Origin of the sequence: Paracoccus sp. (in: a-proteobacteria) (assembly GCF_047605025.1) — a bacterium.
GTDB lineage: Bacteria > Pseudomonadota > Alphaproteobacteria > Rhodobacterales > Rhodobacteraceae > Paracoccus.
The window spans coordinates 1-103,763 of the sequence record NZ_JASGGO010000013.1 but is presented as its reverse complement, the minus strand read 5'-3'; the positions used below and the strand labels follow the sequence as shown (position 1 = coordinate 103,763).

106 protein-coding genes and 3 pseudogenes are annotated in these 103,763 nt (G+C 66.1%); 41 read left to right on the top strand and 68 right to left on the bottom strand.

The features are described from left to right. Nucleotides 1-53 precede the first annotated feature (53 nt). The 7 genes from QM682_RS09655 to QM682_RS09625 all read right to left on the bottom strand — a co-directional run bounded on the left by QM682_RS09655 (nucleotide 54) and on the right by QM682_RS09625 (nucleotide 7,201). Nucleotides 54-665 (bottom strand): YitT family protein, encoded by a 612-nt coding sequence (locus QM682_RS09655; protein WP_415129135.1) that lies wholly within the window; start codon nucleotides 663-665, stop codon nucleotides 54-56. Between the two features lie 85 nt (nucleotides 666-750). Beyond that, nucleotides 751-1,740: an ABC transporter substrate-binding protein gene (locus QM682_RS09650; protein WP_415129133.1), complete on the bottom strand. Its 990-nt coding sequence runs from the start codon at nucleotides 1,738-1,740 to the stop codon at nucleotides 751-753. A 36-nt stretch (nucleotides 1,741-1,776) separates the two neighbouring features. Then, a complete protein-coding gene (locus QM682_RS09645; protein ID WP_415129143.1) occupies nucleotides 1,777-2,559 on the bottom strand; it encodes an ABC transporter permease in 783 nt (260 codons plus the stop codon). A 50-nt stretch (nucleotides 2,560-2,609) separates the two neighbouring features. Continuing rightward, nucleotides 2,610-3,497, bottom strand: coding sequence for an ABC transporter permease (locus QM682_RS09640; protein ID WP_415129131.1), 888 nt, complete (start codon nucleotides 3,495-3,497; stop codon nucleotides 2,610-2,612). A 105-nt stretch (nucleotides 3,498-3,602) separates the two neighbouring features. Beyond that, the gene (locus QM682_RS09635) at nucleotides 3,603-4,376 is read right to left on the bottom strand and encodes an ABC transporter ATP-binding protein (RefSeq protein WP_415129129.1); all 774 of its coding nucleotides are present in this window, start codon (nucleotides 4,374-4,376) and stop codon (nucleotides 3,603-3,605) included. A 1-nt stretch (nucleotide 4,377) separates the two neighbouring features. Beyond that, nucleotides 4,378-5,829, bottom strand: coding sequence for a dihydropyrimidinase (gene hydA, locus QM682_RS09630; protein WP_415129127.1), 1,452 nt, complete (start codon nucleotides 5,827-5,829; stop codon nucleotides 4,378-4,380). Nucleotides 5,830-5,932: 103 nt separating this feature from the next. Beyond that, complete coding sequence (locus tag QM682_RS09625; RefSeq protein WP_415129125.1) at nucleotides 5,933-7,201, bottom strand: Zn-dependent hydrolase; 1,269 nt, start codon at nucleotides 7,199-7,201, stop codon at nucleotides 5,933-5,935. 185 nt (nucleotides 7,202-7,386) lie between these two features. Here QM682_RS09625 and QM682_RS09620 point away from each other — a divergent pair, with 185 nt between their 5' ends. Continuing rightward, the gene (locus tag QM682_RS09620; protein WP_415129123.1) at nucleotides 7,387-8,001 is read left to right on the top strand and encodes a TetR family transcriptional regulator C-terminal domain-containing protein; all 615 of its coding nucleotides are present in this window, start codon (nucleotides 7,387-7,389) and stop codon (nucleotides 7,999-8,001) included. A gap of 244 nt (nucleotides 8,002-8,245) precedes the next feature. Here QM682_RS09620 and dmeF read toward each other — a convergent pair whose 3' ends face one another. From dmeF to QM682_RS09575, 9 genes are all read right to left on the bottom strand, one after another. Beyond that, complete coding sequence (gene dmeF, locus QM682_RS09615) at nucleotides 8,246-9,205, bottom strand: CDF family Co(II)/Ni(II) efflux transporter DmeF (RefSeq protein ID WP_415129121.1); 960 nt, start codon at nucleotides 9,203-9,205, stop codon at nucleotides 8,246-8,248. A gap of 28 nt (nucleotides 9,206-9,233) precedes the next feature. Next, nucleotides 9,234-9,506, bottom strand: coding sequence for a metal/formaldehyde-sensitive transcriptional repressor (locus tag QM682_RS09610; protein ID WP_415129119.1), 273 nt, complete (start codon nucleotides 9,504-9,506; stop codon nucleotides 9,234-9,236). A 614-nt stretch (nucleotides 9,507-10,120) separates the two neighbouring features. Continuing rightward, on the bottom strand, nucleotides 10,121-11,542 hold the full coding sequence (locus QM682_RS09605; RefSeq protein WP_415129117.1) for a mannose-1-phosphate guanylyltransferase/mannose-6-phosphate isomerase: 1,422 nt from the start codon (nucleotides 11,540-11,542) through the stop codon (nucleotides 10,121-10,123). Nucleotides 11,543-11,676: 134 nt separating this feature from the next. Further along, on the bottom strand, nucleotides 11,677-12,606 hold the full coding sequence (locus tag QM682_RS09600) for a 2-hydroxyacid dehydrogenase (protein WP_415129115.1): 930 nt from the start codon (nucleotides 12,604-12,606) through the stop codon (nucleotides 11,677-11,679). Between the two features lie 4 nt (nucleotides 12,607-12,610). Beyond that, nucleotides 12,611-13,750 carry a rod shape-determining protein RodA gene (gene rodA / locus QM682_RS09595; RefSeq protein ID WP_415129113.1) on the bottom strand — a complete coding sequence of 380 codons (1,140 nt, stop codon included), beginning with the start codon at nucleotides 13,748-13,750 and terminating at the stop codon, nucleotides 12,611-12,613. A 3-nt stretch (nucleotides 13,751-13,753) separates the two neighbouring features. Next, complete coding sequence (gene mrdA, locus QM682_RS09590) at nucleotides 13,754-15,700, bottom strand: penicillin-binding protein 2 (protein ID WP_415129111.1); 1,947 nt, start codon at nucleotides 15,698-15,700, stop codon at nucleotides 13,754-13,756. A gap of 100 nt (nucleotides 15,701-15,800) precedes the next feature. Beyond that, on the bottom strand, nucleotides 15,801-16,328 hold the full coding sequence (locus QM682_RS09585; RefSeq protein WP_415129109.1) for a rod shape-determining protein MreD: 528 nt from the start codon (nucleotides 16,326-16,328) through the stop codon (nucleotides 15,801-15,803). Then, nucleotides 16,321-17,328, bottom strand: coding sequence for a rod shape-determining protein MreC (gene mreC, locus QM682_RS09580; protein WP_415129107.1), 1,008 nt, complete (start codon nucleotides 17,326-17,328; stop codon nucleotides 16,321-16,323). The genes QM682_RS09585 and mreC overlap by 8 nt, the downstream gene beginning before the upstream one ends. A 10-nt stretch (nucleotides 17,329-17,338) precedes the next feature. Then, a complete protein-coding gene (locus tag QM682_RS09575) occupies nucleotides 17,339-18,373 on the bottom strand; it encodes a rod shape-determining protein (RefSeq protein WP_415129105.1) in 1,035 nt (344 codons plus the stop codon). Nucleotides 18,374-18,621: 248 nt separating this feature from the next. Here QM682_RS09575 and QM682_RS09570 point away from each other — a divergent pair, with 248 nt between their 5' ends. Further along, on the top strand, nucleotides 18,622-19,461 hold the full coding sequence (locus tag QM682_RS09570) for a glycosyltransferase (RefSeq protein ID WP_415129104.1): 840 nt from the start codon (nucleotides 18,622-18,624) through the stop codon (nucleotides 19,459-19,461). Between the two features lie 20 nt (nucleotides 19,462-19,481). On the opposite strand, the gene QM682_RS09565 is transcribed toward QM682_RS09570, so the two are convergent. Together QM682_RS09565 and purD are read right to left on the bottom strand one after the other, a co-directional pair. Continuing rightward, nucleotides 19,482-21,044 carry a 2-isopropylmalate synthase gene (locus QM682_RS09565; RefSeq protein WP_415129102.1) on the bottom strand — a complete coding sequence of 521 codons (1,563 nt, stop codon included), beginning with the start codon at nucleotides 21,042-21,044 and terminating at the stop codon, nucleotides 19,482-19,484. A gap of 347 nt (nucleotides 21,045-21,391) precedes the next feature. Continuing rightward, the gene (gene purD / locus QM682_RS09560; RefSeq protein ID WP_415129100.1) at nucleotides 21,392-22,654 is read right to left on the bottom strand and encodes a phosphoribosylamine--glycine ligase; all 1,263 of its coding nucleotides are present in this window, start codon (nucleotides 22,652-22,654) and stop codon (nucleotides 21,392-21,394) included. Between the two features lie 110 nt (nucleotides 22,655-22,764). Between purD and xseA the strand changes: the two genes are divergently transcribed. Beyond that, entirely contained in the window at nucleotides 22,765-24,360 is a 1,596-nt protein-coding gene (gene xseA, locus QM682_RS09555) for an exodeoxyribonuclease VII large subunit (protein WP_415129098.1), read from the top strand. Nucleotides 24,361-24,419: 59 nt separating this feature from the next. Here xseA and QM682_RS09550 read toward each other — a convergent pair whose 3' ends face one another. From QM682_RS09550 to QM682_RS09535, 4 genes are all read right to left on the bottom strand, one after another. Continuing rightward, nucleotides 24,420-25,652 (bottom strand): MFS transporter, encoded by a 1,233-nt coding sequence (locus QM682_RS09550; protein ID WP_415129096.1) that lies wholly within the window; start codon nucleotides 25,650-25,652, stop codon nucleotides 24,420-24,422. After that, nucleotides 25,649-26,290 (bottom strand): bifunctional 4-hydroxy-2-oxoglutarate aldolase/2-dehydro-3-deoxy-phosphogluconate aldolase, encoded by a 642-nt coding sequence (gene eda, locus QM682_RS09545; protein ID WP_415129141.1) that lies wholly within the window; start codon nucleotides 26,288-26,290, stop codon nucleotides 25,649-25,651. Before eda ends, QM682_RS09550 begins: the two co-directional genes overlap by 4 nt. A 181-nt stretch (nucleotides 26,291-26,471) precedes the next feature. Next, the gene (locus QM682_RS09540) at nucleotides 26,472-27,071 is read right to left on the bottom strand and encodes a DUF1190 domain-containing protein (protein ID WP_415129094.1); all 600 of its coding nucleotides are present in this window, start codon (nucleotides 27,069-27,071) and stop codon (nucleotides 26,472-26,474) included. A 3-nt stretch (nucleotides 27,072-27,074) separates the two neighbouring features. Beyond that, nucleotides 27,075-28,298 carry a glutathionylspermidine synthase family protein gene (locus QM682_RS09535; RefSeq protein WP_415129093.1) on the bottom strand — a complete coding sequence of 408 codons (1,224 nt, stop codon included), beginning with the start codon at nucleotides 28,296-28,298 and terminating at the stop codon, nucleotides 27,075-27,077. A 151-nt stretch (nucleotides 28,299-28,449) separates the two neighbouring features. Here QM682_RS09535 and QM682_RS09530 point away from each other — a divergent pair, with 151 nt between their 5' ends. The 5 genes from QM682_RS09530 to QM682_RS09510 all read left to right on the top strand — a co-directional run bounded on the left by QM682_RS09530 (nucleotide 28,450) and on the right by QM682_RS09510 (nucleotide 33,667). Then, nucleotides 28,450-30,039 (top strand): ABC transporter substrate-binding protein, encoded by a 1,590-nt coding sequence (locus QM682_RS09530; RefSeq protein WP_415129091.1) that lies wholly within the window; start codon nucleotides 28,450-28,452, stop codon nucleotides 30,037-30,039. An 89-nt stretch (nucleotides 30,040-30,128) separates the two neighbouring features. Further along, nucleotides 30,129-31,106 carry an ABC transporter permease gene (locus tag QM682_RS09525; RefSeq protein WP_415129139.1) on the top strand — a complete coding sequence of 326 codons (978 nt, stop codon included), beginning with the start codon at nucleotides 30,129-30,131 and terminating at the stop codon, nucleotides 31,104-31,106. Further along, the gene (nikC, locus tag QM682_RS09520; RefSeq protein ID WP_415129089.1) at nucleotides 31,103-32,005 is read left to right on the top strand and encodes a nickel transporter permease; all 903 of its coding nucleotides are present in this window, start codon (nucleotides 31,103-31,105) and stop codon (nucleotides 32,003-32,005) included. Before QM682_RS09525 ends, nikC begins: the two co-directional genes overlap by 4 nt. Beyond that, nucleotides 32,002-32,862, top strand: coding sequence for an ABC transporter ATP-binding protein (locus QM682_RS09515; RefSeq protein WP_415129087.1), 861 nt, complete (start codon nucleotides 32,002-32,004; stop codon nucleotides 32,860-32,862). Before nikC ends, QM682_RS09515 begins: the two co-directional genes overlap by 4 nt. A gap of 46 nt (nucleotides 32,863-32,908) precedes the next feature. After that, complete coding sequence (locus QM682_RS09510; protein ID WP_415129085.1) at nucleotides 32,909-33,667, top strand: ABC transporter ATP-binding protein; 759 nt, start codon at nucleotides 32,909-32,911, stop codon at nucleotides 33,665-33,667. On the opposite strand, the gene QM682_RS09505 is transcribed toward QM682_RS09510, so the two are convergent. From QM682_RS09505 to QM682_RS09485, 5 genes are all read right to left on the bottom strand, one after another. Further along, complete coding sequence (locus QM682_RS09505; RefSeq protein ID WP_415129083.1) at nucleotides 33,664-34,404, bottom strand: VIT1/CCC1 transporter family protein; 741 nt, start codon at nucleotides 34,402-34,404, stop codon at nucleotides 33,664-33,666. The two genes, QM682_RS09510 and QM682_RS09505, sit on opposite strands and share 4 nt — an antisense overlap. Nucleotides 34,405-34,478: 74 nt before the next feature. Further along, nucleotides 34,479-35,309 carry a metal ABC transporter permease gene (locus QM682_RS09500; RefSeq protein ID WP_415129081.1) on the bottom strand — a complete coding sequence of 277 codons (831 nt, stop codon included), beginning with the start codon at nucleotides 35,307-35,309 and terminating at the stop codon, nucleotides 34,479-34,481. Then, a complete protein-coding gene (locus QM682_RS09495; protein WP_415129079.1) occupies nucleotides 35,306-36,157 on the bottom strand; it encodes a metal ABC transporter permease in 852 nt (283 codons plus the stop codon). The genes QM682_RS09500 and QM682_RS09495 overlap by 4 nt, the downstream gene beginning before the upstream one ends. Beyond that, on the bottom strand, nucleotides 36,154-37,008 hold the full coding sequence (locus QM682_RS09490) for a manganese/iron ABC transporter ATP-binding protein (RefSeq protein ID WP_415129077.1): 855 nt from the start codon (nucleotides 37,006-37,008) through the stop codon (nucleotides 36,154-36,156). Before QM682_RS09490 ends, QM682_RS09495 begins: the two co-directional genes overlap by 4 nt. Continuing rightward, nucleotides 37,001-37,900 carry a metal ABC transporter substrate-binding protein gene (locus tag QM682_RS09485; RefSeq protein ID WP_415129075.1) on the bottom strand — a complete coding sequence of 300 codons (900 nt, stop codon included), beginning with the start codon at nucleotides 37,898-37,900 and terminating at the stop codon, nucleotides 37,001-37,003. Before QM682_RS09485 ends, QM682_RS09490 begins: the two co-directional genes overlap by 8 nt. 106 nt (nucleotides 37,901-38,006) lie before the next feature. Between QM682_RS09485 and QM682_RS09480 the strand changes: the two genes are divergently transcribed. Both QM682_RS09480 and QM682_RS09475 read left to right on the top strand, forming a co-directional pair. Then, a complete protein-coding gene (locus tag QM682_RS09480; protein WP_415129073.1) occupies nucleotides 38,007-38,429 on the top strand; it encodes a Fur family transcriptional regulator in 423 nt (140 codons plus the stop codon). Further along, nucleotides 38,426-38,785, top strand: coding sequence for a YigZ family protein (locus QM682_RS09475; RefSeq protein WP_415129071.1), 360 nt, complete (start codon nucleotides 38,426-38,428; stop codon nucleotides 38,783-38,785). Before QM682_RS09480 ends, QM682_RS09475 begins: the two co-directional genes overlap by 4 nt. Here the strand turns inward: QM682_RS09475 and QM682_RS09470 are convergent. The 3 genes from QM682_RS09470 to pth are packed head-to-tail and all read right to left on the bottom strand — an operon-like array spanning nucleotide 38,782 to nucleotide 40,885. Further along, entirely contained in the window at nucleotides 38,782-39,153 is a 372-nt protein-coding gene (locus QM682_RS09470) for a DUF2237 family protein (RefSeq protein ID WP_415129069.1), read from the bottom strand. The genes QM682_RS09475 and QM682_RS09470 overlap by 4 nt on opposite strands. Beyond that, on the bottom strand, nucleotides 39,150-40,190 hold the full coding sequence (locus tag QM682_RS09465; protein ID WP_415129067.1) for a DUF2332 domain-containing protein: 1,041 nt from the start codon (nucleotides 40,188-40,190) through the stop codon (nucleotides 39,150-39,152). Before QM682_RS09465 ends, QM682_RS09470 begins: the two co-directional genes overlap by 4 nt. Then, nucleotides 40,187-40,885, bottom strand: a complete 699-nt coding sequence (pth, locus tag QM682_RS09460; protein WP_415129065.1) for an aminoacyl-tRNA hydrolase — start codon at nucleotides 40,883-40,885, stop codon at nucleotides 40,187-40,189. Before pth ends, QM682_RS09465 begins: the two co-directional genes overlap by 4 nt. 198 nt (nucleotides 40,886-41,083) lie before the next feature. Here pth and QM682_RS09455 point away from each other — a divergent pair, with 198 nt between their 5' ends. The 5 genes from QM682_RS09455 (at nucleotide 41,084) to QM682_RS09435 (ending at nucleotide 44,715) form a co-directional block, all read left to right on the top strand. Further along, nucleotides 41,084-41,713 carry an ATP-dependent Clp protease proteolytic subunit gene (locus QM682_RS09455; RefSeq protein ID WP_415129063.1) on the top strand — a complete coding sequence of 210 codons (630 nt, stop codon included), beginning with the start codon at nucleotides 41,084-41,086 and terminating at the stop codon, nucleotides 41,711-41,713. A 153-nt stretch (nucleotides 41,714-41,866) separates the two neighbouring features. Beyond that, complete coding sequence (clpX, locus tag QM682_RS09450) at nucleotides 41,867-43,132, top strand: ATP-dependent Clp protease ATP-binding subunit ClpX (RefSeq protein WP_415129061.1); 1,266 nt, start codon at nucleotides 41,867-41,869, stop codon at nucleotides 43,130-43,132. A gap of 257 nt (nucleotides 43,133-43,389) precedes the next feature. Continuing rightward, nucleotides 43,390-43,764: an NADH:ubiquinone oxidoreductase subunit NDUFA12 gene (locus QM682_RS09445; RefSeq protein ID WP_415129059.1), complete on the top strand. Its 375-nt coding sequence runs from the start codon at nucleotides 43,390-43,392 to the stop codon at nucleotides 43,762-43,764. Nucleotide 43,765: 1 nt separating this feature from the next. Beyond that, the gene (gene mlaD / locus QM682_RS09440; protein WP_415129057.1) at nucleotides 43,766-44,230 is read left to right on the top strand and encodes an outer membrane lipid asymmetry maintenance protein MlaD; all 465 of its coding nucleotides are present in this window, start codon (nucleotides 43,766-43,768) and stop codon (nucleotides 44,228-44,230) included. After that, nucleotides 44,227-44,715 carry a DUF2155 domain-containing protein gene (locus QM682_RS09435; protein ID WP_415129055.1) on the top strand — a complete coding sequence of 163 codons (489 nt, stop codon included), beginning with the start codon at nucleotides 44,227-44,229 and terminating at the stop codon, nucleotides 44,713-44,715. Before mlaD ends, QM682_RS09435 begins: the two co-directional genes overlap by 4 nt. Here QM682_RS09435 and aat read toward each other — a convergent pair. The 5 genes from aat to QM682_RS09410 all read right to left on the bottom strand — a co-directional run bounded on the left by aat (nucleotide 44,679) and on the right by QM682_RS09410 (nucleotide 49,160). Further along, complete coding sequence (gene aat, locus QM682_RS09430; protein ID WP_415129053.1) at nucleotides 44,679-45,317, bottom strand: leucyl/phenylalanyl-tRNA--protein transferase; 639 nt, start codon at nucleotides 45,315-45,317, stop codon at nucleotides 44,679-44,681. The two genes, QM682_RS09435 and aat, sit on opposite strands and share 37 nt — an antisense overlap. Continuing rightward, entirely contained in the window at nucleotides 45,317-46,675 is a 1,359-nt protein-coding gene (gene accC / locus QM682_RS09425) for an acetyl-CoA carboxylase biotin carboxylase subunit (protein WP_415129051.1), read from the bottom strand. The genes aat and accC overlap by 1 nt, the downstream gene beginning before the upstream one ends. Before the next feature lie 7 nt (nucleotides 46,676-46,682). Continuing rightward, nucleotides 46,683-47,198: an acetyl-CoA carboxylase biotin carboxyl carrier protein gene (gene accB / locus QM682_RS09420; protein WP_415129049.1), complete on the bottom strand. Its 516-nt coding sequence runs from the start codon at nucleotides 47,196-47,198 to the stop codon at nucleotides 46,683-46,685. Nucleotides 47,199-47,307: 109 nt separating this feature from the next. Further along, nucleotides 47,308-48,192 carry a lysophospholipid acyltransferase family protein gene (locus tag QM682_RS09415; protein WP_415129047.1) on the bottom strand — a complete coding sequence of 295 codons (885 nt, stop codon included), beginning with the start codon at nucleotides 48,190-48,192 and terminating at the stop codon, nucleotides 47,308-47,310. Next, nucleotides 48,189-49,160: a DMT family transporter gene (locus tag QM682_RS09410; RefSeq protein ID WP_415129045.1), complete on the bottom strand. Its 972-nt coding sequence runs from the start codon at nucleotides 49,158-49,160 to the stop codon at nucleotides 48,189-48,191. Before QM682_RS09410 ends, QM682_RS09415 begins: the two co-directional genes overlap by 4 nt. Nucleotides 49,161-49,361: 201 nt before the next feature. Here QM682_RS09410 and QM682_RS09405 point away from each other — a divergent pair, with 201 nt between their 5' ends. Further along, entirely contained in the window at nucleotides 49,362-50,834 is a 1,473-nt protein-coding gene (locus QM682_RS09405) for a nucleobase:cation symporter-2 family protein (RefSeq protein ID WP_415129043.1), read from the top strand. Between the two features lie 8 nt (nucleotides 50,835-50,842). Here the strand turns inward: QM682_RS09405 and QM682_RS09400 are convergent, their stop codons facing one another. From QM682_RS09400 to QM682_RS09385, 4 genes are read right to left on the bottom strand one after another with little or no spacing between them, the layout of a single operon-like run. Further along, nucleotides 50,843-52,114 carry an HlyC/CorC family transporter gene (locus QM682_RS09400; RefSeq protein WP_415129041.1) on the bottom strand — a complete coding sequence of 424 codons (1,272 nt, stop codon included), beginning with the start codon at nucleotides 52,112-52,114 and terminating at the stop codon, nucleotides 50,843-50,845. Continuing rightward, nucleotides 52,111-53,076 (bottom strand): tyrosine recombinase, encoded by a 966-nt coding sequence (locus tag QM682_RS09395; RefSeq protein ID WP_415129039.1) that lies wholly within the window; start codon nucleotides 53,074-53,076, stop codon nucleotides 52,111-52,113. Before QM682_RS09395 ends, QM682_RS09400 begins: the two co-directional genes overlap by 4 nt. Beyond that, complete coding sequence (locus QM682_RS09390; protein ID WP_415129037.1) at nucleotides 53,073-54,716, bottom strand: hypothetical protein; 1,644 nt, start codon at nucleotides 54,714-54,716, stop codon at nucleotides 53,073-53,075. Before QM682_RS09390 ends, QM682_RS09395 begins: the two co-directional genes overlap by 4 nt. Then, nucleotides 54,703-54,927, bottom strand: a complete 225-nt coding sequence (locus QM682_RS09385) for a hypothetical protein (RefSeq protein ID WP_415129035.1) — start codon at nucleotides 54,925-54,927, stop codon at nucleotides 54,703-54,705. The genes QM682_RS09390 and QM682_RS09385 overlap by 14 nt, the downstream gene beginning before the upstream one ends. Before the next feature lie 168 nt (nucleotides 54,928-55,095). Here QM682_RS09385 and QM682_RS09380 point away from each other — a divergent pair, with 168 nt between their 5' ends. Both QM682_RS09380 and aroB read left to right on the top strand, forming a co-directional pair. Then, nucleotides 55,096-55,635 carry a shikimate kinase gene (locus QM682_RS09380; RefSeq protein ID WP_415129033.1) on the top strand — a complete coding sequence of 180 codons (540 nt, stop codon included), beginning with the start codon at nucleotides 55,096-55,098 and terminating at the stop codon, nucleotides 55,633-55,635. Beyond that, on the top strand, nucleotides 55,632-56,738 hold the full coding sequence (gene aroB / locus QM682_RS09375; RefSeq protein ID WP_415129032.1) for a 3-dehydroquinate synthase: 1,107 nt from the start codon (nucleotides 55,632-55,634) through the stop codon (nucleotides 56,736-56,738). The genes QM682_RS09380 and aroB overlap by 4 nt, the downstream gene beginning before the upstream one ends. Before the next feature lies 1 nt (nucleotide 56,739). Here aroB and mnhG read toward each other — a convergent pair whose 3' ends face one another. Genes mnhG through QM682_RS09345 form a run of 6 tightly spaced genes read right to left on the bottom strand, consistent with a single transcriptional unit; the run spans nucleotide 56,740 to nucleotide 62,896 of the window. Further along, nucleotides 56,740-57,210 carry a monovalent cation/H(+) antiporter subunit G gene (mnhG, locus tag QM682_RS09370; RefSeq protein ID WP_415129031.1) on the bottom strand — a complete coding sequence of 157 codons (471 nt, stop codon included), beginning with the start codon at nucleotides 57,208-57,210 and terminating at the stop codon, nucleotides 56,740-56,742. Then, complete coding sequence (locus tag QM682_RS09365) at nucleotides 57,207-57,488, bottom strand: K+/H+ antiporter subunit F (protein ID WP_415129030.1); 282 nt, start codon at nucleotides 57,486-57,488, stop codon at nucleotides 57,207-57,209. Before QM682_RS09365 ends, mnhG begins: the two co-directional genes overlap by 4 nt. Further along, entirely contained in the window at nucleotides 57,485-57,973 is a 489-nt protein-coding gene (locus tag QM682_RS09360; protein ID WP_415129029.1) for a Na+/H+ antiporter subunit E, read from the bottom strand. The genes QM682_RS09365 and QM682_RS09360 overlap by 4 nt, the downstream gene beginning before the upstream one ends. Then, nucleotides 57,970-59,676 carry a monovalent cation/H+ antiporter subunit D gene (locus QM682_RS09355; RefSeq protein WP_415129028.1) on the bottom strand — a complete coding sequence of 569 codons (1,707 nt, stop codon included), beginning with the start codon at nucleotides 59,674-59,676 and terminating at the stop codon, nucleotides 57,970-57,972. The genes QM682_RS09360 and QM682_RS09355 overlap by 4 nt, the downstream gene beginning before the upstream one ends. Further along, nucleotides 59,673-60,017, bottom strand: a complete 345-nt coding sequence (locus QM682_RS09350; protein WP_415129027.1) for a Na+/H+ antiporter subunit C — start codon at nucleotides 60,015-60,017, stop codon at nucleotides 59,673-59,675. Before QM682_RS09350 ends, QM682_RS09355 begins: the two co-directional genes overlap by 4 nt. Continuing rightward, complete coding sequence (locus QM682_RS09345; protein WP_415129026.1) at nucleotides 60,017-62,896, bottom strand: monovalent cation/H+ antiporter subunit A; 2,880 nt, start codon at nucleotides 62,894-62,896, stop codon at nucleotides 60,017-60,019. The genes QM682_RS09350 and QM682_RS09345 overlap by 1 nt, the downstream gene beginning before the upstream one ends. Before the next feature lie 348 nt (nucleotides 62,897-63,244). Between QM682_RS09345 and QM682_RS09340 the strand changes: the two are divergent. Then, nucleotides 63,245-63,484: pseudogene (locus QM682_RS09340) on the top strand (integrase core domain-containing protein); the annotation flags it as partial. On the opposite strand, the pseudogene QM682_RS09335 reads toward QM682_RS09340, so the two are convergent. Beyond that, nucleotides 63,449-64,144, bottom strand: a pseudogene (locus QM682_RS09335) (transposase); the annotation flags it as partial. The pseudogenes QM682_RS09340 and QM682_RS09335 sit on opposite strands and share 36 nt — an antisense overlap. 72 nt (nucleotides 64,145-64,216) lie before the next feature. Between QM682_RS09335 and QM682_RS09330 the strand changes: the two are divergent. Then, nucleotides 64,217-64,622 (top strand): annotated as a pseudogene (locus tag QM682_RS09330) (transposase); the annotation flags it as partial. A gap of 158 nt (nucleotides 64,623-64,780) precedes the next feature. On the opposite strand, the gene QM682_RS09325 reads toward QM682_RS09330, so the two are convergent. The 3 genes from QM682_RS09325 to QM682_RS09315 form a co-directional block, all read right to left on the bottom strand. Continuing rightward, a complete protein-coding gene (locus QM682_RS09325; protein ID WP_415129025.1) occupies nucleotides 64,781-64,957 on the bottom strand; it encodes a hypothetical protein in 177 nt (58 codons plus the stop codon). A gap of 188 nt (nucleotides 64,958-65,145) precedes the next feature. After that, nucleotides 65,146-65,331: an entericidin A/B family lipoprotein gene (locus QM682_RS09320; RefSeq protein ID WP_415129024.1), complete on the bottom strand. Its 186-nt coding sequence runs from the start codon at nucleotides 65,329-65,331 to the stop codon at nucleotides 65,146-65,148. A 257-nt stretch (nucleotides 65,332-65,588) separates the two neighbouring features. Beyond that, on the bottom strand, nucleotides 65,589-65,726 hold the full coding sequence (locus tag QM682_RS09315) for an entericidin A/B family lipoprotein (RefSeq protein ID WP_415129137.1): 138 nt from the start codon (nucleotides 65,724-65,726) through the stop codon (nucleotides 65,589-65,591). A 118-nt stretch (nucleotides 65,727-65,844) separates the two neighbouring features. Here QM682_RS09315 and QM682_RS09310 point away from each other — a divergent pair, with 118 nt between their 5' ends. Further along, nucleotides 65,845-66,156, top strand: a complete 312-nt coding sequence (locus QM682_RS09310; protein WP_415129023.1) for a hypothetical protein — start codon at nucleotides 65,845-65,847, stop codon at nucleotides 66,154-66,156. On the opposite strand, the gene QM682_RS09305 is transcribed toward QM682_RS09310, so the two are convergent. Continuing rightward, nucleotides 66,153-66,923: an alpha/beta fold hydrolase gene (locus tag QM682_RS09305; protein ID WP_415129022.1), complete on the bottom strand. Its 771-nt coding sequence runs from the start codon at nucleotides 66,921-66,923 to the stop codon at nucleotides 66,153-66,155. The genes QM682_RS09310 and QM682_RS09305 overlap by 4 nt on opposite strands. A gap of 69 nt (nucleotides 66,924-66,992) precedes the next feature. Here QM682_RS09305 and QM682_RS09300 point away from each other — a divergent pair, with 69 nt between their 5' ends. Further along, the gene (locus tag QM682_RS09300; RefSeq protein ID WP_415129020.1) at nucleotides 66,993-67,376 is read left to right on the top strand and encodes a hypothetical protein; all 384 of its coding nucleotides are present in this window, start codon (nucleotides 66,993-66,995) and stop codon (nucleotides 67,374-67,376) included. Nucleotides 67,377-67,394: 18 nt separating this feature from the next. Here the strand turns inward: QM682_RS09300 and glyA are convergent, their stop codons facing one another. Beyond that, on the bottom strand, nucleotides 67,395-68,675 hold the full coding sequence (gene glyA / locus QM682_RS09295; RefSeq protein WP_415129019.1) for a serine hydroxymethyltransferase: 1,281 nt from the start codon (nucleotides 68,673-68,675) through the stop codon (nucleotides 67,395-67,397). 161 nt (nucleotides 68,676-68,836) lie between these two features. On the opposite strand from glyA, the gene QM682_RS09290 reads away from it, so the two are divergent. The 3 genes from QM682_RS09290 (at nucleotide 68,837) to QM682_RS09280 (ending at nucleotide 72,039) form a co-directional block, all read left to right on the top strand. Continuing rightward, nucleotides 68,837-69,586, top strand: a complete 750-nt coding sequence (locus QM682_RS09290) for an NAD kinase (protein WP_415129017.1) — start codon at nucleotides 68,837-68,839, stop codon at nucleotides 69,584-69,586. Between the two features lie 32 nt (nucleotides 69,587-69,618). Next, the gene (locus tag QM682_RS09285; RefSeq protein WP_415129015.1) at nucleotides 69,619-71,214 is read left to right on the top strand and encodes a peptide chain release factor 3; all 1,596 of its coding nucleotides are present in this window, start codon (nucleotides 69,619-69,621) and stop codon (nucleotides 71,212-71,214) included. A gap of 129 nt (nucleotides 71,215-71,343) precedes the next feature. Then, complete coding sequence (locus QM682_RS09280) at nucleotides 71,344-72,039, top strand: peptidoglycan peptidase (RefSeq protein WP_415129013.1); 696 nt, start codon at nucleotides 71,344-71,346, stop codon at nucleotides 72,037-72,039. Nucleotides 72,040-72,101: 62 nt separating this feature from the next. Here the strand turns inward: QM682_RS09280 and QM682_RS09275 are convergent, their stop codons facing one another. After that, nucleotides 72,102-72,524, bottom strand: a complete 423-nt coding sequence (locus QM682_RS09275) for an OsmC family peroxiredoxin (RefSeq protein WP_415129011.1) — start codon at nucleotides 72,522-72,524, stop codon at nucleotides 72,102-72,104. A gap of 176 nt (nucleotides 72,525-72,700) precedes the next feature. Next, a complete protein-coding gene (locus QM682_RS09270) occupies nucleotides 72,701-73,837 on the bottom strand; it encodes a deoxyguanosinetriphosphate triphosphohydrolase (RefSeq protein WP_415129009.1) in 1,137 nt (378 codons plus the stop codon). Nucleotides 73,838-73,910: 73 nt separating this feature from the next. On the opposite strand from QM682_RS09270, the gene QM682_RS09265 reads away from it, so the two are divergent. Together QM682_RS09265 and xth are read left to right on the top strand one after the other, a co-directional pair. Further along, nucleotides 73,911-74,246 (top strand): HesB/IscA family protein, encoded by a 336-nt coding sequence (locus QM682_RS09265; protein WP_415129007.1) that lies wholly within the window; start codon nucleotides 73,911-73,913, stop codon nucleotides 74,244-74,246. Nucleotides 74,247-74,284: 38 nt separating this feature from the next. Beyond that, nucleotides 74,285-75,070 (top strand): exodeoxyribonuclease III, encoded by a 786-nt coding sequence (xth, locus tag QM682_RS09260; protein ID WP_415129005.1) that lies wholly within the window; start codon nucleotides 74,285-74,287, stop codon nucleotides 75,068-75,070. A gap of 172 nt (nucleotides 75,071-75,242) precedes the next feature. Here the strand turns inward: xth and QM682_RS09255 are convergent, their stop codons facing one another. The 3 genes from QM682_RS09255 to QM682_RS09245 form a co-directional block, all read right to left on the bottom strand. Beyond that, complete coding sequence (locus QM682_RS09255; RefSeq protein WP_415129003.1) at nucleotides 75,243-75,596, bottom strand: hypothetical protein; 354 nt, start codon at nucleotides 75,594-75,596, stop codon at nucleotides 75,243-75,245. A gap of 131 nt (nucleotides 75,597-75,727) precedes the next feature. After that, the gene (locus tag QM682_RS09250) at nucleotides 75,728-77,584 is read right to left on the bottom strand and encodes an extracellular solute-binding protein (protein WP_415129001.1); all 1,857 of its coding nucleotides are present in this window, start codon (nucleotides 77,582-77,584) and stop codon (nucleotides 75,728-75,730) included. Between the two features lie 270 nt (nucleotides 77,585-77,854). Next, complete coding sequence (locus QM682_RS09245; protein ID WP_415128999.1) at nucleotides 77,855-78,436, bottom strand: outer membrane protein; 582 nt, start codon at nucleotides 78,434-78,436, stop codon at nucleotides 77,855-77,857. 251 nt (nucleotides 78,437-78,687) lie between these two features. Between QM682_RS09245 and QM682_RS09240 the strand changes: the two genes are divergently transcribed. Further along, the gene (locus QM682_RS09240; protein WP_415128997.1) at nucleotides 78,688-79,470 is read left to right on the top strand and encodes a 3-hydroxybutyrate dehydrogenase; all 783 of its coding nucleotides are present in this window, start codon (nucleotides 78,688-78,690) and stop codon (nucleotides 79,468-79,470) included. On the opposite strand, the gene QM682_RS09235 is transcribed toward QM682_RS09240, so the two are convergent. Genes QM682_RS09235 through QM682_RS09210 form a run of 6 tightly spaced genes read right to left on the bottom strand, consistent with a single transcriptional unit; the run spans nucleotide 79,467 to nucleotide 85,241 of the window. Continuing rightward, the gene (locus QM682_RS09235; RefSeq protein WP_415128995.1) at nucleotides 79,467-79,943 is read right to left on the bottom strand and encodes a dihydrofolate reductase; all 477 of its coding nucleotides are present in this window, start codon (nucleotides 79,941-79,943) and stop codon (nucleotides 79,467-79,469) included. The two genes, QM682_RS09240 and QM682_RS09235, sit on opposite strands and share 4 nt — an antisense overlap. Next, nucleotides 79,940-80,755: a thymidylate synthase gene (locus tag QM682_RS09230; protein WP_415128993.1), complete on the bottom strand. Its 816-nt coding sequence runs from the start codon at nucleotides 80,753-80,755 to the stop codon at nucleotides 79,940-79,942. Before QM682_RS09230 ends, QM682_RS09235 begins: the two co-directional genes overlap by 4 nt. Nucleotides 80,756-80,811: 56 nt before the next feature. Beyond that, the gene (locus QM682_RS09225) at nucleotides 80,812-81,981 is read right to left on the bottom strand and encodes a glycosyltransferase (RefSeq protein ID WP_415128991.1); all 1,170 of its coding nucleotides are present in this window, start codon (nucleotides 81,979-81,981) and stop codon (nucleotides 80,812-80,814) included. Further along, on the bottom strand, nucleotides 81,978-82,874 hold the full coding sequence (locus QM682_RS09220; RefSeq protein ID WP_415128989.1) for a glycosyltransferase: 897 nt from the start codon (nucleotides 82,872-82,874) through the stop codon (nucleotides 81,978-81,980). Before QM682_RS09220 ends, QM682_RS09225 begins: the two co-directional genes overlap by 4 nt. Continuing rightward, nucleotides 82,864-83,919, bottom strand: coding sequence for a glycosyltransferase family 2 protein (locus tag QM682_RS09215; RefSeq protein WP_415128987.1), 1,056 nt, complete (start codon nucleotides 83,917-83,919; stop codon nucleotides 82,864-82,866). Before QM682_RS09215 ends, QM682_RS09220 begins: the two co-directional genes overlap by 11 nt. Beyond that, a complete protein-coding gene (locus QM682_RS09210) occupies nucleotides 83,916-85,241 on the bottom strand; it encodes a lipopolysaccharide biosynthesis protein (RefSeq protein WP_415128985.1) in 1,326 nt (441 codons plus the stop codon). Before QM682_RS09210 ends, QM682_RS09215 begins: the two co-directional genes overlap by 4 nt. Before the next feature lie 71 nt (nucleotides 85,242-85,312). Between QM682_RS09210 and QM682_RS09205 the strand changes: the two genes are divergently transcribed. Further along, nucleotides 85,313-85,561: a hypothetical protein gene (locus QM682_RS09205; protein WP_415128983.1), complete on the top strand. Its 249-nt coding sequence runs from the start codon at nucleotides 85,313-85,315 to the stop codon at nucleotides 85,559-85,561. Here the strand turns inward: QM682_RS09205 and QM682_RS09200 are convergent. Beyond that, complete coding sequence (locus tag QM682_RS09200) at nucleotides 85,512-86,225, bottom strand: sugar transferase (RefSeq protein WP_415128981.1); 714 nt, start codon at nucleotides 86,223-86,225, stop codon at nucleotides 85,512-85,514. The genes QM682_RS09205 and QM682_RS09200 overlap by 50 nt on opposite strands. A gap of 512 nt (nucleotides 86,226-86,737) precedes the next feature. Here QM682_RS09200 and QM682_RS09195 point away from each other — a divergent pair. From QM682_RS09195 to QM682_RS09175, 5 genes are read left to right on the top strand one after another with little or no spacing between them, the layout of a single operon-like run. Then, complete coding sequence (locus tag QM682_RS09195; protein ID WP_415128979.1) at nucleotides 86,738-87,415, top strand: PIG-L deacetylase family protein; 678 nt, start codon at nucleotides 86,738-86,740, stop codon at nucleotides 87,413-87,415. A gap of 16 nt (nucleotides 87,416-87,431) precedes the next feature. After that, on the top strand, nucleotides 87,432-88,307 hold the full coding sequence (locus tag QM682_RS09190; protein WP_415128977.1) for a sulfotransferase family protein: 876 nt from the start codon (nucleotides 87,432-87,434) through the stop codon (nucleotides 88,305-88,307). Continuing rightward, on the top strand, nucleotides 88,295-89,605 hold the full coding sequence (locus tag QM682_RS09185) for an O-antigen ligase family protein (protein WP_415128975.1): 1,311 nt from the start codon (nucleotides 88,295-88,297) through the stop codon (nucleotides 89,603-89,605). The genes QM682_RS09190 and QM682_RS09185 overlap by 13 nt, the downstream gene beginning before the upstream one ends. A 4-nt stretch (nucleotides 89,606-89,609) precedes the next feature. Beyond that, nucleotides 89,610-90,476 carry a sulfotransferase family 2 domain-containing protein gene (locus QM682_RS09180; RefSeq protein WP_415128973.1) on the top strand — a complete coding sequence of 289 codons (867 nt, stop codon included), beginning with the start codon at nucleotides 89,610-89,612 and terminating at the stop codon, nucleotides 90,474-90,476. Beyond that, on the top strand, nucleotides 90,473-92,662 hold the full coding sequence (locus QM682_RS09175; RefSeq protein WP_415128971.1) for a GumC family protein: 2,190 nt from the start codon (nucleotides 90,473-90,475) through the stop codon (nucleotides 92,660-92,662). Before QM682_RS09180 ends, QM682_RS09175 begins: the two co-directional genes overlap by 4 nt. A gap of 70 nt (nucleotides 92,663-92,732) precedes the next feature. Here the strand turns inward: QM682_RS09175 and QM682_RS09170 are convergent, their stop codons facing one another. After that, the gene (locus QM682_RS09170) at nucleotides 92,733-93,701 is read right to left on the bottom strand and encodes an FCD domain-containing protein (RefSeq protein ID WP_415128969.1); all 969 of its coding nucleotides are present in this window, start codon (nucleotides 93,699-93,701) and stop codon (nucleotides 92,733-92,735) included. Nucleotides 93,702-93,711: 10 nt separating this feature from the next. Between QM682_RS09170 and QM682_RS09165 the strand changes: the two genes are divergently transcribed. The 7 genes from QM682_RS09165 to QM682_RS09135 all read left to right on the top strand — a co-directional run bounded on the left by QM682_RS09165 (nucleotide 93,712) and on the right by QM682_RS09135 (nucleotide 100,034). Next, nucleotides 93,712-93,936 (top strand): hypothetical protein, encoded by a 225-nt coding sequence (locus QM682_RS09165; protein WP_415128967.1) that lies wholly within the window; start codon nucleotides 93,712-93,714, stop codon nucleotides 93,934-93,936. A gap of 149 nt (nucleotides 93,937-94,085) precedes the next feature. Next, nucleotides 94,086-94,781, top strand: a complete 696-nt coding sequence (locus tag QM682_RS09160; RefSeq protein WP_415128965.1) for a FadR/GntR family transcriptional regulator — start codon at nucleotides 94,086-94,088, stop codon at nucleotides 94,779-94,781. Nucleotides 94,782-94,821: 40 nt separating this feature from the next. Beyond that, nucleotides 94,822-95,793 carry a sialic acid TRAP transporter substrate-binding protein SiaP gene (locus QM682_RS09155; protein WP_415128963.1) on the top strand — a complete coding sequence of 324 codons (972 nt, stop codon included), beginning with the start codon at nucleotides 94,822-94,824 and terminating at the stop codon, nucleotides 95,791-95,793. Between the two features lie 60 nt (nucleotides 95,794-95,853). Then, nucleotides 95,854-96,426 carry a TRAP transporter small permease gene (locus QM682_RS09150; RefSeq protein WP_415128961.1) on the top strand — a complete coding sequence of 191 codons (573 nt, stop codon included), beginning with the start codon at nucleotides 95,854-95,856 and terminating at the stop codon, nucleotides 96,424-96,426. 3 nt (nucleotides 96,427-96,429) lie between these two features. After that, nucleotides 96,430-97,836 (top strand): TRAP transporter large permease, encoded by a 1,407-nt coding sequence (locus QM682_RS09145; protein ID WP_415128959.1) that lies wholly within the window; start codon nucleotides 96,430-96,432, stop codon nucleotides 97,834-97,836. A gap of 78 nt (nucleotides 97,837-97,914) precedes the next feature. Further along, nucleotides 97,915-99,027 (top strand): mannitol dehydrogenase family protein, encoded by a 1,113-nt coding sequence (locus QM682_RS09140; protein WP_415128957.1) that lies wholly within the window; start codon nucleotides 97,915-97,917, stop codon nucleotides 99,025-99,027. After that, the gene (locus QM682_RS09135) at nucleotides 99,024-100,034 is read left to right on the top strand and encodes a zinc-binding alcohol dehydrogenase family protein (protein WP_415128955.1); all 1,011 of its coding nucleotides are present in this window, start codon (nucleotides 99,024-99,026) and stop codon (nucleotides 100,032-100,034) included. Before QM682_RS09140 ends, QM682_RS09135 begins: the two co-directional genes overlap by 4 nt. Nucleotides 100,035-100,209: 175 nt before the next feature. Here the strand turns inward: QM682_RS09135 and QM682_RS09130 are convergent, their stop codons facing one another. From QM682_RS09130 to QM682_RS09115, 4 genes are all read right to left on the bottom strand, one after another. Beyond that, nucleotides 100,210-101,049: an alpha/beta hydrolase gene (locus tag QM682_RS09130; protein WP_415128953.1), complete on the bottom strand. Its 840-nt coding sequence runs from the start codon at nucleotides 101,047-101,049 to the stop codon at nucleotides 100,210-100,212. Beyond that, on the bottom strand, nucleotides 101,046-102,101 hold the full coding sequence (locus QM682_RS09125) for a class I SAM-dependent methyltransferase (RefSeq protein ID WP_415128951.1): 1,056 nt from the start codon (nucleotides 102,099-102,101) through the stop codon (nucleotides 101,046-101,048). The genes QM682_RS09130 and QM682_RS09125 overlap by 4 nt, the downstream gene beginning before the upstream one ends. 9 nt (nucleotides 102,102-102,110) lie before the next feature. Further along, a complete protein-coding gene (locus tag QM682_RS09120; protein ID WP_415128949.1) occupies nucleotides 102,111-102,335 on the bottom strand; it encodes a hypothetical protein in 225 nt (74 codons plus the stop codon). A gap of 512 nt (nucleotides 102,336-102,847) precedes the next feature. Next, nucleotides 102,848-103,555 carry a GntR family transcriptional regulator gene (locus tag QM682_RS09115; protein ID WP_415128944.1) on the bottom strand — a complete coding sequence of 236 codons (708 nt, stop codon included), beginning with the start codon at nucleotides 103,553-103,555 and terminating at the stop codon, nucleotides 102,848-102,850. Nucleotides 103,556-103,763 lie beyond the last annotated feature (208 nt).

Below are 103,763 nucleotides of genomic sequence, written 5' to 3'. Positions count from 1 at the left end.
ACCAAGCGGACGGGCTTTCGAGCCGCGCTGCCTGCGCCCTGCCGGACGCGCCCTCAGGCCACATAGCGGTCGCGGCGATGGTTGATGGCGATGACCAGGTTCAAAACCACCGCCCCCAGGAAGGACCAGGCCACCAGATGCCAGTCGCGCAGAAACAGCGCGGCCGCGAACAGGCAGGCGTCGAAGGCCAACTGCGTCCAACCCGCCCGGAGTCCGGTCGCATCCTGCAAATACAGCGCCACGATCCCGATCCCGCCCAGCGAGACACCATGCCGGAACAGCGCCAGCAGCGCCGTCCCGGTCAGGCAACCGACCAGCAACGCACCGACCAGCGGATGCACATGGCCGAATTGCAGCCCCCTCGGCAGAACCGAGACAAGCACGGTCATAAGCGCCACTGCGGCAAAACTCTTCAGCATGAATCCCAGGCCCAGCCGCCGATAGCCCAGCCAATAGAAGGGCAGGTTCACGACGAAGAACACCGGCCCGAAGCTCCAGCCCGTGGCATAGCTGATCAGCAGCGCCAGCCCGGCCGTCTGCCCGGTGACAAGACCCAGATGCGTCATCAGCACAACGCCTACCGAGGCCAGGAAACCGCCATAGGCGATGGCCTGGATGTCATCCAGAGGACGGTGGCGGTTAGAACGGACGGGCGTGGTCTCCATGCCTCTTCATGCCGACCGCCGAAGGCCGGGACAAGCCCCCGGCCCACGCCCGTCTTCGTTTTCCAAATACCCCCGCCGGAGGCGCCTATTTCAGCGCCAGATCCGTCACCGTGGTCACATAGGCCCCCTCTGGCGCCTTGGTGATCACCGGGTCCGAGCCGCCCGACAGCAGCGTGTCCACCGTGCGCTGGTAATCCGCCGCGTCCAGCGCCCCGGTCGCGCCTTCGGTCAGTTTCGCCACCTCCTCGGCCATGCGAAGCTGATGCGCCTCGGTCTGGGCGCCGGTCTCGTCGCTCTCAAGCACGATTTCGGCGGCCTCCTGCGGGTGCTCGGCGGCATAGGCAAAGCCCTTCATGGTGGCGCGCACGAATTTCGCCAGCGCCTCGACCTTGGCCTGATCCTGCAAGGTCGGCTCCAGGACGTAAAGCCCGTCCTCCAGCGTCGCCACCCCCTGGTCCTCGTATTTGAACGTCACCAGGTCGTCGGGCGTCAGCCCGGCATCCAGCACCTGGCCATATTCGTTATAGGTCATCGTGCTGATGCAATCGGCCTGTTTCTGCAACAGCGGATCGACGTTGAAGCCCTGCTTCAGCACCGTCACCCCCTCGGGTCCGCCATCGGTTTTCAGCCCCAGATGGTTCATCCAGCTCAGGAACGGATATTCGTTCCCCGAGAACCAGACCCCCAGCGTCTTGCCCTTGAAATCGGCGGGCGTCTTGATCCCGGTTTCCTTGCGGCAGGTCAGCATCATGCCCGAGCGTTTGAAGGGCTGGGCGATGTTCACGATGGCCAACCCCTTTTCGCGCGCGGCCAGCGCGGCGGGCATCCACTCGACGACCACATCCGCTCCGCCCCCGGCCAGCACCTGCACCGGAGCGATGTCCGGCCCACCCGGCTTGATCGTCACGTCAAGCCCTTCGTCCTGGTAGAACCCTTTTCCCTGCGCAACGTAATAGCCGTCGAACTGCGCCTGCGTGACCCATTTCAGCTGCAAGCTCAGTGGCACCTTATCTTGCGCCTGTGCCATGCCAGAGCCCAGAGCCAGGGCGGCGATCCCCACCAGAAACCGTTTCATGCGTCCTCTCCTGTCATGCGGGGTCGCGCCCCTTGTTCAGCCGCGCTGCGATGGGTGCCAGAACGTCACCCGCTTCTCGATCAGCGCGACAATGCCGTAAAAGGCGGTCCCGGCCAGCGCCGCCACCAGAATCTCGGCCCAGACCAGGGCCAGGTTCAACTGCCCCACCGCGGTCGAGATGCGAAACCCCATCCCCCGCGTGGGCGAGCCGAAGAACTCGGCCACGATGGCGCCGATCAGCGCAAGCGTCGTGGTGATCTTCAAGCCATTGAACAGAAAGGGCAGGGCAAAGGGCAGGCGCAGCTTGACCAGGGCCTGGGCATAGCTTGCCCCCCAGCTTGCGATCTGGTCGCGCGCCAGCGCATCGGTGGCCGAAAGCCCCGCGACCATGTTGACCAGGATCGGAAAGAACACCATCACCACCACGACCGCCGCCTTGGATTGCCAGTCGAAGCCGAACCACATGACCAGGATGGGCGCGATGCCGACGATCGGCAGCGCCGCCACGAAATTCCCGATCGGCAGCAGGCCCCGTTGCAGGAAGGGGCTGCGGTCGATGGCGACGGCCACCGCGACCGCCAGCGCCGCGCCGATCAGCCAGCCCGAAAGCGCGCCCTTCAGGATGGTCTGGACGAAATCGCTCCAAAGCAGCGGCAGGTTTCCGGCGACGGCCGCGCCGATGGCGCCGGGGCTGGGCAGGATCACCGGCGGGATGGCGAAGGCGCGGCAGGCGATCTCCCACAGCGCCAGCAGGGTCGCGCCGAAGATCAGCGGCACCAGCAGCGTGGCCCGCCGCCCGCCGCGCCGCGCCAGCGCCATGTTCGCGCCCGTCGCGCCCAGCCAAAGCGCCAGCATGGCCAAGGCCCCGCTCATCGCGCCAGGCCCATGCGGCGCAGCACCGCCCGCTCGACCGCGCCGATGATCGCGACCAGCGCGGCGGCAAGCCCGGCCGCCGCGAAAAGCGCGGCCCAGATCTGGATCGTCTGGCCGTAATAGCTGCCCGACAGCAGCCGTGCCCCAAGCCCCGCCGTGGCCCCGGCGGGCAGTTCGCCGACGATGGCGCCGACCAAAGCCGCCGCCACCGCGACCTTCAGGCTGGCGAACAGATAGGGCAGGGACAAGGGCAGACGCAGCCGCCAGAACACCTGCGACCCCGAGGCGCTCCAGCTTCGCATCAGGTCGGTCTGCATCCGGTCGGGCATGCGCAGCCCCTTGACCATGCCCACCAGCACCGGAAAGAACGAAAGCCAGGCCGAGATCATCGCCTTGGGCACCAGCCCCGTCACCCCCGCGCTGGCAAAGACCACGATGACCATGGGCGCGATGGCCAGGATCGGCACGGTCTGGCTGGCGATGGCCCAGGGCATCACCGACAGGTCCATCACCCGGCTGTGCACGATGGCGACCGCCAGCGCGACGCCGGCCAGCGCGCCCATGGCGAACCCGGCCAAAGTCGCCGACAGCGTGACCCAGCCATGCCAGACCAGGCTGCGCTTCGAGGTGATCTTTTGCCCCGCGATCCCGTCCCACAGCCCCTTGGCGACCTGATGCGGCGCGGGCAGGACCGGGCGGTCCTGCGCCATGGTCGCGGCGATCAGCCGCCCGGTGCCCAGGCTTTCGCCCGCCCGCGCCGCCTGATCGCGCGCCCAGGGGGCGTTCATCGCCACGGCGGCGCCATACCACAGCACCACGATGCCCAGCAGCACCGCCAGCACGGGCAGCACCGCGTTTGCCCATCCTTTCGCCCCCTCGTTCATGAGGCCCCCATCATGCCACCCTGACCGATTCGCCGTCCCGGACAGCTTGGCACGGAAAGGGTTGACGAAAGCTGCACACGCGCTGCACGCGTGGGGCAGGGCGGTTCAGTCATGGCCATGCCCCTCGCGCAGCCCCTCGCGCACCTCATGGGCGATGCGGATGAACTCCGGCGTGTCGCGAATATCCAATGGCCGGTCGCGCGGCAAAGTGCTGTCGATGACCCGCGTGATGCGCCCCGGTCGCGGGCTCATCACCACGATGCGCGTCGACAGATAGACCGCCTCGGGGATGGAGTGGGTGACAAAGCCGATGGTCTTGCCGGTCTTGGCCCAAAGCTCCAGCAGCGCCTCGTTCAGCCGGTCGCGCACGATCTCGTCCAGCGCGCCGAAAGGCTCGTCCATCAGCAGGATCTCGGCGTCGAAGGCCAGGGCGCGGGCGATGCTGGCGCGCTGCTGCATTCCGCCCGAAAGTTGCCAGGGGAATTTTCCGGCAAAGCCCGAAAGCTCGACCAGATCCAGGACGCGGGCGATCCGCGCCTCGCGGTCCTTCCTGGGAAAGCCCATGATCTCAAGCGGCAACGAGATGTTCCTGGCAATCGTGCGCCAGGGATACAGCCCCGGCGCCTGAAAGACATAGCCATAGGCGCGCTTGCGCCGCGCCTCGTCGGGTGTCATGCCGTTCACCCGCAATGCGCCGCCGGTCGGGGTCTCAAGCGCGGCCAGGGCACGCAGGAAGGTGGTCTTGCCGCAGCCCGAAGGCCCGATGAAGCTGACGAAATCGCCCTTGTCGATGGTCAGGTTCACATCCTTCAGCGCATGGACCGGCCCGTCGGCGGTCTGAAAGGTCAGGCTGACATCGCGGGCCTCGATCACCGCCAAGTCACACCCCGCTCGCCGGAATGCCGGCGCGCTGGACCGGGCGCGGCGCGGTCAACTCCTTCCAGGCCGACAGCGCCCGGTTGACGGCGGGACGCGGGGGCCGGGCGACGAATTCGCCATGGCCCTCGCGGCTCTCGACCTTGCCCTCGGTCACGGCGACGACGCCGCGCGTCAGGGTAAAGCGCGGCAGACCCTTGACCTTGATCCCCTCGAATACGTTGTAATCAATCGAGGATTGCTGCGCACCGGCGCTGATCGTCTTTTCCGCCTCGGGGTCCCAGACCACCAGATCCGCGTCCGATCCGACCAGGACCGCGCCCTTTTTCGGATAGATGTTCAGGATCTTCGCGATATTGGTCGAGGTGACGGCGACGAATTCGTTGGGCGTCAGCCGGCCCGTGCCCACCCCCTGGGTCCACAGAACGGGCATCCGATCCTCCAGCCCGCCGGTGCCATTGGGGATCTTGGTGAAATCGCCGATGCCGGTGCGCTTCTGCGCGGTGGTGAAGGCGCAATGATCGGTCGCGACGCAGGACAGGCTGCCCGATTGCAAACCGGCCCACAGGCTGTCCTGATGCCGCTTGTCGCGGAAAGGCGGCGACATCACGCGGCGCGCGGCATGGTCCCAGTCGGGATGGAAATATTCGCTTTCGTCCAGCACCAGATGCTGGACCAGCGGCTCGCCCCAGACGCGCTTGCCCTGCTGGCGCGCCCGCCGGATCGCCTCATGGCTGTCCTCGCACGAGGTATGGACGACATAAAGCGGCACGCCCGCCATGTCGGCGATCATGATGGCGCGGTTGGTGGCCTCGCCCTCGACCTGGGGCGGGCGGGAATAGGCGTGCCCCTCGGGGCCATTATTGCCCTCGGCCAGCAGCCGGGCGGAAAGCTCGGCCACCACATCGCCGTTCTCGGCATGGACCAGGGCCAGGCCGCCCAGATCGCCGACCCGGCGAAAGGACGCGAACATCTCGTCGTCATTCACCATCAGCGAGCCCTTATAGGCCATGAAATGCTTGAACGAGGTGATGCCGCGATCCACCACGGCGGCCATCTCGTCAAAGACCCGCTCGCCCCACCAGGTGATGGCCATGTGATAGGAATAATCGCAATGCGCCCGCCCGGATTTGTTGTCCCACATCCTCAGCGCGTCCATCAGCCCCTGGCCGGGCGAGGGCAGGGCGAAGTCCACCACCATCGTCGTGCCCCCCGCCAGGGCGGCGCGGGTGCCGCTCTCGAAGTCGTCTGCGGAATAGGTGCCCATGAAGGGCATCTCCAGATGGGTATGCGGATCGATGCCGCCGGGCATGACATAGCAGCCCGAGGCATCCAGAACCCGGTTGCCGGTCAGCCCCTGGCCGATGGCGGCGATCTTGCCGCCATCGGCCAGGATATCGGCGGGATAGCTCAGATCCGCCGTGACGATGATGCCGCCCTTGATGACCGTGCTCATGCCTGAATCCCTCTTTCTTGTCCAAATATCCCGGGGGGCGCTTTGCCGGCCCCATCGAGGGGCCGGCAAAGCGGGGGGCGGAGCCCCCGTCCCGGTGCCGAGGTCATGCGCCGATCTCAGCCGTTTCCAGCACCGCATGCAGCAGCACATCGGCACCGGCGGCGGCCCATTCCGGGCTGATCTCTTCGGCTTCGTTATGCGAAACACCGCCGACGCAGGGGCAAAAGATCATCGTCGCCGGCGCGACTTTCGCGGCCCAGCAGGCGTCATGCCCGGCGCCCGAGATCACCTCCATATGGCGATAGCCCAGCCGGTCGGCGGCGCGGCGCACGGTCTCGACCAACTCTGGCGCGAAGGTCACGGGGTCGAAATGGCCGACCGCCTCGATGGCGCAGCCGACGCCCAGAGCAGCGCAGATCGCGCTCGCTCGGGCCTCGATCGCGGCGCGCATGCGGTCCAGCTTGGCCTGGTCGGGGCTGCGGATATCGACGGTGAACACCACTTTCCCCGGCAGCACATTGCGGCTGTTCGGCGCGAATTTCATCTGTCCGACACCGCCCACCGCGCCGGGTTGCTCGGCCATGGCGACCTCCTGGACCATCTCCAGGATGCGGGCCATGGCCAGGCCCGCATTGACCCGCATCGCCATCGGGGTCGAGCCGGTATGCGCCTCGCGCCCGGTCAGGGTGAATTCCAGCCACCACAACCCCTGGCAATGGGTGACGACCCCGATCTCCTTGCCCTCGGCCTCCAGGATCGGGCCCTGCTCGATATGCAACTCGTAATAGGCATGCATCCTGCGCGCGCCGACCGGCTCGGTCCCCTTCCAACCGATCCGCTCCAATTCGGCGCCATAGGTCAGCCCGTCCAGGTCCTGGCGCGCATAGGCGTGCTCAAGGCCGATCTCTCCGGCGAAGACGCCCGAAGCCAGCATGGCCGGCGCAAAGCGCGCGCCTTCCTCATTCGCCCAGTTGGTGACGACGATGGGGCGGCGCGTGCGGATGCCCATGTCGTTCAACGAGCGCACGACCTCCAGCCCGGCCAGGACGCCCAGCACGCCGTCGAACTTGCCGCCGGTGGGCTGTGTGTCCAGATGGCTGCCGATATAGACGGGCAGGGCTTCGGGATCGGTGCCGGGGCGGGCGGCGAACATGGTGCCCATGGCATCCACGCCCATGCTCAGCCCGGCGGCATCGCACCAGGACTGAAAAAGCGCGCGCCCCTCGGCATCGGCATCTGTCAGGGTCTGGCGATTGTTGCCGCCCGCGACGCCCGGCCCGATCCGGGCCATGTCCATCAGGCTCTGCCACAGCCGATCCCCGTCGACCTTCATGTTCGGCATCGCGCCCTCGCCGCCAGAGGCAGTCGTCATCGCATTCTCCTTCCTGTCCGGCGGCCACCTTGCTTCGGGCTTGGGCGGGCTGTCGCGGCGCCCCGCCCAAGCCCGAAGCAGAATATTGACCAGTTGGTCAGGATCAGGCTAGCACGGGGTAAGGGGCAGTCAAGCGCCCGTGCACGTGCCATTCCAGGCCGCGCCCTTCCCAGCCCGGAAACCCCATGCAAGACCAGCCGCAGGGCAGAAGCCGAATCCAAAGGAAGAACCGCCGGGCGATCCTCTCGGCGGCACTGCAAGAATTTTCAGCACGCGGCTATGCTGGGACCACCATCGACCAGATCGCCGAGACGGCGGGGCTGTCGAAACCCAATGTGCTCTATTACTTCCCCTCGAAAGAGGCGATTCACACCGAATTGCTTCAGGCATTGATGGAACTCTGGCTCGCGCCCCTGCGCGCGTTGCGGGCAGATGGCGACCCGGTAGAACAATTGCTTGCCTATGCGAGGCGCAAATTGGAAATGTCTCGCGACTACCCGCAGGAAAGTCGGCTTTTCGCGAATGAGGTGCTGCAAGGCGCGCCGCGACTCATGCCGATCCTGGGCGGCGCGCTGCGCGAACTGGTGGACGAAAAGGCGGCGCTGATCGCGCAATGGGCCGCAAAGGGCCGTATCGCCCGGCTCGATCCGCATCACCTGCTGTTCTCGATCTGGGCGCTGACCCAGCATTACGCCGATTTCGAGGTCCAGGTTCGCGCCCTCCTGGGTGAGTGTCACGATCCCTTCGCCGAGGCTCAAAGCTTCCTTGATCAACTCTACCGCAAATTGCTCGCGCCGTGACTGCGTCTTTCATGCCTAAATATCCTGGGGGAACGTTTTGCGACCCCCATTGAGGGGGGCGCAAAACGTGGGGGCAAAGCCCCCAGCCTCTGCGGAAACGCCCGTGCTTGATGACTGCAACCCGGCATATCGAGCCGAGGGAAGCGGTCCATCTGTCCCGTGCCATCAGCATTCCTGTTTTGACGGCGTTCGATGCGCGTCGAAGGCGCCGCAGAGGACGGCCACAGGATTCCTTGGCGGATTGCTAGGCTGTGACAACCCCCCGCTCGACCTCGACGGTGATGTGAGAGAGCTCGTGTATTTCGGCCAGGCGGGCCTTGTATTCCGCTGGGGTCGCGGGATTGCTCGACATCAGCGAGATGATGGCGGCATGATGGCCCGGCCCGATCTGCCAGACATGCAGGTCCGTGATCCGGTCGGCCCCGGTCTCGATCGCCTCGCGGATCTCTTCCGGCAGGTTCTCGCCTGCGGGAATCCGGTCCAGAAGGACCGTGCCTGAATCGCGGATCAGCCCCCAGGACCAGCGCGCGATCACCAGCGCGCCCATGACGCCCATCAGCGGATCGGCCCAGAGCCAGCCATAGGCGCGCCCGGCCAGCAGCGCCAGGATGGCGAGGATCGAGGTCAGCGCATCGGCCAGAACATGCAGATAGGCGGCGCGCAGGTTGTTGTCCCGCGCATGGTCATGTCGGTCGCCATCGTGATCATGCGCATGGTGATGTCCATGTCCGTGATGATGGTGGGCGTGATCGTCCCGGAGCAGCCAGGCGCAGCCAAGATTGACCGCGAGCCCGAGCAGCGCGACGGTGATCGCCTGTCCGAAGCTGATCTCGACGGGATCGGTCAGCCGCAGCAGACTTTCCCAGCCGATGAGCAGCGCGACAAGGGCAAGGACGATGGCGCTGGCAAAGCCGCCAAGGTCGCCGAGCTTGCCTGTGCCGAAGGTGAAGCGGCGATCCTCGGCATGGCGGCGCGCATAGAGATAGGCCAGCGCCGCGATCAGCATCGCCCCGGCATGGGTGGACATATGCCAGCCATCGGCCACCAGCGCCATCGAGCCATAGATCCTGCCCGCGGCGATTTCGACGACCATCATCGTGGCCGTCAGGGCGATGACCAGCCAGACCCTGCGCTCGTTGCGCCGATGGTCGCGCCCGAGGAAGTTATGTTCGCGGGTATGGGCAGAGATGTCGATTGCGGACATGGGACATGGCTCCCGCCGGGGCACCGGCTTATTTCATATAGGTTCGGATGATGTCGATCAGCTCTTCGCCGCCCTGCCGGCGGTCGGCTTCGGTTTCGGCGTGAAGCACATGCTCGCGCAGGTGATCCTCCATGACCTCGGCTGCCAGCCCGCTCATCGCGCCGCGCGCGGAAGCAAGCTGGCGCAGGATTTCGCCGCAGGGTTTGCCGGCCTCAAGCGCGCGCTCGATCCCCTCGATCTGACCTTTCAGGCGGCGGACCCTAGCAATCAGCTTCTCTTTGTCGCGGATGGTGTGAGACATGGCGATGGCTGGCCTTTGCGTCATATGGTATGGGGGACTATACTATATAAGGCCGGATCGGTGAAGCCATGGCATGGGCGGAAGACCGGATCGGACGGGGCATGGACGGGGCATAGGCCGAAACAAGCGGCGCCTCATCCAGACGACGCCGGCCGCTTCCCACGAATGGCGGATCTCTGTCCCACGCGCTGGCGAGGAAAGCCGATTTGCCGGCGGATGGCGGGGCTTTCTATCGGGCGGGTGTCAATGGGCGGTTTATCGGGGTGATGGCCTGCGGCCATGCCAGTTCCGATTCCATCTGGCCGACGAGTGAAAGAAGCGCGGCGAAGCCTATCACCACCGCAGCGCCAGGCACGGCATGCATCGTCGCGAAAGGGCTCGATCCGCTCCCGACGCATAAGTCCTGACTAGATCCAGATCGGCGCGCGCCGGGAATAAGCCTGAAGACCTACGCGGAAAGCGCGGCTCGCATGTCCAGGGCCGGGATGGCGGCCGTCGCCAACTGGATCCGCCCCGCCTTGAGGCAGGCGGCGATCATCGCGCGGGGGGCCTTGCGGCATCGCCGGCGCCGTCATGCACGGGCTGGCGTGCCGCGAACATTTCCCCGCAACCCCTTAGCTGCGCGAATAGACATCCTCGTATCGCACGATGTCGTCCTCGCCCAGGTAAGAGCCGGTCTGGACCTCGATCAGCACCATCGGCACCTTGCCGGGATTCTCCATCCGGTGGACGGCGCCCAGGGGGACATAGATGGACTGGTTCTCGGTCACCAGCGTCACCGTCTTGTCCACCGTCACCCGCGCCGTTCCCGAGACGACGATCCAATGCTCGGAGCGGTGGAAATGGGATTGCAGCGACAGGGCCGCGCCCGGATTGACCACGATGCGCTTGACCTGGAAGCGGTCGGCCAGGGCCAGCGTCTCATACCAACCCCAGGGGCGGTTGTCGCGCAGAAAGCTTTCGGCCTGGCGCGCGCCCTTGGCTTTCAGCGCGCCGACCGCCAGCCGCACATCCTGCGCCCGGTCCATGCCGGCGACCAGCACCGCATCCTTGGTCGAGACGACCATGACATCCTTCAGCCCGATGCCCACGACTTCGACGCCCTCGTCCTGGGCGCGCAAAAGCACGTTGTCGCAATCGATCGCGGTCGAGCGTTCATCCGTCACATTGCCGTCGGGCAACCCCTCGGGGCCCTGCGCCTCGCGCCAGACGGCATCCCAGCCGCCCAGGTCCGACCAATGGCCCGCATAGCGCACGACCGAAAGGTTCGCGGCCTTTTCCAGCACGGCATAGTCGATCGACAGATCGGGCAGGCGGTCCCAGGGCTCGGGCGCGAGCCGCAGGAAACCCAGATCCTGACGCGCTTCGTCCAGCGCGGCCTGGACCGGGGCCAGATATTCGGCGGCATGAGCCTTGAACGCCTGGATCATCGTGGCGGCGCGGAAAAGGAAGATCCCCGCATTCCACAGGTAATTGCCCTGCGCGATCATCCTTGCCGCATTCTCGGCATCGGGTTTTTCGACGAAGCGCTTCAGCACCAGCGGACCCGCGCCCGCGCCCTCGGCCTCCATGTAGCCATAGCCGGTCTCGGGGCGGGAAGGCGCAATGCCGAAGGTCACGATCCGCCCCTCGGCCGCGGCCGAGGCACCAAGCTCGACCGCCTGCCCGAAAGCCTCGGCATCCGGCACCACATGATCCGAGGGCGCGACCAGCAGCAGCGCCTCGGGGTCGCGGGCGGTGGCCATCAGCGCGGCGGCCAGAATCGCGGGGGCGGTATTGCGGCCCTTGGGCTCGATCACGATGGCGGCGGGCTCGATCCTGATCTGGTCAAGTTGCTCGGCCACGATGAAGCGGAAATCGGCATTGGTCATCACCAGGGGCGCCGCGAAGCGCGGCCCGGAAAGCCGCTTGGCCGAAGCCTGGAACAGCGTCAGATCGCCGATCAGCGAGACGAACTGCTTGGGAAAGCTCTTGCGCGAGACGGGCCAGAGCCGCGTGCCCGAACCACCGGCCAGAAGAACGGGGGTAATCACCATCTCTCACTCCATCGGCCAGGGGGCCGTCTGCCAATCCATTTGCCCGAGGACCGGGCCAAAGTCGCGCGTAGGTTGATCCGCCTTCGGCGCTGCGCCTTGGTAACATGCGCCCCGCAGCCGGTAAACGGGATCATTCAATAGCCGCGTTTTCTGTCCACCAGATGCAGCAGGGGCAGGCCCCGCATGGCGCGGCGCAGGTTGTCGGCGGCGACGGGGGCGGCGGTCTCGGGCCGGGTCTCGGCGGCGATATGGGGGGTGACGGTCACATGCGGGTTGGACCAGAAGGGATGGCCGGGGGGCAGGGGCTCGGTCTGGAACACGTCCAGGATAGCATGGCCGGGACGGCCCGTTTCCAGCGCGGCCAGAAGCGCCGTCTCGTCGATCAGGGTGCCGCGCCCGGCATTGATGATGGTGGCGTCCTTCGGCAGCAGCGCCAGGGTTGCCGCGTTCAGAAGCCCGCGCGTGGCGGCGGTGTCGGGCAGCAGACAGACCAGGATTTCTGCCCGTCCCAGCGCCTCGGGCAGATCCTTGGCGCCCAGCACCTCGATCCCGTTTCCCGCCGCCGCCGCGCGGCCCGAGGCCGACCAGCCCGTCACCTGGAACCCCAGTCCCGCCAGCGTCGCCGCGACAGGGCCGCCAAGCTCGCCCATGCCCAGAACGGTGACGCGGCGGCGGCTGGCCAGGGGCGGGACCACCCCGTTGCGCCAAACCCCGTCCTGGCGATAGGCATGCATGCCCAGATGAGCGCGCATCACCCAGCCGAGGCAATATTCCACCATTCCCCGTGCCAGGCCGGGATCGACCATGCGGCACAGGGGCTGGGTCAGGGTGGGGTTCGTGACGATCCGCTCGACCCCCGCCCAAAGGCTTTGCACGACGCGCGCGCCGGTGAAGGGGGTGAAATCCAGCGGGCCGCCATCCTCGGGATAGCCCGGCGCATAGATCAGCGCGTCGAAGCCGGCGGGATCGCCATCGCGCGCCAGGTCCATCTCGGGGCAGGCGGCGCGAAGCGCGGGCGCCCATGCGGTCCAGTATTTCTGGGGAGCGGCGAAAAGGACGCGCATGGGATTACCTCGGGCGGTGGACATGGGCCGATTGCAGGATGCCGAAGCCCATCAGCAGGATCATCAGCGAGGTGCCGCCATAGCTGACCAGCGGCAAGGGCGAGCCTTTGGCAGGCAGCATTCCCATCACCGTGGCCATGTTGATGGCGAAATACAGAAAGAACGTCCCGGCGATGCCGATGGTCATCAGGCTTGCGAAACGGTCGCGATTGGTCAGCGCCGAATGCAGCGCAAAGCCCAGGATCAGGACATAAAGCGCCAGCAGAGAGGCCGCGCCGATAAAGCCGAACTCCTCGGCCAGCGAGGTGAAGATGAAATCCGTGTGCTTCTCGGGCAGGAAGTTCAGCCGCGACTGCGTGCCCTGCATGAAGCCGCGACCGGACATGCCGCCCGATCCCAGCGCGATCTGGGCCTGCATGATGTTATAGCCCGCGCCCAGCGGGTCCGAGGTGGGGTCCAGGAAGGTGTCGATGCGCTTGAACTGGTAATCGTGCAGAAGCTGCCAGTCGGTGCCCCGGCTTTCCATCACCGCCGTCACCAGGCCCGCGACGATGGCGATGACGGCGCCGAAATACCACAGGCTGACGCCGGCCGCGAACATCACAATCCCGCCGCCCGCGATCAGCATGACCGAGGTGCCCAGGTCCGGCTGCATCAGCACCAGCGCCGTGGGCGTCAGGATCAGAAGGACCGGGATCAGCACCCAAAGCGGGCGCGAGACCTTATCGACCGGCAGCCAGTCGTAATAGGCGGCCAGGGTCATCACGAAGGCGATCTTGGTCAGTTCCGAGGGCTGGATGCGGACCGGCCCGAGCACCAGCCAACGCTGCGCGCCCATGCCGACATGGCCCATGACCTCGACCAGGACCAGCAGCACCAGGCAGGTCGCATAGAACCCGACCGAGATCGAGCGCCAGAACCAGATCGGCACGAAGGCCAGTCCCAGCATGATCGCCATGCCCGCCGCGAAACGCTCGATCTGGGGCATGGCCCAGCGGTCTATATCCCCGCCCGAAACCGAGTAAAGCATCAAAAATCCGATGCAACTGACTGCGGTGACAAGGAAAACCAGCGGCCAGTTGATATAGAGGATCTTGCGCCAGCCGGTCGGCACACGCTCGACGCTATAGTCCAGATAACCCATCGCTCAGGCCCTCGCGCGGGTGGGGTTGGGCCGGGTCGCGGGCATCAGGTTCATGCGCGACCATATTTCCTGCACCTTGGCGCGGGTGCCGTCATCGGGATAGGCGGTGATCGGGGGCAGGCCGTCGGCTAGCGCGAACAGCAGGATGTCGCGGGCGATGGGCGCGGCCACCGCCGAGCCGCCGCCGCCATGCTCGACCACCACCGAGACCGCATAACGCGGTGCGCCGAAAGGGGCATAGCAGACGAAAAGCGCATGGTCGCGCCGGCTCCAGGGAAGCTGGTCGTTCGAGATCACGCCCCGCGCGCGCTCGGCCGCGGTGATGTTTCTGACCTGGCTGGTGCCGGTCTTGCCCGCCATGCGCCATTCCTCGGTCACGATGCGCGCGCGCCGCGCCGTGCCCCGGTCCGAATTCATCACCGCATCCATTCCCGCGCGCGCGATGCGCAGGTTCAGGGGGTTCAGGTCCAGCGGCTGGAATTCCTTGACCGGCACCGGCACGCCGTCGATGGCGCGCACCAGGCGCGGCTCGACCGCAAGCCCGGTCGCCACCCGCGCCGTCATCACCGCGAGTTGCAGGGGCGAGGCCAGCACATAGCCCTGGCCGATCGAGGCGTTCAGCGAATCGCCAAGCTGCCATTCCTGATCATAGCGCGCCCGCTTCCAGGCACGGTCCGGCGCGATCCCCTCGGCGATGGCGGACATGGGCAGGTCGTGGCGAATGCCGATGCCCAGCTTGCGCGCCATGGCCCCGATCCGGTCGATGCCCACGCGCTGCGCCAGTTCGTAATAAAAAACGTCGCAGGAATGGGCGAGGCTGTTCACCGCGTCCACCGTGCCGTGGCCGCCCCGGCTCCAGCAATGGAACTTGCGGCCCGCAAGCTGGATGAAGCCGGGGCAAAAGAAGCGCGTGCCGGAATTGATCACGCCCGATTCCAGTCCGGCCAGCAGCGTCACCATCTTGAAGGTCGAGCCGGGCGGATAGGCGCCCTGCACCGTCTTGTCGGCCAGCGGGCGATGGTCGTGGTTCATCAGTTCGCGGTAATCCGGCCCCGAGATGCCGCGCACGAACTTGTTCGGATCGAAGACCGGCGAAGACGAGATCGCGACGATATCGCCCGTGGTCACGTCGATCACCACGGCGGCGGCGCTTTCGTTGCCCAGCCGCTCGGTCGCGAAGTTCTGCAAGCGGGCGTCCAGCGTGGTTTGCAGCGTGGCGCCCTGCTGACCCTCGATCCGCGAAAGTTCGCGCATCTCGCGCCCGGCGCTGTTGACCTCGATCCGCCGCGCGCCCGCCTTGCCGCGCAGGGGTTCTTCCAGCCGCGCCTCCATGCCGACCTTGCCAAGCTGGAACTCGGGCAGGCGCAGCACCGGATCGGGGTTCTCGATCTTGGACAGGTCGTAATCCGAGACCGGCCCGACATAGCCCAGCACATGCGAGAAATCGCCCGCGCGGGGATAGCTGCGCGACAGCCCCGCCTCGGTCGTGACGCCGGGCAGCGAGGGCGCGTTGAGCGCGATCGAGGAAAACTCCGCCCAGCTCAGCCGGTCGGCGATCATCACCGGGGTCACGGCGCTGCGGCGGCGGATCTCGGCCAGAAGCTCGGCTACCTGGTGGTCGGTCATCGGAATGATATGGCGCAGCCGCGCGATCACCGCCGAGACATCGCCCGCATCCTCGCGCGTCAGCGTGACGCGGTAATTCTGCTCGTTGCCCGCGATCACCACGCCGTTGCGGTCCAGGATCAGCCCGCGCGCCGGGGGCAGGAGCCGGATCTTGATCGAGTTCCCGTCCGAGAGCATGCGATATTGCTCGGCATGCTCAAGCTGCATCGAGCGCAGCTTCATCCCCAGCGCCGCCACCACCGAGGTCTGGACGGCACCCAGCATCAACACCCTGCGCGAGATGAGGCGGCTGCTTTCGGCAATTTCCTTTTGCGACTTGCGCATGGCGCGGCGGTGTCCTTCGTCTTTCTTATGCGGGCGTCTTGCTTGGGCTTTGGGCGTTTCGGGCCAGTCCTCCGGCCCGACGACCCAAGCCCCGCCCGGATCAGGTCTCGGTCGGTGCGCGGCGCAGGCCCAGGGGCCAGCGCAGCAGGCCCGCGACCAGCGGATAGGTGGCCACGGTCGCGAGATACTGCATCAGGGCCTGCCCCAAGGACGGCAGGGGTGCCAGGAACAGCGACAGCAGGAATCTGTTCATCAACACCATAAGCCCGACCAGCAGCGCCACGCGCATCCATTCAACCACGAACGGCAATTCCCGCCAATGCCCCTCGCGCTTGCGGGCGGCCTCGGTGCCGATGACGATGATCGCGGTCCAAAGGCCGGGCGGGCGCCACAGCATGATGTCCTCGATCAGAAACAGTGCCGCGATCAGCAGGACCGGCGCCTGATCGGGGCGGCGCAGGATCCAGGCCAAAGCCAGGCACAGCGCCAGGTCCGGGCCGGGCCAGACCATGCGCCCCGGCGCCAGCGGCATCAGCCGCAGAAACAGCAGCCCCAGGAACAGCGCCGCGAACAGGGCCTGTCCCAGATGCCGGCCAAGCTGCCGGGGATGGCGCGGCGCCTCAGTCATTCGGTTCGGCGGGCTCGGCCGGCTCGGTCAGGGGCGGCGGGGTGGGCAGGCCCAGGCGGACGGCCTCGGCCGCCTGCTCGGCCCGCTGGGCGGTGGCGAGGGGGTCCAGATCCATCATCGGCGGCATCGGCGGGCCGATGAACTCCGAGGGTGGCGGCGGGATCAGAAGCCCGGTATCGGCCAGCCGCTCGGCCGGATGGCTGCGCAGCACGCGCAGGAATTCCAGCCGCCCGTAATCGGCCGCCAGCCGCACCCGCAACCGCCCGTCGCTGGCCTGCGCGACCTGTCCGACCAGAAGGCCCGGCGGAAACACGCCGCCATCGCCGGAACTGATCACCCGGTCGCCGGGCCGCAGCCCCTCGGGGCTTTCGATGAACTCCATCGCGGGCAGCGCCGTATTGTCGCCCGAAAGCAGCGCATGCTGGCCCGAGGGCAGGATCGTCACCGGCACCCGGCTTGAGGGGTCGGTCAGCAGCATCACCCGGCTGGTCGTCTCGCCCACGCCCGAGATGCGTCCGACCAGGCCCAATCCGTCCATCGTGGCCCAGCCGTCCAGCACGCCGTCCCGCGCGCCCACGTTCAACAGCACGGACTGGCGAAAGGCCGTGCCGCTATCGGTCAGCACCACGCCCGAAATATAGGTCAATGCCGGGTCGATGCGGACATTGTTCTGCGCCAGAAGCTTGGCGTTCTCCTGCTCAAGCTGGACGGCGGCCTCTTTCCAGGCCGACATCTTTTGCAGCTCGCGGCGCAGTTCCTGGTTCTGCTCGTAAAGCCGGGCATAGGATTGAAAGCCCGCGGCCATCCGCCCCAGCTTCGTCACCGGCGCCATCGCCCATTCGAAGCCGGGCACCAGCCGGTCGATGATCTGCGCGCGAAGCCGTTCGGCGCGGGGGCTGTCGATCTGCCAGAACAGAAACACCCCCAGCAGCGCCAGGACCAGAAGCGAAACGAGGATGCGGCGGACCGGAGCCGCGTAATCTGGGCCCTTGCGCGCCATGGGCCGGGGATCAGCTATCGTAGTCGATGACGTGGCGAAGCTGTTTTTCGAACTCCAGCGCCTTGCCGGTGCCCAGGGCCACGCAGCTCATCGGCTGGTCTGCCAGGCTGATCGACAGGCCCGTCTGCTCGCGCAGCGCCAGGTCCAGTTCGCCCAGCATGGCGCCGCCGCCGGTCAGCATCACGCCCCGGTCCACGATGTCGGCGGCCAGATCGGGCGGGGTCGCCTCCAGCGCGACCATCACCGCTTCGCAGATCTGCTGCACCGGCTCGGCCAGCGCCTCGGCGACCATGGCCTGGGTGATCTCCATCTCTTTCGGGATGCCGTTCAGCAGGTCGCGGCCGCGCACCATGATCGTGGCGCCGCGCCCGTCATCGGGCATGCGCGCTGTGCCGATCTGGGTCTTGACCCGCTCGGCGGTGGATTCGCCGATCAGCAAGTTGTGGTTGCGGCGCAGATAGTTGATCAGCGCGTCGTCCATGCGGTCTCCGCCGATGCGGACCGAACGCGCATAGACCACATCGCCCAGCGACAGGACCGCGACCTCGGTGGTGCCGCCGCCGATATCGACGACCATGCTGCCGGTCGGCTCGGTGATGGGCATGCCCGCGCCGATGGCCGCAGCGATCGGCTCGGCGATCAGCCCGGCACGGCGCGCGCCCGCCGACAACACCGATTGCCGGATCGCCCGCTTTTCCACGGGCGTCGCGCCATGGGGCACGCAGACGATGATCTTGGGTTTCGAAAAGGTCGTGCGCCGGAACACCTTCTTGATGAAATGCTTGATCATTTCCTCGGCGCTGTCGAAATCGGCGATCACACCCTCGCGCATGGGGCGAATGGCCTCGATGCTGCCGGGGGTGCGGCCCAGCATCAGCTTGGCATCCTCGCCCACGGCCAGGACCTGCTTCTTGCCGTCCTTGACGTGATAGGCGACGACCGAGGGCTCATTCAGGATGATGCCCTTGCCCTTGACATAGATCAGCGTGTTCGCGGTGCCCAGATCGATCGCGATGTCGGTGGAAAACAATCCGCCAAAAGCCATTCCATTGTCCCTTCTGCCGCGCCGTTCCGGGCGGCTTCGCGCCCCCGTTGACCGGCGGCCATTGCCCGATTGGACCCGCTGAGTCGCCCCACCGCAGGTTGTGGTCATATAGGACGTGATTTGCGTCGCGGAAACCCGAAATCCGCATATTTCCTCAGCCTTGCCGCGCAATATTCGGCCTCCGGCGCCTTGACCCGGGAACGCCCGATTTTTAGCCTTGCGAGGCGAAACCGGATCAGGGGGCCAGCTTGCGCGACGATATACTCGGGATCTGCCGGTTTTCCTTCCTGGGCTCCTGCGACTGGGCCGAGACCCAGGGCAAGGACGGCAACTCCCCCGAGCTTCTGGCGCGCCGCGCGGCACTGATCTATGCGCCCAAGCGGCTGGAGCGTCGCTTCACGGCCTTTGAGACATTATGCCTGCCCTCGATCCGGGCGCAGACGGATTCGGATTTCCGCTTCCTGATCCTGACCTCTCCCGAATTGCCGCCCCTCGCGCGCGAGCGGCTGATGGATCTTTGCGCGGGCCTGCGGCAGGTGCGGGTGCTGCTGTCCGAAAAGCGCAACACGCTGGATGCGCTGCGCCCCGAATTGCAGCGCGCGGCGGCCGAGGCGGGGCGCCCCGTGATCCAGTTCCGGCTGGACGATGACGACGCGCTGTCGCGCCATCATGTCGCGCGCATCCGCCGCCATGCCCTGCGTTTCACCGACCTGCCCGCCTTCGGCATCAGCTATCCGCGCGGGCTGGTCTTCGGCAGCTACGGCGGTGCGCCGGTCAGCTTCTGGAACGCGCATCAGCCCTTCATGAGCGCGGGGGCGACGGTGCGGCTGCGCCGGGCGGGGCGCAGCGTCTACGCCTTCAACCATTTCCAGATCCCGAAGAACATGCCCGGCTTCACCGACACCTCGGGCCTGGGCTATGTCCAGACCCGCTGGGACGAGGGGGACTCGGTCGCAAGCATCGCCGCGCCCTTCCCGAAATGGTTCAAGCCGATGCGGCCCGCAGCCTTCCACGCCGAACTGGCCGAGGATTTTCCCTTCCTGCAAGGCGTCGATCTGGGCTTCGCGCAAAAGCGGGGGGCGGCCTGAAACGCCGCCCCCACGTCCGGTCAGTGCGAATACATGCTGACCTGCTTGGCATCGGCATCCTTGCCGACCATCTCGCGCCGCACCTTCAGCCGGTTCAGCGCCCCGACATAGGCTTTCACGCTGGCCAGGATGGTGTCGGTATCGGCGGCCTGACCGGTGACGATGCGCCCGCTCTCCTCCATCCGCACGCTGACGGTCGCCTGGGCGTCGGTCCCCTCGGTCACGGCATGGACCTGATACAGTTGCAGCCGCGCCTCATGCGGCCAGATCGCCTTGACGGCGTTGAAGCAGGCATCGACCGGACCGTCGCCCGTGGCATGGACCGATTTCTCCTCGCCGCCCACCAGCATGGTCAGGTCGGCCGACTGGCCGTCGCTGCCGCAGACCACGCGCAGGTGCCTGACTTGCAGATGGTCGTTTTCGGTATTGGCGGCGCTGTCCTGCATCAGGGCGACCAGATCCTCGTCGTAGATCTCTTTCTTGCGGTCGGCCAGGGCCTTGAAGCGGACGAAGATGTCCTTCAGCTGGTTGTCGCCGGGATCATAGCCCAGGTCGCGCAGCTTGCTGCGCAGCGCGGCGCGGCCCGAATGCTTGCCCATGGCGATATTGGCCTCGTTCAGGCCGATATCGGCGGGGCGCATGATCTCGAAGGTCTCGACGTTCTTCAGCACGCCGTCCTGGTGGATGCCGGATTCGTGCAGGAAGGCGTTCTTGCCGACGATGGCCTTGTTCGGCTGCACGACAAAGCCCGAGGCCTGCGCCACCCGCCGCGACAGCCCCATGATCTTTGTCGTGTCGATGCCGGTGGTGAAGGGCATGATGTCGTGACGCACCTTCAGCGCCATCACGACTTCTTCCAGCGCGGTGTTTCCGGCGCGCTCGCCCAGCCCGTTGATGGTGCATTCGACCTGACGCGCGCCCGCCTCGACGGCGGCCAGGCTGTTGGCCGTCGCCATGCCTAGGTCGTTGTGGCAATGCGTGGCAAAGATCACCTCGTCCGCGCCCGGCACCCGCTCCAGCAGCATGGCGATCAGCGCGGCGCTTTCGCGCGGCGCGGTATAGCCCACGGTGTCGGGAATGTTGATCGTGGTGGCACCGGCCTTGATCGCGATCTCGACCACGCGGCACAGATAGTCATGCTCGGTGCGTGTCGCGTCCATGGGCGACCACTGCACATCGTTGCACAGGTTGCGGGCATGGGTCACGGTCTGGTGGATGCGCTCGGCCATCTGGTCCATGTCCAGGTTCGGAATGGCGCGGTGCAGCGGAGAGGTGCCGATGAAGGTGTGGATGCGCGGGCGCTTCGCATGCTTCACCGCCTCCCAGCAGCGGTCGATGTCGGGGAACTGGGCGCGGGCCAGGCCGCAGATCACCGAATTGCGCGCCAGCTTGGCGATCTCGCTCACGGCGGCGAAGTCGCCCTCCGAGGCGATGGGAAAGCCCGCCTCGATGATGTCCACGCCCATCTCGTCCAGCATCTGGGCGATTTCCAGCTTCTCGGCATGGGTCATGGTGGCGCCGGGCGATTGCTCGCCATCGCGCAGGGTGGTGTCGAATATCAGAACGCGGCTTTTGTCGGTCATCTGGGATCTTCCTTCTTTACGCTTGGGGTTGGTTTCCGGGCGCCAACCTGACTGAGCGGCGGCCCGGGGACCCGCTCAGCGCAGCGTAAGAAGAAGCAGACCGCGAAGGTTCACGGCAAAACGCGCGCCATTGTGCGCGTCAGGGGCCGTGGCGATGATAGGTCGCATCCGAGTCATGGGCCGGACTATAGGTTCGGGCCCCGCCGTTTGAAAAGACCGAAAATCGCCACCGCCCGCATTTTACCTGAACAGATGCCGGGAAAAGAAACGGCCCCGATTCCGCGCCGCGCCGGGGCCTTCTTCGTTTTTCAAATACCCATATGCGACCGTGCCGCAAGCGCGGCGCCTCAAAGCGCGCGCCAGCCGATGTCCCGGCGATAAAAGCCGCCCGGCCAGTCGATGGCATCGGCCAGCGCATAGGCTTTCGCATGGGCCTCGGCCAGACTCTCTCCCCGTCCCGTCGCGGCCAGGACCCGCCCGCCCGCCGCGACAAGCGTGCCGTCCCGCATCGCTGTTCCGGCATGAAAGACCATCCGCCCCGAATCCTGCGCCAAAGCCTCCAGCCCCCGGATCTCGGTCCCCTTCTCATAAGCGCCGGGATAGCCCTTCGCGGCCAGCACCACGGTCAGGGCATGGTCGTCGGCCCAGGTCACGGCGGTCCCGCCCAGCCTGCCCTCGGCGCAGGCCAGGATCAGGTCCAGCGCCTGCGCGCCCAGCCGCATCATCAGGACCTGGCATTCCGGGTCTCCGAAACGGACGTTGTATTCGACCAGCCTCGCCTGCCCGTCCTCGATCATCAGCCCGGCGTAAAGCACCCCCTGGAACGGCGTGCCGCGGCGCGCCATCTCGGCCACGGTCGGGCGCACGATCCGCGCCATCACGTCGTCCTGGATGGCCTGCGTCAGCACGGGGGCGGGGGAATAGGCCCCCATGCCGCCGGTATTCGGCCCGGTGTCGCCGTCGCCCACGCGCTTGTGGTCCTGCGCGGTGCCGATGGCCAGGCAGTCCGCGCCGTCGCACAGGACAAAGAAGCTCGCCTCCTCGCCGGCCATGAACTCCTCGATCACCACTTCCGCCCCGGCCTCGCCGAAGGCGCCGCCGAAGGCGTCATCCACGGCGGCGAGAGCCTCGGCCTCGGTCATGGCCACGGTCACGCCCTTGCCGGCGGCCAGCCCGTCGGCCTTGATCACGATGGGCGCGCCTTTCGTGCGGATGTAGTCCCGCGCCGGCCCGGCGGCATCGAAGCGCGCCCAGGCGGCGGTCGGCGCGCCGCAGGCGTCGCAGACCTCCTTGGTGAAGGACTTCGACGCCTCAAGCATCGCCGCCGCCTTCGACGGCCCGAATACCAGGATGCCTGCCCCGCGCAGGTCGTCTGCCACCCCGGCGGCCAGGGGCGCCTCGGGACCGATCACCACCAGGTCGATGGCGTTTTCCTCGCAAAAGCCGATCACGGCCGATCCCGACAGGATGTCCAGATCGGCCAGCCGCGCCAGGCTCTCCATCCCGGCATTGCCCGGCGCGACGAAAAGCCGGTCGCATTTCGGGTTCTGGCGGATCGCCCAGGCCAGGGAATGTTCGCGCCCGCCGCTGCCGAGGATCAGGATGTTCATGGCGCCACGCCCCTTTTTCGCAAATATTCTGGACGCCTTCTAGGAACTGCGCGGCCCCGGATCAATAGCGCCCCTTGATCCCGTGCGCGCGCCGCGCCAAAACCCTGGCCATGGAACTCTTCGAGGATGAGCCCGCATCGGGGCCGGGCGGCAATGCCCATGAATTCACCGTCTCGGAAATCTCGGGCGCCGTGAAGCGCGTGCTCGAGGGCGAGTTCGGCCGCGTCCGCGTCCGGGGCGAGATCGGCCGCGTCTCGCGTCCTTCGTCGGGGCATCTCTATTTCGATCTCAAGGACGACCGCGCGGTGATCGCCGCCGTGACCTGGAAAGGCCAGGCAGCGCGCCTCGCTACCCGCCCCGAGGAAGGGATCGAGGTCATCGCCACGGGCCGGCTGACCACATTCCCCGGCCAGTCGAAATACCAGCTCATCGTCGATCAGATCGAGCCCGCGGGCGCGGGCGCGCTGATGCTGATGCTGGAAAAGCGCCGCAAGGCGCTGGCGGCCGAGGGGCTGTTCGACGAATCGCGCAAGCAGCCGCTGCCATATCTGCCGCGCGTGATCGGCGTCGTCACCTCGCCCTCGGGCGCGGTGATCCGCGACATCCTGCATCGGCTGCGCGACCGCTTCCCGACCCATGTGCTGATCTGGCCGGTGGCGGTGCAGGGCCAGGATTGCGCGCCCCAGGTCAGTGCGGCGATCCAGGGCTTCAACGCGCTCGACCCGTCGGGACCGATCCCCAGGCCCGACCTGATCATCGTCGCGCGTGGTGGTGGCAGCCTGGAGGACCTCTGGGGCTTCAACGAAGAGGCGGTCGTCCGCGCGGCGGCGGCCAGCCGCATCCCGCTGATCTCGGCAGTGGGCCATGAGACGGACACCACGCTGATCGATTTCGCCGCGGACCGCCGCGCGCCCACCCCCACCGCCGCCGCCGAAATCGCGGTGCCGGTCCGCGCGGAACTCGCGGCGCGCCTTTCCGAACAGGCGGCGCGCATCCTGCGGGCAGGGCGGCAGAACCAGCAACGCCTGCGGCAGCGGCTGGGGGATCTCGGCCGCGCGCTGGGGCGGCCCCAGGCATTGATCGACCCGGCGCGGCAGCGATTCGACCTCTTCGCCGAACGGCTGGAGCCGGCGCTGCGGGGCTTCGTCCGCGCCCGCCGCGACAGGCTCAACGCCTTGCCCCTGTCGCTCGCGGCGCTGCGGGGGAACCTGCGGACCCGGCGCGACCGGCTGGGCGACCAGTCCCGCCGCCTGCCCGTCACCGTCACGCGCGAGAACACGCGGCGGCGCGGGAAACTGGTCGATCTCTCGGCCCGGCTCGACCGGGCGCGGCTGCGGGTGCTGGCCTCGGGTGCCCGCGACATCGCCCGCGACCGCGAGCGGCTGGCAACGGCTCTGCGGCGCCTGACCGCGGCGGCCGACCGGCTTGCACCGCCCCGCCGGGACCGGCTGGACCGGCTGGACCGGCTGCGCCAGACGCTCGGCTATCGCGAGACATTGCGCCGGGGCTTCGCGGTCATCCACGGCCCCGAGGGCCTTCTGACCAGCGCCACCACCGCCGCGCAGGTGGAAAAGTTCCAGATCGAATTCGCCGATGGACGACTGGCCGCGCACCCGGAAACCGAAAGTCCCGAAACCGAACGTCCCAACCCGCCGCGCGCACCCCGCAAGCCGCGCGCGCCCAAGGGACAGAAATCCCTTTTCTGATCGTCTTTCTTGCCCAAATATCCTGGGGGGAACGTCCTGCCGACCCCATTGAGGGGTCGTCAGGACGTGGGGGGCGAAGCCCCCCGGCCCTCGGGCCGCCGCATCAGCCAGAAAAGCGCGGCGCCGGCCAGGGCCAGGAAGGGCAGCATCGCCAGATTGACCGCGCTCCATCCCGCTTGGGCCGAGCCGCCGCCGCAATTCATCAGCCCGCCCGAGGAGAGCGAGGCCAGGAACACGCCTCCGAACACCACGGCGTCGTTCAGCCCCTGCACCCGCTCGCGCTCCTCGCGGCGATGGGCGCGGGTCAGCATGGTTGTGGCGCCGATGAAGCCGAAGTTCCAGCCCAGGCCCAGCAACGCCAGCGCCAGATAGAAGCGCGGCAGGTCTACCCCCGACAGCGCCACAGCACCCGCCCCGGCAAGGATCCCCAGACCCAGCATGACGATGCGCCGGGCGCCGAAGCGCGCGATCAGATGGCCGGTGAAGAACGAGGGCGCGAACATCGCCACCACATGCAGCGAGACGATATTGGCCGCGTCCGAGGTATGAAAGCCGCAGCCCACCACCGCCAGCGGCGTGGAGGTCATCACCAGGTTCATCAGCGCATAGGACACCATCCCGCAGATCGTCGCCACCGCGATCTGCGGCGCGCGGATCAGTTGCGAAAGCGGCCGGCCGCGTGGCGCGCCGCTCGCGGCCGGCGCCGGGCGGGGGCTGTCCAGAAAGGCGAAGATCAGCGGCCCCAGCAGGTTCAGCCCGATGATCGCGGCATAGGTCGCAAGGAAGGGCACGGCGGTCGCCTCGGCGGTCAGCCGCACCAGGAACGGGCCGGTGAAGGCGGCGAACAGCCCGCCCGCCAGCACCCAGGAAATCGCCCTGGACTGGAATTCCTCGGGGGCGCTGTCGGTCGCGGCGAAGCGATAGAAGCCCTGCGCCGCCTGGTAGATCCCGGTCAGCAGCCCGCTGAAGGCGAACAGCCAGAAACTGCCCAGGATCAAGCCGGTCGCGGCCAGGCTGGCGCCAAGCGCACCCGCGCCGCAGGCCAGCATGAAGCCCGCGCGCCGGCCGTGCCGGGCCATGAAGCCTGCCAGCGGGCGGGCCGACAGCGCCGAGCCCAGGACGATCATCGACAAGGGCAGGGTGGCGATGCAGGGATTGGGGCTGAGCATCTGCCCGGTCAGGCCGCCGACGATGAAGATCATCGACATCTGCGCCCCCAGCAGCCCCTGGGCCAGCAGCAGCACGGCGACGTTGCGCCGGGCGCGCGCCATGCCCGGCGCGGGCGGCGTCATCCGCGCAGGGCGCGGGCTTCGCGGGCGCGGCTCTCGATCGCCTGCCAGCCGGCGGCGGCTACATCCGCATCGGGCGCGATCCAGCTTCCGCCGACGCAGATCACATTGGGCAGCGCCAGGTAATCGGGCGCATTGGCAAGCGTGACCCCGCCGGTCGGGCAGAAGCTGACCTGCGGCAGCGGCCCGGCAAGCGATTTCAAGGATTTCGCGCCGCCCGCCGCCTCGGCCGGGAAGAATTTCAGCATGCGAAAGCCCATCTCCATCGCCCGCATCACCTCCGAGGCGGTGACGGCGCCGGGCAGCAGGGGCAGCTCGATTTCCTCGCAGGCCCTGACCAGGGTTTCGGTCACGCCGGGCGATACGGCGAAGGTCGCGCCGGCATCCTTGGCGCGCCGGGCGTCGTCGGGGGTCAGCACCGTGCCCGCGCCGACATGGCCGCCGGGAACCTTGGACATGGCGCGGATGACATCCAGCGCCGCTTCGGTGCGCAAGGTCACCTCAAGCACGGGCAGCCCGCCCGCGACCAGCGCGGTGGCAAGCCCCTCGGCGCGGGCGGCATCGCCCACGACCAGAACCGGGATGACCGGAGCGATCTCGCACAGGGCGCGGCTTTTCTGGGACTGGATCTCGGGGGACATGGACATGGCTCTCTCCTGAAATTCTGGGCGCGGGCCGGGCCTTTCGCGGCGCCGGCGCATGGGACACGTTAGCGTTAACCCGCGACCGGCGCCAGAGGCCAGCGCCCGCCCGGTCCGGGGCCAGTCCGGGGCCAGTCCGGGGCCAGTCCGGGGCCGTGTGCGCGACGACCGGCGGCAAGCCTCAGCCGCCCAGGCTGCGGCTGCTGCCCGAGGTGCCGCGCGTGGTGCTGGCCGCGCCGAAGCCGCCGCGCTGGTTGACCTGCGCCGCGCTCATCGGGGGCTTGCCCAGCGTCGTCGGCCCGCGCTGGAAAGCCTGCTGCGGCACCTTGCCCGCGCCGCGATTGGTGGCGAAGCTCTGATCCCCCTTGGGCGTCGAATAGCGCCCGTCGGCTGTCCGCACCATCGGCTGGGAAAAGATCCCGCCGCCGCGCGACAGCATCGAGCCCATCATGTAGCCGACCAGCAGGGGCATGAAGGAAAACCCGCCCCCCGATTGCTGCGCGGCCGGATCGCCGCCGCAATTGCCCACGCCATGTTCCTGCTCGCAAAGCTCTTTCGAGGCATAGCGCGGGGCGGTTTCGTTGAACTCCTGCGCCGCCGCCTCGAAATTCTTGCGGCAATCGTCCTCGGTGAACCACAAGGTGGCATCCTTGCTGGCGGCGATGCAGCTTTGCAGGTCGGGAAAGCTTTGCGCGTCGACCTGTTCGTCGCGGCAGGCGGAAAGGGCCAGGGTGGCGGTCCCGGCCAGCACCAGGGCGACATGGCGCGAGCGTTTGATCATGGGTCAGCCCTCGATGAAATGCGGCTTGAAGCGCGACAGGTTATGCGTGATGCGCGAGGCATCCTCGCGCAGGCCGATGCCCACGCAGGTCTCGCCCACGATCCACGATCCGATGACGGGATGGAACCCCCCGAATTCGGGGAGCGGCGCAAGGCCCTGAAGGATCAGGGGGTGATGCGAATAGCTGTCGTCCAGGGTCCGCTCGCGCACCTCTCCGGCCTCGACAAGGGTGACGCCGGCCCCCTCGCGCGAGAAGATGGGTTTCGTCACATGGCCGCGCTTCAGCGCCTCGCGCGCGGCCTCGAACGCCTCGGCGACCGAGGGGTCGGGCAGGCCGCCGGTCAGCGCCTCGGCCACGTCCGCCAGGAAAAAGGCCGGCAACAGGTTCGGATGGCCCGGCGCGATCTGCCACATCACCGGCAGGATCCCCTTGTTCGAGAGCACCGCCTTCCAGGGCGGCTCGATGAAGCGGGTGCCCGAGCCGGCCAGATGCGCGGCGAAATCGTCGCGCAGCATGTCCTCCCAGGGATAAAGCTTGAAAAGCGTGCCGATCACGCGGGACTGGTCGTCGGCGAACTGCCCCTCGTCGGTCAGGCCGATCTGGTCCAGCGCGGTGAAATGCGCGCCAAGCCCCGCCTCGCGCGCGGCCCAGGCCAGGGTCTCGACCGTGGCGTAATCCTCGGGGTTGCGGGGATCGGCCGCGAAATGGACATCCTCTCCGGCGGCGCAGATCTGGGCGAAGCGGGCGACCAGAGCCTCGTGGATGCCGTTGAACTGGTCGGTATCGGCGCCCAGAACGCCCAGCTTTTGCTGCTGTTCCAGCCAGAGCCATTGGAACGAGGACGATTCGTAAAGCGAGGTCGGCGTGTCGGCATTGTATTCCAGCAGCTTCGCCGGGCCATCGCCGCCATAGGCCAGATCCATGCGGCCATAAAGCTCGGGCTCGCCCCGGCTCCAGCTTTCCGCCACCAGATCCCGATGCGCGGGCGGAATCTCCAGCCGGTCCATCAGCCGCTCATCGCCGATCACCCGTGCCACGGCCTCGCGCGCCAGCGCGTGCAACTCGGTCGAGGGCGCCTCGATGTCCTCTTCGATCTGGTTCAGGGTAAAGCGATAGGCGCTGGTTTCGTCCCAATAGGGCGCGCCGTCCATATCGGCGAAGGTGAAGCCCAGATTCTGGGCCTCGTCGCGCCAATCGGGACGTTCGGGCAGGCTGCGTTTTTCCATGAATCCCCCTTTGCTTTCCCGAAATGGACGACAGCGCCGCGCGGTGCAACCCCGCCCTTTCGCGAAGGGCTTGCCCTGTGGCCGGCTTCGCGCCAAGCTGCCTCCATTCCAATCCCGGCGAAACGGGAAGAGACAACGGGGAATGCACATCATGAAACATCTGCCGCTTCGCGCGCTTCTTCTGGCCAGTGCCATCGCCATGGCGCCCGCGGCCTTCGCCGAGACGCCCGCCGACATGCTGGTGGTCGCCGCCCAGATCGACGACATCATCAGCCTGGACCCCGCGCAAAGCTTCGAATTCTCGGGCAATGATGTGGATAACAGCCTTTACGACCGCCTGGTGGATTTCGATCCGCTGGACCTGGCCGCCGGCTTCAAGCCCAGCCTGGCCGAAGCCTGGGAGGTCAGCGAGGACGGTAAGACCATCACCCTGACCATGCGCGACGGCGTGAAGTTCCAATCCGGCAATCCGGTCCGGGCCGAGGATGCCGCCTGGTCGCTGCAACGCGCGGTCAAGCTGAACCTGTCGCCCGCCTTCATCCTGAATCAGTTCGGCTTCACCCCCGAAAACGTCGACCAGCAGGTGACTTTCGAAGGCAACAAGCTGACCCTGAAGCTGGACCAGCCCTATGCGCAAAGCTTCGTGCTGAACTGCCTTGCGTCGAACGTGGCCTCGGTGGTGGACAAGGAAACCGCCATGGCCAATGTCCAGGGCGAGGATCTGGCCAATGCCTGGCTTTCGACCAATGCGGCGGGCTCGGGTCCGTTCAGCCTGGCGGCCTGGCGCCCGAACGAGGCGGTGCAACTGGCCGCCAATCCCGATTACTGGCAGGGCGCGCCCGCGATGAAGCGGGTGATCGTGCGCCATGTCCAGGAAAGCAGCGCCCAGCGTCTGCTGCTGGAACAGGGCGATATCGACGTGGCGCGCAACCTGACGCCGACCGATGTGCAGGGCCTTTCCGGCAACGACAAGCTGAAGGTCCAGGACGAGCCCAAGGGCCGGATCCTTTACATGGGCCTGAGCCAGAAGGACCCGCTGCTGTCCAAGCCCGAGGTGGTCCAGGCACTGAAATACCTGGTCGATTACGCCGGGATCGAGGGCAGCTTCCTGAAGGGCCAGTTCAAGATCCACCAGAACATCGTCCCCGAGGGCTATCTGGGCGCCTCGGACGAGAACCCCTGGACCCATGACATCGAGAAGGCCAGGAAGATCCTGGCCGATGCCGGGGTGACCTCGGGCACGGTCAAGACCGCCGTGCGCGACATCACCGAATATGTGAACGTGGCGCAGACGCTTCAGGCGTCCATGGCGCAGGCCGGGCTGACGCTTGAGATCCAGCAGATGACCGGGGCGCAGGTGCTGGACGCCTATCGCGCGCGTTCGGTCTCGATCTTCATCGGCGAATGGGGACCGGATTATGCCGATCCGAACACGAACGTCTCGACCTTCGCCTATAATCCGAACAATGCCGACGATGCCAAGCTGTCGCAACTGGCCTGGCGCAATGCCTGGGCCGTCCCGGACGAGATGAACAAGGCCACCGTCGCGGCCACGCTGGAGGGCGACACCGACAAGCGCGTGCAGATGTATCTGGATATCCAGAAGCAATATCGCGAGATCGCGCCGATCGTGCCGCTGTTCCAGCGCATCGAGCAGGCGGGGCTGCAAGCCAATATCCAGCATTGGACCTCGGGCGGGGCGGTCAGTTCCGCGTTTTATCGCCAGGTGACGAAGGAATAGCGCCGGTGAGCGCGACAGACCCGGCGCGTCCGGCGGCACGCAGCGGCGCGTTATGGCGCCGCCGCGCGAAGGGTCTCGGCGGTGTCGCGCTGTCCCTGGCGCTGACGCTGCTGGGACTGCTGCTGGTGACCTTCATCATCGGCCGGGTCATGCCCATCGACCCGGTGCTGAAGGTGGTGGGCGAGCGCGCGACCCAGGCCCAATACCAGGCCGCCTATCAGGCGATGGGCCTGGACAAGCCGCTCTGGCAGCAATTCCTGCGCTATATGGGCGAGGTGCTGCATGGCGATTTCGGCCGCTCGATCTCGACCGGGCATCCGGTGATCGCAGATCTGAAGCGGGTGTTTCCGGCAACGTTCGAACTGGCTTTCCTCGGCACGCTGATCGGGGTCTGCCTGGGCATTCCGCTGGGCGTGCTGGCGGCGGCGCGGCGTGGCGGCTGGCTGGACCAGATCGCCCGCGTGGTGGCGCTGGTCGGCTATTCCATGCCGATCTTCTGGCTGGGGCTGATGGGGCTTTTGCTGTTTTACGGCATGCTCGGCTGGGTCGGAGGACCGGGCCGCCAGGGCATCATCCATGACGGCATGGTGCCCGAGGTGACGGGCATGATCCTGCTCGACAGCCTTTTCGCGCGGGATTGGGGCGCCTTTCGCGACGCCTTCAGCCATATCATCCTGCCGGCCAGCCTGCTGGGCTATTTCAGCCTGGCCTATATCAGCCGCATGACCCGCAGCTTCATGCTGGAACAGCTTTCCGGCGAATACATCACCACCGCCCGCGTCAAGGGTCTGTCCGAGGGCCGGGTGATCTGGCGCCATGCCTTCGGCAATATCCTGGTGCCGCTGGTCACGGTCATCGCACTCAGCTTCGGCTCGCTGCTGGAAGGCTCGGTCCTGACCGAGATCGTCTTTTCCTGGCCGGGGCTGGGGCAATATATCACCAAGGCGCTGCTCGCGGGCGACATGAACGCGGTGCTGGGCGGCACGGTGCTGATCGGCACCTGCTTCGTGGTGCTGAACATCGCATCGGACCTGCTTTACCGCCTGCTGGATCCGAGGGCCGCATGACCACGACACGCGCATGGCTGTTGACCGATGCCCCGCAGACCCGCCGGCAGGCGCGGCTGGGGGCGCTTTACCAGGGCTGGCTGACCTTCCGGGGCAACAAGCTCGCCATGCTGGGGCTGGTGATCCTGCTGGGCCTGCTGTTCGTCGCCGCCTTCGCGCCCTGGCTTTCGCCGCAAGACCCCTTCGCGCAGAACCTGGCCGAGCGGCTCAAGCCGCCGTCTTCGGCGCATTGGCTCGGCACGGACGCCCTGGGCCGGGACATCCTGTCGCGGCTGATCCATGGCGCGCGGGTGACGCTGTTCATCGTGGGAACCGTGGCGCTGATCGCGCCGGTGATCGGGCTTTTCGTCGGCACGGTCGCGGGCTTCGCCGGCGGCTGGGTCGATCAGGTGCTGATGCGGGTGACCGACATCTTCCTGGCATTTCCCAAGCTGATCCTGGCTTTGGCCTTCGTCGCCGCGCTGGGCCCCGGCATCGGCAATGCGGTGCTGGCGCTCGCCATCACCTCATGGCCGCCCTATGCCCGCCTCGCACGGGCCGAGACGCTGACCATCCGCAAGGCCGATTACATCGCCGCCGCCAGGCTGCAAGGCGCCGGGCCGATGCGGCTGCTGATCGGCCATGTCTGGCCGCTCTGCGTCAGCTCGATGATCGTGCGGGTGGCGCTCGACATGGCGGGGATCATCCTTTCCGCGGCGGGCCTCGGCTTTCTCGGCCTGGGCGCGCAGCCGCCGATGCCGGAATGGGGCGCGATGATCGCCGACGGACGCACCTATATCCTGGATTTCTGGTGGGTCGCGGCCGTGCCGGGCCTGGCGATCTTCGTCGTCAGCCTGGCCTTCAACCTGCTCGGCGACGGGCTGCGCGACGTGCTGGACCCGAAGGGAGCCAAGCAATGAACCCGCTTCTCAGCGTCCGAAACCTGCGCGTGACCTTCCCGACCCGCTCGGGACCGTCCCAGGCGGTGCGCGGCGTCAGCTTCGACCTGGGCCGGGAACGGCTGGGCGTGGTGGGCGAATCCGGCTCGGGCAAATCCATGACCGGGCGCGCGATCCTGGGACTGGTGCGCCCTCCCGGCCAGGTCGCGGCGGACCGGCTGGACCTTGAGGGCCAGTCGATCCTGAACCTTCCCGAGGCGCGGATGCGCAAGCTGCGCGGCGCCCGCATCAGCATGGTCATGCAGGATCCCAAGTTCAGCCTGAACCCGGTCATGACCATCGGCCGCCAGATCATCGAAGGGTATCGCCTCCATACCGGCACCGGCGGCCGGGCCGCGCGGGACAAGGCACTCGAAATGCTGACGGCGGTGCAGATCCGCGACCCGGAACGCGTCTTCGACGCCTATCCGCACGAGGTCTCGGGCGGCATGGGCCAGCGCATCATGATCGCGATGATGCTGGCCCCGGACCCCCAGATCCTGATCGCGGACGAACCCACCTCGGCGCTGGATGTGTCGGTCCGAAACGAGGTGCTGCGCATCCTCGACCGGCTGGTGCGCGAACGCGGCATGGGGCTGATCTTCATCAGCCACGACCTGCACCTGGTCGGCCAGTTCTGCGACCGGGTGCTGATCATGTATGCCGGCCAGGTGGTCGAGGAATTGCCAGCCGCGGAATTGCACCGCGCCCGGCACCCCTATACCCTGGGCCTGCTCAACAGCCTGCCGCGCCTCGATCACCCGGTCGAGCGCCTGGCGGTGCTGCAACGCCAGGAAAGCTGGCGCGAGGCGCTGACCCCGCCGGTCGGAGGGTCGTGATGGCCTGTCTTCGTTTTCCAAATACCCAAATGCGGCGGTGCCCGTCATGCTGAACCTGCGGGATCTGAACGTCTGGTTCGGCCATGCCCCCGACCGGGTCGACGCGGTGCGGGGCGCGGGCTTCCAGGTCGCGCGGGGCGAAAGCTTCGGGCTGGTCGGCGAATCCGGCTCGGGAAAATCGACCATCCTGCGCGCGATCACCGGCCTCATCGGCACCTGGTCGGGCAGGGTCGAGGTCGCGGGCGAGGCGATCCAGGGCACCCGCCGCTCGCGGGGGTTCCATCGCAAGGTGCAGATGGTCTTCCAGGACCCCTATGCCAGCCTGCATCCGCGCCATTCCGTGGATCACGTCCTGTCCGAGACCCTGCACCTGCAAGGCATGGACGGGATCGACACCCGCATCACCCGGCTTCTGGACAGCGTGGGCCTGGGTCGCGGCTTCCGCTTCCGCTATCCGCACCAGCTTTCCGGCGGACAGCGCCAGCGCGTGGCCATCGCCCGCGCCCTGGCCGCCGAGCCGGAACTGCTGCTTCTGGACGAACCCACCTCGGCCCTGGATGTCAGCGTCCAGGCCGAGATCCTGAACCTGCTCTCGGACCTGCGCCGGGATCGGGGCCTGACCTATGTGATGGTCAGCCACGACCTGGCCGTGGTCGCGCATATGTGCGACCGGCTGGCGGTGATGCGCGGCGGCGAGATGGTCGAACAGATGCCCGCAGGCGCCCTGCGCGAGGGCCGCGCGCAAACGGATTACGCGCGCGACCTGATGCGGGCCAGCCGCAGCTATGCGCGCGATCCGGGCTAGAGCAGCCCGAAGAAGACGCGTCCCAGGGCGGCGCTGATGCCCATGGCCAGCGCGCCGCCCAGCATGGCGCGCAGCGTGGCGCGCCTGCTGGCCACGCCCGCCGCCCAGGCGCCCAGCCCGGCCAGGCCGCAAAGCGTCAGCACCACCGTTCCCAGCACGCACAGGATGACGCCGCCCGCCGGCGCGGCCATCGCCGCCAGAAGCGGCGCGAAGGCCGCCAGGGCGAAGACCGTCGCCGCCGCCAGCGCGGCCTGCATCGGGCTGCCGCCCAGTTCCGCCTCAAACCCGGCGAGGCCATGGGCGCGCGGGACGGGCCGCTCGCGCGCGCGGACCTCGCGGGCGGCTTGCAGGGCGGTGCCGGGGCTCATGCCGCGCGATTCATAGATCGCCGCCAGTTCGTGCAGATCGGCCTCGGGCAGGCGGCACAGAGCCGCGCGCTCGCGCGCCCGGTCGTCGCGCTCGCCGTCGCCGCGCCCGGCCACCGGGAAATAGGCCCGCAGACCCACCGCCAGCGCCCCCGCGACCAGCGCGGCGGTGGCCGCCATCAGGATGGTGCCGCGCGTGGCCCCGGCGGCGGCGACGCCCACGATCAGCGCGCCTGCCAGGATCACCCCTTCATTCGCCCCCGGAATCAGATCGGACGGCCAGGCCGGCCGCGACGGGGGCAGGTCCGGGTTCAGGGCCTGTTCCTCAGGGTCGGCCTGCTGGCCGACCTCGGGGCTGAAACTTGTAGGCATCTCCGTCCTCCGCACCAGGGGGGCCGGGAAAGGCTAGGCAAGATTCGCCTATTTGGCCAGTTCGCGGGGGCCGCTCAATCGGCGGTGTTCCGCCGCGTGGCAAGGTTTCGCCAAAGGAATGCCGCCAGGAACTGGAAACTCAGCACAAGAACGATGGTTGGGGCGGGTGCGCTGTCCAGCCAGAAGCTGATCAGCAGGCCCAGGACGCCGCTGATCGCCGCGATGGCGACGGCCAGCGCCAGCATCACCGGAAGACGCCGGCTCAGCAGGAAGGCGATGGCCCCCGGCGCGATCATCATCGCGACGGACAGGATGATCCCCACCGCGCTCAGCATCGCCACCACCGTCGCCGCGATCGTCGCCAGGAAGGCATAGTCCAGCAGTCGCACCCGCAGCCCCGAGACCCGCGCCTGCACCGGATCGAACCCGGCCAGCGCGATGTCGCGCCATTTCAGCAGCAGGAACCCGCCCACCAGGACCGAGATCGCGGCGGCCAGGCGCAGATCCTCCGGCCCGATGCCCAGCATGTTGCCGAACAGGATATGGTCCAGATGCAGTTCCGTGGGTATGGCGGTGTAAAGCACCACGCCCAACCCGAACATGCCCGACATCACCACGCCCAGCACGGTGTCGCGCTTCACCCGGCTCATCTCTTGCAGCCAGCCGGCCGAGACGGCGGCGCCAAGCCCCGCGACGAAGGCCCCGATCAGCAGCGGAATCCCCGCGACATAGGCCAGCACCACGCCCGGCAGGATCGCATGACTGATCGCGTCCCCCATCAGCGACCAGCCGCGCAGGACCAGAAAGCACGAAAGCATCCCCGCCGGCAGCGCGACGATCAGCGCCAGAAGCGCCGCATCGCGCATGAAGGGAAAGGAAAAGGGCAGGGTCAGCCAGTCCATCATGCCGCCCCCCCGCGCGCGCGGCGCCGTGCGGCCAAAAGCCCATGCTTCGGCGCCAGCATGAATGCCGCCAGGAAGACCAGCGTTTGCAGGCAGGTGATCACCCCCCCCGTCGCCCCGTCGAGGAAGAACGAGATATAGGCGCCCAAGCCCGCCGTGACCGAGCCGATGGCGACCGAAAGCAGGATCAGCCGCGGAAAGCGGTCGGTCAACAGATAGGCGGTCGCCCCCGGCGTCACCACCAGCGCGATGACCAGAAACGCCCCCACCGTCTGCAAGGCCGCGACCGTGCAGGCCGACAGCAGGGTAAAGAACAGAAGCCTCAGCCGCAGCGGCGACAGGCCGATGGTGCGGGCATGGCTCTCGTCGAAGAACACGACCATCAGGTCGCGCCATTTCAGCGACAGGATCACCAGCGAGATGCCTCCGATCAGCGCCAGTTGCAGCGTGTCCTCGGGCGTGATCGCCAGAATATTGCCCATGGTGATGGTCTGGACGCTGACCGACATCGGATTGAGCGAGACCATGAACAGGCCCAGTCCGAAGAAGCTGGTAAAGATCAGCCCGATGATCGCGTCCTCCTTCAGCCCCGAACGCTGGTTCAGAAACAGCATGGCCAGCGCCGCGAGCCCGCCCGAGAGGAACGCGCCAAGCGCGAAGGGCAGGCCCAGGATATAGGCGCCCGCGACGCCCGGCACGATGGAATGGCTCAGCGCGTCGCCGATCAGGGACCAGCCCTTCAGCATCAGATAGGCCGAGAGGAAGGCGCAGACCGCGCCTACCAGCGCCGAGACCCAGATCGCGTCCCGCATGTAGGAATATTCGAAGGGGGTTAGAAGGGTCTGGATCATTTGCCGCTGGCCTCGGGGCTGCGGCGCTCGCCGTCATAGAAGATCAGCGGGCGCTCGTCGTCGCTCAGCATGGTGACGCCGCGCGGGTCGTCGTCGGCATGCAGCTGCCCCGCGTTCAGCACCAGGTGCCGCAGCACGCCGCCGAAGGTGCGGCGCAGGTTCTCGGGGGTGAAGACCTGCGCGGTCGGGCCATCGGCCAGCACCGTGCCCTTGACCAGCACCACCCGGTCGCAGAATTCCGGCACCGAGCCCAGGTCGTGGGTCGAGACCAGCATCACCCGCCCCTCGTCGCGCATCTGGCGCAGAAGGGTGATGATCGCCTCTTCGGTCTTCACGTCGACGCCGGTGAAGGGTTCGTCGAGCAGGATCACCGAGGCGCCCTGCGCCAGCGCGCGGGCCAGGAAGACACGCTTTTTCTGCCCGCCCGAAAGCTCGCCGATCTGGCGGTGGCGAAACGCGGTCATGCCGACGCGCTCAAGCGCCTGATCGACGGCCTGACGGTCCTGGGGCCGGGCGCGGCGCAGGAAGCCCATATGGCCATAGCGGCCCATCATCACCACATCCTCGACCAGGACGGGAAAGGTCCAGTCCACCTCCTCGGATTGCGGCACATAGGCGATCAGGTTCTGGCGCAGCGCCTGCGGGACGGGCATGCCCAGCACCCGCACCGTCCCGCGCGAGGCCGGAACAAATCCCATCAGCGCCTTGAAAAGAGTTGATTTTCCGGCCCCATTCACGCCCACCAGCGCGGTGATCGAGCCTTTGGGAACGGTGAAGCTGGCGTCGCGCAACGCGGTGAAGCCGTTGCGATAGGTCACGGTCAGCCCCTGGGTGCTGATGCCCTCAGTCATCTTCCAGCCCCTTCACGATAGTCTCGGCGGTGACGCGCAGAAGGTCCAGATAGGTCGGCACCGGCCCGTCCGGCTCCGACAGGCTGTCCACATACAGGACGCCGCCATAGCGTGCCCCGGTTTCCTGCGCGATCTGGCGCGCCGGCCGGTCCGAGACGGTGCTTTCCGAGAACACCACCGGGATGTTTTGCGCCCGGATCTGGTCCACCACGCGGCGCACCTGCTGCGGCGTGCCCTGGGCATCGGCATTGATCGGCCACAGATAAAGCTCGTTCAGGTGGAAATCCCGCGCCAGATAGGAAAACGCGCCCTCGGAACTGACCAGCCAGCGCCGCGCCTCGGGCAGGGCGCGGGCGCGGTCGCGAAGGGGGCCGATGGTTTCGGCGATGCGGCCTTTGTAGGCATCCGCATTGGCACGATATTCGTCCGCGCCCTCGGGGTCCAGCCGCGTGCAGGCGGCGGCGATATTGTCGACATAGATCATCGCCGAATCCAGCGCCATCCAGGCATGGGGATTGGGCTTGCCCTGATAATTGCCCGAACTGATCGGCATGGGCACCACCCCCTCGCTGACCGTGACCGAGGGCAGATCCCCCAGGTTGCGCAGGAACTGTTCGAACCACAGTTCCAGGTTCAGCCCGTTGCGCAGGATCATCCGCGCGCCCCGTGCGGCGACCAGATCGCTTGGCGTCGGCTCGTAATTGTGGATCTCGGCCCCCGGCTTGGTGATCGAGACCACTTCGATCCGCTCGCCCGCCACATTGCGGGCCATGTCGGCGATGATGGTGAAGGTGGTGGCGATCTTGGGCCGCTCCTGCGCCTTCAGCCTGAGGGGCGCGGCCAGGACGCCCAGGGCGCCCAGGGTGCTGCTGAGAAATAGCCTGCGTTTCATGGCGATCCTTTTCCTGCCCTGTCGTTTGCCTGCCTCTGTTATTTGCGAATGATTCTCATCTTGTCAAGCTTGTTGCAATCAAGTCGCAACTGAGCAAGAAGAGGGTATGGACCATGACGCTCGCGCCCTTGAATTCGAACAGGCCCTGCGCCGGGCGGGTGTGCGCATCACCCGTCAGCGCGCGGCGCTTTTGCGCGTTCTGGCGAGTTCGGACGACCATCCCGACGCGACGCTGCTGCATCGCCGCGCCACCAAGGCCGGGGCGGGGGTGTCGCTGGCGACGGTCTATCGCACCCTCTCGGCGCTTGAAGCGCAGGGGGTGATCCTGAAGCTGGAGTTCGAGGGTGAGGCCGCGCGCTTCGAGCCCGCCGATGGTCGTCATCACGACCATATGATCGACATCGAGACCGGCGAGGTGATGGAATTCGTCAACGACCGGATCGAGCGGTTGCAGGCCGAGATCGCCGCCGAAATGGGCTATGAGATCGTCCGCCACCGGCTTGAGCTTTACGTCCGGCGTAAGAAATGAGCCTGACGGTCTTTGACAGGATCATCTCGGATCGCGGCTCGCGCTATGCGGTTTCGGGAGGGCCGGCGCGAAGCCGGGCCGAGGTCGAGGCGCTGCTGGCCGAGCTGAAATCCGCCAAGCGCTTCGCCAGGGCCACGCATAACACCTGGGCCGCGATCCTTGACGGCGAAGGGTTGCGCGACGATGACGGCGAAAGCGGCGCCGCGCAGATCATCCTGCAAATGCTTGAGCGCGAGGGGCTGGCGGATCACCTGGTCGTCGTCACGCGCTGGTATGGCGGCAAGCATCTGGGCGGCGACCGCTTTCGCCATGTTGTGGATGCGGTCCGCCACTATCTGGCCAAACGTCCGCGCTAGCCCTGCTGGGCATGGGCGCGCAGCAATTCCAGCGGGATGATTTCCAGCGCGCGCTGATGCGTGGCTTCCAGCACGACCTTGGGCGCGGCGAATTCCCCCGCCGCCTGCATGAAGCGCATCGCGCACAGGCACCACCGATCCCCCGCCTTCAGGCCCGGAAAGCGGTATTCCGGGCGCGGCGTCGAAAGGTCGTTGCCCAGATATTTAGACAGCGCCAGAAACTCATCGGTGACGATGACGCAAACCGTATGGCTTCCGCGATCCTGCGGGCCGGTATTGCAGCAGCCATCGCGAAAGAACCCGGTCAGGGGGCGGGTCGAGCATGGCGTGAGCTTGCCGCCCAGCACGTTCAGCGCGGCGTCCATCATGCTTTCTCCTGCGGTTGCCAATCTATCCAGCCGCCATGGGCTTGCGCATGCCCAAGTCGCCAGCTGCGCATCCCGTTCCCATCCCAAAGCCGCAGGTCCAGCGCCATGCCGCGCGGCCCGCCACCCTCCATCGAGACATGCGCCAGGGGGTGATCCGCATCCGCGCAGGTTCCTGCGGCTTGCATCGCCGCTTCGATCCGCTGCCGCGTCGTATCGGGGAAATACTGCGCCGCGACGGTGTGAAAGATCAGCCGCCCATGCGGGGCTTGGTGCGCCAACTGGCGTTCCAGCCAATCCGCCGCGTCGCCACGGTCCACGACCGGGGGCCGGCTTTGGGCCAAGGCCAGCGCCGCCTGCATCCGCGCCAGCCGTGCGGGCTGGTCGGGCCAGATATAGGCTTGCAGCCGCAGCCCGTCCCTTTGCGGGTCCAGCGGATGCAGATCCACCCCGCGCGCCGCGCCGACCCGAAGGGGGCGCAGATCCGGCCGGGCGCCGCGCCATTCCGGGGTCAGGATCACATCTTCTGAAGAGGAGTTATTTATATTTTCTGAAACAATGCTATAAAGTGGAAAGTTCAGGTTAAGTCCGGCGCTTGCCCCCAGTTCCAGCAGATCGAACCGCGCCGGGCTGAGACCTGCCAGAAACCCCGCCGCCGCCAGCAGCACGCTTGAGCGCCCGACCTCATTCGTCTGCGGCGCAAGCTCTATCCAATCTAGGAACCATGTCTCATATTCTTGGATAATATAAATAATATGAGATTTAAGTTCGTCGGCCGGTAAGCTGGCCAGCCGGGGCGAGCGCCCGGTCAGCACCAGTCCCTGCAACGCGCCGCACAGCCGCAGCGGCAGCGAGGCGCCGTGATAGGTGATATCGCCCTTCCAGTCGCGGATGCGTCGGGCCAGAGGGCTGGCCAGCCTATCAACAAGGGGCCTATCAAGGGCTTCGGCGAGAATCTCGCAGATGCGGGCGGTCAGGGGCGATCCCAGCGCGCGGCACGCCTCGGCTTGCAGGGCGCAGGCGTCGCGCCAGGCGCTCATTTGAAGCGCTCTCCCAGTGCGCGCAGCCGGTCGGCAAAGCCTTGCGGCGGGCGTTCGGGTTCGCGTTCGGGGGCGACCTTGGGCGGGGCCGGCGCGGGCGGGGGCGGCCTGGTCCCGCTGTTGCGCGCCGGTGCCACCTGCGCCGATACGGCGTTCATGAACCGCGCATCCTCGCCCGTGACCAGCGCCGCCGCCCCGTCCGAGATGCCGCGCAACAGATCCTCAAGCCCCGGCTCCTCGGATTTGGCGAAGTCCGAAAGCACATAGCCCGCCACCCGATCCTTGTGACCCGGATGGCCGATGCCGATGCGCAGCCGCCGATAGCCCTCGCCGATATGCTGGTGAAGCGAGCGCAGCCCGTTATGGCCCGCATGCCCGCCGCCCAGCTTCAGCCGCGCCTTGCCGGGCGCGAGGTCCAGCTCGTCATGCAGCACGATCACCTCGGGCGGGGTCAGCCTCAGATAGCGCATCGCCTCGCCCACCGACTGGCCCGAGAGGTTCATGAAGGTCGCGGGCTTCAGCAGAGCGACCTTTTCCTGGCCCAGCCGTCCCTCGCTGATCTCGCCCTGGAAACGGGCGCGCCAAGGCGAAAAGCCGTGGTCCAGGGCGATCCGCTCGACCGCCATGAAGCCGACATTATGCCGGTTGCGCTGGTATTTCACGCCGGGATTGCCCAGGCCCACGATCAGTTTCATTGCCGTCTCCGTCACTTCCCCGCAGCCTAGCCGCAGGGCGCGAGAGGGGCAAATTTTATCCGTCTCTTGTCCTTCCAGCCGGGCGTTACTAAGACTCTGTCAAGGTTTCGCTTCTAGAGCTTCGCAGGCAAGGGGCGCAGGCTCCGGGGCCGAATCGCGAAACGGGCAGGCCAGGCAGGGACAAAGGCAAGGAAAGACATGCAAGATCCGGCAGAATTCTACATGAACACGCTCGTCCCCATGGTCGTGGAACAGACCAGCCGGGGCGAACGCGCCTATGACATCTTCTCGCGCCTGCTCAAGGAACGGATCATCTTCCTGTCCGGTCCGGTTCATGACGGCATGGCCACGCTGATTTCCGCGCAATTGCTTTTCCTTGAGGCCGAGAACCCGACCAAGGACATCAGCATGTATATCAACAGTCCCGGCGGCGTGGTGACGGCGGGCCTGTCGATCTATGACACGATGCAATACATCAAGCCCCGCGTCTCGACGCTGGTGGTGGGGCAGGCGGCCTCGATGGGTTCGCTGCTTTTGTGCGCGGGCCAGCCGGGGCATCGCTTCTCGCTGCCCAACAGCCGGGTGATGGTCCACCAGCCCTCGGGCGGGTTCCAGGGCCAGGCCACCGACATCCTGATCCACGCGCGTGAGACGGAAAAGCTGAAGCGCCGCCTGAACGAGATCTATGTCAAGCATACCGGCCGCACCCTTGAGGAGGTCGAGGAGGCGCTGGAGCGCGACCGCTTCATGTCCCCCGAAGAGGCAAAGGAGTGGGGCCTGATCGACGAGATCCTGGAAGCGCGCGGCAAGGCCGAGCCGGGGACGTGACCGCGCCCGGCGGGGGGCGGTTTTTGGGGATTGTGACGGGCCATGGCGGCCCGTAACATAGAGACCGACATGCAGCGCGGGCCCGGCCCGCGCCGCTGACAGGCGGAGATCCGGCGCTGGGGCCGATTTCCGGGGTAATACGAGGATGAACTGATGGCCAATCAGACCGGCGGCGACAGCAAGAACACGCTCTATTGCAGCTTCTGCGGCAAGAGCCAGCACGAGGTGCGCAAGCTGATTGCCGGTCCCACCGTGTTCATCTGCGATGAATGCGTCGAACTTTGCATGGACATCATCCGCGAGGAAACGAAAAGCTCGGCGCTGAAATCCGGCGACGGCGTTCCCAGCCCGCGCGAGATCTGCAATGTGCTGGACGATTACGTCATCGGCCAGGAACATGCCAAGCGCGTCCTTTCGGTCGCGGTGCACAACCATTACAAGCGGCTGAACCACAGTTCGAAAAGCGATATAGAACTGGCGAAGTCGAACATTCTGCTGATCGGCCCGACCGGCTGCGGCAAGACGCTGCTGGCCCAGACCCTGGCGCGCATCCTGGATGTGCCCTTCACCATGGCCGACGCGACCACGCTGACCGAGGCCGGCTATGTCGGCGAGGATGTGGAGAACATCATCCTGAAGCTGCTGCAAGCCAGCGAATACAATGTCGAGCGGGCGCAGCGCGGCATCGTCTATATCGACGAGGTGGACAAGATCACCCGCAAGTCGGACAATCCCTCGATCACCCGCGACGTGTCGGGCGAGGGGGTGCAGCAGGCCCTGCTGAAGATCATGGAGGGCACCGTCGCCAGCGTCCCCCCGCAGGGCGGGCGCAAGCATCCGCAGCAGGAATTCCTGCAAGTGGATACCACGAACATCCTGTTCATCTGCGGCGGCGCCTTCGCGGGCCTGGACCGGATCATCGCGCAGCGCAACAAGGGCACGGCGATGGGTTTCGGCGCGGCGGTCAAGGAAAAGGACGACAAGGGCGTGGGCGAGCTTTTCAAGCAGCTTGAGCCCGAGGATCTGCTGAAATTCGGTCTGATCCCCGAATTCGTCGGCCGTCTTCCGGTGATCGCCACTTTGGGCGACCTGGACGAAGGCGCGCTGATCTCGATCCTGACGGCGCCGAAGAACGCGCTGGTCAAGCAATATCAGCGCCTGTTCGACCTGGAAAACGTCAAGCTTACCTTCACCGAGGATGCGCTGACCGCCATCGCGCGCCGCGCCATCAAGCGCAAGACCGGCGCGCGCGGCCTGCGCTCGATCATGGAGGACATTCTTCTGGACACCATGTTCGAACTGCCGGGCATGGACAGCGTGGCCGAGGTCGTGGTGAACGAGGAAGCCGTGGACAACGCCAATGCCAAGCCGCTGCTGATCCATATCGAATCGAAAAAGGAAGCCGCGACCGCCGGCTGAGTCCGCCCTTGATCGCGCCGTGCGCGTGCGTCCCGGACCCGCTTCCGGGGGACATCCTCCTTTGGAGAAGGGCGGTCTTGGTCGGGAAAGGCCGCAGGCTTCTTTCCTGATGCCGGTTTCCTGATGCCGGTTTCCTGATGCCGGGCCCTGGCATGCGCATCCGGGCCGCTGTCAGGGCGGATGGATCAAGCTTCTCTGGACCTTGCCGCCAACATGCGCCATATCTCGACCAAATCCGATTGAAGAGGTTCTTACCCATGTCCCTTCTCCTGCGCACCCTGACCTGGTGGAACAGCCAGACCATCAACACCCAGGTCTGGACCCGTCTTTACGGCGAAAAGGTCGGCGAGGACGATCAGGGCAATATCTATTACCAGTCGGGTGGCGGTAAGCGGCGTTGGGTCATCTATAACGGCGAAGCCGAGGCGAGCCGCGTCTCTCCCGAATGGCATGGCTGGCTGCATCACACCTATAAGAACCCGCCCACGACCGAGCCGCTGCCGCACAAGACCTGGGAACAGCCGCACGAGCCGAACCAGACCGGCACGCCCGCCGCATATCACCCGGCCGGCTCGATCTATCGCGCCAAGCCGGCCGAGCGGCGCGATTACGACGCCTGGCAACCGGAATAAGATGCAAAGCGCGGCGGAAAAGGCCGAGCTGTGGGTCGGCGCCGCCGTTCTGGCGGTAGCCGCAGCTTTCCTTTTCTGGTCGGGCAGCGGCGCGATCAAGGGCATGGGTGGCGCCAGCTATGAGTTGCGCGCGGCCTTTCCGAACGTGGACGGGATCGAGCCGGGCACCGATATCCGCGTCGCGGGCGTCAAGGTTGGCAAGGTCTCGGGCGTCACGCTGAACCCGCAGACCTATCTGGCCGAGGCGCGGCTGCGTCTTCCGGGCGAGATCCGGCTTCCTGCCGACAGCGCCGCGCTGATCCAAAGCGATGGCCTGCTTGGCGGCGCCTATATCGAGCTTCAGCCCGGCGGCGCGGCCGAGAACCTCGCCCCCGGCGACGAGATCGAGGATGTCCAGGGCGCCGTCAGCCTGCTGTCGCTGATGATGAAGTTCGTCGATGCCCAGGCGGATGGAGAGGGCGAATGATCCGCAAGCTGAGCCTTTGCCTGTTCCTTGCCGCCATGCCCGCGCTTGCCCAGGAGGAGGCACAGGCGCCGGTGGACGACAGCCTGCTGGTCGATCCCGCGCTAAGCGAGGATCCCCAGGCCGTGGCCCCTGCCGAACCCTCGGCGGCGGAACGTCAAGCGGCGGTTTCGCGTGCCCATGGTCCCGAGACGGCGCGGGGGCAGGAAGCGGCGCTGCGCGGGCTCGACAAGGTGACTGGCCAGACCCATGACTTTCAACTCGCGCCGGGCCAGTCGGTCGAATTCGGCCGACTTGATGTGCGGCTGGGCGAATGCCGCTATCCGGCCGCCGATCCCACCTCGGATGCCTATGCCGAGTTGACGATTCAGGACAGCAAGGCGAACCGGACGGTTTTCTCGGGTTGGATGATCGCCTCGTCCCCGGCGATTTCGGCGCTGGACGATCCGCGCTATGATGTCTGGGTCATATCCTGCGACAAAGCCTGAGGCGCCGGCAGCGCATCCGTGGCGCATAGGTGCACCGGGCAGTCCAGCGCCTGCTTCAGCCGCTCGCGGTAATCGGCCCGGCTGATCTGGATGCCTCCCATCGAGGCCAGATGCGCGGTCAGGAATTGCGTGTCCCATAGCCGGAAACCGCAGCGGCGCAGGTGCCCCGACATCCAGATCAACGCGGCCTTCGAGGCGTTCTTGCGCCGAGAGAACATGCTTTCTCCGAAAAATGCCCCACCCAGCGAGATGCCATAGGTGCCGCCGACCAGTTCGCCGCCCTCCCAGACCTCCAGCGAATGCGCATGGCCCATGCCGTGCAACTCGTCGTAAAGCGCGATCAGCGGGGCGTTGATCCAGGTTTCGGCCCGGTCGGCGCAGCCCGCGACCACGGCATTGAAATCGCGGTTGATCGTGGCCCGCCAGTCTGTGCCGCGCAGAAAGCGCCGCATAGAATGCGAGACATGCACGCCCCCCACCGGCAGGATGCCGCGCTCGGGCGGGTCGAACCAGTAAAGCGTGGGGTCATGTGCGGATTCGGCCATCGGAAAGACGCCCTGCGCATAGGCGAAGAGCAGCCTTTCCGCAGTCAATCCGGTCATCAGGCGGCCGGGTTCTCGGCCAGCTTGGCCAGCCATTTCTCAAGCCAGTGAATCGAGTAATCGCCCGCGCGGATATCGGGATTTTCCAGCAATGCCCGAAACAGCGGCACCGTGGTGTCGATACCGTCCACGATCAATTCGCCCAGGGCGCGATCCAGTCGCGCCAGCGCCTCGGCCCGGTCGCGGCCATGCACGATCAGCTTGCCGATCAGGCTGTCGTAATAGGGCGGGATGCGGTAGCCGTCATAGATGGCGCTGTCCATGCGCACGCCCAGGCCACCGGGCGCGTGATATTGGGTGATGGTGCCCGGCGAGGGGGTGAAGTTCGGCAGCTTCTCGGCGTTGATGCGCACCTCGATGGCATGGCCACGGATCTTCAGATCCTCCTGGCGAAACTCCATTTCGGCGCCGGCTGCGACCAGGATCTGCTGCCGCACCAGGTCCACGTCGAAGATCGCCTCGGTCACCGGATGCTCGACCTGAAGGCGCGTGTTCATCTCGATGAAATAGAACTCGCCGTCCTCGAACAGGAACTCGATGGTGCCGGCGCCGCGATAGCCGAGCTTTGCCATGGCATCGGCGCAGATGCCGCCGATCTTGGCGCGCTGCTTGGGCGTGATGACGGGGCCGGGGGCCTCTTCCAGCACCTTCTGGTGGCGGCGTTGCAGTGAACAGTCGCGCTCGCCCAGATGCACCGCGCGGCCGCGCCCGTCGCCGAAGACCTGGATTTCGATATGGCGGGGGCGTTGCAGATATTTCTCGATATAGACCTCATCATTGCCGAAGGCGGCCTTGGCCTCGGCCCGCGCGGTGCGGAAGGCGGTCTCAAGCCCGGCCTCGTCGGCGGCGACCTTCATGCCGCGCCCGCCGCCGCCGGCGGTGGCCTTGATGATGACCGGATAGCCGATCTCGGCCGCGACGCGCCTGGCGGCCGCCACGTCCGGCACGCCGCCGTCCGAGCCGGGCACCACCGGGATCCCCAGCGCCTTGGCGGTGTCCTTGGCGGTGATCTTGTCGCCCATGATGCGGATATGCTCGGCCGAGGGGCCGATGAAGGCGATGCCGTGATCCTCGACCATCTGGACGAAGCCGGCATTCTCGGACAGGAAACCATAGCCCGGATGGATCGCCTGCGCGCCCGTGATCTCGCAGGCCGAGATGATGGCCGGCATGGAAAGATAGCTTTCCGTCGAGGGCGGCGGGCCGATGCAGACCGATTCGTCGGCCATGCGCACATGCATCGCATCCGCGTCGGCGGTGGAGTGGACCGCGACCGAGGCGATGCCCATCTCGCGGCAGGCGCGGACGACGCGCAGCGCGATCTCGCCGCGATTGGCGATCAGGATCTTGTCGAACATCCGCGCCTCACTCGACGACCATCAGGGGGGCACCGAATTCGACCGGGCTGCCGTCATCGACCAGGATGCGCTTGACCGTGCCCGAGCGCGGCGACGAGATGTGGTTCATCGTCTTCATCGCCTCGACGATCATCAGGGTCTCGCCCTCCTTGACCTGCTTGCCGATGGTGACGAAGGCCGGCGCGCCGGGTTCGGCCGCCAGATAGGCGGTGCCGACCATGGGCGAGGTGACGATGCCCGGCAGGTTGGCCGGATCCTCGCTGACCGGCGCGGGGGCTGCGGCGGGAGCCGAGGGCGCGGCCGGCGCGGGCAGGGCAGCGGCGGCCGGGGCGGCGGCGATCTGGACCAGCTTGCCCTGCTTGGACAGGCTGACCGTGAGGCGGTCGTTCTCTCCATATTCGCGCTTGACGGAAAGCTCGGTCAGGTCGTTGCGGTTCAGCAGTTCCGCCAGCGCCTGGATAAAGGCCACGTCGTCCTTGCTGTCCTGCCGGTCCTGGCCGTGGGTTTTCTTTTCGTCGCTCATACCGTCCTCTGAAATTGTCATTGGAGCCGCGTTCTTTAGCGCGGCGGTTGCGCCGCTTATAGCCTGCGCCTGGCGGCAAGGGAAAGGGTTTCGCCCGCGCGTGAAGGTTTCAGCGCCGCCGTTTCCATCTTCGATGGACCCAGAACCATTGCTCGGGATGGGCGCGGACCTGCGCTTCCAACTGGTCGTTCAACTGCTGCATCATGCTGGCGGGGTCGGAATGGGGGATCGGCGCGCCCACCTCGACGCGAAAGCTCAGCCCGTCGGGCTGGCGGATGCCCGCGATGGGCAGGATCAGCGCGTCATAGCGGATGGCAAGCTCGGCCGGGGTCAGGACCGTCCTGGTCGGAAGGCCGAAGAAGCGCAGTTCCGCGCCATGACCGTCGAACTGGTCATAGCCCAGCGACAGCCAGCCGCCGCCCTTCAGAAAGCGCAGCATGCCCGCCAGGCCCGCGCGGCCGCGCGGGAACATCGGTTGCGCGATGGCCTGCATGGCGGGGATGTAATGGCGGTTGAAGGCGGCATTGTTCATTGGCCGGTAAAGCGCGCCGACCGGCCAGCCGCGCCCGGTCAGCGCGGCGCGCATGGCGTCGTAATTGCCGAAATGCGCCACGGCGAGAATCACCGGCCTGCCGCTGGCGGCGGCCTGTTCCAGCGCGGGCAGGCCAGGACCGGAAAGGGGATCTGCCGCATGGATGCGGGCCACGAACTCGGCCCCGGAATAGAGTTCGGCCAGCGAGCGGCCGGCATTCTCGGGCACGGCGCGGGTCAGGCGGCGGACCTGGGCGGGGGACAGTTCGGGCCAGGCCATGGCGAGGTTGCGGCGGATCCGCCCGCGCCAGCCCGCCAGCGGCCCCAGCACATGCGCGAAGAGCCAGCCCATGGTCGGCACCCGACGCGCATAGGGCAGGGCGCGCGCCAGGCCCATGACGGCCCCGAAGGCGCCGTTGGCCAGGCGATCGCGCAGCGAGGGGGTCGGGTCTTTCTGGCTCATCGTCTTGGGTCGGGCGGTTCCTGGCTGGTCGCGGGGCCTTTCACGACACGGGCCTCGCGCCACCAGACATATAATCCCGCCGCCACGATGATCAACGCGCCCGTGACGGACCAGCCGTCGGGGATGGTGCCCCAGAACAGCCAGCCCCAGATTCCGGCCCAGATCAGGCTTGTATAGCCGAAGGGGGCGATGACGGCTGCCTCGGCCAGGGCGAAGGCGCGGATCAGCAGCACCTGCGCGGCGGTTCCAAGCAGACCCAGCAGCAGAAAGGCCCAGACATCCCCGCCGGCGATGGGGCGCCAGAAAAAGGGCACCGCGATCGAGCTGATCGCGCTGCCCACCACCGCCGACCACAGGATCGAGGTGGCCAGGGAATCGCAGCGTGCCATCCGCGTCAGCACCGCCCCGGCGGCATAGGTGAAGGCGCCGATCAGCGGCAGCAGCGCGGCGGGCTGGAACACGCCCGCGCCGGGACGGATGATCAGCATCGCGCCCAGAAGCGCCGCTCCGATCCCGAGGATTCGGCGCAGACCCAGGCTTTCCCCCAGAAACAGCGCCGCCGCCAGCGTGATCAGCACCGGGTTGATGTCCATGATCGCGGTGGCCTCGGCCAGGCCGATGAATTGCAGCGAGGTGAAGAACAGGCCGATCGAGGCCAATTGCGCCAACCCCCGGAAAAGCTGCACCATCGGCCGCGCCGAACGCATGGTGCGGCCCAGCCGGGGCGCCAGGATCACCCCGACCAGGACGAGATTCGTCATGAAGCGAACCCAGATGAGTTGGGCGGGATGATAGCTTTGCGCCAGGTGCTTGGCCGTCGCATCCATCAGGGTGAAGAGGAAGATCGCAAGCAGCAGCAGCGCGATCCCCAGCAGTTGCCCCCGTGCCGAAGCTTCCGCAAGCACCCCGAGCGGGGCGGCGGGCAGCGCGCCGGGGGCGTGCCGGGCAAGGGGCTGGTGCTGGGTCATGCGGGATCCTCGGGGCCGCTTATGCCCGAGCCGCCCGCCGCGCGCCAGACCTTCACGGGAAAAACCAGCAAGCGAATTTCTGGCATCAATGCCTTAATTTGCATCTGTTTGCATGGCCTATGCCGAAATTTCTTTCTCTTAGTTGCCTTGTTGGACGGCAGATGGCACCGTTTTGCCGAGAACGACGAAAGAGGGAAAGTCATGACTCGAGATCCTGTGGACGAAATCCTGCCGCCCCTGCGCCTGACGGCGCTGGGTTTGCAGCATGTCCTTGTCATGTATGCGGGGGCGGTCGCCGTGCCGCTGATCGTGGGAAGGGCGTTGAAAATGTCGCCCCAGGATGTGGCGTTTCTGATCTCGGCGGATCTGTTCTGCTGCGGCATCGCGACGATCATCCAGTCGCTGGGGATGACGCGCTGGTTCGGCATCCAGCTTCCGGTGATGATGGGCGTGACCTTCGCCTCGGTCGGGCCGATGATCGCGATGGCCAATGCCTATCCCGGCCCGGATGGCGCGCGGATGATCTTCGGCTCGATCATCGGGGCGGGGATCGTGGCCATGCTGATCGCGCCCTTCATCGGGAGGATGCTGAGGTTCTTTCCGCCACTGGTGACGGGCACGATCATTCTGGTGATCGGGGTCACGCTGATGCGGGTGGGGATCAACTGGATCTTCGGCAATCCGGTCGGGGCGACCGCGCCCAAGGTGGTGGATCCGGTGGCCCTGGGCTGGGTGAACCAGCTCAAGGACATGGCCGGCACCGGCGTGGTGCCCGCGCTGCCACAGGGCTTTGCCCCCGCCGCCAGCGTGCAGAACCCGCTTTACGCCCGGCCCGTCAACATCGCCATTGCCGGCATCGTGCTGCTGGCGATCCTGATGATCGCGCGCTTCGGCAGGGGCTTCGTCGCGAATATCGCCGTGCTTCTGGGCATGCTGGTGGGGGCGGTTCTGACCATCGCGCTGGGGCAGATGACCTTCGAGAAGGTCCACGAGGCCGCCTGGTTCGGAATCGTCACCCCCTTCCATTTCGGCGCGCCGATCTTTGAGCCGGTGCTGATTTTGACCATGGTGCTGGTGATGATCGTGGTGATGATCGAATCGACCGGCATGTTCCTGGCCCTTGGCGACATGACCGGGCGCGAGATCACGCCCCAGCGCCTGACCGCTGGGCTGCGCACGGACGGCCTGGGCACGCTGATCGGCGGGCTGTTCAACACCTTCCCCTATACCTCGTTCAGCCAGAACGTGGGCCTGGTCGGCGTCACCGGCATTAAAAGCCGCTATATCTGCGTCGCGGGCGGGGTGATCCTGATCGTCTTCGGGCTGGTGCCGAAAATGGGCGCGGCGGTGGAATCGCTGCCGACCTCGGTTCTGGGCGGCGCGGGCCTGGTGATGTTCGGCATGGTCGCGGCGACGGGGATCCGCATCCTCTCGACGGTGGATTTCGCCGGCAATCGCAACAACCTGTTCGTGGTCGCGGTGTCGCTGGGCTTCGGGATGATCCCGCTGATCGCTCCCGATTTCAAGCAATGGCTGCCGCATGCCATCCACCCGCTGATCGAATCGGGGATCCTGCTGGCTACCATCGCGGCAGTGGCGCTGAACGCTTTCTTCAACGGCACCTCGGTGGATCTTGAGGGCGCCAAGCGCGCCGCCGGCATGGCCGACCACTAGGGCCGCGATCAGACCGGAGGCCGGATGCGCAGACGGGTGATGCGGTTCTCGCGCCGCGTCACCACTTGAAAGCGGAAGCCGTGAAACGAAAACACCTGGCCCGGCAGGGGAATTGACTGGGTCATGTGGATGACGAGGCCGGCGACCGTGTTTGCCTCGTCATCGGGCAGGTCCCAGTCCAGCGCGCGGTTCAGATCGCGGATGGTCATGCCGCCATCGACCAGGTAATCGCCCGCGCCATTCGGCGCCAGGATCCCTGCGGCATCGGTGTCATGCTCGTCGGTGATCTCACCCACGATTTCCTCAAGAATATCCTCAAGCGTGATCAGGCCGCGCAGGCTACCATATTCGTCCACCACCAGGGCGAAATGCGTGTGCCGCTTCAGGAATTCGCGCATCTGTTCGTCCAGAGGCGTTGTCTCGGGGACGAAATAGGGCGGCATGGCGGTGCTGAGCACGTCAAAGCGGGCCAGCGCCTCGGGGCCGCCCTGGTGCAGCGCCCGGCGCACGCCGCGCAGCAGGTCCTTGGCATGGATCACCCCGACGACATTCTCGCGCTCGCCGCGATAGACGGGCAGGCGGGTATGGGGGCTTTTCAGCACCTGGTCCAGCACCTGCCCGGGCGTCAGCGTGGCATCGACCATCTCGACGCGCGAGCGGTGCAGCATGATCTCCTCGACCGCGCGCTCGCCCAGGTCCAGCGCGCCCAGCAGGCGGTCGCGTGCTTCTTTTTGCACCGCGCCGCTGGAATGGCCCTGGGCAAGGGCGTCGGCGATCTCGTCCTGAAGGCTGGCGGTGCCTGGCTCCGCGCGCAGGCCGAACAGCGCCAGGATCGCGGCGGTCAGGCGGCGGGCCAGCAGAAAGGGCGGGGCGAGGATGCGCACCGGCAGGCCCAGAATGGGCGCGACCGCGCAGGCCAGCCGTTCGGGGCCAAGGGCCGCCAGCGCGCGGGGCACCGCCTCGGCCAGGACCAGCACCAGCGCCGCCATCGCCATCGCCATCGCCATCGCCAGCAGCCAAAGCCCATGCCCGCCCAGATGGGGCGCGGCCAGCCGCGTCGCCAGGCTCGCGGCCATGATCTGGGCCAGCGCCCGGCCCAGCAGCATCGCGCCGGTCAGGCGCTCGGGTTCCTCGGCCAGCGCCAGCGCCGCCTGGGCGCTTGGGTCGTCGCGTTCGCGCAACTTGGCGCGGCTGGCCTGCATCAGCGCCGCCTCCGAGGCGGAAAGGAAGCCCGACAGCACAAGCAGGGCCGCCGGCACCAGCCACAGGGCGGACATCATTCCCGATCCTCGGGTGACTGCTGGGCCAGGGGGTGATGGTTCAGCACCAGATCCCGCATCCGCGCATCAAGGACATGAGTATAGATCTCGGTCGTGCCCAGATCGGCATGGCCGAGCAGGCTCTGGATCGCGCGCAGATCCGCGCCGCCCTCCAGAAGATGGGTGGCGAAGGCGTGGCGCAGCACATGGGGCGAGACGCGGGCCGGGTCGATCCCCGCCGCAAGCGCCAGTTGGTTCAGCAGCCCGTTCATCGCCTGCCGGGTCATATGCCCCTCATGCGAGGGGGCGGGGAAAAGCCAGCGACCGCCCTTGCCCGCGACCAGCCTGCCCAGGGGCGTGTCGGGCGCGGCCTGATCGCGCAGGCGCAGCCAGTCGGCCAGCGCGCGCTGTGCGGGCGGGTTCAGCGGCACCATGCGCTCCTTGCCGCCCTTGCCCTTGATCAGCAGCAGGGCCGGATTGCCGCGACAGGCGCCGACGGGCAACGAGACCAGTTCGCTGACCCGCATTCCCGTGGCATAGATCAGTTCGAACAGCGCGAGGTTGCGGCTGCGCTCGGCCGGGTTGCGGCCCAGGGCGGGCAGGGCGTCCAGCATCGCCTGCACCTCGTCGCGGCCAAGCACCTTGGGCAGGCGCATCGCCCGGCCCGGCCCGGCGATGCGTCCGGCGGGATCGTCATCGCGCCAGCCCTCGTCCAGGGCGAAGCGGGTCAATTGCCGGATGGCCGAGAGGCGCCGGGCGCGGGTCGCGCGCGACAGGCCCAGTGCGTCGCAATGGCTCAGATAATCCTCTATCGCCTCGCGGGTCATGCTGAGCAGGCCCAGATCGCGCCCCGAAAGCCAGTCCAGAAGGTCGCGCAGGTCGCGCCCATAGGCCAGAAGCGTATTGCGCGCCGCGCCCGCCTCGGCCGCCTGGGCGTCCAGGAAGGCCGAGATCCGGCGCAGGTCGGCGACCGCCTCGTTCATGGCCCGACCAACCCCAGCCCGGCCAAGCCTGGCGGGGTCGAGCCTTGTGGGGCCGAGATCACCGGCGCCAGGACCAGTTCCACCGCCGATTGCCGCGCGATTTCGCCCTGGTTCAGCGCGCGCAGGATGCGCAGCCCCTGCGCCGCGCGGGGCAGGTCGCCGTCAAGGCCGGCATCGGTGTCCTGGATCGCTTCCAGCAGCGCCTCGCCCCGGCGGTTGCCGGTCAGAAGCTCGTCGGCCCGTGGCGGCAGGGGGGTGTCGGCGCGGAAGCCGCCCAGCAGGATGCGCGCACGCTCGGCCCCCGCGCCCTCGGGCGGGACGGCATCGGCAAGGCCGCTGGCGAAATCCAGCAACCAAAGGTCGAAGGACGCCGCATCGCCCGAAGGGGCGGCCTGCACCACCTGCCATTGCCCGGCCTGCAAGGCCAGCCAAAGCCCGATCTGGCCCGCACGGCCCGTCAGCGGCATCGCTCCCGCCTCGGCCCCGGCCATCTCGGCCAAGGCCGGGCCAAGCCCCGCCGCGACCATCAGGTCGAAGGCCGGGGGCAGGCTTTCCGAGACCGCCGCCGCATCCTTGTCGTTCAGCCCCTTGATCAACGCCTGGATGGCCGAGGCGCGGTCCCAGACCCCGCCCGAGGCCGCCGGGCGCTGCTCGATATAGATGTCGCGCAGGCGCGAGGCGGTGATCGCGCCCGCCCGCGCCAGCCGCTCGGCTGCGTCCAGCCGGGCCTTCCAGCCGCCGTTCTGGTCCAGATCCGCCAGCGCGAAAGCCAGCGGCAGGTTGGCCGAGGGCAGCGGCTGGCCGATCGCCTCGAACAGACGGAAATCCAGCGGCGTCACCACCGCGCCCGGCGTCAGTTGTCGGCCCTGGTCGGAATAGCCGTCATCCAGATACTGGGCCAGAAGCTCGGACATGGCCGGGTCGATGCGGCCCAAGGTCTCGGCCCCGTGAAAGACCAGCGCGGCGGCGGCCCAGTCGCCGCCGAGCGCCAGGCAGAAGATGCGGGCCGGAAAGCTGGGCGCGACGCCGGGCGTGCGGTCCATGATGCCGCAGGCCTCGGCCTCTTCGCCGGACAAAAGCGCGATGTCGAAAAGGCGGCGGAACCGCTGCGGATCGGCGGGACCGGCGGCGCGCAGCAATTCCCGCGCGGCGCCGGTCGCGCCCATGTCCAGAAGCTGGTCGACGCGGGCCAGGAAAAGCTGCCCCTCCTGTCCCGTCGCGGCCTTGGGCGGGTTCAGCCGCGCGGCCAGAAGCCGCCGTTCCAGCCGGCGCAGCGCGGGCAGGCGTGGGGTCACGCGGGCCACGATCTGCGCCAGGGTGGCACTGTCGCTGTCGCCCCAAAGCCCCGCCGGCAGTCCCGCCGCCTTGGGCGAGACTGTGCCGGTGCTGTCGGGATTGTCCGCGCCCAGCCGGACCACGCCCACCGGCTCGACCGAGCCGCTCTTGGCGATCTCGTCGCGGGATTTGCGCGTGATCTCGGTGGGGCTGCCGTCCTGCGGGCGCCATGCCGAGACGGTGTTCGGTTGCTGGATGCTGCCGGACAGCCAGTCGCTGGCCGAAAGCGGCGGCCGCGCCGCACCCGGTCCCGCCAGCAGCGCCAGCGCCGCAGCCCCGGCGGTCGTGGTCCTAGTCCAGGTCATTCTGCCCGTTCCCCGTCGCGGCGGGGGCATCCTGGGCCGTGGGCGCGGGCGCCTGAGGCGCGGGCGCCGCCGGCGGGGCCGTGCCCAGATCCAGCTTGACCGGCAGGCGCGTTTCCCGCGGGTCGGCGGTCATGTCCCCGAAATAGGCATAGCCCGCCAGTCCCGCCGCCAGAAGAATTGCCAGCACGATGACCACCCGAAGAAGCCTCATAGCCCGTCCTTTTCGCCTCAAATCAACTTCGCATTGCCGGTCTGACGCCGGCTCGCGCCAAAATATATATGGCATTTTCCGAAAGATCACGCCATTCACTGCCTCCACATATCCCGGTTGCCTCGTTTGCGGCAGGGGTAAAAGGCTAAAGCGCGTTACGGGGGGGCAATGGGGCGCAATATCGTGCTGATCGGAATGATGGGGGCGGGTAAGACTGCGATCGGGGCGGAACTGTCCCGGCGTCTGTCGCGCCCGTTCTGGGATACCGATGCTGAGATCGAGCGTGCCGCCGCCATGACCATCCCCGAGATCTTCGCCCGCGACGGCGAGGAATTCTTTCGTGCCCGCGAATCGGAGGTGCTGGCCCGCGTGCTGGCCGGGGGCGACAGCATCGTTTCGACCGGGGGCGGATCGTGGATGCGGGCCGGCAACCGCGAGCGGATCGGCCAGCATGGCGTCTCGGTCTGGCTGGATTGCGACCTTGAGACGTTGTGGAACCGGGTGCGCAGCCGTCCGACCCGGCCCCTGCTGCAAACCGCCGACCCGCGCGGCACGCTGGAGCGCCTGATCGGCGAGCGCAGCCCCGTCTATGCCCTGGCCGACCTGCACATCCAGTCCCGGCGCGGCGAGACGGTCGAGCAGACCGCGACCCGCGTGGTCGAGGCGATCCGGGCCGGTCAACCGGCCATCCTGGAGGCGAAACGATGATCGAGACCATTCCCGTCGAACTGGGCGCGCGCTCCTATGAGGTGCGGATCGGGCGCGGCCTTCTGGACCGCGCGGGCGCCGAGATCGCCGCGTTGGCGGGCCCCCGCCGTGCCGCCATCCTGACCGACGAGACGGTGGCGAGGCTGCATCTGCCGCGCCTGCGAAATGCGCTGGCCGACCAGGGCATCCGGGCCGAGGCGCTGGCCCTGCCCTCGGGCGAGGGCACGAAGTGCTGGGCGGAACTGGGCCGCGCCGTCGAATGGCTGCTGTCGCAGAGGATCGAGCGCAAGGATCTGGTCATCGCCCTTGGCGGCGGGGTGATCGGCGATCTGGCGGGCTTCGCCGCCGCGATCCTGCGCCGGGGCGTGCGCTTCGTGCAGATCCCGACCACGCTTCTGGCCCAGGTGGACAGTTCGGTTGGCGGTAAGACCGGGATCAACAGCCCGCAGGGCAAGAACCTGATCGGCGCCTTTCACCAGCCCGCGCTGGTTCTGGCTGATATCGACGTGCTGGCGACCCTGCCGCCTCGCGATTTCAGCGCCGGCTATGGTGAGGTCGCGAAATACGGGCTTCTGGGCGACGAGGGCTTTTTCGACTGGCTGGAAGGCGCGGGACCGGGGCTTCAGGCCGATCCGGCCGCGCTGCAGCGCGCCGTGCGCCATTCGGTGCAGATGAAGGCCGGCATCGTCCAGCGCGACGAGACCGAGCAGGGCGAGCGTGCGCTTCTGAACCTGGGCCATACCTTCGGCCATGCGCTGGAATCGGCGACCGGCTATTCGGCGCGCCTGCTGCATGGCGAGGGCGTGGCCATCGGCTGCACCCTGGCCTTTGAACTTTCGGCCCGGATGGGGCTGTGCAGCCAAGAGGCGCCGTCGCGCGTGGGGGCGCATTTCGCGGCCATGGGCCTGCCCTCGCGCATCGCCGACATTCCGGGCGAATTGCCCGATGACGAGGCGCTGATCGCGCTGATGGCGCAGGACAAGAAGGTCCAGGACGGCAGGCTGCGCTTCATCCTGGCCCATGGCATCGGCCGCGCCTTCGTTACCGACGACGTGGATCCGGCGGCGCTGCGCCAGGTGCTGGCATCCTCGCGCGGGGGTTAGGCTAGGCCGGGTCCGGGCCCGCCTCGCGGCGTTCCTTGCCGGGGTCGGGCAGCAGGTTCGCGTCCAGCATCCCTTCGCCATATCCCGAGAGGTCGCGCGGGGTCGGCGGTTCGTCGACATGGGCGCGGGGCGGCACATGTTCGTCATGGCCAAGCTTGGCGTCGCGGTCGCGCCGCAGCGCCGCGCGCCCCAGCATCAGCAGAGAAATCGGCGTGGTGATCATCATGAAGATGCCGATGATGATTTCATGCACCACGGGCCGATCCTCAAGCAGCGAAAACATCGCCATCGAACCAAGCACGATCAGCAAGGTGCCATAGCTATAGGCCAGAGTCGGCGCATGCAGGCGCTGATAGAAGCTTTTCAGCCGCACCAGCCCCAGGCTGCCCAGAAGCGCCAGCGTGGCGCCGATCACCACGAAGATGGCGATCAGGATGGCGGCGATGGGGGGCAGGTCTTGCAGATGCTTCATTCGATCACCTCGCCCCGCATCAGGAACTTGGCGGCGCAGACGGTGGTGACGAAGCCCAGCACCGCGATGACCAGCGCGCCCTCGAAGAAGAAGACGTTGCCATTGCCCATGCCGATCAGCAGGAACAGCAGCATCGCGTTGATATACATCGTGTCCAGGCCCAGCACCCGGTCCTGGGCGCGGGGGCCGCGCAGCATCCGCCAGCAGGCCAGACCCAGCGCCAGGATCATCGCGATCTGCGCATAGGTCAGCGCGTATTCCAGGATCTGGGCGCTCATTCGAAGATCTCCATCAGCAGGGATTCGTAGCGGTCTTGGATCAGCTTCTGCCAGTCGTCGCCGCTGCGCAGGTCCAGCACATGCAACAGCAGGCGCCCGTTCTCGGCCTCGTATTCCAGCCAGGCGGTGCCGGGGGTCGATGTCAGGATGATCGCCAGCAGCGCCAGCGCGTTCTGGTCGCGCAGCCGCAACCTCAACTCGACGAAACCCGAGTGATAGGCGGGATGGTTCGGCCCCATCAGCAGCACCCGCGCGACCGAGATGTTGGACTTCATGATGTCCCAGGCGACGATGGCCATCAGCCTGGGGACTGCCGACAGGTGGCGCAGCCGGGGCTTTGCGGGATGCAGATGCGCGACCGACCAGCCCGCGACCAGCGCGATGGCGCTGCCCAGGACCAGGTGCCCGACCGAAAAGCTGGTCAGCAGCAACCACATCAGCACCAGGCTGGCCGAGATCAGCGGATGGGGCAGCCAGCGGCTCATTCGCTTTCCCCTCCATCGGTGGGCTTAAGGTTCTGGGCCGGTTCGCTGTCAAGCCGCGCGGCATCGCGCAAGACGGCCTCGCGATAGGTTCCGGCATCCAGCAAAGACAGGGCGGTGACGCGGGTATAGTTAAGCACCGCATCCGCCCGCACCGTCAGCATCAGAAGCATGCCCAGCAGCATGACCACCGGCGCGACCTCAAGCGCGAGGATGCGGGGCGGGGGGCCTTCCTCGGCCCAGAAGCGGCGGATGCCGAAGCGCATCAGCGCGATCATCGCCCCCAGCCCCGAAAGGATCAGCATGCCGACATAGATCCACAGGACCGCCGGCAGGTGGCCCGGCAGGGTGATGTTGTCGGCGATCACCCCGCGCAGGATGGCGAACTTGCCGATGAAGCTGGGCATGGGCGGCAGACCCGCCAACCCGGCCGCGATCATCGCGAAACAGACGCTCATGGTCAGCCAGGACACGGTGCGGCTGCTTGCCGGGGCGGGTGTGTCCTCTACGGTGTCAAGGCCCATGGGGGTCCATTCCCAGCGTTCGGCCAGTTCCACCGCGCTGTCGGCGGGGGCGGATTTGTCGTCCATCCCTTCGTCATCGCGCGAGACCGGCTCGGCCAGCAGGAAGAAGGCCGAGACGGCGGCGGTCGAACCGACCATATAGTAAAGTGCGCCGCCCAGAAGCTCGGCCCCGGCGCCGGCCTGGGTAAAGCCCACCGCCGCCAGCACCGTGCCCGAGCTGAGGATCGCCAGATAGCCGCCCTTGCGGCCCAGTTCCGGCGTGCCGAGCGCGCCCATCATCCCGAAGCCCATGGTCAGTATGCCGCCCACGATCAGCAGCGGCGCGCCGAAACCCGCCGATGTCCCGGCGTCGGGGCCAAGGATCAGAAGCGCCAGCCGCAGGATCACATAGACCCCCACCTTGGTCATGACCGCCATGATCGCGGCGGCCGGCGCCGAGGCGGCGGAATAGGTCGAAGGCAGCCAGAAGCACAGCGGCCACATCGCCGCCTTGATCAGGAAGGCCATGCCCAGGAAGCCCGCGGCGGCGTGGAACATCAGCCGGGGAGGGCCCTCGAACCCATGCACGGCGCGGGCGATATCGGCCATGTTCAGCGTGCCCGTGGTGCCATAGACCAGCGCCACCCCGATCAGGAAGAACAGCGATGCCGCCAGGTTGATCGCGATGTAGTGCAGCCCGGCCTTGATCCGCTCGGGTCCCGAGCCGTGCAGCATCAGCCCGTAACTGGCCGCGAGCATCACCTCGAAGAAGACGAAAAGGTTGAACAGGTCTCCGGTCAGGAAGGCGCCGTTGACGCCGGCCAGCAGGAACTGGAACATGCTGTGATAATGCTGGCCCTTGCCGTGCCAGCCCGCCGCCGCATAGATCAGCGAGGGCGCGGCCAGAAGCGCGGTCAGCATCACCATCATCGCCGAGAGCCGGTCCAGAACCAGGATGATCCCCACCGGCACCGGCCAGTCGCCCAGCCGATAGATCTGGACCAGCGCTTGCTGGTCCTGGCTCATTGCCTTGGCGTCGTTCATCAACTCGACCGAGCAGGCGAACATCAGCGCCACCGCGACAAGGCCCAGCAGCAGCTTCGTCTGGCGGCTGCGGTCGTTGTAGAACAGCATGATCGCCCCCGCGACCAGCGGGATCAGGATCGGGGCGATGATCAGGTGATTGGGCAGCGCGCCGTTCATTGGCCCTGCTCCCGCCCGTCGACATGATCGGTTCCGGTCACGCTGCGCGCCGCGATCATCACCACCAGAAACAGCGCCGTGGTGGCGAAGCTGATGACGATGGCGGTCAGCACCAGCGCCTGGGGCATCGGATCTGCATAGGCGGTCGGATCGACGAAGCCGCCCTTGGGCATGATCGGCGCCGCGCTGACGTAAAGCCGCCCCATCGAGAAGATGAAAAGGTTCACCCCATAGGCCAGCAGGCACAGCCCGACGATGACCTGATAGCTGCGTGGCCGCAACAGCAGCCAGACGCCCGAGCCGGTAAGAACCCCGATGGCCAGCGCAAGGATCAGTTCCATCAGCCTTTCTCCTCCTCCGGCTCGGTCGGGCGTGCGCGGGGGGCAACGCGCAGCGATTGGTGCGCGATCGCGATCAGCATCAGCACGATGGCGCCCACCACCAGCGAGAACACCCCCACGTCGAAGAGCATCGCGGTCGAGGCGGGCACCTTTCCGATCATCGGCAGTTCGATATATTGGTAATGCGTGGTCAGGAAGGGCACGCCGAATATCCAAGACCCCGCGCCCACGGCCGCCGCGACGCAAAGGCCGGTCGCCATCCAGCGCACCGGCAGGATGGTCAGCCGCGCCTCGACCCAGCGCACATTCGCGGCGACATATTGCAGCAGCAGGCCAAGCGCCAGCGTGACGCCCGCGGCAAAGCCGCCGCCGGGCAGGTCATGGCCGCGGAAGAAAAGATAGGCCGAAAGCGTGATGATCGGCGCGAACATCCATTGCATCAACACGGCGGGAATAAAGAGATACGCCTCCAGCGCCTGCTCCTCGGCCTCAAGCTGCGGGCGCGGACGCTCGACGCTTTCGGGCGCGGGACGGAAGCGGCGCAGCAGCGAATAGACGGTCAGCCCCACGATGGCCAGAACCGTGATCTCGCCGAAGGTGTCGAAGGCGCGGAAATCTACCAGGATCACGTTGACGACGTTGGTGCCGCCGCCCTCGACATAGGAGTGGCGCAGGAACCAGTCGCCGACCGAAGTGCCGGGCTTGGTCAGCAGCACCGCCAGCGCGATCGAGGTCATGCCGATTCCGCATGTGACCGCGATGCCCAGATCGCGCAGCCGGCGCAGGCGTGGGCGCAGCTTTTGGTCGCCGGGGATCTCCTCGTTGCGTTTGGGTAGCCAGCGCATGCCCAAAAGCAGCAGCGCCGTGGTCGCGATCTCGACCAGAAGCTGGGTCACGGCAAGGTCGGGCGCGGACAGCCAGACGAAGGTGGCGCAGGTCACCAGCCCCGCCCCCCCCAGCAGGATCAGCGCGGCGAAGCGGTGATATTTCGCCTGCCAGGCCGCGCCGATGGCGCAGGCGCCGCCGATGATCCACATCAGCCCGAAAACCAGTTCCGAGGAGGTGATCCGGGGCAGCGGAATGGTCCATTCCAGCGGCTCCAGCGTGAACCAGGCCGCCGCCATTCCCATCAGGACCAGCGCGCGAAGCTGCGGTTGCAAGCCGTTCGCGCTGCCCCAGCGCAGCAGCACCTTGGGCAGGGTCTTGGTCAGGAATTGCAGCAGCCAGTCGAAGGCGCGGCCGAAGTTCAGCGCGCGCATCAGGCGGGTGCCTTCCTCGCCCTGGTCGATCCAGCGGCGCGGCAGCAGATAGATCAGCAGGCCCAGCGTCATCGCGATCAGCGACATGTAAAGCGCCGGCGTCAGCCCGTGCCAGATCTTGAGGCTGAAATAGGGCAGTTCCGGCCCCAGGACGGCGATCGAGGCGCTTTTCAGCGCGTCGCCCAGCACCGCCTGGGGCAGGATGCCGATGGCCAGGCAGATCGCCGCCAGCAGCGCCACCGGCAGCCGCATCAAGCTGGGCGGCTCATGCGGTTGATGCGGCAGGTCGGTGGCTTCGGGACCGAAGAACACCTTCAGGATGAAGCGCAGCGAATAGGCCGCGCTGAACGCGCCCGCCAGCACCGCGACATAGGGCGCGGCATTGTCCAGCGGCGTGCCGTTGTTCCAGACATAGGTTGCCTCGAAGAACATCTCCTTCGACAGGAACCCGTTCATCAGCGGCACACCCGCCATCGCCGCCGAGGCGATGATCGCCAGCGCCGCCGTGATCGGCATGCCGCGTGCCAGCCCCGACAGGCGGCGCATGTCGCGCGTGCCGGTCTCGTGGTCGATGATGCCGGCGGCCATGAAGAGCGAGGCCTTGAAGACCGCATGGTTCACGATGTGAAAGATCGCGGCGATCAGCGCCAGCGGCGTGCCGATCCCGGCCAGCGCCGTGATCAACCCCAGATGGCTGATCGTCGAATAGGCCAGCAGGCCCTTGAGGTCATGCTTGAAAAGCGCGACGAAAGCGCCCAGCAGCAGGGTGGTCAACCCGACCCCGGTGACGATCTGGAACCAGATATCCGTGCCGCCAAGCGCGGGATGAAAGCGCAGCAGCAGGAACACCCCGGCCTTCACCATCGTCGCGGAATGCAGATAGGACGACACGGGCGTCGGCGCCGCCATCGCGTTCGGCAGCCAGAAATGGAACGGGAATTGCGCCGATTTGGTGAAGGCGCCCAGCAGGAACAGGATCAGGATCACCGGATAAAGCGGATGCTTGGTGATGACCGCACCCGCCGCCAGCACGTCCTCAAGCTGGTAGCTGCCGACGATCTGGCCCAGAAGGATCATCGCGACCAGCAGGCAAAGTCCGCCCGAGGCCGTCACGACCAGCGCCATCCGCGCCCCGTCCCGCGCGTCCTGACGATGGAACCAATAGCCGATCAGCAGGAACGAGACCAGGCTGGTCAGCTCCCAGAAGACCACCAGCATGATGATGTTGCCCGAAAGGATCAGCCCCGCCATCGCGCCCGCGAAGGCCAGCAGGCAGGAATAAAGCCTGGGCACCGCCTCGTCCGGCCCCATGTAATAGCGCGCGTAAAGCAGGACCAGCATCCCGATCCCTGAGACCAGGACCATGAAAATCCAGGCGAACCCGTCGATGCGGAAGGTCAGGTCCAACCCGACGGAACTGGCCCAGGTAATGGTGCCGACGATCCGCCCGCCTTCCGTGACCGAAGGGTAGAGCACGCTCAGGATACCCAGCATGGTGGCCATGGTCAGGCCCGCCAGCCAGGTCTCGGCATTGCGCGATCCGACCTGAAGCGTGGCCGCCAGAATCGCCGAGACGAATGGCGTCAGAACAAGCAAGAGCAACAGGTTCTGTTCGACCATTGGTTCCTTCACCGCTTGGGAGATTGCGCCTCCATCATAGATGTCGTGGGCGCGCAATGACAACCGACTGAATCGTGAAAAGCACGAGGATGCGGGGAAATTCAATTAATTGTCATGACATGCGGCGGGATGAATGCAATCCGCGATGCCGCGCGGTCCTGCGGTTGCCGCGCTGACAGGATACCATAGTCTTGGCGCCGCCGCCGACGGCTGTATCGTAAACGGCACCTCTTTCGGCGCGGCGCTGCTGACCTGCCCCCTGGCCATCCCTCGTTCATAGCGAGAGTCCTTGGGGTTGTGTGCTGTTCCCCAACCTTGGACCGCCGCGAGTTGGAGTTTCGCGGCTGAACGAACGGCCAGGTCGAACGGGTGAACCGCACGATCAAAGAGGCGACCGCCAAGCGGTTCCATTACGAAACCCATGAGCAGTTGCGCACCCACCTGACGGACTTCATGGCGGCCTACAACTTAGCGCGCAGACTCAAGACCCTCGGCGGTCTCACGCCCTACGAATACATCTGCAAAATCTGGACTTCAGAGCCAGGCAGATTCATCCTGAACCCGATCCACCAGATGACGGGAATGAACAACCAGGTTCGGTGCCCCCGGCACGGCCGATTCCTCGGGCTTCTCGCGTTTGCACCGTCGCCCTGGCTTGATCCGCGGGTTCAGCTCCAGCTCGCGGTAGATCCGGTGGACCCGCTTGTGGTTGCAGGCGTGCCCCTTCACGTTCCGCAGGCGCAGGAAGCACAAGCCGAAACCCCAGGTCTGGAGGATACAGGTCTGGAGGATATTGGTCAGCCCGACCGGCGGATCGGCAATCATCTCGTCGTCGCCCATCGGGCTGTAACGGCAGCAGGTCTCGCTGACCCCGAACGCCCGGCAGGCCAGCGCGATGCCAACCCCCTTCGTCGCCACCGCCTTCTCGGCCGGCTCGCGGCGCTGAACTGGCCGCGTCACCTCTTTCCCAGGGCCTCCCGGAGCAAGTCAGCCTGCATGCCGAGATCGGCAGACATGCGTTTCAACCGCCGGATCTCGTCCTCCAGGGCCGTTCGCGGTTCTCTCGAACCAATGGCGTTCACCGCTCACTCTGGCTCATCATGAACGCATCCATCCCGCGATACCTGGCTGGCGTGCCATTTGCAAAACGTCGCGTAGCTGATCCCGTGCGCGCGGCACAGCCTGCCCGCCCTCGGCCGGACACAGCACGCCCATGATCTGGGCTTCGCTGAAACGGCTCTTCTTCATCGGAACCTCCTCGTCCATCTTGCCCAGAAAATTCTACCTCCGCAGCCCCTTAACCATCGGGAGGATGACTGACTGATCGGGCGGACGAAGGGAGGCATAAACACTAAGTTCCATTCCGTCGCCGATGCCAAGGGCCGTCCGATCCGTTTCTTCATGACCGCCGGTCAGGTCAGCGACTAGACCAGAGCGGCGGCGTTGCTGGGGCATTTGCCCGCAGCAGACTGGCTGCTGGCAGATCGCGGTTGCGATGCCGGCTGGTTCCGCGAAGCCCTGCGAAGAAACGGGATCAAGCCCTGTGTTCCCGGCGGAAACTCACGCGGCAAACCCGTCAAATATGACAAGCACCGATACAAATACCGCAACCCGATCAAGATCATGTTTAGCAGGTTCAGGACTGGTGCAGGGTCGCTGCCCGCTATGACAGATCCCCCAAGTCTTTCTCTCCGCCCTCGCCGCAACCGTCCTGTGCTGGCTATGAACCAAGAACAAGTCCTGACCGGAGCGGTCGCCGACGCATCAGAGGCTTTTGACAGGCATTCCTACAATATAAATATGAAGAAACCTTCCACCGTGCAGGCGGGGGCAAGGTGATGTCCGTCGATCAACCTGCGCTCGGCTTTGGGAAGCCTTTCGGTTTCAGCGTTTCTTCCCGCCTGGAAACCACATCGCCATATAAGCGTCGATGCAGGATTTTTGCCAATCCTGTATCATCTGCCGCTGAGCCTTCTGCATCTCGGCCATCATCTGGCCCCGCGCGGGGGCCATGACGCTGTTCGCGGCCGAGAGCCAGGCGCTCATCCAGGGGTTCTTCATCGGTGCCTCCTTGGGATCATCCTTCTGTCAGGCCAATGCGCCAGCCTGCCAGAGGTTCCGAGGAACCATTTTCAGGCAAAAACCGATTCGAGCAAAGCCCAAGACGCCGGGCCTTGCCTGATGACCGAAGCAGATCTTCGGCATGCCTTTCAGCCGGGCAGGGGCAAACCACCCTGACCATCTTTGGTTCAATAGGGCTGTGGGGTCGCCGCCGGAGGCGTATAGCTGCCGCCGATCTGGGTCTGGCTGTTCGCCGCCTGCTCGGTCAACAGCGCGCCCGCGCTTTGCATGTCGCGGCCCGCGCCCTGCATCGTTTCACAAGCCGAGACCATGGTCGCGGCGATCAGCATGGCCCAAGGAAGAATCCTGCGCATCATCTGTCCCTTTTTCTTGTCTGTTGTTTGATCGCGGAAACTAGTGCAGCTTTTCGCCGGCTCAAGCACACGGATGCGCGAGCGGGGCTGGGATTGCTGTTATCGGCGGAAAATCGCTCAAGTTTCAAGGCTTAGCGTCGTCGGGGCCAAGCGGCCAGGAACGATGCCGTCGCTCCCGAGGCTTGGTATTTTCGCGCGGCAAGCCGGACATGACAAGGGCGGCTGGAAAGTGCCGCCCTTGTCGCCGGGATGGGGTTTTACATCCCCTCGGCCTGAACCTTGCGGCTCTCCTGGCTGACGGCCTGGCCGGCCGCCTGCATGTCGCGGCCGGCACCCTGCACTGTCTCGCAGGCGGCGAGGGCCAGCAGGGCAAGAATCGGCGTCAGTTTCAGCATCCGGCGCATTGGAAATTCTCCTGAAAAACATGTGGTTCGCCTTTTCAACGCCAGTTTGTCCGGCTGGGTTCCGAGGCGCGTTAGGAATTGCTTAACCCTTTCGCGTGATCCTGAGCGCATGCGCGATCTGCTGATTCTTCCGCTTCTTCTACTGGCTGGCTGCGCCTCTCCCGCGCCGGTCTTCATGGGCGCCACCCGCCATGACGTGACGCTGGACGGCATCCGCTTCGCGGTCTTTCACAAGGAAAACGAGGCCGAGGTGATCCGGCTGGGCTATCTTGCGCGAAAGCAAAGGGTTCCGGTGCCCGAACTGATGATGCGCGCGGCCGCGCAGGCGACCGGCTGCCGCGCCATCCCGAACAGCGCCGTGACCCGCATCCCCGGCGACACGGGCGAGGCGTGGATCTTGCTGGACTGCCGGCGGCCTTAGCCGAAAAACCGCGCGACCCGTTCCGCCACGTCCTGCGGGCGGTCGGCATGCAGCCAATGCCCGGCGCCGGCCATGAAACGGATCTCGGCCTGGGGGAAATAGTCGCGGATCGCCTGGACTTGCGGGCTGCGGCAATAATCCGAATCCGCCCCGGCCAGAAACAGCGCGGGCCCCGAGAATCCGGCCTTGGTCACCCCTTCGGGCCAGCCGACGAGCCTGGCCATCTGGTCGCGCAGGGCGGTCAGGTTGAATTTCCAGCGCGGCGGCTGGGCCTTCAGGTCCAGCGATTGCAGCAGGAAGGCGCGCACGCCCGGCTCGGGGATATGCGCGGCCAGCAGCGCATCCGCCTGCGAGCGCAGGCGGATGGCGGACAGGTCCACCGCCTCAAGCGCGTCGATCAGATGCGCCTGGCTGTGCTCATAGGCAAAAGGGGCAATGTCCAGAACGGCTAGGCGGCGGACGCGTTGCGGCTGGGTCAGCGCCAGCATCATCGCGGCCTTGCCGCCCATGGAATGGCCCAGGACATCGGCGTGCCCCCCCTGCGCGGCGATCACCTTGCCCAGATCACGGGCCAGCGCGGGGTAGGAATGATCCGGGTCATGCGGGCTGTCGCCGTGATTGCGCATGTCCACGCTGATGACCCGGCGCGTCTCGGCCAGGCGGCGGGCCAGGCCGCCAAGGTTGCGCCCCGATCCAAGCAGGCCATGCGCCAGAAGCACGGGCGGCGCGTTTGAATCCTCTCCGATCATGGTGGTTTGCAGCATCATGGTCCGAACCTATCCCGACTGGCGAAGCCGCGCCAGAGCCGTTAGCCTGGGCGGAAAAAGGAATGCGCGATGGGCATCGAAAAGATCAGGCCGATGGCCGATGAGGTGGCAAGTCTGATGGCCGCCCGCTTTGGCGGGGTGAAGCGCGGCCATGCCCCCGAATTGCAGGCGATGTTGCGCAAGCGGGGCGGGGCTTTGCCGCGAAGGCTGCGGCGGCAGGCGCAGATGATGGTCCAGGCCGAGCGGATGTCGGGTCAGCCCAAGCTGGCGAGGCAGGTGGATCTGGAGCGGCTGGAGCGGGCGCATAAGGCGCTGACGGCCTATTTGCGGCCCTTGGGCCAGAGCGACAGGCTGCGGGGCGGGACGGTCAGTGTCGCGGCGAGCATCCTTTTCGGACTGATGCTGCTGGCGGCAATCATCCTGTGGCTGGTAAGGGCACGCGGGCTGATCTGACCCGCGCGCCCGGCCGGCTTACATTCCGGCGTAAAGCGGGAATTTCGCGCAAAGCGCCTCGACCTCGGCCTTCACCTTGGCCTCGACTTCGGCATTGCCGGCCTCGCCATTGGCGGCAAGGCCATCGACGACCTCGACGATCCAGCGGGCGATCTGGCGGAACTCCTCTTCGCCGAAGCCGCGCGTCGTGCCGGCGGGTGCGCCCAGGCGGATGCCCGAGGTCACGAAGGGCTTTTCGGGATCAAAAGGCACGCCGTTCTTGTTGCAGGTGATATGCGCCCGGCCAAGCGCCGCCTCGGTCGCTTTGCCGGTCACGCCTTTCGGGCGCAGGTCCGCGAGGCACAGGTGGTTGTCGGTGCCGCCCGACACGATGTCGATGCCGCCCTTCATCAGCTCGTCGGCCATGGCCTGGGCGTTCCTGACGACCTGCGCGGCATAGTCCTTGAACTCGGGGCGCAGCGCCTCGCCGAAGGCGACGGCCTTGGCGGCGATCACATGCATCAACGGACCGCCCTGAAGGCCGGGGAACACCGCCGAGTTGATCTTTTTCGCGATGTCGGCGTCGTTCGTCAGCACCATGCCGCCGCGCGGGCCGCGCAGGGATTTATGCGTCGTCGTGGTCACGACATGGGCGTGCGGCAGCGGCGAGGGGTGCTGCCCGCCCGCGACCAGGCCGGCGATATGGGCCATGTCCACCATCAGCCAGGCGCCGACCTCATCCGCGATCTTGCGGAACTCGGCCCAGTCCCAGATGCGGGAATAAGCGGTGCCGCCCGCGACGATCAGCTTGGGCTTGTGCTCATGCGCGCTGCGGCGGATCTCCTCCATGTCCAGCAACTGGTCCTGCTTGCGCACGCCATAGCTGACGACGTTGAACCATTTGCCCGACATGTTCACCGGCGAGCCATGCGTCAGGTGGCCACCCGAATTCAGGTCCAGGCCCATGAAGGTGTCGCCCGGTTGCAGCAGCGCCAGGAACACGGCCTGGTTCATCTGGCTGCCGCTGTTGGGCTGGACGTTGGCGAAGCCGCAGCCGAACAGTTGCTTCGCCCGTTCGATCGCCAGCGTTTCCACGATATCGACATATTGGCAGCCGCCGTAATAGCGCTTGCCGGGATAGCCTTCGGCATATTTGTTGGTCAGGACCGAGCCCTGCGCCTCCAGCACGGCTTTCGAGACGATGTTCTCGCTGGCGATCAACTCGATCTCGTCGCGCTGGCGGCCAAGCTCCTTGCGGATCGCGCCGAAGACATCGGCGTCGCGGCTTTCAAGGGTCTCGGTGAAGAATCCGGTGTCCATGCTGTGGTCCTTGTGCGGAAGCGGCTTGGCGGCCTTCTAGCGCCTTTCTGGACAGCCCGCTAGGACGGATGCGACGGGGGCGCGGTAGATGGCGGCGCGGCGGATCCTGTCCGGCTGTCCTTCGGGCTTGCGTCTGCCCGGCCTCGCGCCATGATGGCGGCATGAAAATGCATTTCATCTCAAGCAGCACCGAGGCCGCCTCGACCGCCGCCGACGAGCTTTCGGACCGCTATGGCCATGTTCCTCTGCGCGAGGCAGAGGTGATCGTGGCGCTTGGCGGCGACGGGCTGATGCTGTCGGTCATGCATCAGAACCGGGGCCTGCCGGTCTATGGCATGAACCGGGGCACCGTGGGCTTCATGATGAACGCCTTCCAGGCCGACGATTTGCCCGAGCGTATCGCCGCGGCCGAGGAAACGGTGGTGAACCCGCTTGCCATGACCGCAGGCACCACCGATGGACATGAGCATTGCGCGCTGGCGATCAACGAAGTCAGCCTGCTGCGCGCCGGGCCGCAGGCCGCGCGGCTGCGCATCAGCGTGAACGGCCGCGTGCGCATGGAGGAGCTGGTCTGCGACGGCGCGCTTTTGTGCACGCCAGCGGGTTCGACCGCCTACAACTATTCGGCCAATGGCCCGATCCTGCCGCTGGGAACGGACGTGCTGGCCCTGACCGCCATCGCGGCCTTCCGGCCCCGGCGCTGGCGCGGCGCGATCCTGCCCAGCAACGCCACCTTGCGGTTCGACGTGCTGGATCCCGGCAAGCGCCCGGTGATGGCCGACGCCGATTCGCGCGGGGTCAATTCCGTCCTGTGGGTCGAGATCCGGTCCGAGACCTCGATCCGCCACCGCCTGCTGTTCGATCCCGGCCACGGGCTGGACGAACGCCTGATGCGCGAACAATTCGTTTGAGGCCGCGGGCGGGGCAGGGTAAAGCGCGGGGCATGAGCAACGCCCCGATCCTTCCGCCCGAAATCGCCCGCCGCCGGACCTTCGCGATCATCTCGCACCCGGATGCCGGCAAGACCACCCTGACCGAGAAGTTCCTGCTGTTCGGCGGCGCGATCCAGATGGCCGGCCAGGTCCGCGCCAAGGGCGAGGCGCGGCGCACGCGCTCGGACTTCATGAAGATGGAGCAGGACCGGGGCATCTCGGTCTCGGCCTCGGCCATGTCCTTCGAATTCGGCGAGTATCGCTTTAACCTGGTAGATACCCCCGGCCACAGCGATTTTTCCGAGGATACCTATCGCACCCTGACGGCGGTGGATGCGGCGATCATGGTGATCGACGGGGCCAAGGGCGTGGAAAGCCAGACCCGCAAGCTGTTCGAGGTCTGCCGGCTGCGCGACCTGCCGATCCTGACCTTCTGCAACAAGATGGACCGCGAATCCCGCGACACGTTCGAGATCATCGACGAGATCCAGGAAAACCTGGCCATCGACGTGGCGCCGGTGTCCTGGCCCATCGGCATGGGTCGCGACTTCATTGGCGCCTATGACCTGCTCAACGACCGGCTTGAGATCATGGACCGCGCCGACCGCAACAAGGTCGCCGAAACCGTGCAGATCACCGGATTGGACGACCCCCGCCTGGCCGACCACGTGCCGGCCGAACAGTTGGAAAAGCTGCGCGAGGAACTTGAGATGGCGCGCGAACTGCTGCCCGCCTTCGACCGCAAGGCGTTCCTGGAAGGGCACATGACCCCGATCTGGTTCGGCAGCGCCATCAACAGCTTCGGCGTCAAGGAGCTGATGACCGGCATCGGCGAATACGGCCCCGAACCGCAACCGCAGACCGCGGCCGAGCGTCAAATTTCCCCGGATGAAAAGCCGGTGACCGGCTTCGTCTTCAAGGTGCAGGCGAACATGGACCCCAAGCACCGCGACCGGGTGGCCTTCGTGCGGCTGGCCTCGGGGCATTTCCAGCGCGGCATGAAGCTTTTGCATGTGCGGTCGAAAAAGCCGATGGCGGTGTCGAACCCGGTGCTGTTCCTGGCCGCCGACCGCGAACTGGCCGAGGAAGCCTGGGCTGGCGACATCATCGGCATCCCGAACCACGGCCAGTTGCGCATCGGTGACGCGCTGACCGAGGGCGAGGCGCTGCGCTTTACCGGCATCCCCAGCTTCGCGCCCGAGCTTTTGCAGACCGTGCGCGCGGGCGATCCGATGAAGGCCAAGCATCTGGAAAAGGCGCTGATGCAATTCGCCGAAGAGGGCGCGGCCAAGGTGTTCAAGCCGATGATCGGCTCGGGCTTCATCGTGGGCGTCGTGGGCGCGCTGCAATTCGAGGTGCTGGCCAGCCGGATCGAGATCGAATACGGCCTGCCGGTGCGCTTTGAATCCAGCCAGTTCACCAGCGCCCGCTGGGTCGCGGGGCCCAAGGACAAGGTGGATGCCTTCGCCCAAGCCAACAAGGGCCATATGGCGCAGGACCATGACGGCGATCTGGTCTATCTGACCCGGCTGCAATGGGACATCGACCGCGTGCAGCGCGATCATCCCGAGTTGAAGCTGACGGCGACGAAAGAGATGATGGTTTAGGGGTGGGCGCATGGGGGGCCGCATCATGCCTGTGTCATCCTCTCACGACGTGAAAGGCGCGAAAAACGCGCAATGAAGGATCGGCGGCAGACCCGGAAGTCAACTCGGGGAGAGCTTTCAGCGAAGCGCATGATTTGGGCTATCTCGACGGTCTTGTCGTTCTGCCCGCCAGCGTCGGCAGATGATTTCGTGGCCTCGGTCGAGGAGGTCAAGCCGGAATATGCCGCGCTCATGGCGGAAGCCGCTTGGGACTGGCGCCCAGGCGATCTGATATTCATGAATGGCTTGAACGATTTCGATGACTTGCTCCAACAGGCCGAAGGCGGACGATGGGCGTCCGTCGGCATCCTGCGGCCCTCAAGCGGTGGCCCTCGTGTCGTATTCGTCGATGGCGAGGAGGGCGTGAGCGAGCGTATGCTCTACGAGTTGACGGATGTTCGATCCGACGATGAATATGCCGTCTATCGGGTGAAAGGCGCGAACGGCGAGGGCCTTGGACTGCTGACCAATTACGTCCTGCTCTCGGCCTATGGCAGTCCGTTCGATAATCTGATGCTTTTCGGAAATGGCCGCTTCTACGGCACTGAATTGCCCTTCGAAGCCGCGATGAGCGAGGGGTATGTCCTTGCGGAGCCGCGAAAGCTTGGCGACTTCACCGATCTGGACAGCCCGTTGGCCAACGCCCTCCTTTCCGACTGGAAGGCGCATCCCTATTGCATCGCGGCCCTGTCGCGCGAGGACTGCTGGCTTGAGGTGCGGAATATAGCGGTCGTTACACCGGGCGCCCTTCTCTTGTCGGAAAAGCTTGAACGGGTCTACCCCTGACCGTTGCCTCGCCCTCCAATGCAGTCCGATGAGGCGCGATCAGGGATTGCACCTCAAGGAACTCAAACTACCGTCAGATCCAGCGTGATCTCGGCATTCAGCACCTTGCTGACCGGACAGCCCTTTTCGGCCTTGCGGGCGCATTCCTCTATCACCGCCTTGTCGCCCTGGCCCAAGACCTTCGCCGTCAGATGCGCGGTCTTGATGGCAAAGCCGTCGCCCTCCTTGTCCAGTCCGATCCTCGATGTGGTCTCGATCGTCACATCGGTGATCCCGGCCTTTTCTAGGATCCCTGACAGCGCCATGCTGAAACATGCCGCATGGGCCGCGCCGATCAGTTCCTCGGGGTTGGTGCCGGTCTCGCCCTCGAAACGTGCCCTGAACCCATAGGGCAGATCGCTCAATGCGCCGGATCCGGTCGAGACCGCGCCCCGGCCGTCCCTGAGCCCGCCTTGCCATCTGGCCAAGCCGTAATTGCTGATCATGGAACCCTCCTTGCAGGTTGTCCGCCTCTCAACGCAGTCCAGCGCAAGGCGGTTCATTCCGCCCCAGCCTTCCGCGCCCAGTCTTTCTTGCCCAAATATCCCGGGGGAACGCCTGGCAGGCCCCATTGAGGGGCCTGCCAGGCGTGGGGGCGGAGCCCCCGTCCGAAAATCCCACGCTAACCCAGCAACCGCTCGGCCTCCTGGATGGCGAAGCGGTCGGTCATGCCGGCGACATAGTCCAGGACCACCCGTGCCCGCGCGGTTTCGTCCCCGGCGCCCTCGGCGGCGTGAAACCAATGCTCGGGCATTTTCGAGGGATCGTTCAGGAACAGCGGAAACAGCCCGTTCAGCATCTGGGTCACGCGTTTGCGCTCGACCACCACGCTGGGCGCCCGATACATGCGGGTGAACAGAAACAGCTTGATCGCCTTGAGGTTTTGATAGAGCGGCTTCGAAAAGCGGATGATCGGCCCCTCCATCGCCCGGATGTCCTGGGCGCATTGCGGCTTCAGGCCGGTCAGGCGGTTCTGGGCCACGGCGATCACATCCTCGACCATCACACCGAAGACCCGTCGCAGCGCCTCATGTCGCCGCCGCATCGGGTCCAGGCCCGGATGCAGATGGTCCACCCGCGCGAAAGCCTCGCCGATCACCGGCAGTTCCGCCAGATCAGCCTCGGTGAACAGGCCCGCGCGCAGGCCGTCATGCAGGTCATGATGGTTATAGGCCACGTCATCGGCGACGGCGGCGACCTGGGCTTCGGCGCTGGCATTCGTGTGCAGTTCCAGATTCCATTCCGCATTCACCTCGGCCAGGGCATAGGGCAGTTCGCCGGTGACGGGGCCGTTATGCTTGGCGATGCCCTCAAGGCTTTCCCAGGTCAGGTTCAGACCGTCGAAATCGGCGTAATGCCGTTCCAGCCTGGTCACGATCCGCAGTGCCTGGGCGTTGTGATCGAACCCGCCATAGGGCGCCATCAGCACCGCCAGCGCATCCTCGCCGGTATGGCCGAAGGGCGGATGGCCCAGGTCATGCGCCAGGGCCACGGTCTCGGCCAGATCGGCATTCAGGCCAAGCACGCCTGAAATCGTCCGCGCCACCTGGGCCACCTCGATCGTATGGGTCAGGCGGGTGCGGTAATAATCCCCCTCATGCTCGACGAAAACCTGGGTCTTGTGTTTCAGCCGCCGAAAGGCCGAGGCATGGATGATCCTGTCGCGGTCGCGCTGCCAGGGGCTGCGGAATGTGGACATGCGCTCGGGCCAGCGGCGGCCGCGGCTTTCTTCGGGCTGGCAGGCATAGGGAGCCGTCATTCGGTTGCATTCCTTGCGAGGTCTTGTCGCGAAGCCTATATTCCACGGCAGAAGACGAAAACGGGAACGCCCCATGAACCTCGCCCTTAACCTGCCCCCCAAGGTCACCGAACGCGCTTTCGCGCGCCTGGCCGAGATCAATGCCGACGGCCCCGCCCGGCCTTTGCGTGTGGCGGTCGCGGGCGGCGGCTGCTCGGGGTTCCAATACGACATCCGCCTGGACGAGCCGGCCAAGGATGATCTGCTGCTGCAAGGTGGCGGGCAGACCGTGGTGGTGGACCCGGTTTCGCTGCCCTTTCTGGCGGGAGCCGTGATCGACTTCACGGATGAGTTGATCGGCGCCCGCTTCGTGATCGAGAATCCGAATGCCACTTCGTCCTGCGGCTGCGGCACCAGCTTCTCGATCTGATCTGGCCTCGCGCGGAGCGGGCGGCTAATCTTGCTTCCATGAAAATCGCAAGCTTCAATATCAACGGCATTCGTGCCCGGATCGAGACCCTGACGGGCTGGCTGGCCCATGCCAGGCCCGATGTCGTGGTTCTGCAAGAGATCAAGACCCAGGACGAGGGCTTTCCGGCCGAGCCCATCCTGGATCTGGGCTATCAATTGGCCACGCATGGACAAAAAGGCTTCAACGGCGTGGCGATCCTGTCGCGCTTGCCGCTGGAGGACGTGACGCGGGGCCTGCCCGGAGACGAGACCGACGAGCAGGCCCGCTATATCGAGGCGACAGTCGTGGGTCATCGCGCGGTGCGGGTGGCGGGGCTCTACCTGCCCAACGGGAATCCGCAGCCAGGGCCGAAATTCGACTATAAACTCGCCTGGATGAAGCGCCTGCGCACCCGCGCCCGCGAATTGCGCCAGTTGGAACTGCCCACGGTAATGCTGGGCGACTACAACGTCATCCCCGAGCCGCGCGATGCCGCCCATCCCGAGAAATGGACGGATGATGCCCTGTTCCAGCCCGAAAGCCGCGCGGCCTTCCGGCGCATCCTGCACGATGGCTGGATCGACGCGGTGCGGCTGCGCGCCCCGGATGCCACGCGCGGCCCCTTCACCTTCTGGGACTATCAGGCGGGTGCCTGGCAGCGCGACAATGGTATCCGCATCGACCATGTGCTGCTGTCGCCTCAGGCGGCAGACCTGCTGATCGATCTGGGGATAGACAGGGAAGAGCGGGCCAAGGACAAACCCAGCGACCATGTGCCGGTCTGGGTCGATCTCGACGCCTGAAACCGAGCGCTTCAGGCTTCTTTCTTGCTCAAATATCCCGGGGGAACGCCAGGCCGGCCCCATTGAGGGGCCGACCTGGCGTGGGGGCAGAGCCCCCGCGCCGCCTCAGCCGCCCGCACGTCGAATCCTCGGCGGGGGACAAGTTCCGCATGGTCCGGTTCTGTGCCGGCTTTCAACGCGAATCGTTCAGATCGCCGTCGCCCCTGACCTCGTCATCATCGCCGAAGCGGGCATCGTCGTCATATTCGTCTTCGCCCTCGCCGACAAATTTCGCCGACAGCGCGATGGAGTGGCCGTCATGCACGGGGTCCATCACCACGTCCGAAGGGATCTCTCCGGCCAGCCACTCGCGGATCTCGTCCTTGGTTTCGGCGATTTCCTGGCCGGTCACTTCCGAGATATACTTGATGAAGGCGCGCTGATCGCCGTCGATCTCGTCAAGATCGTCCTCTTCCGCCTCGGGCCATTTCTCGGTGATCACCTCGTAGAAGGCGGGCCAATTGGCCTGAACATTGCTCCAGCGCATCAATACCCCCTTCCGCCGACACCCCCCTGCACCATGCGGGAGACGCCGGTGATATCCTCGCCGACGCCGGCGACGGTGTTGCATCCGGCCAACGCCAGAAAGGCTGCGAGGGTTGCGATCCTGATCACGAGTTACTTCCTTTCCTCAAACCACCATGTTTCCGGCATGAAGCCGGGCCAGTCCCCGTAAAGCGGCGTTCTTTCGGGATAATGCAGGTTCGCCCGATGCGCCAAGCGCGAAATCGGCGAAAAACTTACCGGAATCACATAGCGCCCCGCAATCAGGATGCGGTCCAGCGCATGCACGGCCGCCAGGTAGTCGTCGCGGTCGCGCGCATTGACCATCTCGCGGATCATCGCCTCGGCGGCGGGCACGTTCATGCCCATCCAGTTCTTGCTGCCCGGCGCCTCCACCCCGGCATGGCCCCAGTAAAGCATCTGTTCATTGCCCGGAGAGAGGCTTAGACCGCGCTCATACCAGGTCATATCGAACTGGTAATTGTTCGTCCGCTCGACATATTGCGCGGGATCAAGCAGCGTGACCTGCGGGCGGATGCCCAGGTTACGCAGACTTTCGACGAAGATATTGACGATCTGGCGCGTCTCGGCGCTGCTGCGCATGGCGCTGCCGGACTGGTTCAGCAGGATCTCGAAGCCGAAGGGCCGGTCTTCGGCATCGCGCAATTGCCCGTCCCGCACGGTCCAGCCGGCCTCGGCCAGCAGGTTCAGCGCGGCGTGGATGCCTTTGCGGTCGATGGCACGATCGCCTCCGGGGGGCAGGACATAGCCTTCCAGCGTGCCGGGGGCCAGATCGGCGCGGAAGGGTGCCAGAAGTTCCGCCTCGCGCCCCGTCGCGGGGCCGGGGGACATGGCAAGCTCGGAGTTCGAGAAATAACTGGTGATGCGCGGATCGGTGCCGCCCGACAGAGTCAGGTTCATGAAACGATAGTTGAACGCCTCGATCATCGCCTGGCGCACCCGCCAATCGGCGAAGATCGGGTTTCGCGTGTTCATCACCAGGCCCATGATCCCCGAGGGGCGCTGGTTCGGGATCTCGGACTTGACGACGCGGCCGTCGCGGATGGCGGGAAAGTCGAAATCCCGCGCCCAGCGGGCGGCGACAAGCTCGCGCCAGGCATCCGTCTCGCCGGCCTTGAAGGCTTCGAACATGGCCGAGGCATCCGCGAAATAATCATAGCGCAGCGTGTCGAAATTGTTCAGCCCCCGGTTCACCGCCAGATCGCGGCCCCAGTAATCGGGATTGCGCCGAAAGGTGATCGAGCGGCCGGGGTCCACGCGGTCGATGACGTAAGGCCCCGAGCCGATGGGCGGCACCAAGCTGGACTGCGCGAAATCGCGGTCCTGCCACTGCGCTTTTTTCAGGATCGGGCGCAGGCCCATCAGCAGGGCAAGTTCGCGGTCCGGGGTGTTGAAGGTGAAGCGGACCGAGCGGGGGCCGGTCTGTTCCATCTTCGCGACCTTCGCCCAGGTCGTGGTATAGCGCGGATGGCCCTTGGTCCCCAGCGTCTGATAGGACCACATCACATCCTCGATGGTGACGGGCGAGCCGTCCGAGAAACGGGCCTCGGGGCGCAGGGTGAACTGCACCCATGTCCGGTCGGGATCGGTCTCGACGCTTTCGGCCAGAAGGCCGTAAAGCGTGAAAGGCTCGTCAAGCGAGCGCATCATCAGCGGCTCGGCCAGAAGGCCCGGCTGGGTGAAGATCGGCCAGACCGGGTTTCCCATCAGGATCCAAGGGTTGAGCGAATCGAAGCTGCCTGTCTCGGCAAGGCGAATCGCGCCGCCTTTCGGCGCCTCGGGATTGGCGTAGGGCAGGTGGTCGAGCCGCGCATCAAGCGCAGGTTCTCCATACATTGCAATGGCATGCATCGGCTCGGCAGGGCTTGCCAGCGGCATCGTTGCAACACACACGCAAAGCGCGAAGGCCCGCCAGATCGCGGATTCGTTAAGAATTTTGAAGAATCGCATGCTCGATGGCCCTGATTTCCGGGTCGCGGATTTTGTTGTCTCGCAGATTAGCGGCCCGTTCACCACGACGCAAACTTACCCGTTGGACTCTGCTTGGGAAAAGCGTATAGATAATCCACTGCTCGATAGGTTTCTTGCCTGTATGAAACCTGCCTCATGACTTGCGCCCGCCTTGTGCGGGCGTTTTTTTTTGGCCCCGCTCTCAGTCTCTTGCGGATATGAAAACGCCCCCGGAAAGACCGGGGGCGCGCTTGACGGAAACGGGCGGGATCAGAAGCGATACGAGGCGCGGATCTGCACCAGGTTGGTATCCAGATCCAGGTTGTCCACGTTCTCGACATCCTTGAAGTCGTTGCGGCTGTATTCGGCGCCGACCGAGAACTGCTCGGTGACCTTGTAATCGGCGCCAAGGCCATAGGTCAGGCCGGTTTCCGAAAGGTCGCCGCCCTTGATATGCGCGGCGCCCAGCGTGACATAGGGCAGGAAGCGGCCCAGGTCGTAGCCGGCGCGGGCGCGGGCGCGCCACAGGTCGCCATCCTCGCTATTGTCGAAGTCAAGCTTGTTGTAGTCGATCTCGCCGCCGGCGACGAACTGGCCGAAATCATGCAGATAGCCGGCATGCAGACCATAGGCGTTGAAATCTTCCTTGGCCTCGTCGCCGTCGAATTTCAGTTTGGCGTCGCCCTTGCCGTATTGCAGACCGGCATAGAAGCCCGTCCAGTCGCTTTCCGGCGCGATGACGACCGGCGCAGCGGCGACCGGGGCCTCCACGACGGGGGCCGCGTAACCACCAGCATGGGCGGCCGAAGCGGCGGTGGTCAGGGCGAGTGCTGCGTAAGCTGCGATTTTCATGATATGTCTCGATAGTGTTGAGATAGGAGACCGCCTGCATATCACCCCCGGCACAAAGCGAAAGCCACCTCCCGAAAGCGTGAAACTTCGTGCGCTAATTATGGCCGACAAGTCATTGTGATAGCACATTTTTGTGACCCATTTCGGTCCTGCGCAGGGCTGTCGTGCGGGAACTTTGGTCGCCGGATGCTCTTGTTTTGGCGTGGCGTTTTTTCCATTCTGCGCTGGAAAATATCATACGGAGATGGGCGATGTTTCAGAAGTTCCTAAGCGGTAAGACGGCGGTGGTAACCGGGTCGAATTCCGGCATCGGGCTGGGCGTGGCGATCGAACTGGCCAAGGCGGGGGCCGATCTGGTGCTGAACAGCTTTACCGACCGGGACGAGGATCACGCCCTGGCCGCGCGGCTGGCCGATGAGCATGGCATCCAGGTCCGCTATATCGCGGCCGACATGTCCAAAGCCGAGGATTGCCGCGCCCTGATCCAGAAGGCGGGGGCTTGCGACATCCTGGTCAACAACGCTGGCATCCAGCATGTCGCGCCCATTCCCGACTTTCCGGTCGAGAAATGGAACGCGATCATCGCGATCAACCTGAGTTCGGCCTTTCACACCACCGCCGCCGCGTTGCCGATCATGCGCGAGGCGGGCTGGGGGCGCATTATCAACATCGCCTCGGCCCATGGCCTGACCGCCAGCCCGTTCAAGTCGGCCTATGTCGCGGCCAAGCATGGCGTGGTCGGCTTTACCAAGGTCACCGCGCTTGAGACGGCCCGCGAAAAGATCACCTGCAACGCCATCTGTCCCGGCTATGTGCTGACGCCGCTGGTCGAGGCGCAGATCCCCGACCAGATGAAGACCCATGGCATGACCCGCGACGAGGTGATCGAGAAGGTGATGCTGGAGCGCCAGCCCTCGAAAACCTTCGCCACGGTCGAGGAACTGGGCGGCACCACGGTTTTTCTGTGTTCGGCCGCAGCCGATCAGATCACCGGGACGACCATCTCGGTCGATGGCGGCTGGACGGCGCTTTAGCGGCGCAGAAGCTCGCGAAAGACGCAGGCGGGGCCGTCGCATTCGATGCCGCGGCGGTCCAGTTCGCGCCAGTCGCGTTCGGCGAAATCGGGAAAGAAGGCGTCGGCATCCGGGATGGTCAGGTCCACCTCGGTGATCAGCAGGCGGTCGGCAAGGTCCAGCATCTCGCGATAGATCGCCTCGCCGCCGATGCCGTAGATGCGGGCATGGCCCTGGGCGCGGGCCAGCGCGATGCCCTCGCCGATGCTGCCGACCACATGCGGCGCCAGCGTCCTGTCCCGCGAGACGACGATGTTCAGGCGGTTCTTCAGCGGCTTTACCGGCAGGCTGTCCCAGGTGCGGCGGCCCATCAGGATCGCGCCGCCCAATGTCTCGCGCTGGAACAGCTTCAGATCCTCCGGGATGTGCCAGGGGATGCGGTTGGCCTTGCCGATGGCGCCGTTGCGCGCCCGCGCCGCGATCAGCGAGATCATACCGCAACCGGCGCCTTGATCGCGGGCGCGGGATCGTAATCCAGAAATTCGAAATCCTCGAAGCGGAAATCAAAGATCGACTCGACCTGCCGGGCGATCCGCAGCCGGGGCAGGGGACGGGGTTCGCGCGCAAGCTGGGTCTGAACCTGGTCCAGATGGTTCAGGTAGATATGCGCGTCGCCCATGGTGTGGATGAAGTCGCCGGGCGCGTATCCCGTCACATGGGCCAGCATATGCGTCAGCAGCGCATAAGAGGCGATGTTGAACGGCACCCCCAGGAACATGTCGGCCGAGCGCTGATACAGTTGCAGCGACAGCCGCCCGTCCTGCACCCGCACCTGCCACAGCGTATGGCAGGGGGGCAGGGCCATCTGGTCCACCTCTCCGGGGTTCCAGGCCGAGACGATCAGCCGGCGCGAATCCGGCGTCTTGCGGATGCGTTCGACCAGTTCGGCGATCTGGTCCACCTCGCCCACGACCACGCGGCCATCCTGTTCGCGGATGGTCGGGAAATGCCGCCATTGATGGCCATAGACCGGCCCCAGATCGCCGCTTTCATCCGCCCATTCGTTCCAGATCGAGACGCCGTTTTCCTGAAGATAACGGATGTTCGTGTCGCCCGACAGGAACCACAGCAATTCGTGGACGATGGATTTCAGGTGCAGCTTTTTCGTCGTGACCAGCGGAAAGCCGTCAGCCAGCGGATAACGGCATTGCATCCCGAAATGCGAGATGGTGCCCGTTCCGGTCCGGTCGGTCGAACGGCTGCCCCGGTCCAGCACCAGGCGCAAGGCGTCGAGATATTGGCGCATGTCGGCCCCTTTCCTGTCGCCCCCTGACTAGCGCCCCGAAGGCGGCGCGGCAAGCGTCAGGCGCGGCGCAGGGCCGGGGTCAGCATGGGCAAAAGCTCGGCCGGGGATTGCACGAATGCGGCGGCCGGGCGGGCAAGCAGATCCTCGCGCATCTGGGCCAGTCGCGGGGGGTCCAGATCCGACAGCAGCGCCGCCAGTTCCGCCGGATCGGGCGCCTCGACGGTCCAGCCCAGCCCGTCCTGGGCGATGCGCTTGCCGGTCTGGGTCTGGGCCAGCGCCACCTGCGGGCAGCCGCACCAGCTTGCCTCGTAGATGCGGTTCGGCAGCAGCCAGTCGCTGTTCGTGCCGCGCTGCCACATGTCCTGTGCCCAGACCAGATCGCAGCCGGCATAGGCTTGCGGCAGGCCCTGCGGATAGGGATAGGGGCCGGTCCATTCGGCATTCGGATGCCGGGCCAGCGCGCCGTGGAAATCGTCCAGCGCATGTTCGTGCAGCGCGCCCGAGAAGCGCAGCCGCAGCCGGTCGCCCATCAGTTCGGCGGTGCGGAACAGCAGATCGACCGAGGCGCGGCAGCGGATCGAGCCGACAAGCCCGATGGTGATCGGCCCATCGGGGCGCGCCGAGGCCACGGGCCGCTGCATCCCCAGCGCGGGGTCCAGCCAAAGCTTGTTCTCGACCAGCGCGACCGGGCCGCGATAGTTCTGCACGGGGCGGAAATAATTCTCGGTGAAGCCGGGCGAACTGACGACCACCAGCGCCGCGCGGGAAAGCACCCGCCGTTCGGCCAGGCGCATGACCTGGCCCTTGCGGCCCGGCGCGGTCATCAGGTCGTGGATGTCCAGGCATTCATAGACCAGCGGCGGCTGCCTGCGCCCGGCGCGAAGGCTGGCGAGCCGGCGCGCGGCCAGGGCGATCAGCGCCAGGTCCAGATTGCGCGCGACGATCAGATCGGCCTGGGCCAGATCGCGCCAGCACGCCAGCGCCCGGCGCACGGCCTGGCCCAGCCCCAGGGCACGGCCCTTGATGTCCTGATGCCGCACCAGCCCCAGATCGACATTCCTCCATTCCGGGGCGAAATCCGGGCTGCCCTCGCGCCGTTGGCAGAACGAGATCACCTCGCAGCCCAAGGCCCGCAGCGCCCGGATGCGCCGGATCTGCGAGGCTTCGGCCACGTCGAAGCCGAAAACCGCGACCTTCAGGCCGCGCGCGGGCAGATCCTGCATCATGCGCCGTCTTGCCCGTAAAGCTGGGCCTGGGGCCGGCGGGTGGTGATCTCGGTCACGACGCCGCGATGCAATTGCCCGCGCAGATACCAGAAATTGCGCTTGGTTTCGTCATCGGCATGGCGCTTTTCCTGAAGCCGGCAATAGGCCGCCTTGGCCGCCGCCCCGGCCAAAAGCGCCATGCGTTGCACCGGCGTCCGCGCGGTGACGACATGGGTCTGGCCCATGCGGAAGCGGCGCGCCGCCAGCCATTCCAGGGTCTGGCGATTCGCGGGCACCGCCTCGCTGACGCGGGCCTTGGGGGCGGCGACGGTGCGCATGCCCATGCGCTGAAGGCGCAGGAAGAACTCGGTATCCTCGCCGCCGGTCTTGCCGCGCGCCAGGTCATAGCGTTCGCCGTGCCAGGGCGTGCCCTTCCAGCGCATGATGGCATTGCCGCTGTTGGCGGTCGGCACCGTCTCGCGCTCGGGATAGCTGGAGTGATAGTCCAGCGTGCGCACCCAGTCGGGCGTCTCGGGCGGATAATCGGCGATGACCTTGCCGATGGCGGCCTGCGCGCCGGCGGCTTGGGCGGCGGCCAGCATCTCGGCCAGCCAGTCGGGCTCGACGATCTCGTCGTCGTCCAGGCCCGCGACCCATTCGGCATCCTCGGCCGCGTCCAGGCAGGCATTGCGCGCGATCGAGATGTTGCGCGCGGGCGCATGGACATAGATCAGCGGAAAAGGCAGCAGGGCCGCCGCCGCCTCGACCGCCTCGCGGCCGCTGGGGGTATCGTCGTTGTCGGCGATGATCAGGCGCAGGTCCAGCCCTTCCAGGCGGCGCATCCGGCCGATGGCCTCGATGGCTTCGCCGACCTGCGGGCGGCGAAAGGTGCACATGACGATATCAACGCGCATGGCGCAGGCTCCTGTATCTGTAAAGTCCTTGAAGGAATCCGAAGCCCCAGGGCAGGTGCATCGCCGCCAGAGCCGGCCCGGACCACAGCCCGCAAAGGCTGCGGTGACGCAGGGCCATGGCGACCGAGGCACCCGCCAGCAGCGCCAGGTAAAGCCCCGGCCAGACCAGGCCCAGAGCAGTCAGCCCGGCGCTGCCCGAGAGCCAGCCCAGCAATGCAAGGACCAGGCCCAGGGCCAGCAGGATCAGGTTGATCGCCGGCGCGATCTGGCGCAGCCGGGGCCGCATGCCGTGCTTGCTGACCGTGCGCGCCCGGCCGCGACCATAGGCCAGGTATTGCCGCCCCAGCCGGGACAGCCGGTCGCGCATCCAATAGTCCAGCCGCAATTCGGCCGCCAGCCAGATCCGGCCTCCGGCCTGGCGAAGGCGATGGTCCAGCTCGGCATCCTCGTTATGGCTGAATTCGGGATCATAGCCGCCGACGCGGCGGAACCAGTCCAGATCCATCGCGGCATGATGGCCGTGATCGACCTCGGCCGAGGCGCGCCCGCCACGATGGGCAGAGCCGCCCGAGCCGACCTTCGTGTCCACGATCCAGGCCGCCGCTTTCTGAAAGCAGCTCTTCCCCTGCGAATCCATCGGGACCACGACCGAGGCCGTGCCCTTTTGCACCAGCAGATCGGCGGCGGTCATGGCATAGCCGGGGGGATATAGCGCATGGGCATCGGCGCGCAGCAGCACGCGGTGCCCAGGCCCCGCGCATTCGGCGACGGCCCGGTTGATGCCCGCGGATTGCAGGCGCCGGGGATTGTCGATCAGGCGGATATTGGGAAATTCGCCGGCCAGATCCGTGACGATCAGGCGCGTGCGGTCGCGGCTGCCGCCATCGGCCACGACCAGCGTGGCCTGGGCCAACCGCGCATCCCCCGCCAGAAGCGAGCGCAGGCAGGGTTCAATCGCGGTTTCCTCGTTCAGGGCGGGAACGACGATCAGCACTTCCTCGCCCTGGACCTGCGGGGGGGTCTCGATCTGCGGCATGACGGTCATGTGGCCATCGGCGCGCGGGGGCCAGGCGCGAGGTGGCGCAGGCAGGACAGGCTGCCCGCGAAGCCCAGGCGGTTGCGGCATTGGATCATCATCACCGTCTGCTGGACAACCTGGGCGATCACGGTCCCCGCGGCCGCGCCGGTCACGCCGTAAAGCCAGCCAAGACCCGTGATCGCGCCGATGCAGGCGATGGCGCCCAGCAGGTTGCCGACGAAATCCGCGCGCCCGAACCCACCCGATGACAGCAGCATCGAGGACGGCCCGCAGACGATCAGCACCGCCGGGATCAGCAGCATGATCAGCAGCGCGTTATCGGCGGCGCGGTATTCCGGGCCGAACCAGCCCAGGGCCATCTGGCCGATGCAAAGCACCAGGGCGGCGCCCAGCACCCAGCCGGCGACCTTGATCGCCATCGCCGCCGCCAGAAGCTTGTCGCGGCGCTGCGGCTGGTTGGCGGCCATGGCCTGGGCGATGCGCGGGCTGAAGGCCACGTCCACCGCCGAGATGCCGAAATTGATGAAATTGATGATCGAGAAGGCGACGGCGAAAAGGCTGGTCTCGGCCCCGGTCAGCACCAGGCCGGTGGTGGCGATCAGAATCGCCTTGCGATATTCGGTCATCACCAGGCCCGGCGTCAGCCACAGCCCCAGCCCGGTCCAGCGAAGCCGGTCGCCGGCGGGTTCGCGATGTTCTTTCAGAAAGGCGAAGTCCCTGCGCAGAAGCAGGTTCTGGATGATGACCGTCAGCCCCTCGGACAGGGCGAACAGCAGCACCACATGCCAGGGCAGCAGCGGGATACCGGCCAGGTAGGCCAGTCCCAGCCCGGCGGTCAGCACCACCGGCCCGGTCAGCATGCGCGGCAGCATCCCCTTGCGCATCACCCCCAGCGCCGTCGCGTGGCGCGAGGACAGCCGGGCCAGCGCCACCAGCACCACCGCTATCGCTATCGAGGCGATGGTCGCGGGCGTCTCGGGCATCCGCACGCCCAGAAGATAGGCCGCCAGCGCGACCGAGGCCAGCGCGGGCAGGGTCAGCAGCATGATGTTGCGGTTGAACCGGATATACGAGGCCGCCTCGGCATGCCGTTCGTGTTGGCGCGCCGGCACGATGACCGTGACCGACGCCGATTCGACGTTCAGCGTCACCAGAATAGACAGGATCTGTGCCACGGATATCGCCTGAATCGCGATCCCCGCGGCCTCGGGTTGCAGCAGCCTGACCAGCAGCAGGGTCCAGGCCAGGGCAAGGAAGTTCGCGCCGATCCGCGTGATGATCAGCAGAATCGAGTCGATCAACCCGGCGGCGTTCTCACGGCGTGACATGGATTGACCCAAAAGCTCCATCTGGGATTGAAATATTCCGTCTGGAATACATCATAAAGGCATGCTTAAATATGAGTATCATGGTGGGCATTCTTATCATAGGCATCGTCCTCGGCTTGATTGCCACGCTTTTCGGCGCGGCAATCCTGGGCTTCGGCTGGGTCGCGGTGATCATCGGCATCCTGACCGCGAACCTTGTCGCGGCTGTGGTCTTCCTGATCAAGGGCAATAGCTGGGTCGCCTTGCGGCGAAAGCCCGGGTTCGATCCGCTTACTTCCCGGTCGCTCCCACCACAACCATCACGGTCCGCGCAAGAATAGCGATATCCTGCGGCAGGGAATGGGTCTGGGCATAGTGCCGATCCATCCGCACCCGCTCTTCGTAAGAGATGTTGTTGCGCCCGCTGACCTGCCAGGGTCCGGTCAGGCCGGGACGCACGGACATATAGGCGGCCGAGGATTCGGCATATTTCTCATGCAGTTCCTTGGCGGTGACGGGGCGGGGGCCGACCAGGCTCATGTCGCCGCGAATCACGTTCCAAAGCTGCGGCAGCTCGTCCAGGCTGGTCTTGCGCAGGATATTACCCAGCCGGGTGATCCGGGGGTCGTTGTCCAGCTTGCGATGCTGTTCCCACTCGGCGCGGGCGGCCGGGTCGCGCTCAAGCAACTCCTTCAGGCGCCGGTCGGCATCCATGACCATGGTGCGGAACTTGAGGCAGTGGAAACTGCGTCCATTTTTACCGATCCGCTCATGCCCAAAAATCATGCTGCCGCCCTGGAAGCGGACGATGAGGGCGACCGCCAGGATCAGGGGCAGAAAGATGGTGCCGATTGCAAGGGCACCGCTGATGTCAATGATTCGCTTGCCGAAGCTGGCGTAGGCGCCGCGCGCGGCATGGCTTTGGCTATGATAAAGAGGCCGCTCGCTGGCATGCGCGTTAGCCTTGAGGGTGTCGGAAGACACGGAGACACGTTCCTGGAACATTTACCAACCACTGTTATCTGGGCCTGTGAAGCAGGCTAGGCCCTAGAGGAAAAAACAGAACTCATGCTTGAAACTTGATGTTGGCACGCGTTCTGTCAACGTGGATTTGGGTCATCGGCAGAAAGTTGCTGCACCTGCGAAACGATCCCTAAACCGATCTGTTCGGACGCAGCCATAGAGCGAACCAGTTGTCGCGCACGTTTCGGAAAACCATTTCATTCTATTTTCAACCGCGCTGAAAAATCTAAAATTTTATCTATAAGTGCGGCGAATCGCTATGCGGCATCGCATCCCAAAGTTGCGAGACTATCTTTTTAGGTATGAGCGAAATGTTGCCTATGCAAAAAACGACGCCACAAGGCTCTGCCTATTTTTTGCCCGTCGTTACCTGTCGTTTGAGATAGTATGAGGCAATTTACTGAAATTTTACGTCGACAAGCCCGCGTGCGTCTATAAAACTGTAACCTACTAGGCGCAGTTCCGCCGATCAGTTTTTTAAGAGTAAGCAAGGTATGGTTATTCAGCAAGCCAACTCCGACACTTCACGGACGGCATTGACCGTCTTCGCGCATCCCGACGATGCAGAGATTGCCTGCTTCGGATTCCTGTCAAAGTTGCGCCGTGAAGGCTGGCGCGTGGCGATGGTTGTAGTCACGCGCGGCGAGAACGGCGCCGATGTCGCCTCGTGGGATCGCATGAACGAGGCGCGCCGCGCCGCAGAAAGTATCGGGGCCGAACTGGTCTTTGGTGATTTCTCGGACGGCTATGTTCAGACCTCCGGCGATCTGGTGCGCTGGATCGAGGGGTTGTTGCAGGAATGGCGTCCCGAGGTCGTGCTGACGCATTTCACCGGCGAAAGCCGCACCGCGCATCAGGACCATGTCGCGGTCGAGGCGGCGGTGCAGATCGCGGTGCGCCGCGCGACCTGGCGCCCCATGCTTCTGCTGGCCGAGGGCGTCGATCACGACATGACCTTCCGGCCGAACTGGTTCGTCGATGTGACCCAGGATTATGAAACCAAGGTCCGCGCGATCGAGATGCACGAATCCCAGTCGTGCAAGTATTACATGAAGCGTGAGCATGTGGATGTGCGCGCCCGACGCTGGGACATCAACTTTCCCCGCCCTGCCGGGGCCGAATATGCGCCAAGATACTGGGAAGCCTATTTCCTGGTGCAGCATGTGATGTAGTCTGGGGGATCCCGTGATGCACATTGAAACCAGGATCGGCGAGAACGGCTCTCCGGTCGTGGGTCGCGCGCTTGTCGATTTCATCGTGATCGGGACCATGCGGGCGGGCACGACGCTGCTGCACGACATCCTGTCGACCCATCCGCAGATCTCGATGGCCCGGATGAAAGAGACGGATTACTTCATCCCCGAGAAGAATCACGGTCGCGGTTCCGACTGGTATCTGGGCCAGTTCGACGTCGGCCGCCCCCTCCGTGGCGAGATCAGCCCCAACTATGCCAAGGTCATGGATTTTCCCGGCGTGGCCCGGCGCATCCATGCCGAATGCCCGCAGGTGCGTCTGGTCTATGTCCTGCGCGATCCGGTCAAGCGCGCCATGTCGCAATACGAGCATTCCTGGAACATGGGCGAGGTAAGCGAGACCCCGGCGCAGATGGCGGGACAGCACGAATATCTCAGCATCATGGATACCAGCCATTATGCGCGGCAGTTGCGTGCCTATCACGAGGTGTTCCGCCCCGAGCAGATCCTGGTGGTCTGCTTCGAGGATTTCATAGCTCGGCCGCAGCAGGTGCTGGACCGGATCCTGGCCCATATCGGTGCCGGGCCGATGGCCGTGCCGCAGATGCAGAAGCACAATGGCAACAGCGAATTGTCGCGCGTGCCCCGGCCCTTGCTGAAGCTCAGCCACGGCCCGCTGCGCCCGCTGCTGACGGCGCTGATGGGGCCGAGGCTGCGCGGCATGCTGCGCAGCCTGCTGGCACGCGGCCCCAAGCGCGAATCGCCGCGCTTCCCGGTCGCGCTTCAGCAGCGGATGCGCGACGAGCTTCGCGAGGATATTGCCGAATTGCGGCGCATGACCGGGCAGGAGTTCGGCCAATGGTCGCTGTGACCGCCTCGCCGATGATACTGCCCGCCGGGTTCCGGGTTCCGGGCGTCGGCCAAAGGGTCTATTGGCTGGCCTATGACTGGGCGCTGATCTGCCTGACGATCCTGGCGATGTCGGAACTGTTTAGCCGCTGGCATATGGGTTCCATCGCCTGGCTGGCCGTCTACAGCATGTTCATGGCCCGCGTAGCGATGATATGGCGCAGCTATTACGTCATGGTCACGCGCAACTGGCAGCTTCTGCTTTATCCTGCGGTCTGCCTTGCCTCGGTGGTCTGGTCGGGCAGCCGCAGCACCAGCCTGGTCTCGGGCGTGCAGGTCACGATGACGATGCTGATCGCGATCTATCTGGGCTGGCGCTTCACCCCCCGCCAGGTGGTGCTGGTGCTGTGGGGCTTGCTGTCGGCGGTGTCCTTCATGTCCGTCGCGAACTGGTTGACCGGCGCCTTGCAGCCCGTTTACGCGGATTCCGGCGGCCTGCTGGGGCTTTACACCAACAAGAACCTGCTCGGGCATTTCTCGCATGTCGCGGTGCTGCTGTCGGTGACGGTCCTGCTGATGCGCCCGGACCAGGTTCGGACCTGGCTGCGCTGGCTGACTCCGGCCAGCTTCGTCTTCGGGGCGATCTGCGTGGTTCTGTCGCAGTCGATGACGGCGATGCTGCTGATGCCTTGCTATATCGTGCTGCTGCTGCTGCTGAACCGCCAGCGGCTGCATCCGGCGCTGCGTTACGGAGGGATCGCGCTGGGGGTGCTGGGCCTGGGCCTGGGGCCGCTGCTTCTGTCCATCGCCGGGATCGACCCCTTGGGTGAATTCTTCCGTGCCACCGGCAAAAGTTCGACACTGACCGGCCGGACCGAGCTTTGGTCCATCGCCGCGCATGTGGCCGCGCAAGCGCCGCTGATCGGCTTCGGCTATGGCGGCTTCTGGCAGATGCCGCAATATGCGGCCGAGCATTACGGCGTCCTGCGCGCGGGGGCGACCGTGCCCTCGTTTCACAATTTCATGGCCGATATCATGGTCGGAACCGGCCTGATCGGGCTTAGCGCGATGTTCGTCCTGATCGGGACCGCGCTGCGCCGGGGATACCGCTATTACCGCGTCTCGGGGTCTGCCCTGTCGGTAAGCTGTTTCCTGCTGCTTGTCCTGGCGGTGAACGTCAGCCTGGTCGAGCCGTTTTTGTTCCGCCAGCACGAATTCATGTTGACCTGCATGGCAATTCTGGCCACCAGCATTGCCGCACATGCCCCGCCGTTTATCCATTATCCCTCGCGCCAAGGACGCGGGGGCGAAGGTGAGTAAAGATATGACAAAGTTACCGTCCTTTTCCAAGTTCAAACGCCGCTCGCGGCTTTATCTCGGGCGCACGCTGCGCACAGCGGGGGGGCTGCGCAAGCCCTGCGTCTTCATGCATGTGCCGAAATGCGGCGGCACCTCGGTCAGCGAGGCGCTTTATGCGACGGTTCCCCTGCATCGCGAGATCGGGATCATCGACTCGCCCTCGTTACGCTCGGCCATGGCGATCCAGAACACCGGCCGCGATGATGACAGCTATCACGACGAAGGCCCGAATGCCGAGGCGATCAGCCGCGTGCGCGAGACGCTTCTGCTGATGCATATGAGCCACCAGGCCCGGCTGGTGCATGGGCATTTCCTGTTCTCGGAATGCGCCTGGCAGCATTTCGGCGAGAAGTATTCCTATGTCACCATCCTGCGCGACCCGTTGGCGCGGACGATCTCGAACTATCGCATGGATCTGCGCACCAAGACCTTCCATGGCGATTTCGACGAATATCTGGCCAGCGATCACGGTCGCCGTCAGGCGCTGCACAAGCTGCGCTATTTCAGCGGCATGGCCACGGTCACGCCCGAGCAGGAGGCCGAGGCGATGATCCTGGCCAAACGCAACATGTCGCGCTTTGCCCTGATCGGCTTTCTTGAGGATCTTGACGGCTTCGCACGCGATTTCGCGCGGCTCTTCGGTGTCAAGCCGTGGATTCCGCATTACAACAGTGCTGGAAAGGACAAACCCTTCCATATGACCGACGAGCAGCGCCATAAGCTGGAGGTGCTTTGCGCGCCGGATATCGAACTGTTTGCCCACGCCCATGCTGCCGCCACGAACAAGGTGCCAAGCATGCTGCAACCCGGACCCAAGGAGATGGCCGCATGATACAGAATGACCGTCAGTGGCGCCGTCTGCCCGAGGCGCAACGCGAAATCGTCATTCCCGAGGTCGATCTGGCTTCGACGCTGCGCGCGATCGGCGGCGGGTTTCGCAGGCAGTGGAAATTGATCGGCGGCATGATGCTGGCCATGGCGCTGCTGGCGCTGGCCTATGTGATGACCGCGACGCCCGAATATACGGCGCGTGCCGCCCTGGTGGTGGACCCGCGCATCTCGAACTCGCTCACGCCGGTCGAGGCGCAGACGGCGATGATCTCGGACGCGCTGGTCGTGGACAGCGAGATCAAGATCCTGGAATCGCGCGACGTGACCACCCGTGTCGCCCGCGAACTGGGCCTGTTCGACCAGCCGCCCGAGGATAATGCCAGCCTGCTGCGCAAGGCGATCCGGGGCGTGAAGGCTGTGCTGGGCATGGGCGGTCTGCCCAAGGGCCTGGATGCCGACGCCACCCGCGCCGCCACCGAAGAGGCGATCCGCCGCGACATGATGGAGAATTTCGACATCTCGCGCGATGGCGGCACCTATGCGATCGATGTAAGCTATACCTCGAAGGATCCGGTCTTTGCCGCCCGTGCCGCCAATGTCCTGGTCGACCAGTATTTCCTTGCCGCCAGCGACTCGGCCAACGCCGATACCCGCCGTATCCATGGCTGGCTTGAGCAGCGGGTCCGCGTCCTGGGCCAAGAGGTCAAGACAGCCGATGCCGCCGTCGCGAATTACCGCCAGGCGAACGATCTTTACAAGATGAACCTGGGGGTGCTGCCCTCGCAGGCCGAGCTTTCGAACGCCAATGACCTGCTGATCCGGCTGCGCCAGGATCTGATCACCGCCCATAGCACGCAAGAGAAGATCCGCAGCGTCATCGCCTCGGGTCAGGTCGGCGGGCTTCTGGACGGCACGCTGGGCGGCGACATCGCCAGCCCCGCGATGAAGGATTTCCAGACCCGCTATGCCAGCCTCGTCTCGGAAGAGCAGGATCTTGTCTCGCGCTGGGGGGCGCGCAGCGATACGGTCGCGCGCAACCGGGCCGAGCAGCAGCGCCTGCGCGACGTGATGATGCAGGAGGCCGGCCAGATGGTCGAGCGGCTGGACACCCAGCAAGCCGCCATCCGTCGCCAGATCGTCGCGACCGAAGCCCAGGTGGGCGACCTGCGCGGCCTCGCCAATGCCGACGCGCAGAAATCGATCCAACTGGACGAATTGCAGCGCGAGGCCGACGCCAAGCGCAGCCTCTATCAGTCGATGCTGGGCGAGCTTGCCACCGCGGCGCAGCGCGAAAGCTTCCAGCGCGCGCCGGCCCGCGTCATCGCCCAGGCCGTGCCGCCCGATGAGGCATCTTCGCCCAAGATCACGCGCACGCTGATCCTGGCGCTGTTCGGCGGCCTGGTGCTTGGCTGCGGCATCGCCTTCCTGCGCGAGGTGATGGACAATCGCCTGCTGCGCATCAGCGATCTGCGCGACGGGCTGGGCCTGCGCTATCTGGGGCTTCTGCCCGGCGTTCGCTCGTCCTATGTGGTCAAGCCCAGCGGGCTTCTGGTGTCGCCGCAATCCGATGCCGTGCGCCGCGTGCTGCGCGGCCTGGTCGCCGATCTGCAACAGCGCCGCCCCGATTACGGCGCGTTGATCGCCGGCATCGCCTCGTGCCACCGGGGCGAGGGGCGGGCGCAGACGGCGGGCTGGCTCGCCTCGGAAATGGCGGCGCATGACGCGCGCGTGGCGCTGATCTCGATCGCGCCGGAACATGCGCGGCTGTTCAACGGCCAGCCCGGTCATTACAGCCTGACCGCTCTGGGCCAGATCGACCCGGCGCAGGCGGCCAGCCGCATCGCGGGCCTGGCCCAGCCGGGCCGCCCCGCCGTGGTCTCGATGGCCGAGGGGGTGAATGCCGACCTGCTGGTGCCGGGCCAATATCGCGCGCTGTCGGCGATCCTGACCGGATTGCGCGACAAGGTGGATCATGTGGTCTTTGTCCTGCCCACCCTGTCCGACGCCTCGGAGGCCGAGATTGCGGCCAACCTTATCGACACCGCCGTTCTGGCGCTGCGCTGGGGGCAGGACCAGGCGCCCGAGCTTGCGACGACGCTGAGCGGCAGCCGCGTGCTGCGCCCGCTGCTGATGGGCGGGTTGTTCACGGCACCCTCGGCGCGCGGCTTCGCGCGCTACAACGGCTGAGCCTGGGAATAGGTGACCGATGATGGGGCCGCCCCTTGGGGCGGTCCTTTGCGTATCGGAGCGCGGGGCGTCAAAGCGGCTCCATCCAGGACAGCGGCTCGGGCGGGGGCATGTCCCGCACCGCCTCGATCCGCAGCATGGCCCGGCGCCGCGAGATGCGCAGGTGCGCGACCAACGCCGCCTTGGCCGAGGCCAGATCCCCCTTCCGCAGATACCGCAAGATTTCCAGATGCTCGGCCAGGAATGGTTCGGTCCCAAACAGGTTCAGCGTCACCTGATACAGGTAGTGATGCGCGACCAGCAACGATTGCGGCAGGCTGATCGCCCGCATCAAGGCGTCATGGCCGGAATGGGACAACAATTCGACATGCAGCCGGTGCTCCAGCCGGTCCAGCAGCGTGCCGTCGGGATGGGCGTCGCGCGCCATCGCGGCCTCAAGCTCGGCCTGCATCCGCTCCAGCAGGCCGAGCGGCAGGCGGGGCACGGCCTTCTCCATCGCCACCGGCTCTAGAAGCCAGCGCAGCTCGTAAAGCTCATCCAGGCTCTGCTGTGTCAGCGCGGGGACAAGCCAGCGGCTGCTGTCATCCTTGCGGATGATCCCGCGCTGCTGAAGCCGGGCGATCACGTCGCGCGCGACGGTTCGGCTGGTGCCGCAATGGCGTGCCAGCGCGGCCTCGTTCAACCGCCATGTGCCGATCGAGGCGCGGGCGACGATCGCAAGCTCGATCTGGGGATAAAGTATTTCCCAACTACTGCGTGGCGTCAGGGGCGTGTCCCTGGGGGCGGGGGCGCGTTCGGCACCGGGCCCCCGGACCAGATAGCGGCCTTCCGCGTCGCGGATGACAAGGCCGCGCAAGGCTAGATCGTCCAGCGTCAGCCTGGCCGGGGCGCGGCTGATGCCAAAGCGCCGTGCCAGCCCCGCCTGGGTCAGTCGGCTGCCGCCCGGCATGGTGCCCGAGGCGATCTCGGCCGCAAGGGCTTCGGCCGCCTGGCGATAGAGCCGGGGCGCGAGATGGGGCTTTTGCGGCGCGTCGGTCATGGGGCGTCCTTTGGCCCAGGATGCCAAAGCCCAGGGCCGAAAGCAATTACCGGGCTGGGGTCATAATGTCTTGTGTATGCAGATGGCACACAAGCGAAGTAAGGATGCATGGTGGCCGGGATACGGGCTTGCCCGCCGGATCTGGATCGCTTTTGCCGATATGCTGGCCCCCTTGGCGCCGGAGGACCGCGAATGGCAGGTGGCCGCCCGCTTCGGATTGACGAAACTGGCCTGACCGCATCCATCTGGCATACCAGAAAAATATTGACTCGACAGCGGGCCTGCTCATATCGTGCGAATTGGTCAAACCAGTTTAGCGCGACCGATCAAGCCGGGCCTTCGGGCCCCGCATCGCGGGGAGGCGGTGCGACAGGGAGGGGCGGGATGAACATCGACGCAAGGCCCCGCCGGCAATACCGGCTGGTGGCCGACCAGATCCTTGCGTTGGCCAGCGGACATGGCCTTGGTCCTGGCGACCGCCTGCCGTCCGAGCGGGATCTTTCCGATGCGCTTGGCGTGTCGCGTCCATCCCTGCGCGAGGCGCTGATCGCGCTTGAGGTCGAGGGCCGGGTCGAGATCCGCATGGGCTCGGGCGTCTATCTGGTCGAATCCGCAACTCCAGCGCCTGGCCGGTCCGAAGGCGAGGGACCGATGGAGATCCTTCAGGCCCGCGCCATCGTCGAAAGCGCCATCGCCGAAGAGGCCGCGCGGCAGGCAAGCCCCATGCTGGTCGCGGCGCTGGACGCCAACCTGCACCAGATGGGCCTGGCCCTGAACGACACGCCGCGCGCCATCGCGCTGGACGGGGCGTTTCACCAAACCGTGGCTGCCAGTCTCGGCAATGCGCTGCTGACGAATTTCACCGTGGCGATCTATGAAAAGCGGCTTTCGCCCCTGTTCGCGCGGTTTTCCAGCCATTTCGAGGGGCCTCGAAGCTGGCGTCTGGCCTTGGCCGAGCATGGCGCGATCCGCGACGCCATCGCCCTGTCCGATCCCGGCGCCGCGCGCGAGGCGATGCGCCACCACCTGAACGAATCCGCCAGGAGATATACCGAGAGCCTTTTGGCCGATCAGTCCTGATACCGAATGCCAATGAACCGACGCTGATGGGAGGAGAAGCATGAAGTTCACGATCAAGACCCTGCTGGGGGCCGCCGCGCTGATGGCCAGCGCCGCCGTCGCCCAGGCGCAGACCAGCCTGAAATGGGCGCATGTCTATGAGACATCCGAGCCTTTCCACACCGAATCCGTCTGGGCGGCCGAAGAGATCGGCAAGCGCACCGAAGGCCGCTACAAGGTCGATGTGTTCCCCGCCTCGCAATTGGGCAAAGAGGCCGATCTGAACCAGGGCCTGAAGCTTGGGACCGTGGATATCATCATCTCGGGCTCCAGCTTCGCCTCGCGCGATTTCAAGCCGATCGGCGTGACCTATTATCCCTATATGTTCCGCGATCCGTCGCATCTGCTGGCCTATACCAAAAGCGATGTCTTCAAGCGCCTGGCCGACGGCTATGAGAAGGCTTCGGGCAACCATATCACCGCCGTGACCTATTATGGCACGCGCCACACCACCGCGAACAAGGAAATCAAGACCTGCGCCGATCTGAACGGCGTCAAGATGCGGGTGCCGGACGTGCCGGCCTATCTGGCGATGCCGCGCGCCTGCGGGGCGAACACGACCCCCATCGCCTTCGCCGAGGTTTATCTGGCGCTTCAGAACGGCACCGTGGACGCGCAGGAAAACCCGCTGACCACCATCGAGGCGAAGAAGTTCTACGAGGTGCAGAAGAACATCGCGCTGACCGGCCATATCGTCGATCACCTGAACACGGTCGTCTCGAAAAGGCTGTGGGCCAGCCTTTCGGACGAGGACAAGAAGATCTTTTCCGACGTGATGCTGGAAGCCGCCGAACGCGCCACCAAGATCGTCGAGGAGCGCGAGGCCGCGTTGGTCGAGAAGTTCAAGGGCGATGGCGTCAACGTGACCGAAGTGGACAAGCCCAGCTTCGAGGCCGCCGTGCTGGAAAAGCAGCCGGCGACCTCGCTGGGCTATGAGCAGGCCGATTACGACGCCATCCGCGCCGTCCAGTAACCCCCTGGCCCGGCGCCGCCCATGCGCGCCGGGCATTTTTCCCGCATTCGGAGCAATCCCATGGCCGATCAAGACCACACGCCCCTGAGCGTGGAGGAAATGGCGCATGCCTTCGAGGAAGAAGTCGGGCCGGTCGATCTGTCCCCCTATGCCATCGAGGACTGGGTGACCCTGGCCGTCTTCTGGGGCATGGCGCTGTGCATCTTCCTGCAATTCTTTACCCGTTATGCCCTGAACAACAGCCTGGCCTGGACCGAGGAGATCGCGGCGAACTGCCTGGTCGTCGTCGTCTTCCTGGGCGCGGTCATGTGCGTGCGCATGTGCCGCCATATCGTCGTGGATCTGCTTTACAACTTCCTGGCCCGCCCGGTGCGGCGTGGGCTGGAGGTGACGGTGGACGTGATCAGCGTGGGCTTCTTCGGCTACATGTCCTGGCTGCTGTGGCGCTATATCGATGTGGTCGGCGGAGAACGCATGGTCACCGTCGATCTGCCGCGCGGCATCGTCTTCTATACCGTCTTCGTCGCCTTTCTGCTGATGCTGCTGCGCAGTGTGCAGAACCTCGTCAAGGACATGACCAATGACCGGACCTGCCGCGAGAAGGCTGCGGATCTGGGCGAGAGCGGAGTCTGAACCATGCTTCTTCTGATCGGATCCTTTCTGCTGCTGATGGTCATCGGATTGCCCGTTGCCGTCTCGATGGCGGTGGCCTCGCTGGCCTATCTGCTGACCTATGACGTTGCGCCCGACATCATCGCGGCGCAGCGCATGATCGCCGGGGTCGAAAGCTTTCCCCTGATCGCCGTGCCGTTCTTCATCCTGGCGGGCAACCTGATGAATATCGCGGGCGTCACCGGCCGCATCTATCACTTCGCCCTGTCGCTGGTCGGCTGGATGAAGGGGGGGCTGGCGCAGGTCAATATCATCGGCTCGGTGGTGTTTTCCGGCATGTCCGGGACCGCTCTGGCCGACGCCGCCGGCATCGGCACCATCGAGATCAAGGCGATGAAGGATCACGGCTATCCGGTCGAGGCCGCCGTGGGTGTCACCGCCGCCTCGGCCACGCTGGGACCGATCTTTCCGCCCTCGTTGCCCTTCGTCATCTACGGGATGATGGCCAATGCCTCGATCGGGGCGCTGTTCATGGCCGGCATCCTGCCCGGCATCGTGATGACGCTGCTGATGATGGCGACGGTCTATGTCTTTGCCCGCGCCAAGGGCTGGGGCTCGGACACGCCCTTCGATCTGAAGGAACTGATGGCGGCCACGCTTGAGGTGGTGATCGTGCTGTCCTTTCCGCTGGCGGTCTATGGGCTGACGCTGCTGGGGCTGTCCACGAACCTGGCCGTGCTGATCGGGCTGGCGGCGCTGATCGCGCTGGACTGGTATTTCGACTGGCATGCGGTGATGGCGCTGATGGCGCCGGTGCTGCTGATCGGGGGCATGACCATGGGTTGGTTCACACCGACCGAGGCCGCCGTCGCGGCCGTGCTGTGGTCGCTGTTCCTGGGCCTGGTGCGCTATCGCACCATGACTTTCCGCAGCCTGGCCAAGGCCAGTTTCGACACGATCGAAACAACGGCCTCGGTGCTGTTCATCGTGACCGCGGCATCGGTCTTTGCCTGGCTGCTGACGGTCAGTCAGGCGGCGCAGCTTTTCGCCGATGCGATGTTCACGTTGACCGACAACTGGTGGACCTTCCTGATCATCGTGAACATCATCCTGCTGATCGTGGGGGCGTTTCTGGATACCATCGCCGCGATTTCGATCCTGGTGCCGATCCTGATGCCGGTGGCGGCGCGCTATGGCGTCGATCCGGTGCACCTGGGCCTGATCGTCACGCTGAACCTGATGATCGGCCTGTTGACGCCGCCGGTGGGGATGGTGCTTTTCGTGCTGGCCCGGATCTCACGAATGTCGGTCGAACGGACGGCACTGGCCATCCTGCCCTGGATGATCCCGCTTTTCGCGGCGCTTTTGCTGATCACCTTCATTCCCGCGATCAGCCTGTGGTTGCCGACCCAGCTTGGGCTGATCCGCTGAACGTCGCCGGGGCGGCACCGCCATCCGCCCCGGTTCTGCATCGGTCCGCGACAGGGGCCTGAAATCCAGGAAAACAGTATGATCCTGCAATTCGGCACCAGCCGCTTTCTGCAAGCCCATGTGGACCTGTTCCTGCACGAAGCGCGCGAAGCGGGCCAGGATGTCCCGCCGGTAATGGTGATCCAGGGCTCGGGTCCGGGTTCGGGCGGGGCCGCCCGCGCGGGTCGCGTCGCGGCATTCGGTGCGCCCCAGGGTTATCCCGTGATCATCCGGGGCCTTCAGGATGGCCGCCCCGTCGAGCGTCGCGTCCAGGTCAAAAGCGTGGCCGGCGGCCTGTCCGTCGCCACCGACTGGCCCCGGATCCTGCGTTTTTTCATCCATGAGGCGCGCTTTGTCGTCTCGAACACCGGCGATGCCGGCTATGCGCCGCACCCTGCCGATGCCGGGCGCGGGCTAGGGGCGCAGGCGCCGCTATCAAGCTTTCCGGCCCGGCTGGCACAGCTTTTGCGGGCGCGTTTCGCGGCCGGCGGCGCGGGGCTGGTGATCCTGCCCTGCGAACTGGTTCAGGGCAACGGCCCGGTGCTGCGCGGCCTCGTGCGCGGGATAGCCCAGGCCGAGGGCGGCGCGCCCGAATTCCTGGACTGGCTGGACCGCGAGGTGATCTTTGCCAATACGCTGGTCGACCGCATCGTCTCCGAACCGATCGAGCCGGTCGGCGCCGTGGCCGAACCCTATGCGCTTTGGGCGGTCGAGCGGGTGCCGGGCCTGGTCATGCCCTGCACCCATCCCGCGATCCAGCTTGCCGACAGCATCGAACCGCATGAGCGGCTGAAGCTGCATATCCTGAACCTGGGCCACAGCTATCTGGCGCAGCTTTGGCTGGACGGCGTCCGCCCCACGCAGGAAACCGTGCGCCAGATCCTGGCCGATCCGGCGATCCGCGCCCGGCTGGATGCGCTTTACGCCGACGAGGTGCTGCCGGGCTTTGCCGCGCGCGGCCTTGGCGATCAGGCGCGCGCCTATGTCGATGCGACCATGGCGCGCTTCCTGAACCCCTTCCTGGCGCATAGGATCTCCGATATTTCGGACAATCACGCGCTGAAGGTCCGGCGCCGCATGCGGGCTTTCCTGGATTGGGCCGGAACGCCCGCTCCGGTTCTGGCCGCGATCATCAAAAGGAACGCCGCATGAAGGCGCTGATCTGCAACCGGCCCGGCCAATTGGCCCTGATCGACCGGCCTGAACCCGCGCGCGCCCCGGACGAGGTGCTGGTCCGCATCCGCCATGTCGGCATCTGCGGCACGGACTTTCACATCTTCGGCGGCAAGCATCCGTTTCTGGAATATCCCCGCGTGATGGGCCACGAACTTTCCGGCATTGTCCAGGCCGCGCCCCCGGACAGCGGATTGAAGCCCGGCGATCCGGTCTATGTGGTGCCCTATCTTTCTTGCGGGCAATGCCATGCCTGCGGCCTGGGCCTGACGAATGCCTGCTGCAATATCCAGGTGCTGGGCGTGCATCGCGACGGCGGCATGGCCGAACTGATCTCGGTTCCGGCGCGCAATCTCGTGCCGACTGGTGGGATCGCGCTTGATGATGCCGCCATGATCGAGTTCCTGGCCATCGGCGCGCATGGCGTCAAACGCGGCCAGATCGCGGCGCGCGACCGCGTGCTGATCACCGGGGCGGGTCCGATAGGCATGTCCGCCGCGATCTTCGCCCGCGCGCGCGGCGCCGAGGTGACGGTCATGGACATGCGCCGCGACCGGCTGGACTTCGCCCGCGACAGCCTGGGCGCCGCCGCCGTGCTGCTTGCCGATGGCGATGCCGAGGCAGAGGCCGCGCGCCTGACCGGCGGCGCCTTCTTCGACGTGGTGATCGACGCCACCGGCGCCGCCGCCCCCATCGAGCGGGGGTTCGGCTTTCTCGCCCATGGCGCGCGCTATGTGCTTTTGTCGGTGGTGCGTCAGGAGATCCGTTTTTCGGACCCCGAATTCCACAAGCGCGAGGCCACGCTGATCGCCAGTCGCAACGCCCAGCCCGACGATTTCGCCGAGGTGGTCGCCCGGATGCGGGCGGGGCAGGTGCCGACCCGTGCCCTGAACACCCATCGCGGCCCGCTGACGGATGGGGTCGCGCTGTTCCAGGACTGGTCGCGTCCCGAAGCGGGGGTGATCAAGGCCATTCTGGATCTGTAAGGGGTGTGCCCCTTTGGCGCGCTGCGTGGTCGCGGATCCAGGGTTTCACGTCGTGATTCGCGCGCGGGTTTGGGGCGTCCTTCCAGATTCTGCCGATTGCTTTGGGCCATGGCCCAAAGCGATGCGCCTACAGTTGCGGCGGGCCCCCTAAAGCGGGATCGGTAATCCCGAAAGGCTATGCCGGCAGCGCAGCCCCATCCAGGAACGGGCCATAGGCGGCGGCCGCCAGCGCCGCTCCCTCGTCGGTTTCCGGGTCGCCGCAGATCTCGATGCGCGCGCCTTGCACCAGGCCGGCGATTTCCTCGACATAGCGCATCAGCGGGTCCGAGGGGTTGGACGAGATCAGCACCGGCACCTTCACAAGCGGCAGCCGGTCGCGCTTGGGATAGCGGGCGACGGCCGAATAGGACAGGTGATAGCTGTCCAGCGCCTTCAGCACCTCGACGACGAATTCGTGCAGCCGCTCGGCCGAGGGCATGTCGATATCGCGCCGGGTTTCGGCCCGGCGGTCATACCAGGGCGCGAACAGGAACTGATCGCGGCAATAATGCCAGGCCCAGTTGAATTGGCTACCCATCATGTCGGGCCTGACCGCGGGCGAGTTGCTGGCGATCTGCGTCTTTTGCCGTTCGGGCGACCACAGGCCCATATTGTCGATGATCAGGTGCCGGGCGCGGTCGGGGCGCTGGATCGCGGCCTCCAGCGCGATGCTGGCGCCGGTATGGCTGCCGAACAGGTCGCATTCCCCGATACCAAGCGCGTCCAGCGCCTGCCACGTCGCGGCGGCGAAATCCGCGATCTCGGGGCTGCCGGGCAGGGCGGTGGAATCGCCGTTGCCGCGCGTATCCAGCGCGATGGTGCGCCGGCTTTCGCCCATGGCCCGGACCAGCGGGGCCAGCATCAGCCCCGATCCCGGCGAGGGGTGCAGCAGGATCAGCGGGCGGGGGGCGCCCCGGCCGGATTCGCGATAATGCACCTGCCCGCCGGGCACGTCGGCAAAGCCCCTGCGGATCATTTGACGGCCTTGATGATGGTCCAGGGCAGGCGCCAGGCCTCGCCCTTGGGGCTGTCGTCCTCGGCGAAATCGGCGGTCCCGAAGCTGCGAAAGCCGATGACCCTGCAATCGCCCTCCAGGTCCATCTTGGCCAGCGTATGCATGAAAGGCTCGGCATTGCGGTCGGAATGGCCGTGATACAGATCGGTCAGGAAGGCGTCGTCCGGCGGCAGGAAATCCAGATGCACCATGACCCCGCCCGGCGCCAGCAGGCGATAGGCTTCGGCGAACATTTTCAGGATCGCCTCGGGCGGCATTTCATGCAGCAGCATGGTCGAGGTCACCACGTCGAAGCCGCCATCGGGCAGCGGAATATCGGCACCGTCCGCCTGGATATAGCGGGTGCGGGCGCCCGCCTCGTCGGCCTCGGCCAGATGGGCCGAAAGACGCACGCAGGATGCCGACAGGTCGATGCCTACCGCCTCGACATCCGCGCCCAGCCTGGCAAAGGCCAGGGTGCTGCGCCCGAAGCCGCAACCGATGTCCAGCACGCGCTTGGGAAGGGTGCCGCCAAGCGCCGCCCCGGCGAAACGGTCGTGAATTCCAGCCTTGCCGACCACGCCCGCCGCCGCGCCCGCTCCCTCGCGATAGACCACCGCCGCGATGCTGTCGCCATGGACGCCGCCCGGATGCTGGTGAAAGTCGTTCTCAAGATAGTAATCCGGCTTCACCATGGCGGGGCTCTCGGTCAGCCGGCCCTGCGGCAGTGGCTGGTCCAGTTCCCGCTCAAGCCGTTCGCGGTGCTTCTCCACGGCGGCGACGATGCCCCGGCGCGTGGTGTATTTCATGTTTTGCAGGTTGTATTCGAACCAGGCGAAGAACTGATGCGTCGGCAGAGCGCGCAGCCTGGCGTGGAATTCTGGCCCCTTCTCAAGGGTCTTCGCCTGGTCGCGCAGGTGGCGATACAGCGGCCCGGCCCAAAGCTTGCGCATCTGGCCGATGAAGCGTTGATAGGCTGCGGTCTCAAGGTCGTGTTCGACCGTGGCGATCCGGTTCATCTTATGAACGCTCATGGCGTCACCTCACATCTGGGGCAGGGGCTGGGCGAGATGCCCGAAGATTTCGGCCACGAAACATTCCGCTGCGGGGCCTGGCTCCGGGGTTGCCATGCCCTGTGCCTTTTCAAGCTGCGCGACGCGCTCGCGCAGGACCGAGACCTCGGCGGCCAGGGCGACAAGGCTGGTAAAGACGCGCTCGGTCATTTCGTCGGCAAAGAAACCCGGCTTTGGGGCAGGCACGGTGGTCATGGTGGAACTCCTGTGAGGGAAGTGGATATCCGTCGGCCTTTCCGACAGGGCCGGCAAGAGTGGCGGGCCCTATGGCGCGGGGCTGCGTGAGGTTGGCAAAAGCGGTCATGGTTCATCGCACCACATTCGGCGCCAGAAAGGCTGGCCCTGGATTCTACTGCCTTAAAGCCCCCGCGCTCATGTGACAGGGCCCGGACATCTAAAGCAAGGCCAGCCAATCGCGCGCGGCAATAAATGTCAACACTTTTGTGTAATCTAGAGATCTTTAAGGGGGTAATACAAATATATACCAAATATTTCACGTTTTCAGATAAAACTGTGAACAGTATTTCTGTGACTTCGGCGCAAGGACAGGTCCGGACCGGCCTGGGAGGAACGCTCTGCGCAGGCGGTGCATCAGCGGTGCAGGCCGATTTATACCGCGCCGCATATTGGAGCGCCGTCAGCGTTCGGGTGCCGCCGATCCTGACCGGCGGACCGAGGCAGGGGGACCGGCGGCGGCGCGGGGAACGTCATGCCTGGCTGTCATGATGCCTGTCCTTTGCCGCGCCGGGCGCCTTGCCGTCCGAAGCGGGCACCTGAGCAAGGACATGGCGGCCGGCGCGCTCGACATGCGAGCGCATCAGCGACTCGGCCAATGCCGCATCGCGGTTCTTGACGGCGCGCAGAATCTGCCAGTGTTCGGTGAATGCATGCTCCTTGCGCTCGGGAACGGCGCCCGAGATGCGACGATAGATGCGCAGCAGGTGGTAAAGATCGCCGCAAAGACTGTCGATGATGCGGCTGTTGCCGCTGCCTCGCACGATTGCCTCGTGGAAGTCCAGCTTGGCGGCCGAAGGGGGCGGGGTGATCGAATGGCTCTGCTCCAGCCGGGCGATCAGCACGTCGATTTCCGCATCCGACATGCGGCCGGTCGCCAGCCTGCAAGCATAGCCCTCCAACGCCTCCCGCATCTGGAAAAGTTCAAGGATCGCCTGGGACGACAATGAAATGACACGGGCGCGCATGAACGCCTCGCGCGAGACGAGTTGGATGCCTTGCAGGCGCCGGATTGCCTCGCGCACCGGCCCACGGCTGACACCGAAGCGCGTGGCCAGTGCCGACTCGTTGACGACCATCCCCGGCTCAAGCTCGCAGCTGTGGATCAGGTCGAGGATCTTGCCGAAGATCTCGTCGCCAAGGGTTTCAGGGCGTTTGTCGGTGATATCTGTGTCGGTCAATTGTATGGTTCCACCCTTGGGCAATGCGCAAATGTATCAACAGCTTCTTTGGTTGGACATATCATTGCCTTCGCTCCGCATCGATCTCCAGAACCAATATAGGCATGGTTTGTCGAAATGATCGGACTCCTTGCGGTCTTCGGCGTCTTGGCAGGCCTGGCTTTTGGCTACATGCCTGCCGCCAATGCCGCGCGCCTGGACCCGGTCG

Excerpts from the sequence above, each read along its gene's own strand:
- QM682_RS09320 (WP_415129024.1), bottom strand. The coding sequence starts at position 65,331 with ATGCGCAGGATTCTTCCTTGGGCCATGCTGATCGCCGCGACCATGGTC.
- eda (WP_415129141.1), bottom strand. The coding sequence starts at position 26,290 with ATGTCCCCCGAGATCCAGTCCCAGAAAAGCCGCGCCCTGTGCGAGATC.
- QM682_RS09275 (WP_415129011.1), bottom strand. The coding sequence starts at position 72,524 with ATGATCAGCAATTACGGCTTGGCCAGATGGCAAGGCGGGCTCAGGGAC.
- QM682_RS09315 (WP_415129137.1), bottom strand. The coding sequence starts at position 65,726 with ATGCTGAAACTGACGCCGATTCTTGCCCTGCTGGCCCTCGCCGCCTGC.
- QM682_RS09135 (WP_415128955.1), top strand. The coding sequence starts at position 99,024 with ATGAAGGCGCTGATCTGCAACCGGCCCGGCCAATTGGCCCTGATCGAC.
- QM682_RS09300 (WP_415129020.1), top strand. The coding sequence starts at position 66,993 with ATGGGCATCGAAAAGATCAGGCCGATGGCCGATGAGGTGGCAAGTCTG.
- QM682_RS09400 (WP_415129041.1), bottom strand. The coding sequence starts at position 52,114 with ATGATGTCCGCCCTGTGGCTGGTGCCGGCGGCCCTGCTTGTGCTGTCG.
- nikC (WP_415129089.1), top strand. The coding sequence starts at position 31,103 with ATGACCACGACACGCGCATGGCTGTTGACCGATGCCCCGCAGACCCGC.
- accC (WP_415129051.1), bottom strand. The coding sequence starts at position 46,675 with ATGTTCGACAAGATCCTGATCGCCAATCGCGGCGAGATCGCGCTGCGC.
- dmeF (WP_415129121.1), bottom strand. The coding sequence starts at position 9,205 with ATGTCCGCAATCGACATCTCTGCCCATACCCGCGAACATAACTTCCTC.
- QM682_RS09415 (WP_415129047.1), bottom strand. The coding sequence starts at position 48,192 with ATGAGCCAGAAAGACCCGACCCCCTCGCTGCGCGATCGCCTGGCCAAC.
- QM682_RS09355 (WP_415129028.1), bottom strand. The coding sequence starts at position 59,676 with ATGAACGGCGCGCTGCCCAATCACCTGATCATCGCCCCGATCCTGATC.
- QM682_RS09505 (WP_415129083.1), bottom strand. The coding sequence starts at position 34,404 with ATGCCTACAAGTTTCAGCCCCGAGGTCGGCCAGCAGGCCGACCCTGAG.
- QM682_RS09215 (WP_415128987.1), bottom strand. The coding sequence starts at position 83,919 with ATGACCGTCATGCCGCAGATCGAGACCCCCCCGCAGGTCCAGGGCGAG.
- QM682_RS09130 (WP_415128953.1), bottom strand. The coding sequence starts at position 101,049 with ATGATCCGCAGGGGCTTTGCCGACGTGCCCGGCGGGCAGGTGCATTAT.
- QM682_RS09360 (WP_415129029.1), bottom strand. The coding sequence starts at position 57,973 with ATGAGCCGCTGGCTGCCCCATCCGCTGATCTCGGCCAGCCTGGTGCTG.
- xseA (WP_415129098.1), top strand. The coding sequence starts at position 22,765 with ATGGAACTCTTCGAGGATGAGCCCGCATCGGGGCCGGGCGGCAATGCC.
- QM682_RS09530 (WP_415129091.1), top strand. The coding sequence starts at position 28,450 with ATGAAACATCTGCCGCTTCGCGCGCTTCTTCTGGCCAGTGCCATCGCC.
- rodA (WP_415129113.1), bottom strand. The coding sequence starts at position 13,750 with ATGGGTTATCTGGACTATAGCGTCGAGCGTGTGCCGACCGGCTGGCGC.
- QM682_RS09140 (WP_415128957.1), top strand. The coding sequence starts at position 97,915 with ATGATCCTGCAATTCGGCACCAGCCGCTTTCTGCAAGCCCATGTGGAC.
- QM682_RS09170 (WP_415128969.1), bottom strand. The coding sequence starts at position 93,701 with ATGACCGACGCGCCGCAAAAGCCCCATCTCGCGCCCCGGCTCTATCGC.
- QM682_RS09120 (WP_415128949.1), bottom strand. The coding sequence starts at position 102,335 with ATGACCACCGTGCCTGCCCCAAAGCCGGGTTTCTTTGCCGACGAAATG.
- QM682_RS09535 (WP_415129093.1), bottom strand. The coding sequence starts at position 28,298 with ATGGAAAAACGCAGCCTGCCCGAACGTCCCGATTGGCGCGACGAGGCC.
- QM682_RS09565 (WP_415129102.1), bottom strand. The coding sequence starts at position 21,044 with ATGACCGACAAAAGCCGCGTTCTGATATTCGACACCACCCTGCGCGAT.
- QM682_RS09270 (WP_415129009.1), bottom strand. The coding sequence starts at position 73,837 with ATGACGGCTCCCTATGCCTGCCAGCCCGAAGAAAGCCGCGGCCGCCGC.
- QM682_RS09645 (WP_415129143.1), bottom strand. The coding sequence starts at position 2,559 with ATGGCGCTGGCGCGGCGCGGCGGGCGGCGGGCCACGCTGCTGGTGCCG.
- purD (WP_415129100.1), bottom strand. The coding sequence starts at position 22,654 with ATGAACATCCTGATCCTCGGCAGCGGCGGGCGCGAACATTCCCTGGCC.
- QM682_RS09185 (WP_415128975.1), top strand. The coding sequence starts at position 88,295 with ATGGTCGCTGTGACCGCCTCGCCGATGATACTGCCCGCCGGGTTCCGG.
- QM682_RS09160 (WP_415128965.1), top strand. The coding sequence starts at position 94,086 with ATGAACATCGACGCAAGGCCCCGCCGGCAATACCGGCTGGTGGCCGAC.
- QM682_RS09200 (WP_415128981.1), bottom strand. The coding sequence starts at position 86,225 with ATGTTCCAGGAACGTGTCTCCGTGTCTTCCGACACCCTCAAGGCTAAC.
- mlaD (WP_415129057.1), top strand. The coding sequence starts at position 43,766 with ATGCAAAGCGCGGCGGAAAAGGCCGAGCTGTGGGTCGGCGCCGCCGTT.
- QM682_RS09485 (WP_415129075.1), bottom strand. The coding sequence starts at position 37,900 with ATGAAACGCAGGCTATTTCTCAGCAGCACCCTGGGCGCCCTGGGCGTC.
- QM682_RS09220 (WP_415128989.1), bottom strand. The coding sequence starts at position 82,874 with ATGCGCGTTGATATCGTCATGTGCACCTTTCGCCGCCCGCAGGTCGGC.
- QM682_RS09445 (WP_415129059.1), top strand. The coding sequence starts at position 43,390 with ATGTCCCTTCTCCTGCGCACCCTGACCTGGTGGAACAGCCAGACCATC.
- QM682_RS09500 (WP_415129081.1), bottom strand. The coding sequence starts at position 35,309 with ATGATGGACTGGCTGACCCTGCCCTTTTCCTTTCCCTTCATGCGCGAT.
- QM682_RS09145 (WP_415128959.1), top strand. The coding sequence starts at position 96,430 with ATGCTTCTTCTGATCGGATCCTTTCTGCTGCTGATGGTCATCGGATTG.
- accB (WP_415129049.1), bottom strand. The coding sequence starts at position 47,198 with ATGAGCGACGAAAAGAAAACCCACGGCCAGGACCGGCAGGACAGCAAG.
- QM682_RS09435 (WP_415129055.1), top strand. The coding sequence starts at position 44,227 with ATGATCCGCAAGCTGAGCCTTTGCCTGTTCCTTGCCGCCATGCCCGCG.
- QM682_RS09640 (WP_415129131.1), bottom strand. The coding sequence starts at position 3,497 with ATGAACGAGGGGGCGAAAGGATGGGCAAACGCGGTGCTGCCCGTGCTG.
- QM682_RS09230 (WP_415128993.1), bottom strand. The coding sequence starts at position 80,755 with ATGCGCCAATATCTCGACGCCTTGCGCCTGGTGCTGGACCGGGGCAGC.
- QM682_RS09515 (WP_415129087.1), top strand. The coding sequence starts at position 32,002 with ATGAACCCGCTTCTCAGCGTCCGAAACCTGCGCGTGACCTTCCCGACC.
- QM682_RS09625 (WP_415129125.1), bottom strand. The coding sequence starts at position 7,201 with ATGACGACTGCCTCTGGCGGCGAGGGCGCGATGCCGAACATGAAGGTC.
- QM682_RS09265 (WP_415129007.1), top strand. The coding sequence starts at position 73,911 with ATGAACCTCGCCCTTAACCTGCCCCCCAAGGTCACCGAACGCGCTTTC.
- QM682_RS09250 (WP_415129001.1), bottom strand. The coding sequence starts at position 77,584 with ATGCGATTCTTCAAAATTCTTAACGAATCCGCGATCTGGCGGGCCTTC.
- QM682_RS09350 (WP_415129027.1), bottom strand. The coding sequence starts at position 60,017 with ATGGAACTGATCCTTGCGCTGGCCATCGGGGTTCTTACCGGCTCGGGC.
- QM682_RS09600 (WP_415129115.1), bottom strand. The coding sequence starts at position 12,606 with ATGCGCGTCCTTTTCGCCGCTCCCCAGAAATACTGGACCGCATGGGCG.
- aroB (WP_415129032.1), top strand. The coding sequence starts at position 55,632 with ATGATCGAGACCATTCCCGTCGAACTGGGCGCGCGCTCCTATGAGGTG.
- QM682_RS09280 (WP_415129013.1), top strand. The coding sequence starts at position 71,344 with ATGATTTGGGCTATCTCGACGGTCTTGTCGTTCTGCCCGCCAGCGTCG.
- QM682_RS09405 (WP_415129043.1), top strand. The coding sequence starts at position 49,362 with ATGACTCGAGATCCTGTGGACGAAATCCTGCCGCCCCTGCGCCTGACG.
- QM682_RS09365 (WP_415129030.1), bottom strand. The coding sequence starts at position 57,488 with ATGAGCGCCCAGATCCTGGAATACGCGCTGACCTATGCGCAGATCGCG.
- QM682_RS09125 (WP_415128951.1), bottom strand. The coding sequence starts at position 102,101 with ATGAGCGTTCATAAGATGAACCGGATCGCCACGGTCGAACACGACCTT.
- QM682_RS09380 (WP_415129033.1), top strand. The coding sequence starts at position 55,096 with ATGGGGCGCAATATCGTGCTGATCGGAATGATGGGGGCGGGTAAGACT.
- QM682_RS09480 (WP_415129073.1), top strand. The coding sequence starts at position 38,007 with ATGGACCATGACGCTCGCGCCCTTGAATTCGAACAGGCCCTGCGCCGG.
- mnhG (WP_415129031.1), bottom strand. The coding sequence starts at position 57,210 with ATGAAGCATCTGCAAGACCTGCCCCCCATCGCCGCCATCCTGATCGCC.
- mreC (WP_415129107.1), bottom strand. The coding sequence starts at position 17,328 with ATGGCGCGCAAGGGCCCAGATTACGCGGCTCCGGTCCGCCGCATCCTC.
- QM682_RS09655 (WP_415129135.1), bottom strand. The coding sequence starts at position 665 with ATGGAGACCACGCCCGTCCGTTCTAACCGCCACCGTCCTCTGGATGAC.
- QM682_RS09455 (WP_415129063.1), top strand. The coding sequence starts at position 41,084 with ATGCAAGATCCGGCAGAATTCTACATGAACACGCTCGTCCCCATGGTC.
- glyA (WP_415129019.1), bottom strand. The coding sequence starts at position 68,675 with ATGGACACCGGATTCTTCACCGAGACCCTTGAAAGCCGCGACGCCGAT.
- QM682_RS09495 (WP_415129079.1), bottom strand. The coding sequence starts at position 36,157 with ATGATCCAGACCCTTCTAACCCCCTTCGAATATTCCTACATGCGGGAC.
- QM682_RS09240 (WP_415128997.1), top strand. The coding sequence starts at position 78,688 with ATGTTTCAGAAGTTCCTAAGCGGTAAGACGGCGGTGGTAACCGGGTCG.
- QM682_RS09610 (WP_415129119.1), bottom strand. The coding sequence starts at position 9,506 with ATGTCTCACACCATCCGCGACAAAGAGAAGCTGATTGCTAGGGTCCGC.
- QM682_RS09305 (WP_415129022.1), bottom strand. The coding sequence starts at position 66,923 with ATGATGCTGCAAACCACCATGATCGGAGAGGATTCAAACGCGCCGCCC.
- hydA (WP_415129127.1), bottom strand. The coding sequence starts at position 5,829 with ATGAGCACGGTCATCAAGGGCGGCATCATCGTCACGGCGGATCTGAGC.
- QM682_RS09310 (WP_415129023.1), top strand. The coding sequence starts at position 65,845 with ATGCGCGATCTGCTGATTCTTCCGCTTCTTCTACTGGCTGGCTGCGCC.
- QM682_RS09575 (WP_415129105.1), bottom strand. The coding sequence starts at position 18,373 with ATGGCTTTTGGCGGATTGTTTTCCACCGACATCGCGATCGATCTGGGC.
- QM682_RS09395 (WP_415129039.1), bottom strand. The coding sequence starts at position 53,076 with ATGAACGAGGCGGTCGCCGACCTGCGCCGGATCTCGGCCTTCCTGGAC.
- clpX (WP_415129061.1), top strand. The coding sequence starts at position 41,867 with ATGGCCAATCAGACCGGCGGCGACAGCAAGAACACGCTCTATTGCAGC.
- QM682_RS09195 (WP_415128979.1), top strand. The coding sequence starts at position 86,738 with ATGGTTATTCAGCAAGCCAACTCCGACACTTCACGGACGGCATTGACC.
- QM682_RS09465 (WP_415129067.1), bottom strand. The coding sequence starts at position 40,190 with ATGAGCGCCTGGCGCGACGCCTGCGCCCTGCAAGCCGAGGCGTGCCGC.
- QM682_RS09550 (WP_415129096.1), bottom strand. The coding sequence starts at position 25,652 with ATGACGCCGCCCGCGCCGGGCATGGCGCGCGCCCGGCGCAACGTCGCC.
- QM682_RS09190 (WP_415128977.1), top strand. The coding sequence starts at position 87,432 with ATGCACATTGAAACCAGGATCGGCGAGAACGGCTCTCCGGTCGTGGGT.
- QM682_RS09470 (WP_415129069.1), bottom strand. The coding sequence starts at position 39,153 with ATGATGGACGCCGCGCTGAACGTGCTGGGCGGCAAGCTCACGCCATGC.
- QM682_RS09540 (WP_415129094.1), bottom strand. The coding sequence starts at position 27,071 with ATGATCAAACGCTCGCGCCATGTCGCCCTGGTGCTGGCCGGGACCGCC.
- QM682_RS09390 (WP_415129037.1), bottom strand. The coding sequence starts at position 54,716 with ATGACCTGGACTAGGACCACGACCGCCGGGGCTGCGGCGCTGGCGCTG.
- QM682_RS09255 (WP_415129003.1), bottom strand. The coding sequence starts at position 75,596 with ATGCGCTGGAGCAATGTTCAGGCCAATTGGCCCGCCTTCTACGAGGTG.
- QM682_RS09180 (WP_415128973.1), top strand. The coding sequence starts at position 89,610 with ATGACAAAGTTACCGTCCTTTTCCAAGTTCAAACGCCGCTCGCGGCTT.
- QM682_RS09150 (WP_415128961.1), top strand. The coding sequence starts at position 95,854 with ATGGCCGATCAAGACCACACGCCCCTGAGCGTGGAGGAAATGGCGCAT.
- QM682_RS09245 (WP_415128999.1), bottom strand. The coding sequence starts at position 78,436 with ATGAAAATCGCAGCTTACGCAGCACTCGCCCTGACCACCGCCGCTTCG.
- QM682_RS09385 (WP_415129035.1), bottom strand. The coding sequence starts at position 54,927 with ATGAGGCTTCTTCGGGTGGTCATCGTGCTGGCAATTCTTCTGGCGGCG.
- QM682_RS09290 (WP_415129017.1), top strand. The coding sequence starts at position 68,837 with ATGAAAATGCATTTCATCTCAAGCAGCACCGAGGCCGCCTCGACCGCC.
- QM682_RS09225 (WP_415128991.1), bottom strand. The coding sequence starts at position 81,981 with ATGATGCAGGATCTGCCCGCGCGCGGCCTGAAGGTCGCGGTTTTCGGC.
- aat (WP_415129053.1), bottom strand. The coding sequence starts at position 45,317 with ATGACCGGATTGACTGCGGAAAGGCTGCTCTTCGCCTATGCGCAGGGC.
- QM682_RS09325 (WP_415129025.1), bottom strand. The coding sequence starts at position 64,957 with ATGAAGAACCCCTGGATGAGCGCCTGGCTCTCGGCCGCGAACAGCGTC.
- QM682_RS09285 (WP_415129015.1), top strand. The coding sequence starts at position 69,619 with ATGAGCAACGCCCCGATCCTTCCGCCCGAAATCGCCCGCCGCCGGACC.
- QM682_RS09205 (WP_415128983.1), top strand. The coding sequence starts at position 85,313 with ATGAGTATCATGGTGGGCATTCTTATCATAGGCATCGTCCTCGGCTTG.
- QM682_RS09490 (WP_415129077.1), bottom strand. The coding sequence starts at position 37,008 with ATGACTGAGGGCATCAGCACCCAGGGGCTGACCGTGACCTATCGCAAC.
- QM682_RS09510 (WP_415129085.1), top strand. The coding sequence starts at position 32,909 with ATGCTGAACCTGCGGGATCTGAACGTCTGGTTCGGCCATGCCCCCGAC.
- QM682_RS09410 (WP_415129045.1), bottom strand. The coding sequence starts at position 49,160 with ATGACCCAGCACCAGCCCCTTGCCCGGCACGCCCCCGGCGCGCTGCCC.
- mrdA (WP_415129111.1), bottom strand. The coding sequence starts at position 15,700 with ATGCGCAAGTCGCAAAAGGAAATTGCCGAAAGCAGCCGCCTCATCTCG.
- QM682_RS09210 (WP_415128985.1), bottom strand. The coding sequence starts at position 85,241 with ATGTCACGCCGTGAGAACGCCGCCGGGTTGATCGACTCGATTCTGCTG.
- QM682_RS09345 (WP_415129026.1), bottom strand. The coding sequence starts at position 62,896 with ATGGTCGAACAGAACCTGTTGCTCTTGCTTGTTCTGACGCCATTCGTC.
- QM682_RS09175 (WP_415128971.1), top strand. The coding sequence starts at position 90,473 with ATGATACAGAATGACCGTCAGTGGCGCCGTCTGCCCGAGGCGCAACGC.
- QM682_RS09605 (WP_415129117.1), bottom strand. The coding sequence starts at position 11,542 with ATGGTGATTACCCCCGTTCTTCTGGCCGGTGGTTCGGGCACGCGGCTC.
- QM682_RS09155 (WP_415128963.1), top strand. The coding sequence starts at position 94,822 with ATGAAGTTCACGATCAAGACCCTGCTGGGGGCCGCCGCGCTGATGGCC.
- QM682_RS09585 (WP_415129109.1), bottom strand. The coding sequence starts at position 16,328 with ATGACTGAGGCGCCGCGCCATCCCCGGCAGCTTGGCCGGCATCTGGGA.
- QM682_RS09620 (WP_415129123.1), top strand. The coding sequence starts at position 7,387 with ATGCAAGACCAGCCGCAGGGCAGAAGCCGAATCCAAAGGAAGAACCGC.
- xth (WP_415129005.1), top strand. The coding sequence starts at position 74,285 with ATGAAAATCGCAAGCTTCAATATCAACGGCATTCGTGCCCGGATCGAG.
- QM682_RS09475 (WP_415129071.1), top strand. The coding sequence starts at position 38,426 with ATGAGCCTGACGGTCTTTGACAGGATCATCTCGGATCGCGGCTCGCGC.
- pth (WP_415129065.1), bottom strand. The coding sequence starts at position 40,885 with ATGAAACTGATCGTGGGCCTGGGCAATCCCGGCGTGAAATACCAGCGC.
- QM682_RS09235 (WP_415128995.1), bottom strand. The coding sequence starts at position 79,943 with ATGATCTCGCTGATCGCGGCGCGGGCGCGCAACGGCGCCATCGGCAAG.
- QM682_RS09650 (WP_415129133.1), bottom strand. The coding sequence starts at position 1,740 with ATGAAACGGTTTCTGGTGGGGATCGCCGCCCTGGCTCTGGGCTCTGGC.